The sequence below is a fragment of the Mixta theicola genome, from assembly GCF_002895925.1.
Classification (GTDB): Bacteria; Pseudomonadota; Gammaproteobacteria; order Enterobacterales; family Enterobacteriaceae; genus Mixta; species Mixta theicola.
In genome coordinates, this window is record NZ_NWUO01000004.1 from 1 (window position 1) to 115,343 (window position 115,343).

Sequence of the window (115,343 nt, forward strand, 5' to 3'; positions counted from 1 at the left end):
CAGAATTTGCCTGGCGGCGAGAGCGCGGTGGTCCCACCTGACCCCATGCCGAACTCAGAAGTGAAACGCCGCAGCGCCGATGGTAGTGTGGGGCTTCCCCATGCGAGAGTAGGGAACTGCCAGGCATTAAATAAACGACGGAGCCTCAGCGAAAGCTGGGGCTTTTTCGTGTCTGGCGGCCGGCGAAACGCCGGTTGCCGGGATTAACCTTACGCGTTGCCGCCCCTTTGCCGCCTCCTTAATCTGCTATTTCTCCTCTGCTTTATAACCTTTTTCTTCTATTTCCCCTTTGCTCATAGCTTTTTTACTTTTATGAATGAAAAATTTTCAATTTCTGGCTGAAGTCTCGACATTCTTGCGCCATCAGGCTATCTTCGGGCATCTGGATGTCTAAACGTATAAACGTATGTAGTGAGGAATAGAGGCTATGCCAATTCGGGTACCCGATGAATTACCAGCCGTAAACTGTTTACGCAAAGAGAACGTCTTTGTTATGACCCATTCTCGCGCCAGCGTTCAGGAAATCCGACCGCTTAAAGTGCTGGTATTAAATCTGATGCCAAAAAAGATCGAGACGGAAAACCAGTTTTTACGTCTGCTATCTAACTCCCCGCTGCAAATAGATATTCAGCTGTTACGCATTGATAGCCGTGAATCGCGCAACACGCCGATGGAGCATCTCAATAACTTTTACTGCAACTTTGAAGATATTGAGCATGAAAACTACGACGGCCTGATTGTTACCGGCGCGCCGCTGGGCCTGGTCGATTTTCATGATGTGGCTTACTGGCCGCAAATAGAGCGTGTATTGCACTGGGCGAAAGAGCACGTAACCTCAACTCTGTTTATCTGCTGGGCAGTGCAGGCGGCGCTTAATATTTTGTATGGCATCCCGAAACAGACCCGCGCCACCAAGCTGTCAGGCGTTTATGAACATCAAACTCTGCATCCGCACGCTTTATTAACGCGTGGTTTTGACGATACTTTCCTTGCACCGCATTCCCGTTATGCCGACTTTCCCGCTCAGCTGATCCGTGACTATACCGATCTGGAGATCTTTGCGGAATCGGAGCAGGCCGGGCCTTACCTGTTGGGAAGTAAAGATAAGCGACTGGCCTTTGTTACCGGCCACCCTGAATATGATGCGCTAACGCTGGCAGGAGAATTTCAGCGCGATAGCGAAGCGGGATTAAATCCGGCGATCCCTTACAACTATTTTCCGCAGAACAACCCGACCCTCACGCCGCGCGCCAGCTGGCGCAGTCATGGAAACCTGCTGTTTTCTAACTGGCTCAACTATTACGTTTATCAAATAACGCCTTACGATTTACGGCATATGAATCCAACCCTGGAATAACGGGCCGTACATGACGCCAGCGGGCTACAGCCGCCTGCGCGTCAATAAAGAAGCGCTCTCTGACAGGGAGCCCTTCTCAGCGGCAGCTTTGAGTCGTACAAACATTATGCCAAACTGTGCCACAGACGGTGCTAATAATAATCGAAATGGGTGAAGCAAGAGTGACTGACAGAATCGACGCGCTGCATCGGCAGCTGGCACAACGCATCATGGTGCTGGACGGCGGCATGGGCACTATGATCCAGAGCTATCGTCTGGAAGAGCAGGATTACCGGGGCGATCGTTTCGCAAACTGGGCCAGCGATCTGAAAGGCAACAATGATCTGCTGGTGCTGACGCAGCCGGAGATTATTCGCGCCATCCACAATGCCTACCTTGAAGCTGGCGCCGACATTCTGGAAACCAATACCTTTAACGCCACCACCATTGCGATGGCGGATTACCATATGGAATCGCTGTCGGCAGAGATCAACTATGAGGCGGCCAGGCTGGCTCGCGCCTGCGCCGATGAATGGAGCGCGAAAACGCCGGGACGTCCACGTTATGTCGCCGGAGTGTTGGGTCCCACTAACCGTACCTGTTCAATTTCTCCCGATGTTAACGATCCCGCTTTCCGTAATGTCACCTTTAATGAACTGGTAACGGCCTATCGCGAATCGACGCGCGCGCTGGTTGAAGGCGGCGTGGATATTATCATGATCGAAACCATTTTCGACACGTTGAACGCTAAAGCCGCCGTATTTGCCATTCAAAGTGAATTTGAAGCGTTGGGCGTTTCGCTGCCGCTGATGATCTCCGGCACCATTACTGATGCCTCAGGCCGTACCCTTTCGGGCCAGACAACCGAAGCGTTTTATAACTCGCTACGCCATGCCGAGCCGCTCTCTTTTGGCCTGAACTGCGCGCTGGGACCGGATGAACTGCGTCAGTACGTTGCTGAAATGTCGCGCCTTGCTGAATGCTACGTAACCGCACATCCCAACGCCGGTTTGCCTAACGCTTTCGGCGAATACGATCTGGATGCGCAAGTGATGGCTGAGCAGATTGCAGAGTGGGCGCAAGCGGGCTTTTTAAATATCGTCGGCGGCTGCTGTGGAACCACGCCGGCGCATATCGCCGCGATGGCACAGGCGATCGAAGGCGTCGCGCCGCGCAAGCTGCCGGAGACGCCGGTTGCCTGCCGCTTGTCCGGGCTTGAGCCACTGAATATTGGCGCGGATTCACTGTTTGTTAACGTTGGTGAACGTACCAACGTTACCGGCTCAGCAAAATTCAAGCGGCTAATTAAAGAAGATAAATACAGTGAAGCGCTGGAGGTAGCGCGTCAGCAGGTAGAGAGCGGTGCACAAATCATCGATATTAATATGGATGAGGGCATGCTCGACGCTGAAGCGGCGATGGTGCGCTTCCTTAATCTGATTGCCGGCGAGCCGGATATTGCGCGCGTGCCGATAATGATCGACTCCTCAAAATGGGAGGTGATTGAAAAAGGGCTGCAATGCATCCAGGGCAAAGGCATCGTTAACTCCATTTCGATGAAAGAGGGCGAGGAAGCCTTTATTCATCATGCGCGGCTGGTACGTCGTTATGGCGCGGCGGTGGTTGTGATGGCGTTTGATGAGGTCGGGCAGGCGGATACGCGGGCGCGTAAAACCGACATCTGTCGACGAGCCTACCGCATTCTGACGGAAGAGGTAGGCTTCCCACCGGAAGATATTATTTTCGATCCAAATATATTTGCCGTAGCGACCGGGATTGACGAGCACAATAACTACGCGATGGATTTTATCGGCGCCTGCGAAGATATCAAACGTGAATTACCGCACGCGCTGATCTCCGGCGGCGTCTCTAACGTTTCTTTCTCCTTTCGCGGCAACGATCCGGTACGTGAAGCAATTCATGCCGTATTCCTCTATTACGCTATCCGTAACGGCATGGATATGGGGATTGTTAACGCCGGTCAGCTGGCGATTTATGACGATCTATCCGCCGAACTGCGCGATGCGGTAGAGGATGTGATTTTAAACCGTCGCGACGATGGCACCGAGCGCCTGCTGGATCTGGCGGAAAAATATCGCGGCAGCAAGGCGGCGGACGACAGTACCAAACCGCAGGCGGAATGGCGCAGCTGGGACGTGGCGAAGCGGCTGGAATATTCGCTGGTTAAGGGCATCACTGAATTTATCGAAGAGGATACCGAAGAGGCGCGTCTGCAGGCGGATCGCCCGATTGAGGTGATCGAAGGGCCGTTGATGGCCGGTATGAACGTGGTTGGCGACCTGTTTGGCGAAGGGAAAATGTTCCTGCCGCAGGTGGTGAAGTCGGCACGCGTCATGAAGCAGGCGGTGGCTTGGCTGGAACCTTACATTCAGGCCACTAAAGCGGTGGGCAGCACCAACGGCAAAATCGTGCTGGCCACGGTAAAAGGCGATGTTCATGACATCGGCAAAAATATCGTTGGCGTGGTACTGCAGTGCAACAACTATGAAATTATCGATCTTGGCGTCATGGTGCCGACGGAAAAAATCCTTAAAACCGCGCGTGAAGAGCGGGCGGATATTATTGGCCTGTCAGGTTTGATTACGCCTTCGCTGGATGAAATGGTCAACGTGGCGAAGGAGATGGAGCGTCAGGGCTTTACCATGCCGTTGCTGATCGGCGGGGCTACCACCTCCAAAGCGCATACCGCCGTAAAAATTGAGCAGAACTACAGCGGCCCCACGGTTTACGTGCAGAACGCCTCGCGTACCGTTGGCGTGGTCTCCGCGCTGCTGTCGGCTGAGCAACACGATGGCTTTGTGGCCCGTACGCGTAAAGAGTATGAAACGGTACGCATTCAGCACGGGCGCAAAAAGCCGCGCACGCCGCCGGTTACGCTGCAGGCCGCGCGCGAAAATGATTTTGCTTTTGACTGGGAGCAGTACACGCCGCCAGCCGCGCACCGGCTGGGCGTTAGCGAAGTGAAGGCATCGATTGAGACCCTGCGTCACTACATTGACTGGACGCCGTTCTTTATGACCTGGTCGCTGGCGGGCAAATATCCGCGCATCCTTGAGGACGAGGTGGTGGGTGAAGAGGCGCAGCGTCTGTTTGCCGATGCGAATGCCATGCTCGATCGGCTGAGCGCCGATGGCAGCCTGACGCCGCGCGGCGTGGTCGGCATCTTCCCGGCGAACCGCGTCGATGACGATATTGAAATCTACCGGGACGAATCGCGTACGCAGGTGATTGCCGTCAGCCATCATTTACGTCAGCAAACGGAAAAGGTGGGCTTTGCGAACTACTGTCTGGCGGACTTTATTGCGCCGAAGGCGAGCGGGAAAGCGGATTACCTGGGCGCGTTTGCCGTTACCGGCGGGCTGGAAGAGGATACGCTGGCCGAAGCCTGGGATCGTCAGCACGACGATTACAATAAAATTATGGTCAAGGCGCTGGCCGATCGTCTGGCCGAAGCCTTTGCTGAATACCTGCATGAACGGGTGCGCAAAGTCATCTGGGGCTATGCCGCAAACGAGAACCTCAGCAGTGAGGAGCTGATCCGTGAACGCTATCAGGGGATTCGGCCCGCGCCGGGTTATCCGGCCTGCCCGGAGCATACCGAAAAAGCCACGATCTGGCAGCTGCTGGACGTGGAACGCCATACCGGCATGAAGCTGACCGAATCCTTTGCCATGTGGCCCGGCGCGTCCGTTTCCGGCTGGTACTTTAGTCATCCTGACAGCCGTTACTTTGCCGTGGCGCAGCTGCAGCGCGATCAGATTGAAGATTATGCTGCACGTAAAGGCATGACGGTAAGCGAGACAGAACGCTGGCTGGCCTCTCATCTCGGCTACGACGCCGATTAATAAAATCATCGCCAGCCCGTCTCCGGGCTGGCATGCTTCTGCGGCGTCAGCAAACCAGGGCGCCAATCCTTGCGCAACGGCCATCAACTTTCCATCCCGCCAGGATCTTAGTCTACATTTAATAGATTGTTCCCCGCGTTAACCTGCCTGAAAAATAAGCTAAAAACAGGACTCTGCGGAGCGTGTAAGGAGAATATATTCTTCATTTGCTGCATTTCCCTCCGGGCAAGCTGTAAATGCTGTTGTCGTCCGGCATAAAGGAGTAAATAGCCGTGTTAACCCTGCTTAATTTACTTTCTGCGGTGGCGCTGCTGGTATGGGGAACCCATATTGTGCGCACCGGCATAATGCGCGTTTACGGCGCCGATCTACGGCGCGTGCTCAGCCGCAGCGTAGAAAAGAAACCGATGGCATTTATGGCCGGTATCGGCGTGACGGCGCTGGTACAGAGCAGTAATGCCACCACGCTGCTGGTCACCTCATTTGTGGCACAAAACCTGGTCGGCCTGACGCCAGCGCTGGTGATTATTCTTGGTGCCGATGTCGGTACGGCGATCATGGCGCGCGTGCTGACCTTCGATCTTTCCTGGCTGTCGCCGCTGTTTATCTTTTTTGGCGTGGTCTTCTTTCTTGGCCGTAAGCAGACGCGCGCAGGACAGCTGGGGCGCGCCAGTATCGGTCTCGGCTTAATTTTGCTGGCGCTGCAGCTGGTGGTTGAAGCGGCCCGGCCGATCACGCAGGCTTCAGGCGTTCAGGTGATTTTCTCCTCGCTTACGGGCGATATTATGCTGGATGCGCTGATCGGCGCGGTTTTCGCCATTATCAGCTATTCCAGCCTGGCGGCGGTGCTGCTGACGGCAACATTGACGGCGACCAGCGTCATCTCGTTTCAGGTCGCTCTCTGCCTGGTCATCGGCGCCAACCTCGGCAGCGGGCTGCTGGCGATGCTGAACAACAGCGGTTCCAACGCAGCCGGCAAGCGGGTGGCGCTCGGCAGCCTGTTATTTAAGGTAATTGGTTGCTTGCTGGTGTTGCCTTTTATCCATCTGCTGTCGGCGTGGCTGGGTAAATTGTCGATGCCTGATAAAGAGCTGGTCATCTTCTTCCACGTTTTCTACAACCTGATCCGCTGCCTGATCATGGTGCCTTTTGCCGATCCTATGGCGCGGTTGTGTAAACGGCTGATCCGTGACGATCAGGAAAACGATACGCGTCTGAAGCCAAAACATCTCGATCGCAGCGCGTTGGATACGCCGACGCTGGCGCTGGCTAACGCAGCGCGTGAAACCCTGCGTATAGGCGACGTGCTGGAAATCATGATGGAGAATTTCAGTAAGGTTATGCACGGCGAGCCGCGTCAGGAGCGTGAGGTTCGGCGGCTCGATGATGACGTGGATGTGCTGTATACCGCAATCAAACTTTATCTGGCGCGTATGCCGAAAGAGGATCTGCCTGAGGAAGATTCACGCCGCTGGGCCGAAATTATCGAAACGGCGCTTAATCTGGAGCAGGCGGGCGATATTATCGAGCGCATGAGCGGCGACGTGGCCGATAAGTCACTGGCCGCGCGCCGCGCTTTCTCGCCGGAAGGGCTAAAATCGCTGGAACAGCTGCATGAACAGCTGCTGAATAATCTGCGGCTGGCGCTGTCGGTATTTTTATCGCGTGATATTGCCAGCGCGAAGCGTCTGCATCGGGCCAAACACCGTTTTCGCATTATGAACCGTCGTTTTTCGTACGAACACGTAGAGCGCCTGTACCAAAAAAACGTGCAGAGCATTGAAACCAGCTCGCTGCATTTGGGTCTGCTGGGCGATATGAAACGGCTTAACTCGCTATTTTGCGCGGTGGCCTACAGCGTGCTGGAACAGCCGAACGATGAGCGGGAGAAGTAGTGAACGTTTGCCAGCCCGGACGGCTGGCAAACGCCTGAAGGCTTATTTTTTATTAACCGGTTTGCCGGACCAGTAACCCGCCAGCAGCGAACCGGAGAGGTTATGCCAGACAGAAAACAGCGCGCCGGGCAGGGCCGCCAGCGGCGAGAAATAGAGCTTGCCCAGCGTGGCCGCCAGCCCGGAGTTTTGCATGCCGACTTCCAGCGCCAGCGTGCGGCAGGTTGACTCATCAAAGCCAAACAGCTTGCCGCCCCAGTAGCCGCCCAGCAGCCCGATGGCATTGTGCAGAATAACCGCCGCAATCACTACCAGACCGACCGAACCGATAAAGCCCTGGCTACCGGCTACCACCGCGCTGATGATCAGCAGAATACAAATCATGGAAAAAGCGGGCAGCCACGGCTCGATGCGCTTCACCACGCGATTCATGCTGTGATGAACAATCAGGCCGAGGCCGATAGGGATCACCACGATTTTGATAATGCTCAGCAACATGCCGACCACATCCACCTCAACGTGAGTATCCACATAGAGACGCGTCAGCAGCGGCGTGGCAAATACGCCTACCAGCGCTGAAACGGAAGAGATAGTCACCGACAGCGCTACGTCTCCTTTCGCCAGATAGATCATCACGTTGGAGGCCGTACCGCTGGCGACGCTGCCCACCAGGATCATGCCAGCGGCCAGCTCGGGCGGCATCTGAAACAGTCTGGCCAACAGCCAGGCGGCCAGCGGCATGACCAGATAGTGCAAAAATGTACCGGCGATAACCGGAGCCGGGCGCACCAGCACGCGTTTAAAATCATCAATATGTAAGGTAACGCCCATACCGAACATAATCAGCATCAGCAGATAAGAAACCCAGGGGCCGATACCGATAAAGGTGCCGGGTGAAAAGTACGCGGCCACCGAGAGCAAAACGGCCCACAGCGGAAACAGCCGGGTGATTTTGGCGAGCATAGCCAGACTTCCTTATAAAAATGCCAGGGGATTGCCGCCAGACCAGGTTCGTCTTAAGCCCGCGCCGCCGCCAGCGTTAAACATTAGCATTTAAACAGATTGTGATGCAGCGTGCGCACCACCTGTTCCGCATCGTTGCCCGGTACCAGGAAACAGAGGTTGTAGCTGCTGGCGCCGTAGCAGATCATGCGCAGGTTAAAAGGCTCAAGCACGCCGAAGACCTCTTTGCCCACGCCGCACGCCTGCGACAGCTTATTGCCAATCAGTGCCACCAGCGCCAGATTCTCTTCCACCTCAACCCGACACAGCGAGGAAAGCTCGGTCAGCAGCGCCTGGGTTAACAGGCTATCGCCGGTGGACGTAGAGCCGGTGGTATCCAGCGTCAGCGCCACGCTCACCTCGGAGGTGGTAATCAAATCGACAGAAATATGATGGCGCGCCAGAATAGCAAACACCTCCGCCAGAAAACCGCGTGCGTGCAGCATATTCAGACTGTGCAGGGTCAGCAGCGTCTGCTTACGGCGCAGCGCCAGCGCGCGGAATAACGGCGGGTTTTCCGTCTCATTGCAGACCAGCGTGCCGCCGGCGGCAGGATCTTTGCTGGAGCCGACAAATACCGGAATATCGTTGCGCACCGCGGGCAGCAGCGTCGCCGGATGCAGCACTTTCGCGCCGAAGGTCGCCATCTCGGCCGCTTCTTCAAAGGTGATTTTATCGATACGCTGCGCCGCCGGAACGATGCGCGGATCGGTGGTATAGATGCCGGGAACGTCGGTCCAAATATCAATACGCTGCGCCTGCAGCGCCTCGCTCAGCAGCGCGGCGGTGTAATCGCTGCCACCCCGGCCCAGCGTAGTGGTACGGCCTTTCGCTTCGCTACCGATAAAGCCCTGAGTAATTACCAGCGCCGTTTCCAGCCTTGGACGTAGCTGCTGACGGCTTAACTCAGCCAGCGTGCTCACGTCCGGCTCGGCACGGCCGAAACGATCGTTGGTGCGCATGATTTTGCGCACGTCAAACCATTCGGCGGCCACGTTACGCTCGCGCAGGATTTCTACAAACAGCAGAGAGGAGATCAGCTCGCCGTGGCTCACCAGCTCATCGGTCAGCGCCGCTGAAGAGGCCAGCGCCGCCGCTTCGGCCAGCATGGCGATATTTTCCAGCATGCGGTCGATTTCCTCGCGGATCACTTCCGGCTGCTGCAGCCGATCGACAATGGCGTATTGAATACGACGGATCTCATCCAGCAGAGCATAGCGCTGCGACGGTTCCTGGCCTTCTGCCAGCGCCACCAGCAGGTTGGTGATCCCGGCGGAAGCGGAAAGCACCACCAGTCGTACATTGGCATTACCCAGCACCACATCGGCGCTGCGGTTCATCGCGGTAAAATCGGCTACGCTGGTGCCGCCAAATTTTGCGACGATTAATTCAGATTGCAACATAAATACCCCGTGTCAGGTTCAATTCCATCAGCCTTGGCACAAGGGAAGAGCAGAAACGGGGCAGACGTAGAAAGGAACAACTACGAGCACCCAGAAGCGCCCCACCTTGCGGCGCGTCCGACTGTCGCACGCGCCTGGTGACAACCCAGAGGATTCAGCCTCTGCAGCCGACAATCTCTCCGCCGTGGAGAGATTGCCTCGGCGTCGCTCCCCCTGATGTGTCTTCACCGGATACGGCTCCTCTGACACACTACCTGGGCGACGCGCCTCTTCTGGCTTACGCATCGCTGCGCAAGTAACCGTTTACAAATATCGGGTTCTGCCGCCGCTGTCAATGACCGGCATTTGAAGAATTCTCAACTTTGACCAGCGCAATCAGCGTACAGGGCACCTCCGGCGGCGTGGCGTTGCCCATGATCTCCAGCTGTCCGCTCTCTTTTAGCGCAAACAGCGGGATGACTCCCGAATGGGTTGCCAGATAGTCCAGCCAGCCGAAATTTTCCGTTAGCTGCGTTGCTTTGATGGTTGCGCCTTTAGCCAGCAGCACGCTGAGATGGCCATAGGTTTGCTCAGCGCCGAACAGCGTCTCATGGCGGCGGAAGCGCGGGCTTTCGGTATCACGACGGCCTGCCAGCGACGAGCCGGAGCGGACAGAAGCCACCTTCGCCGCGCCGAAAATATGGCTGAAATGATAAACCGCCAGCGCGTTTTGATGTCGGTTCGGTGACAACGCCAGTACCTGAGCGATCTCGCTGAGATCGAGATAGTTCTCCGCATATTCAGACCAGGCATTGCCATACCAGGCGGGAATGCCTTCCATTCTGGCCTGACGATAATACTCCCAGCTGCTGTCGGTGAGCATCACCGGAATATCCAGCCGCTGTAGCGCCAACGCTAACGCACGCGCCACGGCGTTCGCGCCGATAATCAGCACGCCGCGCGGGCGCTGCTGCTGAACGCGCAGCCAGCGAGCAAGCGGGGCGCTGGTCAGGCTCTGCAAAACCACGGTGCCGATAATCACCGCGAATACCACCGTAACCAGCCGGTCAGCCTGCGCGTAGCCGCTGCGCGCCAGCGTCAGGGCGAACAGCGAACTGACCGCCGCCGCGACAATGCCGCGCGGCGCAATCCAGCTCAGCAGCAGGCGGTCGCGCCAGTGCAGCGACGATCTCTAGGTGGAGAGAGCGATACAGAGCGGCCGGGCGATAAACTGCACCACCAGCAGCAGCGCCACCAGCGGCCAGCCCAGCGTCAGCAGCGCGCCAATATCCAGCCGTGCGGCGAGGATAATAAACAGGCCGGAAATCAGCAGCGCCGACAGCTCCTCTTTAAAGGCGATAATGTCGCGCAAATCCACATCGCGCATATTGGCCAGCCAGATGCCCATAACGGTCACGGTCAGCAGACCCGACTCATCGGCCAGCGCGTTGGAAATGCCGAAGGTGGTTAACACCATCGCCAGTACGCCGAAGTTTTGCAAATAACCGGGCAGCCAGACGCGCCTCAGGGCGATACCCAATAGCCAGCCGGCCAGCGCGCCGATGCTCAGACCTACCGCCACCGTAACGCCCAGCGTCCAGAACAGATGCAATAACGATTCAGCCTGCTGACGCAGCACAATGAATTCGAATACCAGTAGGGTAAAAATAGCGCCCACCGGATCGATAACGATGCCTTCCCAGCGCAGCACCTGATTAATCGCCGCGTTGGGGCGCACCACGCGCATCAGCGGCGCAATCACCGTTGGCCCCGTTACGACCGTGACCGCGCCGACCAGCGCCGCCAGCTCAGGCGGAAAGTGCAGCAGCAGCCAGCAGGCGAGGCTGATAATGACAAACGTAATCGGCATTCCGATAACGATCAGGTTACGCACTACGCCGCCGAGGCCGCGAATTTCATCAACGCGCAGCGTAAGCGCGCCTTCGAAAAGGATGATCGCTACCGATAGCGAAACCAGGGGAAACAGCAGGTCGCCAAACAGCGCATCAGGCATCAAAACATGGGTTATCGGACCCAGTACGATTCCGAAAACCAACAGCGGTAAAATCGCCGGCAGCCGCAGTAACCAGGCGAGCCACTGGGCCATCAGCGAACTGAAGCCAATAATCACCAGTAATAATGGTGCGGAGAGCGGCATAAAAATTTTTCCTTTCAACGGTAAGAATCGTCATACTGAAATACCTTGCGGCTATCTTTGCCGTAGCCTGAATTATAATGAGTCCCGGGCAAAGGGTGAGAAAAAGCCAGCGAGCGCTCACCGCTACAATAGTCGTAACCTGTTGCAGGAAAAGGAAAGTAAGTCACGGTCAGCAGGTAAGATGACGTCCGGTCAGAATTACGGTTGTTAAAACATAAGAGTGTTGCCATGAAAAATATCAATCCGAAGCAAACCGCTGCCTGGCAGGCCCTGCAGCAGCATTACGAACAGATGAAAGACGTACGCATTGCCGAGCTGTTTGCCCAGGACAGCGATCGTTTTGCGAAATTCTCCGCCTCCTTTGACGACCAGATGCTGGTGGATTTCTCAAAAAACCGTATCACAACGGAAACCCTGGAAAAATTACAGGCGCTGGCAAAAGAGACCGAGCTGGCGGGGGCGATTAAATCGATGTTCTCCGGCGAGAAGATCAACCGGACTGAAGATCGCGCGGTGCTGCACGTTGCGCTGCGTAACCGCAGCAATACGCCGATTCTGGTAGATGGCAAAGATGTCATGCCGGAAGTGAACGCGGTGCTGGAGAAAATGAAAGCCTTCTCTGAACGCATTATCAGCGGCGAGTGGAAAGGCTATACCGGTAAGCCGATTACCGATGTGGTTAACATTGGCATCGGCGGCTCCGATCTTGGCCCGTACATGGTGACCGAGGCGCTGCGTCCTTACAAAAACCAGCTGAATATGCACTTTGTTTCTAACGTGGACGGCACCCATATCGCCGAAACGCTGAAAAAAGTGAGCCCGGAAACCACGCTGTTCCTCGTGGCGTCAAAAACCTTTACCACGCAGGAAACCATGACTAACGCCCACAGCGCGCGTGACTGGTTTCTGAAAGCGGCGGGCGACGAGCAGCAGGTCGCGAAGCACTTTGCCGCGCTCTCCACCAACGCCAAAGAAGTGACGAAGTTCGGTATTGATACCGCTAATATGTTTGAGTTCTGGGACTGGGTCGGTGGGCGTTATTCCCTGTGGTCAGCGATTGGCCTCTCCATCATCCTTTCCGTGGGCTTCGATAATTTTGTGCAGCTGCTGAGCGGCGCGCATGCGATGGATAAGCACTTCGCGGAAACTCCGGCGGAGCAGAACCTGCCGGTACTGCTGGCGCTGATCGGCATCTGGTACAACAACTTCTTCGGTGCTGAAACCGAAGCTATCCTGCCGTACGATCAGTATATGCATCGCTTTGCGGCCTACTTCCAGCAGGGCAATATGGAGTCCAACGGTAAGTATGTCGATCGTGACGGCAATCCGGTCTCTTACCAAACGGGTCCCATTATCTGGGGCGAGCCGGGCACCAACGGTCAGCACGCGTTCTACCAGCTGATCCATCAGGGTACTAAGCTGGTTCCGTGCGACTTTATCGCGCCGGCCATCACCCATAATCCGCTGGGCGATCATCACGCTAAACTGCTTTCCAACTTCTTTGCTCAGACCGAAGCGCTGGCCTTTGGTAAATCACGCGAAGCGGTGGAAAAAGAGTTTGCCGATGCGGGTAAAGATGCGAAATCCGTTGAGCATGTCGCGCCGTTTAAAGTGTTTGAGGGCAACCGTCCGACAAACTCTATTCTGCTGCGTGAGATTACGCCGTACAGCCTGGGCGCGCTGATTGCGCTGTATGAGCATAAAATCTTCACCCAGGGCGCGATCCTCAATATCTTCACTTTCGACCAGTGGGGCGTTGAGTTGGGCAAACAGCTGGCTAACCGTATTCTGCCTGAACTGGAAAACGCTGAGAAAGTGATCAGCCATGACAGCTCTACCAATGGCCTGATCAACCTCTATAAAGCCTGGCGTTAATCGCGAAATTTTATCGACAAGGCGCCCTGAACGGCGCCTTTTTTACGGGTTAGCGCGATCTGAAGCGTGAAAAACCGTTTTTTTGCGATCGCCACGTCATTTTCTGGAAGTGAAAGCGGCCAGATGCGTTATTTTGCTCTAAGTATTTTCTTAAAATTCCAGTTAGCGCCGAAAATTAACGCAGGATTAGTCCTAAACGCCTCTGGTTAGAAATGGCGCTAAAAACGAAGTTTTACTTAATTATCTAATTGAAATTTAAGTATAAATTTAAACGATAGCGTATAGGGATAAATAATATTGTGCTATATTTACCCAAAATAGCGCTTTAATCGTATTATTCTGTTACTTAGATAATTTTTGGTTATTAATAGTGTTAATTATTTTATATATAAAATAAAAACCAATAAAATATGTTTGTATAGATTTTAACGCCAGGCTTTATAACTCCTCTCACCGCGCCGCTACGCCCTAATTTCTGGTAATTTGTTGCCCTATACTGGAGCCGCCTGAAACCATTCGGGCGGGTAATCCATTCATTTCATGAAGGGAAATTCAGTATGAAAAAAATAGTCTGTGCCACAGCGGCTGCGCTGTATCTGGCATCCGGTTCGGTCGCCTTTGCCGCTCCGGTTGAAGCCGGTGCGGCAGCGGGCGCTGAAGCGGGAACCATTTCCGCAGGCAGCACCACCGCAGTGGGTATCGGTGCCGTTGGCGCGCTGTTAGGCGTTGGCCTGGCGACATCCGGCGGTGGGGATGGAACCAATACCGGCACCACCACCACAACGACCACCAGCACTACCCGCTAACGCGGTTTTTAATCATAACCACACGTCCGTGTGGTTATTTTCTGACTTTGCCGAACTCACACAGGGATATACAGGTGCGCCATATTCCATTGCTGTTTCTTTGTCTGTTGTTACAAGCGTGTACACAAACGCAACAGGGGCTGGTTGATACCGCGAAGCTGGCGGTGATGGGCCCGGACGATGTCACCGTATCGGATAAAAAAATAGAATCATTGCCTTACGCCAGCATGTATTTACGCATCAACGGCGGCCAGCGCATTTTCCTGGTGCTGGGCTATCTCGAACAGGGCCAGCAGAAATGGGTAACGCAGGATCGGGCGATGCTGGTCACGCAGCAAGGCCGTCTGGTGAAAACGCTGGGCCTGAGCGACAACCTGCTGGCAGTGGATAATTTGCCGCAGGATCCCTTAGCGCATCCACTGCAAATCCGTGAGGGCGAAAGCTGGACGCGTATCATGAGCTGGACAGAAAACGGCCAGCTGCGGGCGGGCAGCGCAGTTTCACGTTTCAGCCGTGGCCAGGATGAGGTGCTGATGCTGGCGGGCCATCAGATCGCCTGCCGCGTCTGGCATGAAGAGGTAACCATCGCCGCGAACGGCGCGGAGTGGCAAAACACCTTCTGGATTGATGCCAGCAGCGGCGAGATACGTCAGAGCGCACAGCAGGTGGGAGCGGATACGCTGCCGGTCGAGATAACCATTCTGAAGCCAGCCACATCATGAAAAACATTTTTGCCTTAGCCGGCCTGATTGCCGGCCTGTCATTTAACGCGCTGGCGGATAGCCAGGTCACGATTTATTACCCCGACGCCTCGCAAACCGCCGTTGTCAGCCATGCGCAAACGCTCTCTCAGCTGCTCGCCAGCCCGGCGCTGAAAGATCGAAGCTGGTGGCCCGGTACGGTGATTGCGGAGCAGCTGGCAACCGCGGCAGCGGCGCAGCATTACCAGCAGACGCTGGCGCGGCTGCAAAGCTGGGCGGCGAGCGAAGAGGGCGAGCGGGCTGCGGCGATCAACGCCGTATTGCAGCAGCTAAAAACGGTGCGGGTCACCGGACGACAGTTTACCTCGCTCGATCCTGACTGGGTACGGTTACGCCCGGAGGCCAACCGACGTCTGGAAGGGGAGTACAGCGTGTATATCCTGCAGCGGCCTACCAGCGTAACGCTGGCGGGCGCGATCGACGGCAGCGGCAAAGTGAACTGGCAGCCGGGCCGCGATACGCGGGATTACCTCGCCGGGCATACGCGCCTGAGCGGCGCGGAGCACAATGTGGCAACGGTCATTGCGCCTGACGGTTCCACGCAGGAAGTGCCGGTGGCTTACTGGAATCATCGTCATGTTGAAGTGGCGCCGGGCAGCACTATTTATCTCGGTTTCTCTTCCTGGGCGCTGCCGGATGAATATCACGATCTTAACCAGCAAATTATTTCTGTTTTAACGCACCGGATCCCTGACTGATGAAAACAAACATGCTTCTCAGCCTGCTCGCTGTTTGCGTAGCGGCTGCCTGCCAGACGCAGGCGGCGACATGGGGCGAACCTGGTGGCCCTTCACAGTCAGATTTCGGCGGCGTTGGCCTGATGCAGGTGCCAACGGCGCGAATGGCTAAAGAGGGGGAGTTCAGCCTTAACTATCGCAATAACGACCAGTATCGCTTTTACTCCGCGTCGCTGATGCTGTTTCCCTGGCTGGAAACGACCGTACGCTATACCGATGTCCGCACGCGGCTTTACAGTCGGGTAGAAGGCTTTAGCGGCGATCAAAGTTATAAAGATAAAGCCTTCGATATTAAATTGCGGCTATGGCAGGAAGGCTTCTGGCTGCCTGAAGTGGCGGCGGGCACGCGCGATTTAGGCGGCACCGGGCTGTTCGACAGCGAATATCTGGTGGCGACTAAGGCCTGGGGGCCGCTCGATTTTACCCTGGGCATTGGCTGGGGCTATCTCGGCAACAGCGGCAATATTAAAAACCCGTTCTGCAGCTATGACGATAAATACTGCCAGCGCCGTAGCGGCTTTGGCTCGGCAGGATCGGTTAACGGCGACGAGCTGTTTAAAGGGCCGGCATCGATCTTTGGCGGCATTGAATATCAGACGCCGTGGCAGCCGCTGCGCCTGAAGCTGGAATATGAGGGCAATGACTATCAGGGCGACTTCGCCGGTCGGCTGGAGCAGCGCAGCAAGGTAAACGTCGGCGCCATCTATCGCCTGACCGACTGGGCCGATATTAACGCCAGCTACGAACGCGGCAATACCTTTACCTTTGGCTTTACTCTGCACAGCAATTTCAACACGTTAAGCACGCATCATCTCGACAGCAGCAGGCCTGGCTACCAACCTCAGCCGCAGCCGGAAACGTTGCAGCATACGACAGTGGCGAACCAGCTAACGCAGCTGAAATATAACGCCGGTCTGGATGCGCCAAATCTGCAGGTAAAAGGCCATACCCTCTATGTTACGGGCGAGCAGTATAAATATCGGGATACGCAGGAGGGCGTCGATCGCGCCAACGCTATTCTGATGAATGATCTGCCGGAGAATATCGATACGCTGCGCGTTACCCAAACGCGCTACAACCTGCCGCAGGTCACTACCGAAACCAGGGTAAGCAGCCTGCGTCAGCAGCTGGAAGGCTATCCGCTGGGGCACGAGCAGCCGCTGGCGCAACGCCGCATTAATCCGATCGATGCTGGTAAAACCGAGCAGGGTTACTATATCGAGAAGGAGCGTTTCAGTTACGGCCTCTCCCCGGTACTGAATCAGTCGGTTGGCGGCCCGGAAAGCTTTTATATGTATCAGGCCGGCATCAATGCCAGCGCTGATTACTGGCTGACTCAGCATCTGCTGGTCGGCGGCGGCATCTTTGCCAACCTCGCTAATAACTACGACAAATTCAACTATGACGGCCGGCCGATCGATTCCTCGCTGCCGCGCGTGCGTACCCATATTCGCGACTATGTAGAAAATAACGTTTACGTTAATAACCTGCAGGCGAACTGGTTCCAGTACTTTGGCAACGGTTTTTATGGCCAGATGTACGGCGGCTATCTGGAAACCATGTATGGCGGCGTGGGCGCAGAGGTGCTGTATCGTCCGCTTGATTCCACCTGGGCCGTTGGCGTAGATGCGAACTACGTTAAACAGCGCGACTGGGACAACATGATGAACTTCACCCATTACAAAGCGGCGACCGGTCATCTGACCGCCTACTGGCAGCCGTGGTTTATGAATAATGTGCTGGTGAAAATGAGCGTGGGCGAATACCTGGCGAAGGATAAAGGCGGCACGATTGACGTCGCAAAACGCTTCGACAGCGGCGTTACGGTTGGCGCTTACGCCACCTTAACCAACGTCTCCGGCGACGAATATGGCGAGGGCGACTTCACCAAAGGATTCTATATTTCCGTGCCGATGGATCTGTTTACCGTCACCCATAACCGTGGCCGCGCTCAGGTTAACTGGACGCCGCTGACGCGCGATGGCGGACAGATGCTGGGCCGTAAATATCAGCTGTACGATATGACCAGCGACCGCGATCTTCACTTCCGCTGATTAGCGCAGCCGTTCAGCTTGTGTGAAAACGCCCTGGCTTCGGTCAGGGCGTTTTTTTATCCGCGTTATAATGTGATATTGATCACATTCTGTCATGATGTCAGTTCGGCAGATGCCGGTTACCACGCACGCAAAAAGGACAAACAATGAACAGTGAAAAAATAATAGCGACTATCATGCAATGGATATTAAACGTGGGCCTGCTGTTTCTGGGCATCATTTTGATTGTTTTTTTGGGCAAAGAGACCATTCATCTCGCCAATGTATTGCTGAATACCGGCGAAGCCGCCTCGGCTTATTTGTTGGTGGAAGGCATTGTCATCTGGTTTCTCTATTTCGAATTTATTGCCCTGATCGTGAAATATTTCCAGTCGGGCTACCACTTCCCGCTGCGCTATTTTATCTATATCGGCATCACGGCCATTATCCGGCTGATTGTGGTCGACCATAAAAATCCTTTCGACACGCTTTGCTATTCCGCCGCGATTTTGATTCTGGTTATTACGCTGTGGCTGGCCAACAGCAACCGTTTGAAGCGCGAATAAAAAAAGGCGGCCAATGGGCCGCCTGAATATACACAGGACACAACTTAGCAGTGGCAATAACAACAAAGGCAACAACGGCAATAAAAATCGTTAACCCTTCACGCCGCCAGCGGTCAGGCCGCTAACCAGCCAGCGCTGCGCCAGCAGGAACACCAGCGTAATCGGCAGCGCAGACAGCACCGCCGCCGCGGCAAAATCTCCCCACAGATAGTTCTGCGGATTCAGATACTGCTGCATACCGACCGCCAGTGTATAGCTGTTTACATCACGCAACAGCAGCGAGGCGACGGGAACTTCCGTCACGGCAGCGATAAAAGACAAAATAAACACCACGGCGAGGATTGGCACGGAAAGCGGCAGTAAAATTAAGCGGAAAGCCTGCCATGGCGTCGCGCCATCAAGCGCCGCTGCTTCTTCCAGCGAACCGTCAATGGTTTCAAAATAGCCTTTAATCGTCCAGACGTGTAAAGCGATACCACCGAGGTAGGCAAAAATCAGCCCGGCATGGGTATTCAGGCCGATAAAGGGAAGATACTGTCCTAAACGGTCGAACAGAGCATAAAGCGCTACCAGCGAAAGTACAGCGGGAAACATCTGAAATATAAGCATTCCTTTCAGCAGCGTCGCCTTACCGCGAAATCGCATGCGGGCGAAAGCATAGGCGCAGGTGGTGGAAAGCGCAACAATCCCAACGGCAGTAATCGCGGCGACTTTTACTGAGTTCCATAGCCACAACAGCACCGGGAACGGTGGCGGCGTAACGCTGCCGTTTTCGTGCGTTACCGCGAAACCGAGCGCCAGCTTCCAGTGATCCCAGGAGAGATGCTCCGGCAGCAGGCTGCCGATCGCATAGTTGCCGGGGCGCAGTGAAATTGCCAGCACCATCATCAGGGGATACATAATCAGCACAATAAAGCCGAGCAGCAGCAGATGCGTCAGCGCCAGCCGCAGCTTCTGTGATTGGGGTTTAACCATCGCCATGTTTCGCTCCTTAATCCGTCTTAATCCGGGTGAATCGCAGGTTAAACAGCGCCAGCGCGCCGACCAGCAGGAAAATCAGCGTGGCGATAGCGGCCGCCAGGCCAAAATCCTGACCGCCGCCGCCTTCAAAGGCGATGCGCCAGGTGTAGCTCACCAGCAGATCGGTATAGCCCGCCGGCGTGGTGGTGCCCAGCCGGTCCGGTCCGCCATCGGTAAGCAGCAAAATCAGCACGAAGTTATTAAAGTTAAAGGCGAAGCTGGCAATCATCAGCGGCGTCAGCGGCTTAATCAGCAGCGGCAGCGTAATGCGGAAAAAGTTTTGCAGCGCCGTGGCGCCGTCCAGCGCCGAAGCTTCATACAGGTCGTCGGGAATCGCTTTTAGCAGCCCCATGCACAGAATCATCATGTAGGGATAGCCAAGCCAGGTATTGACGATCACCAGCATGGTGCGCGCCATTGCCGGATCGCTGAACCAGGCGGGTTTGATGCCGAACAGGCCGTCGAGCATCATATTGATCTCGCCAAAGCTCTGGTTAAACAGCCCCTTGAAGATCAGGATGGAAATAAAGGCCGGAACCGCATAGGGCAGGATCAGCAACAGGCGATACACCGCGCGCCCTTTTAACGCTTCCCACTGCATCAGACAGGCCAGCACCATGCCTACCGCCACGGTCAGCAATACCGTGAGCGCTGCGAAAATGACCGTCCAGATAAAAATGGCGATAAAAGGCTGCTGAATACCCTTATCGGTTAATACGCGCAGAAAGTTATCCCAGCCGACAGCAACCGTATAGCCGGGGCTGAGTTTCTCGCTGGTCCACTGCTGGTTAGCGTCTTTGGTTTGCCAGAAGCCGGTATCGCCGTTGGCATACCAGACTTTACCGGTCTGTTTGTCGGTCAGCGAGTTATCCTCGCCGAGACGGTAGAGCGGCTGGGTGCCGGAGAACTGGCGCAGCGAACTCATGCGCAGCTGGGTGCCGTCCGGTAAGCGCGCCGTTAGCTGTGAAAGCGCCTGACGATTTTTGGTAATTTCGCGCAGCATAACGCGTTCGCCAGCGGGCTGTTGCTGCGTTTCGGTAAGAGTAAGCGTCTGCTCACCTTTTCCGGCAAGCGAAAAGAGCGGCGTAATAAACTGCTTATCGTCCGGGCTTTTCAGCAGCAGTCGCCACTCATTATTCGCCGTTGACCAGAGGGAAAACGCGTAGCTGTCGCCAGCCTGAAACTGACGATCCAGCAGAACCTGACGCGCCCGCTCAAAAGAGAGCTGGTTGGTGCTGCTGTAGTTGGTAAAAGCGATGGCGATGGTACAGGCCAGCGGAAACAGGATAAACAGCACCATGCCCGCCAGTCCGGGCCAAACGTAGCGCCACGCCTGAGCACGGCGGTAGAAAAAGGTAATCAGGCCGCTGCTGAGCAGTATCAGCGTGACGATAGCGAACAGGTATTCGCCCTGGGCATACATCAGAACAACCAGATAGCCGGTTATCATCACACACAGGGCAAGAACCAGCCACTTCAGGGCGTCACGCTGCCACCACAATGCGGATTTTGCCATTTCAGGATCCTTCTGCAATAGAGTAAAAGAGGGGATCGGGCCAGCCGCAGCACCGGGCCACCTGGCGGTGAGCGCCGCAGGTGGCCCGGTGCAAAGCGCCAGCAAGCCCTTACTTGGTCAGGCGATTTTCGGCATCTTTCAGCGCGGCTTCCACCGTCTGACGACCGTTAATCGCGTTCAGCACCGCGCTACGCTCGGCGTACCAGAAGGCGGACATTTGCGGCACGTTCGGCATGATCTCGCCTTTCTGCGAGTTCTCCATGGTGGCGGCAATCTTTTCATCCTTCGCCAGCTTCTCCTGATACGACTTCAGCGCCACGGCACCCAGCGGCTTGTCCGCGTTCATTTTGGCCAGGCCGTCGTCGGTCAACAGATAGTTTTCCAGGAATTCTTTCGCCAGTTCTTTATTCGGGCTGGCGGCGTTAATACCGGCGCTCAGCACGCCAACAAACGGCTTCGACGGTTTGCCTTTAAAGGTAGGAAGCAGGGTCACGCCATAATTAATTTTGGCGCTGTCGATATTACTCCATGCCCAGGGGCCGTTAATGGTCATCGCGGTTTCGCCTTTATTAAAAGCCGCTTCGGCAATGGCGTAATCGGTATCCGCATTCAGGTGTTTATTTTTAATCAGGTCGATCAGGAATTTCAGACCTTCCTGCGATCCCTGATTATTGACGCCAACGTTTTTCACGTTATAGCTGCCGTTCTCTTTCTTAAAGGCGTAGCCGCCGTCTGCGGCGATAAGAGGCCAGGTAAAATAGGGTTCCTGCAGGTTAAACATCAGAGCGCTTTTGCCTTTGGCGCGCAGCTGTTTATCCAGCGCCGGGATCTCTTCCCAGCTTTTTGGCGGGTTAGGCAGCAGATCTTTGTTATAAATCAGCGACAGCGATTCCACCGCGACCGGATAACCGATCAGCTTGCCGTTAAAGCGCACCGCATCCCAGGTAAAGGGATAAATTTTGTCCTGCAGCGCTTTATCCGGTGAGACCTCGGCCAGCAGGCCGGATTGCGCATAGCCGCCAAAGCGATCGTGCGCCCAGAAGATAATGTCCGGGCCGTCGCCAGTCGCCGCAACCTGCGGATATTTCTCTTCCAGCTTATCAGGATGCTCAACGGTGACTTTAATGCCGGTATCCTGCTCAAACTTTTTACCCACTTCCGCCAGGCCGTTGTAGCCTTTGTCGCCATTAATCCAGATGACCAGCTTGCCTTCTTCGATCTTTGCCAGCGCAGCGCCCGGTAACAGCGCGGCGGTCATGGCGCATAACAACAGCGTTTTGCCATTAAGTTTGAACTTTGACATTTCCCTTACCTCTAAACGTGAGTGGTTGTCGTTAGGCAGGAGTCTGCTGATAAGAGACGGCTGACTCATCCTCCCTGTTCCTACGCCCCACCGGCCAGAATTGTGATCCCTGTAGCTTTTTTGCCGCTTTCTGCGTGCCAGCACACAAAAAATAGCCCCTTTTCCTGCCGTTTCGATCACGAAAAAGCCTGACGGGTCAGTCAGATCCCCCTCTTCGCTACAAACTCATCCTCCTGCCTCCTCCCCCGTAAAAAAGCGGATGGTGGAGGATTTTTCCTCCCCCGCCTTCGCGCACACTCCTGCCATTCAAAGGAAGTCATGGAGATGGGAGAGGCCAATGTCGAATGTGGTGTTGAAAGAAGTCACCAAATCCTGGGGCGATGTGGTGGTATCGAAAGATATTAATCTGTCCATTGCCGAAGGAGAGTTCGTGGTGTTTGTCGGGCCGTCAGGCTGCGGCAAGTCAACGCTGCTGCGCATGATTGCCGGGCTGGAAGAAATTACTTCCGGCGAACTGACTATCGGCGGTAAACGCATGAATGAGGTGCCGCCAGCCGAGCGCGGCGTGGGAATGGTCTTTCAGTCTTATGCGCTTTATCCCCATCTGACGGTGGCGGATAACATGTCATTCGGCCTTAAGCTGGCCGGCACCCATAAAAAAGAGATCCAGCAGCGCGTTTCGCAGGTAGCGGAAGTGCTGCAGTTAGCGCATCTGCTCGATCGCCAGCCGAAGGCGCTCTCCGGCGGCCAGCGCCAGCGCGTCGCGATTGGCCGTACGCTGGTGGCGGAGCCGCAGGTATTCCTGCTGGACGAACCGCTCTCTAACCTTGATGCCGCGCTGCGCGTGCAGATGCGTATCGAAATCTCCCGCCTGCATAAGCGCCTGAAGCGCACCATGATTTACGTCACTCACGACCAGGTTGAAGCGATGACGCTGGCGGACAAAATCGTGGTGCTGGAAGGCGGACGCATCGCTCAGGTCGGCAGGCCGCTGGAACTGTATCACTATCCCGCCAACCGTTTTGTCGCCGGTTTTATCGGCTCGCCAAAAATGAACTTCCTGCCGGTAAAAGTAACCGCGACCGCCATCGATCAGGTGCAGGTTGAACTGCCTAACCGCCAGCAAATCTGGCTGCCGGTGGACAGCACCGCCGTACAGGTCGGCGCCAATATGTCGCTGGGCATTCGCCCGGAACATCTGCTGCCCAGCGAAGTGGCTGACGTCACGCTGCAGGGTACGGTGCAGGTTGTCGAGCAGCTCGGTCAGGAAACGCAAATCCATATCCAAATCCCTGCGCTGCGTCAGAACCTGGTTTACCGCCAGAACGACGTGGTGCTGGTTGAAGAAGGTGCCCAATACGCCATCGGACTGCCGCCACAGCGCTGCCATCTTTTCCGTGAGGATGGACGCGCCTGCCGTCGGTTACACAGCGAACCCGGTGTAGAAGCACACATAACAGTAAAATCATAACAGGAGAACAGCGATGTTAACGCGCTCTAAGTACCCTCTGGCCGTGGCAGTGGCCCTCGCAGTTGTGGCACCGCACGCCAGCGCGGTGGATTTCAAAGGTTATGCCCGTTCCGGCATCGGCTGGACCGGCAGCGGCGGTGAGCAGCAATGCTTCCAGGCAACCGGCGCCAACTCTAAGTACCGTCTCGGTAACGAATGTGAAACCTATGCGGAAGTTGAGCTGGGCCAGGAAGCCTGGAAAGAGGGCGATAAAAGCTTCTATGTCGATACCATGATCGGCTACAGCGTATCGCAGCAGAACGACTATGAAGAAGACTCCCCGGCTGTACGCCAGATGAACGTGGTGGGTAAAAACCTGTTTGATGCGCTGCCGGGCGCCAACATCTGGGCCGGTAAGCGTTACTACAAACGTCATGACGTGCATATGATCGACTTCTACTACTGGGACGTTTCCGGTCCTGGCGGCGGTATTGAAGATATCGATCTGGGCTTCGGTAAGCTGTCGCTGGCCGCGACCCGCAACAGCGAAGCGGGCGGCTCTTCCGCCTTTGTCTCCGGCAATACGCGTGGTGCAGCGAAAGATCGCGCCAACGATATTTTCGACGTGCGTTTAGGCAACATGGAAGTGAACCCCGGCGGTTCGCTGGAGCTGGGCTTCGATTATGGTAGCGCGAATGATACCGAAGGCTACAGCCCGAATGTTGAAGATGCCTCTGACGATGGCTGGATGGCCACCCTTGAACATACCCAGACTTTCTACGGCACCAGCCTGAACAAATTCGTTGTGCAGTACGCCACCGATGCGATGACGGAGAACCGCAACGGCCGTCCGGGCACCGCAGCCAATAACAACGGTTCGATGATTCGCGTTATTGACCACGGCGCCATCGACTTCAACGATACCTGGAGCCTGATGTATGTCGGTATGTATCAGGACGTGGATCGCGATAACGACAACGGCACCACCTGGTACACCGTGGGCGTGCGTCCAATGTACAAATGGACGCCGATCATGAGTACCCTGCTGGAAGCGGGCTACGACAACGTCAAGTCGCAGCGTACCGGCGAGCATAACAGCCAGTATAAAGTGACCCTGGCCCAGCAGTGGCAGGCGGGCAACAGCATTTGGTCGCGTCCGGCCATTCGCGTGTTTGCCACCTACGCCAAGTGGGATGAGAAATGGGGCTACGCTTCCTCAGAGGAAAGCGATCAGAACTATGTTGGTAACCTGCCGGGCACTACCGCTGGCGTGGCCTACAGCGATAACGCCGCCCATACCTTCAGCCGTGGCGATAGCGATGAGTTCTCCTTCGGTATCCAGATGGAAGCCTGGTGGTAATAAGACAACCTGACAGGGCATAGTCAGCCCTGTGTCCTGCCTTAGCCCGCCTCCCTATTGCCTGAGAGAGGCGGGTTTCTTTTGAGGATAAAAAAATGAAAAAACATCTACTCGCGCTCTGCCTGTTTCCGGCCCTGAGCTTTACCGTGCTGCCAGCCTTCGCCGCCAGCACCAGCCTTAATCCGCAGAATGTCGCCACCGCGCCCGCGATCGCCCCGGAAAAACTACAGCGCCTCTCCTGGCTGCCGCTGGCGCCGCCGGTGAGCCAGGATATTGTGCTGAATAATAGCTCGGTCAGCCTGAATGAAGGTGACATCAGCGGCCCGGTCGCCGCCATTGCACTGCCCGCCGATCAGGGTTCGCTGGAAGTCACGCTGGCCAGCATTATGAAAGATCAACGCGTCTATGCGCCGAACGTGCTGGTGCTGGATAGCCAGCTGCAGCCTGCGGCCTTTTTCCCCAGCAGCTATTTTACCTACCAGAAGCCGGGCATCGTAGCGACCAACCGGCTGGAAGGCACCATGAAGCTGACGCCGGTGCTGGGACAAAAACAGATTTACCTGCTGATCTACACTACCACGCGCGATCTGGCGCAAACTTCCACCATGATCAATCCGGCAAAACTCTATGCGGAAGGGGCAAGCAATGCCATCCCTGACGTGCCGGATCCGGTGGTGCAGCATATCAATACCGGCACGCTGTCGCTGAAAGTGAAGAGCGAGCAGAACAGCGGCAATATTATGATCGGCAAACTGTTCGGCTCCGGTGAGTCGAAGCCGGTGGTAGTGGGCAGTACCAGCGCCGCAACGGCGTCGGCACAGCCGACGGTCGGCATGACTGCGCCTGCTCCGGCCGCGAAGTCTGAGCCGATGCTGAATGACACCGAAAAATATTTTAACGACGGCATCCGTAAGGCAGCGAAAGCGGGAGATATTGATAAAGCGCTGAAGCTGATGAACGAGGCGGAACGCCTCGGCTCCACATCGGCGCGCGCAACATTTATCAGCAGTGTGAAAGGCAAGGGATAACATCCCCATATTGCTGATCTTGCTGGACGATTGGTGCGCCGCTGGCGCACCCTTTTTCGGCAGATTAATCGGTTACCTCAGCTGTCCCGCAGCGCTACGGGCAGTTTATTAACGCCGTTGTGTTTGTACTATTTTACGTTATATCGATTTTAGCAATGTGTTAGATAATAATGCCAACGATAGCTGTGTTTTCTCAGTCGTACAGGATTAGTGTGCTGTCGCTAATATCGTTTACAGGGACGTCTGATCGTTATGAAAAATAATTCGAATAAACGTATTTCATCAATGTCATCACGAATATAAAAATAATACAAACCACCATGAACAACGTAACTCTGTAATAATTAATCATCCATCCGGAAAGCCTGTCAGGAACAGCGTCAAAAAAATTATAAACCTCGCTATTTTTATCAAACATAAGCAAAGGTTTCTTCTTTTTCTTGATGCTTACAAAATAATAAATCAGCGTGAAAGACCCAAAGAAACCCATCAATGAGTGGAAATGGTAAGGGGTATGGAATGAAAAACCTTTTTCATAATATAGTTTAACTATTACTTCGTATTTGGCTTTGTTTGCACAATAGTAAAAAAACAGGAAGATAAGAGATAAAAATCCTGCCCATACAGCTGCTATTCCTAAATAAGAAAATAAATTGTTCACGCATTAATCCCTGAAAAAATAATCTATAATTGATTCACCGGCAGTACTGGCGACATATCCTCCTGCAACCGAGCCGATAACAGCACATACCAGCCCGCCAGCCCCGCCTGCAGGTGCCGTTATAATGCCAAGTCCAACACAGATGGCTCCCCCTGCACTTGCTCCAATGGTTCCGCCAGAGACACCTAATAAAGTACTTGCACCAAATTTTGTATATTGTTTAAAAGCAACTCTTCCGCATTCGTTTTCTCTTCCTGTCGAGCAGGCTTTAACCACATCATTGGTCGTGCCAGCAAAAGAAAAACCGATACCAATATAACCGCCATATTTCAAAAAGTTCGCGGCTCTGGCCGCATTACCGATATAAGTTGAATATCCGGGAATACCTGCAATGCCGGCCGTTGACCATTGATGAACAATCGATCGGCTGGAGAGATTTAAAGCCCTGCGCATATCCTCATAGGGTCTGAAATTTACCGAGTGACGAGCAAGAGATTTAACCAGGGGTTTGTTGACCAGTGTTTTTAACTGGTTTAATAACTGATTGCGTTCAGCAAAAAACTGCTGGCCAATGAGCGTGCCTTGCGTCCGGTACTGGTTCTGGTAGGACTCCTCAATTTTCTTTAATGTGCTCTCTATAGCCAGAAAATATTTTTCCCCTACGCCACCCGCCGTGCTGAAAATTTGTTCTCCCGCTTTGGTCAGTCCGGCAATCATGCCGTAATGCTTTTGAAGAAAATCCGCTTCTTCAGCGTTAACGCCGACAAGGGCCGTATTCGTTTTCTGTTTTGCCTGCCTCAGCATGTGCAGCATCTGCATTGTCGCAGCTATATCCGGATCGGCAACGATCAATATCTGTCCGGGCTTCAGCCACTGCGTATCGGCGTTGAGCTTCATAAACATACTGGCTGCCGGAGAGCGAATACTCCTGAAAAGCTGCCGGGCCTGAAAATCCAGCGTACCGGGTTGTTCAACGACACAATATCCTGGGGCAATACTACGTGTCATGCATCCATCCTCCGTTGATGTTATGCAGTTTTATGGCGCCGATGATACGTATGACAGCAAAGATATAAAAGAGAATATCCGGCCATGGCTACCGTTACGGGCAATTTATCATTTCTGTGATGTGTAGACCTGAAGAAAGCTGCCCGGAAGACTGGCTGGAAGGAAAACAAGTAACCCATTAGCGAGTCGCCTCACGCTTCCTCAGCGAATTTCTGCTGCGTTGGGTGTTCTGCGCAAGGCTCTGCGCTACACTATGGCACCTGTTTTTTACCGGAGATGCCGTATGTCCGATAACGCGCTTTCCCTGCTGCGCGCCATTGCCTGGCTTCCCACCTCGTCACCTGCGCTGTCCGCTCCTTTGCTCGACTGGCTATTGGAAGAGGATTCGATGACAAAGCGTTTTGAGCGCCACTGTCAGAAAGTTACCGTAGAGCCGCAGTTTGAAGGCTTCGTTAGCGCTGACGCTATCGCTGAGGAACTGCCGTTTCTGCCGCTGGAGCCGCGCTACTGGCTGCGCGAGATCATTTTGTCGGGTGATGGCGTTCCCTGGCTGGCTGGCCGCACGGTGGTGCCGGCATCGACGCTGGACGGGCCGGAAATGATGCTCAGCCAGCTGGGCACCCGTCCGCTGGGCCGGTATCTCTTTTCTTCCTCCACGCTAACGCGTGACTTTATCGATCCTGGGGTCGCTGCCGCGCTGTGGGGACGCCGCTCGCGCCTGCGTTTATCGGGCAAACCGCTGCTATTAACCGAACTGTTTTTACCCGCTGCGCCGCTTTATCAAAGCCTGCCTGGAGAGCCAAGTGAGTAATATAGAAAAAGAGCTGACGCGCAATAAGCTGCAGGCTTACAGCCGACTAATGCGCATTGATAAGCCGATCGGTTCGCTACTGCTGCTGTGGCCAACGCTATGGGCGCTGTGGCTGGCGGGCGAAGCCGTACCGCCGCTGCAGGTGCTAATCGTGTTTGTGCTGGGCGTCTTTTTTATGCGTGCGGCGGGCTGTGTGGTGAATGACTTCGCCGATCGTAAAATTGATGGGCACGTTAAGCGCACGCAGATGAGGCCATTGGCCAGCGGTGAGGTAAGCGAGAAAGAAGCTAAGGTGCTGTTTGTGGCGCTGGCGCTGATCTCTTTTGCGCTGGTGCTGACAATGAACGCTATTACTATCTGGCTGTCGTTCGCCGGGCTGGCGCTGGCCTGGGTCTATCCTTTTATGAAGCGCTATACCCATTTACCACAGGTCGTATTAGGTGCCGCCTTCGGCTGGGCTATCCCGATGGGCTGGGCGGCGGTAAGCGGCAACGTACCGCTGAACGGCTGGCTGCTATTTTTCGCCAATATTTGCTGGACGGTTGCCTACGATACGCAGTACGCCATGGTCGACAGGGATGATGATGTAAAAATCGGCGTGAAATCTACCGCCATTCTGTTTGGGCGTTTCGATAAGCTGATTATTGGCCTGTTGCAGCTGGCGACGCTGCTGCTGCTGGCGATCGTTGGTCAGCGCATGGGGCTGGACGGCGCGTTTTATTGGTCGCTGCTGTTAGCCGCCGCGCTGTTTGTCCATCAGCAGAAGCTGATTGCTGAACGTCAGCGGGAGCGCTGTTTTCAGGCCTTTCTGAATAATAACTATGTTGGGCTGGTAATTTTTATCGGCATCGCCCTTAATATGCCGCCGTTCAGCCAGTGGTAGCGAACCGGGCTGCTTATTAATAACAACGAATAAAAAAGCGGGCGCCACTGGCGCCCGCTCTGTTTTACTCTTCAGCTAATTTTTAGCTATGCGTAACGGCATTTTCAATCGTCTGGCGTACATCGCTGGTGATCAGCTCAGCCAGCAGATGATAAGTGCTCTGCGTCTGCTCCAGTTCAGCATCGCCGGTATCGCTGATATAGCCTTCGTCACGTAGCGTCAGCACCAGCGTTGAGAACACCGCCTTATCGAAAAACTCCGGCGCGTTAATGCCATGCAGCACCGACAGACGCTGAGCCAGCGTACGGCTCTCTTTCTCCAGCGAACCACGGTTAATCGCCGGATTGGCACCGAGAATAGAGAAAGTAATGGCATAGCGCTGCAGAGTTTCACGCATACCTGCAGCCAGCAGCTGCAGCGTACGGAAACGCACCGCGTTCAGGCGCATCACATCGTTTTCAATGGTGATCAGCTGCTGACGCGCCAGCTCGGCAACCAGCTGTTGCAGCAGCTGCGGCAGCTCTTCTTTATCCCAACGCAGGAACAGCTCGCTTTTCAGCAGCGGGTAAAGCACCAGCACCTGACGCAGCAGCTCGGCGGCGGAGATTTCGCGATGCTGCTGCACGATAGCAGCAATCAGCGACGGCATCACCAGCATGTGATGCACATTATTGCGATAGTAAGTCATCAGCACCGCCTGCTCGCGCGGCAGGATAATAATATCGCCAATATTATCTTTTTCCGTCTCGAACTTGTTCATGTTCAGCGCGTGTTCCAGCAGCGCTTCCGGCGTCATAACCGGCACGGTCGCGTCCGGCGAATAGGGCACGTTACGCAGCAGATCGAGATAGCATTCCAGCTGCTCGATAAGCTGTTCGCGGGTGAGCGAACGCTGACGTGAGGCCAGCAGCGCGGTAACGCACAGGTTCATCGCGTTGGCGGCGCTGGCGTTGTTAATGCGCTCCATAATCTGCTGGGCAATATCATTTACCGCCGGCGTTAGCCACTGCGGGCGCTGCGCTACGATCGGATCGATCGAGTCACGCCATTCCGGCACCTGCTTGTTGAGGTAGTTTACCAGCGGCAGCGGCTCGCCGAAATTCACGTAGCCCTGGCCCAGATTGCGCAGCTTGCTCAGGCCGCGCAGCATTTGCATAAAGCCTTCTTTCTCTTTGGCCGCGCCGCGCAGTTCTTTAGCGTAAGTGCCTACTTCCATGACGTGTTCATAGCCGATATAAACCGGCACCACGGTAATCGGGCGGTTACCGCCGCGCAGCATCGCCTGAATCGTCATCGCCAGCGTCCCGGTTTTCGGATCGAGCAGACGGCCGGTGCGTGAACGTCCGCCTTCGACAAAATACTCAACCGAGTAGCCGCGGCTGAACAGCTCGCCCAGATATTCGCGGAATACCGTGGAGTAGAGTTTGTTGCCTTTAAAGGTGCGGCGGATAAAGAACGCGCCGAGACGACGGAAAATCGGTCCGGCTGGCCAGAAGTTAAGGTTGATGCCCGCAGCGATGTGCGGCGGCACCAGCCCCTGATGATAAAGCACATAGGAGAGCAGCAGATAATCCATATGGCTGCGGTGGCAGGGCACGTAAACCAGCCCGTGACCGTCCAGCGCCAGCTGACGAACGCGTTCGCCGCCGCTGACGTTGATGCCCTGATAGATTTTGCTCCATGTCCAGCCAATCACCCGGTCGGTGAGGCGGATCATCTCATAGGAAAAGTCAGCGGCGATCTCTTCCATCAGCTCGATGGCATTCTGCTGCGCTTTTTCCTGCGAGATTTTCTTGCTGCGCGCCTCGTCTTCTACCGCTTTGGCGATCGCCTGCGACTGCAGCAGCTTATTAAACAGGTCATGGCGTACCGGCAGACGTGGGCCTACGGCGGCCAGACGCTGACGGGCAAAGTGAATGCGCGCCACGCGCGCCAGCTTCTGCGCAATGGTTTTATCGGTGCCGTGTTCAGTCGCCATGCGACGCAGAGAAACCATCGGCGAAAAACGCACAAAGCTATCGCGTCCCAGCCACAGCACGGCAAAAAATTTCTGCACGCCGTTCAGCTCGCGCAGGTGAGGGGTTTGTTCGCCCTGCACCTCACGCCCCGGCGCACGGCCGAACATCACCGAAACCGGCACCATCTGCACATCAAGATCGGGATTGTTACGATGCAAATCGAGGTAGTCGTGAAACAGCTTCACTGATTCCTGATTTGGCACAAAATAGGGGAAAACGCGCGGCCCGTCATGGATAAAGACGTGACGCGGCAGCAGGGCGCCGTCTATCTCCAGCGGCTCAAGCGGATCGGGCAGATCGTGCAGACGACACTGGGTGCGCAGCGCAAGGAGATCGGCCTTTGAATCATAAGGCAATACATACATAATGGGGCGCGAAGTATCGAGTCCCAGCTCTGTTACCGGATCGCCCGGAATCGCCTTACTTTTAACTAAAAATGTAAGTGGTAAATTCAATAACTTATAATAAAGTTTACGCCAACCTGACATAGACAACATGAAGCCTCTTGTTAGCAAAGCGCCGCAAGCATACCAGAAAGCGCATTGAAGATCTGTGGTGTTGCAATTAGTGCTGCATCCTGACATTGACGTTAAACATTGCAAAGGGTTCCCTAAAGATGGCAAATAACGTAACGGGCCTGATCCGCATCATTAAAGCGTTCGGATATTCCTGGAAAGGCCTGCGGGCAGCCTGGCAACATGAAGCGGCGTTTCGCCAGGAAGCTATCCTGGCGCTGTTGGCGGTGGTCATCGCCTGCTGGCTTGATGTTGATGCCATAACGCGTGTTTTGCTGATTGGCTCCGTTTCTCTCATTATTATCGTCGAGATCCTTAACAGCGCGATTGAAGCGGTAGTTGACCGCATTGGCAGCGAGTTTCATCCGCTGGCCGGGCGGGCCAAAGATATGGGCTCTGCTGCGGTGCTGCTCAGCATCATACTGGCCCTTTTTGTTTGGGTAACCCTGTTGTGGCCATATTTACGATAGCGTTTCCATAATAGATAAAGAGTTGTTTTTTACCCAGCATCCGGTTTCCATTCCGCTAATACCTGTATATACTCACAGCGACTGTATAAACAACCAGGGGGCGGGATGAAAACCTTAACGGCTCGGCAGCAGCAGGTTTATGACCTGATTCGCGATCACATTAATCAGACAGGTATGCCGCCAACGCGCGCGGAAATCGCCGCCCAGTTAGGATTTCGCTCCCCTAACGCAGCAGAGGAACACCTGAAGGCACTGGCGCGTAAAGGCGTTATTGAGATGGTGTCCGGTGCTTCGCGCGGTATCCGCCTGATGGCGGAAGAAGAAAACGGCCTGCCGCTGATTGGCCGCGTTGCCGCCGGTGAGCCGCTGCTGGCGCAGGAGCACATTGAAAGCCGCTTCCAGGTTGACCCTAATCTGTTCAAGCCGCATGCTGACTTCCTGCTGCGCGTCAGCGGTATGTCAATGAAAGATATCGGCATTGTCGATGGCGATCTGCTGGCGGTGCATAAAACGCAGGATGTGCGTAATGGCCAGGTGGTAGTGGCGCGCATTGATGATGAAGTTACCGTTAAGCGCCTGAAGCGACAGGGCAATACCGTGCAGCTGCTGCCGGAAAACAACGATTTCCAGCCGATTGTCGTCGATCTGCAACAGCAGACGCTGACTATCGAAGGTCTGGCCGTTGGCGTTATTCGTAACGGCGACTGGCTGTAACGACTCAATGGCGGCCTGCGGGCCGTCATTTACCTCCCCTATAGATTTTGTTCCGGCGATAACCGCTGTGGCCTGTCGCCATATTCTTTTTGCGGATTGCCATGCAACTCTTCTCTGCGACCGATAAACACCTCTGGCGGCTGGCGCTGCCAATGATCCTCTCAAATATTACCGTACCGCTGCTGGGCCTGGTGGATACCGCCGTTATTGGTCATCTTGACAGCGCCGTCTATCTGGGCGGCGTTGCCGTAGGCACTACGGCAACCAGCTTTCTTTTTATGTTGCTGCTTTTTTTACGCATGAGCACGACCGGGCTGACCGCCCAGGCATTTGGCGCGGGAGATAAACCAGCGCTGGCACGCGCGCTGGTACAGCCGTTATCCATTGCCGTTATCGCCGGAATTGCCTTTATCCTGTTGCGGGGCCCGCTAAGTGCCCTGGCGGCACAGATAGTTGGCGGCAGCCCGGCGGTGCTGGAGCAGGCGCAGCGCTTTATTCACATACGCTGGCTCAGCGCGCCCGCCACGCTAGCCAATCTGGTGATACTCGGCTGGCTGCTGGGCGTACAGTATGCGCGGGCCCCGGTTATTCTGCTGGTGGTCGGCAATCTGGTAAATATTCTGCTCGATCTGTGGTTTGTTATCGGCCTTGGCTGGGGCGTGGCTGGCGCGGCGGCGGCTACCGCCATCGCTGAGACTGTTTCGCTGCTGGCGGGGCTGGGGCTGGTATGGCATGTGCTGCGCCTGCGTCAGATAACCTTTACGCATTTAAAAAATGGGCTAAAGGGCGACATGCGTCGATTACTGCGTTTGAACCGCGACATCATGCTACGTTCGCTACTGCTGCAGCTGTGCTTCGCCTCGGTCACTATTTTAGGGGCGCGGATGGGCAGCGAAATTGTGGCGGTAAACGCGGTGCTGCTGATGTTTCTTACCTTTACCGCCTATGCGCTGGATGGCTTTGCCTATGCGGTTGAGGCGGTTTCGGGCGAGGCCTTTGGCGCACGCGACAGCGCTAAGCTAGATCGGGTATGGCTTGCGGCCTGTCGCCAGGCGGGGCTGGTCGCGCTGTTGTTTGCCGTGGGTTATGCACTTTGGGGAAGGGAGATTGTCACGCTGCTGACTTCCCTGCCGCAGCTGCAGGCGCTGGCAAATCACTATCTGCCGTGGCAAATGGTGTTACCCGTTGTGGGCGTCTGGTGCTATTTACTGGATGGCATGTTTATTGGCGCAACGCGCGGAAGTGAAATGCGCAACAGTATGGCGCTGGCGGCGTTGGGATTTGGGCTGACGTTATTAACCGTGCCGTGGCTGGGAAATCACGGCTTATGGCTGGCTCTCACCGTTTTCTTACTGCTGCGTGGACTCACGCTGGGATGGATATGGCATCGTTATCAGCGGCGGGGCGATTGGTTTACGCTTTGACGCATTTATTACGGTGACTGGATGCGCTGGGTTTTCAGCACGACTGACGGTTTATGATTCGTTATTTTGGTTCATATCTCTGTGTTTTTAAGCAAAACCATAAGTTTCTACTATCATTAAAGGTGTCACACACAAGGAATCAGCGTTTTTACGGTAGCTCATTGTCGCTGATAGCCAAAAGCTGTTAACACCCAAGGTAGAGGATAAAATTATGAACAGAGACGAAGCCGGCGGTAACTGGAAACAGTTTAAAGGTAAAATGAAGGAAAAGTGGGGCAAGCTGACCGATGATGATATGACCGTCATTGAAGGTAAACGCGATCAGCTGGTCGGTAAAATTCAGGAACGCTACGGTTACGCAAAAGATGAAGCGGAAAGAGAAGTGAGCGATTGGGAAACCAATAACCGCGATTATCGCTGGTAAGCCTGTTTTTCAGGATAATGCTCCTGCCCAGGCACAAGGAAAGTGCCGCTCACCGTTCTTCCTGCCTGTATAACCTTATTGATTACAGCAACGATTCTTCTCTATTAGTAGTGCCGATGCTTTCCGGCTGCGACACCCATTCCGGTTTATCGCCCACGTTTTTTATCCGTTATGCTGTGATCGTGCGTACAGCTTTCCGGATGCTGACAGTTTTCCACATCCTTGCAGCCGGCACACAGCCCGTGAGCCTCAATCACGCTATTACGCAATGAAAAGCCGCTCTGCTGAGACAGCAGCTGTAGAAGGGTTTCCACTCCCTGCGCATGCTGTTCGCTGACGGCGCCGCAGCGATCGCAAATCAACATGGCGGAGGTATGCTGCGGTTCTTCAAAATGATGGCATACCACGTAGCTATTGTTCGATTCAACGCGATGAATAAAACCCTGCTCCAGCAAAAAGTCGAGAGCGCGATAAATGGTGGGCGGCTTGGCCTGTGGTTCAGAGACGCGTAGCAGATCGAGCAGATCGTAGGCGCTGATAGCCGTATTTTGTTCAGTCATCAGACGCAGCACCTCCAGACGCTGCGGCGTCAGGCGCACGTTGCGTTGCAGACAGATTTTTTCAGCCTGCGACAGAATCTGTTGTGAAGGTGATACGCTCATAATCTTTCTCCGGGCGACTGGAATGTTATTTTATCACATGGCTATTACCAGACAAAATGATTGCCAAATCGTCAGTTGAGCGGTTAACAAAAGCTGAATAATTAATAACTTAACAAAACAGGGATCGGCTGAAATTTCGCGCAAAATACTAACGCAATAATGCTTCCCGCTGATGGCCTGGCGCACCTGTCTTCTTAAGCCCTTCCGCTGTTACCGTTTTGCCATCCTCATTGTTAAATAACGCTTTAATTTATGGAGTTTTTTGCGATAAAACGCCGCTTGTAACTCATTTTTCTTTTGTCTGTTTATCGTTGTCTAAAAAATGTCGCTTCTTCCTGAATCTCGCCTGAAAATGTGCCTAAAGTTGCCTTAAATAGCTGAAAAATAGCAGGTGAACGCCTGTGCTGAGTGAAGAAAGCGTCTTGATCATACTGATAGTGTTATCTATTCTGTTTACATCCACTAATGAGTCGTGTTTTCTGTTTGCAGTGGAAAAAGCTCCAGGTAATGTTAAAACAGGCTTAATAGCTACAGAAAAACTAAACTGCCAGAAACAATAAAAGAAAAGTTAAGCCGTTGATTGCATAAAAAAGCAGCAATGCGCTGATAAGACGGGGAAAATGGCCTGAGCTCAGATTAATAAAACAGGCAATTGCCGGTCATTATTCGCCCAGCGGTTTTCTTCTTACTTGCGGCTTATTTTAGGTGGTGACTGATGATGGCAAAGAAAAGCATTCATTTTTTAAAACTCTCTCCTGCGGCGGCATTAATGCCGTTAATGTTTACCTCTTTTTCTTCCCTGGCAGCCGGCAGCTATTTTGATGCGCGTAATGATGCGATGGGCGGTACCGGCGTGGCTTCATCCAACTATACGACCGCGCCATTATCTAACCCGGCGCTGCTGACCAAAGGCCGCGCGGAAGATAACGTAAGCGTTATCCTGCCTTCTGTCGGCGTGCAGATCACGGACAAGAACAAAATGGTAGATAAGATTGATGATGTAACCAATACCGTCGATCGCTATCAGGATGTGTTCAATGGCTTTGACCTTCAGGATCTGCTGACGAATCCTACCGGCGTGATTGGCAGCGTGCGTTCCGCCTCCGGCGATTTGGCTAATCAGCTGCGCGATCTGCGCGGCAACAAGGCTAATGGCTCTGCCGGTGCCGCTATCGTGGTTGCGGTGCCTAATGAAACGCTGCCGTTTGCGTTTGTGGCCAAAGCCTACGGTACGGCGCATCTACAAGCCGATGTGGCGCAAAGCGATATCGACTATCTTGATTCCGTGGCCAATGGGTCAATCTTTCCTATGCCGGGCGATCAGTATCTGCTGCGCTCCAGCGCCACCGGCGTGGCGGCGATTGTGGCCGATTACGGCATTGCGGTAGCGCATGAGTTTAAGATTGGCGAACAGTCGGTCTCGGTAGGCATTACGCCAAAGCTGCAGCAGACTCGCCTGTATAACTATCGCGCCTCGGTTTATAACTTCGATAAAGATAAAGTCACCGACAGCGAGTACCGCACTAACGATACCGGCTTTAACCTGGATGCTGGCCTCTCTACCGACGTGGGCGAAAACTGGACCTTTGGCCTGAGCGCGCAGAACCTGATTTCACGCGATATTAAGACGAAAGAGGTCAATGGCTATCAGGATACCTACCAGATCCGTCCGCTGGTCACCGCTGGCGCTGCCTGGCACACCGAAAAGCTGACTGCCAGTCTGGATGTGGATGCCACCCGCACTAAGCGCTTTAAATCGCAGGATGATAGTCAGTACGCAGGCGTCGGGGTGGAATATCGCGTCCTTGACTGGCTGCAGCTGCGCGGTGGCTATCATGCCGATATGAAATCTAACGATGCCAACGTTTTCAGCGCCGGTTTTGGCCTCTCGCCGTTCAATAACCGCGTTCACCTCGATCTGGCGGGATCGGTCGGGGAAGACGATACCTGGGGCGCGATGGCGCAGCTGGGCTTCTCTTTCTGATAAACCAGGCGGCTGCGTCGGAAACGACGCGGCCCTACAGCCCTCGCGGCAAGCTGTGTTATCATTGCGCATAATTTCCACGAACGCTTCGAGTTTTCCGTTTTATGTCCCAGGCTTTCTCTTCCCAACGCTTCTCCATCGCGCCGATGCTCGACTGGACCGATCGTCACTGCCGTTATTTTCATCGTCAGCTGACACGTAATACGCTGCTGTATACCGAAATGGTCACTACCGGCGCCATTATTCACGGCAAAGGCGATTATCTGGCCTATAACGATGCGGAACATCCGGTTGCCCTGCAGCTGGGCGGCAGCGATCCGGCAGCGCTGGCACAGTGCGCGCAGCTGGCGCAGGCGCGTGGCTACGATGAGATCAACCTGAACGTGGGTTGCCCTTCCGATCGCGTACAGAACGGACGTTTCGGCGCTTGTTTGATGGGAGAGGCGGCGCTGGTTGCGGATTGCGTTAAGGCGATGCGTGATGTGGCTTCCGTTCCGGTTACGGTTAAAACGCGCATCGGTATCGACGATCGGGACAGCTATGAGTTCCTGTGCGATTTTATCGGCACGGTGGCCCAGCAGGGCGGCTGCGATACTTTTATTATCCATGCGCGTAAAGCCTGGCTGTCTGGTCTGAGCCCTAAAGAGAACCGTGAGATCCCCCCGCTGGACTACCCGCGCGTTTATCAGCTTAAGCGCGATTTCCCCCAGCTGACGCTGGCTATCAACGGCGGTGTGAAAACGCTGGAAGAAGCGCAGGAGCATTTACGTCATCTGGATGGCGTAATGATGGGGCGCGAGGCCTACCAGAATCCAGGCCTGCTGGCGCAGGTGGATCGCGTGCTGTTTGGCAGCGCCACGCCAGATGCCGATCCGGTCGCCGTGGTTCGCGCAATGTATCCATATATTGAACGCGAACTGTCGCAGGGGACCTGGCTGGGCCACGTCACGCGTCATATGCTGGGTCTGTTTCAGGGTATTCCTGGGGCGCGGCAGTGGCGTCGTTATTTAAGTGAAAATGCGCATAAGCCGGGGGCAGGGATCGAGGTGGTTGAAAAAGCGCTGTCGCTGGTGGCGGATAAGATGACGGCAAGCGTCTGATTTGTTTTATTTATGTTAAAAGCCGTACGGTTTATTTATTTTCATTGAACATTTAACCACTACGGCAAGATCTTTCGATCGCTACTTATCAATGGGTTAACTAACAAACTCAGCGTAAGTTGCGCGCTGGATCACAGAGTGACATTTTGCTTTGCCGGTTTTCGCAATTAAACATATTTTTTACTTATAAATTCTGCGAGACTGTTTCTCGTTGAGTCGAAATAATTATCGCCGCTGTACCCTACAACAGCGCGAACTAAAAAAAGCAAAAGGGCTTCCTTCGGGAAGCCCTTATTGTTGCGTGCGCCGGTCGGCTTAGGGGATCAGCAGGCTGGAGCCGTGCGTCGCGCGGCTTTCCAGCTGCGTATGCGCACGCTGCGCCTCACGTAAGGGGAAGCGCTGGCTTTCCGGTACTTCCACCTTAATCGCGCCGCTGGCAATCATAGAAAACAGATCGTTACTGGCCCGCTGCAGTTCATCCCGCGTAGTGATATAACCGTTGAGCGAAGGGCGCGTCAGGTAAAGCGAACCTTTCTGGTTAAGAATCGACAGATTAACGCCGGTCACCGGGCCAGAGGCGTTGCCAAAGCTGACCAACAGGCCGCGCCGCTGTAAACAGTTGAGCGAAGCTTCCCAGGTTGCCTTGCCCACTGAATCATAAACCACGCGCACTTTTTTTCCGTCGGTAAGTTCGCTGACGCGCTGCGCAATATCCTCTTCACGATAGTTGATTGTTGCCCAGGCGCCGCGATCCTTGGCCAGCTGCGCTTTTTCCGCCGAGCCAACCGTCCCGATCAAATGCGCGCCGAGCGCTTTCGCCCACTGACAGGCGATAAGCCCCACGCCGCCTGCCGCTGCGTGAAACAAAAAGATCTCATCCGCCTGTACTTCATAGGTCTGGCTCAGCAGATAGTGTACGGTAAGCCCTTTCAGAAACGAGGCTGCCGCCTGCTCAAAGGAGATGACATCGGGCAGCAGCGCGATCTTATCCTGATGCACATTATGAATTTCACTGTAGGCGCCCAGCGGGGATTGCGCGTAAACCACGCGATCGCCGGGTTTTATCGCCGTAACGTTGCTGCCGACTTTTACCACCACGCCTGCGGCTTCGCTGCCGATCCCGGAAGGCAGCTCAGGCGCTGGATAAAGCCCGCTACGCACGTAGGTATCGATATAATTAATGCCGATAGCTTTGTTCTCTACCTGTACCTCATCTTCAGCGGGGTTGGAGGGATTAAAGTCAATCCACTGCAGCGTTTCCGGGCCGCCGTATTGGGCGATTTGAATACGTTTTGCCATTATCACTCCTGTCGGTTTCCAGATACGACATGACGTCAAGCAGGCGAAAAACGGGTATACTTGCGCGTCACTCACACATTCGGTATTGCATTCACTATGGCAGGAAATAAACCCACCAACAAATCCAACGAGGTTCGCGATCGCCAGGTAGAAGGGCTGAAATTGCCGCCCCATTCGCTGGAAGCGGAGCAGTCGGTGCTGGGCGGGTTGATGCTGGACAACGAGCGCTGGGATAACGTCTCAGAGCGCGTGGTGGCCGAAGATTTCTACAGTCGCCCTCATCGTCTGATATTCAGTGAAATGCAGCGGCTGCTGGAAGCCAGCCAGCCCATCGATCTGATTACGCTTTCCGATTCGCTGGAGCAGCGCGGCGAGCTGGATATGGTTGGCGGCTTCGCCTATCTGGCCGAGCTGTCAAAGAATACGCCCAGCGCGGCAAACATCAACGCTTACGCCGATATTGTGCGCGAGCGGGCGGTGGTACGCGAAATGATCGCGGTAGCGAACCAGATTGCCGACGCCGGTTACGATCCGCAGGGACGCAGCAGTGAAGATCTGCTGGATTTCGCCGAGTCGAACGTCTTTAAAATCGCCGAACAGCGCGCTAATAAAGACGAAGGCCCGAAAAACATTGAGCAAATTCTGGAAGCGACGGTTTCGCGTATTGAGTCGCTTTATCAGAAGCCGCACGACGGCGTAACCGGCGTGGATACCGGTTATCAGGATCTCAATAAAAAAACCGCCGGTTTACAGGGTTCAGATTTAATTATCGTGGCGGCGCGTCCGTCTATGGGTAAAACCACCTTCGCGATGAACCTGTGTGAAAACGCCGCGATGCTGCATGAAAAACCGGTTCTTATCTTCAGCCTTGAGATGCCCAGCGAGCAGATTATGATGCGTATGCTGGCTTCGCTGTCGCGCGTCGATCAGACGCGTATTCGTACCGGCCAGCTGGATGATGAAGACTGGGCGCGAATTTCCGGCACCATGGGTATTCTGCTGGAGAAAAAGAACATCTATATTGATGATTCCTCCGGCCTGACGCCAACTGAAGTTCGCTCACGCGCGCGGCGTATTTTCCGCGAAAATAACGGGTTAAGCCTGATTATGATCGACTACCTGCAGCTGATGCGCGTGCCGTCGCTTTCCGACAACCGTACGCTGGAGATCGCCGAGATTTCCCGCTCGCTGAAAGCGCTGGCGAAAGAGCTGAACGTGCCGGTGGTGGCGCTGTCGCAGCTTAACCGCTCGCTGGAACAGCGTGCTGATAAACGTCCGGTAAACTCCGATCTGCGTGAATCCGGCTCGATCGAGCAGGATGCCGACCTGATCATGTTTATCTATCGCGACGAGGTTTATCACGAAAACAGCGATCTGAAAGGGATCGCCGAAATTATTATCGGTAAACAGCGTAACGGGCCGATCGGTACGCTACGCCTGACCTTTAACGGTCAGTGGTCGCGTTTTGACAACTATGCCGGCCCGCAATACGACGACGAATAATATGCACGTTTTGTGCATTAGCAGGAAAACCTTATTCCTGGCTATCACGCGCGCGTTTCACCAGACGCCGCTGGGCTGGGAATGACTGACCATTGAGGTCGCCTGATTAATCACACTCCAGACGGACGTTATGAAGTTTGATCTGATAAACGACACTATCACTATGGAGATTTACCGTGTTTCAGAAAGTTGATGCCTACGCTGGCGACCCGATTCTTACGTTAATGGAGACCTTCAGGCAGGACCCGCGTCCGCATAAGGTTAACCTGAGCATTGGCCTTTATTACAACGAGCAGGGCATTATCCCGCAGCTGCAGGCGGTAGCCGAAGCGGAAGCGCGTCTGAATGCCCAGCCGCAGCAGGCATCGCTCTATTTGCCGATGGACGGGCTGGCCAGCTACCGTCAGGCGATTGCGCCGCTGCTGTTTGGCGCGCAGCACACGGCGCTGCAGGCAAAACGCATCGCGACGATTCAAACCGTTGGCGGTTCCGGCGCGCTGAAAGTCGGGGCTGACTTCCTGAAGCGCTATTTCCCGCAGTCGCAGGTTTGGGTGAGCGATCCCACCTGGGAAAACCACGTGGCGATCTTCGCGGGCGCCGGTTTTGATGTGTATACCTATCCCTGGTATGACGCGCAAACCAACGGCGTGAAGTTTGATGAATTTCTTGCCACGCTGACGTCGCTTCCCGCGCAAAGCGTGGTGCTGCTGCATCCCTGCTGTCATAACCCGACCGGCGCCGATCTGACTAATGAACAGTGGGATCGCGTCGTTGAGGTGCTGAAGGCGCAGCAGCTGATTCCCTTTCTGGATATTGCCTATCAGGGCTTCGGCGCCGGTATGGAAGAGGATGCTTATGCTATTCGCGCCATCGCTGCTGCCGGTATTTCAGCGCTGGTCAGCAACTCCTTCTCAAAAATCTTCTCGCTGTACGGAGAGCGCGTCGGCGGCCTGTCGGTAGTATGCGCGGATGCGGAAGAGGCGACGCGTGTTCAGGGGCAGCTGAAAGCCACGGTGCGCCGCAACTACTCTTCACCGCCAAACTTTGGCGCTCAGGTCGTGGCCTGCGTGCTGAATGATGCAGCGCTAAAGGCCAGCTGGCTGGCGGAAGTGGAAGCGATGCGCCTGCGGATTCTGGATATGCGTCAGGCGCTGGTGACGGCGCTGAGCGCCGCGCTGCCGGGCAAGAACTTTGGCTATCTGCTGAAACAGCGCGGCATGTTCAGCTATACCGGCTTGAGCGCGCAGCAGGTCGATCGCCTGCGTGAAGAGTTTGGTATCTACCTGATTCACAGCGGACGCATGTGCGTAGCGGGTCTGAACCGTCAGAACGTGCATCAGGTTGCTGAGGCTTTTGCGGCGGTGATGTAAGCGTGATATTGAAAAAGGCGGTTCTGGCCGCCTTTTTCATATTATTGAGCTTATCAGCCGATTGCGCGGAGCGTCATAATGTCATTCTGTTTAGTAAATTATGCCCTTTACGATGATGCTTTATTACAGCCAGAATATGCCCGACGATTAACAAGCCTAACGTAGCGCAGGAAAATTTATGGGCTTGATTAAACCAATGGGTCAGTACCGGATCCTGTAACGGCTGTGCAAAAGTAATAATATTAAACACGTTAATATCTCGTTCCATCATTAAAACGCCGGTCACCATTACCAGGGCAATATTGTAATAGATTAGCAGGTGTGCTTTTTTTGCGATGCGATCTTGATGGGCGGTCAACGGCGAGCATTGCGGCTTGCCATAGCGTAGTGCACAGCCGATACGCAGAATAAAAACCGGAATAAACAACGTAGTAAGCGAAACGTTTAAAAAACTCACCCATTCTTTGTGCTGCGCTGCGGAGTCAAACAGCGCGATATAAAAACCACTAAGGGTTCCCCATATAATAACTACAGCTGAAATCCAGTGTAAAATAACCTGAGACTTTTTATATTTTACTTCCATGATTAATCCCGTGTCCTTTTGTTTTTTAATTAATAAATTAAATTAAATTAAATTCGTAGTACTGGCATTTATTTCCGGTTGAGTAATAACGAAAGAGTGAATAATAGTGGTGCGGTAACGATAACAGCATAAATTCTTATCTCAACCTACAGGAAATGGATTAAAAGCGCTACCCGGACGCTGTTGTATATATTGCGTTAGATTAAAATGAACCATGTCTGCAACAGCAGTCAGTTTTTTTTCCTCTACAGGTTTACCTTTACGCCACATGCTGCACACTTAACGGAGTCTTTTAGAAAAGGAGTGTGACGTAATGTGGCATCAACAAACCCTGTCGCTGGGCGCGAAAGCGCGCGGCTTTCACCTGGTTACCGATGAGATTGTTGAACAATTGCCGGTACTGCGTGAAATCAATACCGGGCTACTGCATCTGCTGCTACAGCATACTTCCGCTTCACTGACGTTAAATGAGAATTGCGATCCCACGGTGCGTAGCGATATGGAGCAGCACTTTATGCGCCAGGTGCCGGAAAACGCGCCTTACCAGCATGATTACGAGGGTGCGGATGATATGCCGGCGCATATTAAATCATCCCTGCTTGGCGTTTCGCTATTGCTGCCGGTTAACCGTGGGCGCCTGGTGTTAGGTACGTGGCAGGGCATCTGGCTGGGGGAGCATCGCATACACGGCGGTTCACGCCATATTATCGCCACGCTGCAAGGAGAGAAAAAATGAATACGTCAGACCTGCTGTCATACTGCATGAGTAAAGAAGGGGCGGAACAGCGTGTCCACAATGACTGGAAGGCGACGCAAATCCAGTCGGACGGCGTTTTATTTGCCATGGTACATGAGTCAGAAGGGCGGCCTGCCGTATCGCTGAAAACCACTCCGGCGCTGGCCGATCTGCTGCGGCAACAGCACGCCGATGTTTTTCCCAGTGCGCATTTGAATAAATCTCACTGGAGTACGCTTTATCTGGATGGCGATCTGAAAGATTCGCAGATTTACTATCTGGTAGATGCGTCGCTGCAGCAGGCGCTGGCGACCAAAGCGGCGGGTAACTACTAAACTGTCGCTGCGGGCAGGCCGCAGCGACAGGGCTTTTACGCGGCAGATCCCTGACGCAACGTATCAATATCGATAACAAAGCGGTATTTCACGTCGCTTTTCAGCATCCGCTCATAGGCTTCGTTAATCTGATTTATGGCGATCAGTTCAATATCGGAGGTGATATTGTGCTTGCCGCAGAAATCGAGCATCTCCTGAGTTTCGGCGATGCCGCCAATCAGCGAACCGGATACGCTGCGACGTTTGAAAATCAGATCGAACACGTGCGGCGCCGGATGATCGTTTTCCGGTGCGCCAACCAGCGTCATATTACCATCGCGCTTCAGCAGGTTGATAAACGGGTTGAGATCGTGCTGAGCCGCTACGGTATTCAGGATAAAGTCGAAGCTATTAACATGCTGCGCCATCTGCTGCGGATCTTTGGAGATCACTACTTCATCAGCGCCCAGACGTTTACCGTCTTCGATTTTCGAAGGGGAAGTGGTAAACAGCACCACATGCGCGCCCATGGCATGCGCCAGCTTCACGCCCATATGACCCAGGCCGCCTAAGCCGACGATACCGACTTTTTTGCCCGGACCAACGTTCCAGTGGCGCAGCGGAGAATAAGTGGTAATGCCGGCACACAGCAGCGGCGCCACGCCTGCCGGATCGAGGTTTTCCGGGACGCGCAGAACGAAATCTTCATGTACCACAATGCTGGTGGAGTAGCCGCCGTAGGTCACTTCCTGCGTTTCACGATCCTGGCCGTTATAGGTGGGAACCATACCGCTTTCACAATACTGCTCCAGACCTTCCTGACAGCTGGGGCAGGTGCGGCAGGAGTCAACCATACAGCCAACGCCAACCAGATCGCCCACGCGATATTTTTGCGTATGGCCGCCTGTTGCGGTCACGCGTCCGACAATTTCATGACCCGGCACGACGGGATAAAGGGTGTTATGCCATTCATCGCGAGCCTGATGCAGGTCTGAGTGGCAAACGCCGCAGAATAACACTTCAATTTGTACATCATGCGCGCGCAGTTCACGCGGCTTATAGTCAAAAGGCGCGAGCTTAGATTTCGCATCCTGGGCAGCATAAGCGTGCGTAATATTCATGGTGTCTCCTGTTATCGAAGCCGTTGGTGAGCGTGAGGAAAAGCTTTCCGCTCCGGTTAAACCGGGCGCTCACACCTGAGTGCAAGCAAGAGCCAATAAGGATAACAGCGTGAGGAAGGGCAGCCAGACCTGAAAGTGTTTAAATCTTGCCTGATTCTGCTTAATCACAGGAGAAAAGGAAAAAAAAGATGCCGGATCATGCGACGCCTGTACCTGCGGCGGCGTTTGAATGTGCGCATGCTAATCTGCTGGCAAAAAACGATCTGATTTCTGTTGCTGTGCGCTGGCCGGATAATAGCAATTTTAATAATATACCACATTCAAAACGGACTGGTTCCGCGTGATTACGGATATAACGCGCCACAATGCACCAACCTATGAAATCGCCCGCGAACCGGATGTATAAAAACAGCGGTTATTGGCTGGAAACAGGGCGCAGAACCGGGAAACAACAAAGGCGAGGCGCTCATTGATTTCTGGCGGAGCGTTACCCATCTTTCACGGGAGCGGGTACCTGTTAACCTCGTATCGAGGCGGTTTATATACGGGCGAAGATGATTTAAACGGGCAGCGTGCGCAGCACCCGCTGCAGGAAGCTGCGCCACGTTTCGCCCCAGGGTTCCGGGTTGAACTGATTTTCTGCCAGCAGAACCATACGGACTTCAAGCTCTGTGTCATCTTCCGTTTTGAGCATCTCTGTGATTTCGTTTTTCAGGCAGCACACCCCATCATCCCCATTATAGAAACAATAACTTTCTATAACTTCTTCGATAGTTTCTCCAAACTCATCGCGATCTTGTCCGAAGAAAATCTGTACCAGCATAATTATCGATTCATAATGTCGTCTTATTAACTTTTTTCTGAAATTATCTAGTAATGTTTTCATTTTATTATTCTAAAAACGGATAGGCAGTTAATATATAATATGGTTTCCCTTGGTATTCTTTACTCACTAACATTATCTGTACGCGACTGACAGGCCACTTAATTTGGCTTCCCTGTCGGAACCCATAGCCTACTTGTGTGCCAGCATCCCATATCAACCGTAACGCTTTTTACTGAGGCTGGTATTCGCCCAGTGAATAATTTTAAGTCGGTTGGCTCGCAGCCCGGCGCTGATAAACCTTTCAGCCTGTTCCACGCTATAGAACGATGTTGCAGCCGGTAGGCCCGGACTTTGTGCCAGGCGCGCCAGCAGTTCTTCATCGGTTTTCGCAATATGCTTTCCGATGGTATGTCCGCCGATTTTCCTTATCCCTTCATGCTCCGCCAGTTTCAGCGTGCCCGCCCGGACATATTTTACCCGCGATAAGCCCCATGCTACGCCAGCTGCTGAGGGAACGGCAACTTCAACGGTCAGCCCGATTTTCCACGCGGTATCTTCACTGGTGCCGAATTGCCTGGCGAGCGCGGCGGCGGTCTGAAACGTTGCGGTACGGGTGTCCCGGCCGGTCAGTATTCTGTCGGCTGCAGCATGAATACTGTCCAGACTGTGCGCGCCGGTGGCGACACAGGCCGCCTTGGTCAGCATGGTGGGTTCGGGTACCAGGCATAAGGCGGTAGCGCCCATCAGCTCTACCGTCCCCAGGACTAATTCAAGTCCGCCCAGCAGGCGATTGCTGAGCATTTCCGCTTCAGTAACGTTGTGGCGGGATAAAACGGCGGCGAGTTCGACAGGGCTTAAAGCAATGTTTAATCCATCCTCCATAACAACAATCTTCCAGTATTAAGTGGCCTTAATATGCTACCTGAAATCGGAACGAGTTGTATAAAAAAAGCGAAATCAATAAAAGGCAGGGAATAATTAAAACAGACTCAGCAATCATTCAGTTAAAACGGGGCGGCTAATTGCAGGCATAAAAAAGCCCCGCCGGCGGAGAACTGGCAGAGCTATGAGGCAGGCCGGTGGATAACCCTGGCCGAAGCACTACTTTTGCGTTAACAGCGGCTTCAGGAAGCGAGCAGTATGTGATTCTGCGCATTTGGCGACGGTTTCTGGCGTACCGGCCACCAGAATCTGGCCGCCGCCGCTGCCGCCTTCCGGGCCGAGATCGACAATCCAGTCAGCGGTTTTCACCACGTCGAGGTTATGTTCAATCACCACAATGGTATTGCCCTGATCGCGTAACTGATGCAGCACCGTCAGCAGCAGCTGAATATCGGCAAAGTGCAGGCCGGTGGTCGGCTCATCAAGAATATAGAGTGTCTGACCGGTGCCACGCTTCGACAGCTCACGCGCCAGCTTCACGCGCTGCGCCTCGCCGCCCGACAGCGTGGTCGCGGACTGACCCAGTCGAATATAAGAGAGACCCACGTCCATCAGCGTTTGCAGCTTACGCGCCAGCGCGGGCACGGCATCAAAGAACTCACGCGCCTCTTCGATGGTCATATCCAACACTTCGTGAATGCTTTTGCCTTTATATTTAATCTCCAGCGTTTCACGGTTATAGCGCTTGCCTTTACACTGATCGCACGGCACGTAAATATCCGGCAGGAAGTGCATCTCTACGCGCAGTACGCCGTCGCCCTGACAGGCTTCACAGCGCCCGCCGCGCACGTTGAAGCTGAAGCGGCCCGGATTATATCCGCGTGAACGCGATTCCGGCACGCCAGCAAACAGCTCACGAATCGGCGTAAAAATGCCGGTGTAGGTGGCTGGGTTTGAGCGCGGCGTACGGCCAATCGGGCTTTGATCGATGTCGATAACCTTATCGAAATTCTCCATCCCGGTTATTTCGCGATAAGGCGCCGGTTCGGCAATGGTCGCCCCGTTCAGCTGACGCTGAGCGATGGGGAACAGCGTATCGTTAATTAGCGTCGATTTACCTGAGCCGGAAACGCCGGTGATGCAGGTAAACAGCCCAACCGGCAGCGTTAGCGTGACATCTTTTAGGTTATTACCCCGTGCGCCGCTCAGTTTCAGCACCTTGCCTGGATCGGCAGGCACGCGCTGCTCCGGCACGGCGATTTTCCGCTTGCCGCTCAGATACTGGCCGGTCAGCGACTCTTCAACCTGCATAATCTCTTCAGCGGTGCCTTCCGCCACCACCTGGCCGCCGTGAACGCCTGCGCCTGGCCCAATATCGATAATATGATCGGCGGCGCGAATGGCATCCTCATCGTGCTCAACCACGATAACCGTATTGCCCAGGTTGCGCAGATGAATCAGCGTTTCCAGCAGGCGCTCATTATCGCGCTGATGCAGGCCGATAGAGGGTTCATCCAGCACATACATTACGCCGACCAGCCCAGCGCCGATCTGGCTGGCCAGACGAATACGCTGCGCCTCGCCGCCGGAGAGCGTTTCCGCCGAGCGCGACATAGAAAGATAGTTCAGGCCGACGTTCACCAGGAAGCTCAGGCGGTCGCCGATCTCTTTCAGCACTTTTTCGGCGATTTTTGCGCGCTGGCCGCTCAGCTTCAGGTTGCGGAAAAAATCCATCGCATGGCCGATGCTCATATCTGAAATCGTCGGCAGCGTGGTGTCTTCTACATAAACGTGGCGCGCTTCACGGCGCAAACGCGTGCCTTCACAGGTGGCGCAGGCGCGGTTGCTGATAAATTTTGCCAGGTCTTCACGTACCGCGCTGGACTCCGTCTCTTTATAGCGACGTTCCATATTGTGCAGCACGCCTTCAAACGGATGACGGCGTACCGACGTATCGCCGCGATCGTTAATATATTTAAATTCGATGCTTTCTTTGCCGGATCCATACAGGATCACCTGCTGCGCTTTCTCGCTCAGGCTGTTAAACGGCGCTTCAACATCGAACTTTAGATGTTCCGCCAATGAACGGAGCATCTGGAAATAATAGAAATTACGGCGATCCCAGCCGCGGATCGCGCCGCCGGCCAGCGACAGCTCCGCATTTTGCACCACGCGATCGGGATCGAAATATTGCTGTACGCCGAGGCCGTCGCAGGTCGGGCAGGCGCCTGCCGGGTTGTTAAACGAGAACAGACGCGGTTCCAGCTCGCTCATGCTGTAGCCGCAAATCGGGCAGGCGAAGTTGGCGGAGAACAGCAGCTCATCCGCATCGGCGTCATCCATATCGGCCACGATCGCCGTACCGCCGGAAAGCTCCAGCGCGGTTTCAAACGATTCCGCCAGCCGCGTCGCCAGATCTTCACGTACTTTAAAGCGATCGATAACCACTTCAATCGTGTGTTTCTTTTGCAGTTCCAGCTTAGGCGGATCGGACAGATCGCAGACTTCGCCGTCAATACGGGCGCGGATATAACCCTGCGTCGCCAGGTTCTCCAGCGTTTTGGTGTGTTCGCCTTTACGATCTTTCACTACCGGCGCCAGCAGCATCAGGCGCGTGCCTTCCGGCTGGGCCAGCACGTTATCGACCATCTGGCTAACGGTTTGCGCCGCCAGCGTTACGCCGTGATCGGGACAGCGCGGCTCGCCGACGCGTGCAAACAGCAGGCGCAGGTAGTCGTGAATTTCGGTGATAGTGCCCACGGTCGATCGCGGGTTATGGGACGTTGATTTCTGCTCGATCGAAATAGCAGGCGACAGGCCTTCGATATGATCGACATCCGGTTTTTCCATCAGCGAAAGAAACTGACGCGCATAGGCAGAAAGTGATTCCACATAGCGGCGTTGTCCCTCGGCGTAGAGCGTATCGAACGCCAGCGAGGATTTACCGGAACCTGACAGGCCGGTGACAACGATCAGTTTGTCGCGAGGGATGATCAGGTTGATGTTTTTCAGGTTGTGGGTGCGAGCACCCCGGACTTCAATCTTATCCATTCACATTTCCCGGATTAGCGCAGACTCACCATGCCCGTAACGATACGGCAGGACTAAACAGGTCATTATGGCATAAAAAATAACTGAATGTATATCCAGTAGTCTGTTGCAACCCTGCAAAAAGATCTTCATGATTGGAAGCTTGCTCGGAAGTATGATCGGGCAGGCTAGCGTGCTAGAATTTACCGTTTAGACTAAATGAATACTCATCGGGAGACGCGAACATGGCCAGCAGAGGCGTTAACAAAGTGATTCTTGTCGGGAATCTGGGTCAGGATCCGGAAGTGCGTTATATGCCTAATGGTGGAGCCGTAGCGAATATTACGCTGGCTACCTCCGAAAGCTGGCGTGACAAGCAGACCGGAGAGACCAAAGAGAAAACGGAATGGCACCGTGTCGTGCTGTTCGGCAAACTGGCGGAAGTGGCGGGTGAATACCTGCGTAAAGGTTCTCAGGTTTATATCGAAGGTTCTCTGCAAACACGTAAATGGCAGGATCAGGGCGGCCAGGAACGTTACACTACGGAAGTGGTGGTTAACGTTGGCGGCACCATGCAGATGCTGGGTGGCCGTCAGGGCGGCGGCGCAGGCGCGCCGGCAGGCGGCAACAGCAACAACAATAACGGCTGGGGCCAGCCGCAGCAGCCGCAGGGCGGCAGCCAGTTCAGCGGCGGCGGCCAGGCACCTTCCCGTCCGCAGCAGCAGAGCGCACCGGCTAATAACGAACCGCCGATGGATTTTGACGACGACATTCCGTTCTAAATTTGTCCTGACCGTTTGCTGTTAACGGTGACGTTAAACCCCGCTAAGGCGGGGTTTTTTATGGCTGATAATGGGTGGAACGCAAGTTAATGCCTGCGTTAGCTTTTAATCCACGTTGGCCGTTATCAGGCGATTAAAACATGCCCTTAATCGATTAGAATTATCTACTCCGGCTATTTTTAACAGCTTTTTAAAAAAAACCGGGCTTTGCCGGGCTAAAAAATTATTGAAGCTCGCCGTTTCGGTTATTTGCTCACCGTTAAACCAGCAGCAAATATTAAATTATTCAAGCTGGCAATTTTTTGATTCACCGCTGCGCTACCATTCAGCCGTCTGATATTAACGTCCATTAGAACACCGGACGGCTGGGCTACCGTTGCATAAATAGCCGCGCGAATTTTTAACCTTGCTACAAGCTGAGCCAGCGTTTTGTCGCTGCCGGGCTTGGGTTTACCGCTTAGCTCACTGCAGCATACACAATAACTATAATCAGAGTTCCCCTCGTTTTTATATTTTTCCGACAGCTTATTAAGATTTAAATAAAAGGGCGGATGGATAATGGCGAAATCGTCGATTCGCGTCGTTGCACCGTAGTTTACCGTTACACGCTGTGAAGAACTATTTACCTTCGTAATAATGGCGTTAGGATGATAGCTACACAGGCGCTGACGAGGTTGCATCCCAAAAAGCATAATCCCACCATTTGTCAGCATTAATATTGGCGCTGGCTAATAACTTTTTTATCTTCCCGGAGTACCGCGCTATTTTCATATTATCAGGATTTTTTTGCCCACTATTAAAGCAAAGCGGGCAGCAGAAACCATTATTCGCTTCAAACCGATTGATAATTTTTGGTCGCCTCTAATTAACCGGCAGATTTTTACTTCGTTAAGCGAGGCGTTGATTGCTCCTTTAATCTTCGGCTGGATTTTGAGTAATAACTTGCCAGCGGATAACGCCGTCAGGATAAAATTTAGAAACTTCGGGCACCGTCAGTTTGAGCTTTTTCTTAACTCTGGCTATCTTTACCTGTAATCCTCACACCGCCTGCGCCTCGCGGATAAGATTAGGCTCTACCGGTATCTGAGGGCATATTTTGCATTGCAGTATCGGTGAATTTGACCATTCTGCCAGTGAAAAATTGGCCAGGCGTTTTATTTCAGTATGCGACAAATTAGCAGTATGGCGCTGTTCAAAAATGTTAACGATATATTCTATCACGCAGGCGTTAAGCAGCAGACTAGCCCGGCTAACGGTGGCCGGATGAAATTTCAGGCCCGCGTGGTTTCCTACGTCAATAAGGTCAACCTCAAATTTGCAGTGGCGCAACCGGTACTGGCAGCGCAGCTGGCGAAATTCGTTGCGGCGATTCTGTAAGGCAGCAGGGCGGCTCTTCTTTACCGGCCTTTGTCTGGCAAAAAGCAGGCATAAATGTGACCGGTAACGCATCCGTTCGCTTTTTGTTTACATAAGATTAACAATCTTGAACTGAATTGACATAAGCGGGGGAGCGATATGAACACATCAGGTAAAACAAACAGTACGCACCAGCACTATATCTGGTTCGTTGGTTTTATGGCGGCGCTATGCGGCCTGCTGTTTGGGCTGGATATTGGCGTAATTGCCGGCGCCTTGCCTTTTTTATCAAAGGAGCTGCAGATCGCCAGCCATCAGCAGGAATGGGTGGTCAGCTCAATGATGTTTGGCGCGGCGATTGGGGCAATGGGTGCGGGCTGGATGTCTTCCCGTCTTGGCCGTAAAAAATCGATGCTGGCCGGCGCGCTGCTTTTTGTGATCGGTTCGCTGTGGTCGGCGCTGTCACAAAGCGTTGAATCGCTGATTTTTGCCCGCGTATTGCTGGGGCTGGCGGTCGGCGTGGCGTCCTATACCGCGCCGCTTTATCTGGCGGAAATCGCGCCGCAGCGCATTCGCGGCTCGATGATCTCGCTCTATCAGCTGATGCTCACCACCGGCATCCTGGTCGCCTATCTTTCGGATACCGCGTTGAGCTATAGCGGCTCCTGGCGCTGGATGCTGGGCATTATTGCCATTCCGGCGCTGATTTTACTGATCGGCGTACTGTTTTTACCGAACAGTCCGCGCTGGCTGGCTGCGCATGGCCGCTTTAACGAAGCGCGAGCCGTGCTGGATAAACTACGCAGCACCAGCGAGCAGGCTAAAAAAGAGCTGGATGAAATTCGCGATAGCCTGAAGGTGAAACAGAGCGGCTGGCATCTGTTTAAGGAAAACGCCCAGTTTCGACGTGCCGTCGGGCTGGGGATCCTGCTGCAGGTGATGCAGCAGTTTACCGGTATTAACGTCATTATGTATTACGCCCCGAAAATTTTTGGCATTGCTGGTTTTTCCAGCAGCAGCGACCAAATGTGGGGAACGGTGATTGTCGGCCTGGTCAATATGCTTTCCACGCTGCTGGCTTTTGTGCTGGTGGATCGCTGGGGACGTAAACCAATGCTGAAAACCAGCTTTTTAGTGATGGCGGTGGGAATGGGCGTGCTGGGCACGCTGCTGCATCTGGGTATTAATAACGATATGCAGAAATACTTTGCCGTGCTGATGCTGCTGATATTTATCGTTGGCTTTGCAATGGCCGCCGGGCCGGTAGTCTGGCTGCTTTGCTCGGAAATCCAACCGCTGAAAGGACGCGACTTTGGTATTACCGTCTCCACGACCACTAACTGGGTGGCGAATATGATCGTCGGTGCCACCTTCCTGACCATGCTGGAGTCGTTAGGCAACGCGAATACGTTCTGGATTTACGGCGCGCTTAATCTGGCCTTTATTCTTATTACCATCATGGTGGTGCCGGAAACCAAAGGCGTCACGCTGGAACATATTGAACATAACCTGATGCACGGCAAGCCGCTGCGTGAGCTGGGTTCCTGAGATAGCGAGGATGATAGCTCTATCGTAAACGGACCCTGAGGGGAGAGATAAAAAATGCCGGGCCGCCGCAAACAGGGCAGGCCCGGCGGGAGAGGGGCGTTACTCTGCGGCCCCCAGCGGCAGGCGCCCAGGGGCGGCGGACGGTTCCTCGCTTTTACCGGCGCCATATTTCTGCTGCAGATGTACCTGTACCTGGTTCAGCAGCGCGCCGTCCAGATGGTAGTAGCGGCGATAGACCCACAGCGTAATCACGAAAAACAGCAGCGGAGCGCCGACCATAATCACCTGCATACCGGCAACGGTGCCGCTGCTCTGCATCACGCCGGGCACGTAGCCCACCACGCTAAGCATCACGCCGATTACCAGTCCGGCGAAGGCGGAGCCCGCTTTCACCACCATGGTTTGCACCGCATAGGCGATACTTTCAATGCGCACGCCCAGCGCATAGTCGCCGTAGTCAACGGTATCGGCCACCATAATCACCAGCATTACCCAGAAGAAGGCGCCGCCTGCGTTGACCAGCATGCCGGAAAGGGCGATCAGACTGGCGCTTTGCGGGGCGAACAGCGCCACGCCCAGCAGTAGAAAACAGCTCACTACCGGAAGCAGCGAGGCGGCTATCCATAGTTTACGCCGGGAAAAGCGTCGCGCCAGCTTCGGAAACAGCACGATGGTCAGCAGGTTGGCCACGCCTGCGAACATCATATACCACGGAAAGAGTTCGGCGCGGCCTACCACATACTTAAAGTAGTAGATGGCGAAAGAGGTAATGATGTTATACGCCAGGTTCCAGGAGAGCGCCATAATCAGTAACGCGAACAAGGGTTTATTGCGATAGATCAGCGTCAGCACATCGTACAGGCGGTGCGCGACCTGCTGCGCGCTGTGCGATGAGGAGTAGCGCTCTTTAACGTTGCGTAACGTCACCAGCGTAGAGAGGATGAAAAAGAACACCAGGATAAAAGTAAAACGCATAAAACCCTGGCCTTCATTGCCGGCGCCGAGCCAGTGCACCAGCGGCAGACCGATCACGCCGGTCAGATAGCCCGCGCTGCTGGCAAAAAAGCGCGGCCAGGGCGTCAGCGCCTCGCGCTCGCGCTTGTCGATAGTAATACAGGGCACCAGCGACCAGAAGGGCACGTCCATAATCGTGTAGGTAAAGCCCCACAGCAGGTAGGTCACCCAGATATAGATAATCAGTCCAGTACCGGAGAAATGGTGGGCGCAAAATACGCTGACCAGCACCGCCGCATTCAGCAGCGTGCCGATCAGAATCCACGGCTTGAACTTGCCCCAGCGCGAGCGGGTGCGTTCCACTATCCAGCCCATTAGCGGATCTGCCAGCGCATCAAGAATGCGCGCCACCAGAAACAGCGTAGCTACCATGCTTACCGATATGCCCACCACATCGGTGTAGTAGTACATTAGATACATATAGATAATGCCGATGGCGAAATCCTTGCCAAAGGCGCCAAAGCCATAGCTGATTTTTGTTTTCAGGGAAACGCTCATTCTGCTTTCCTCATTTTAAAGCGGCAGAGGCCACAGCCATGAACCGACTTCTGCCACAGGGTAAGGTCGAGGCGGATGAAACTAGCGGTAAGTCGGCAGCCAGTCGCCGTGGGCGGCGATCAGATCATCGCACAGCCGGATGGTGTCATCGATCGACAATTCGGCCGAGGTGTGCGGATCGAGCAGCGCTGCGTGATAGATATGCTCTTTTTTGCCGCTGACCGCCGCCTCGATAGTCAGCAATTGGGTATTGATATTGGTGCGGTTAAGCGCGGCCAGCTGCGGCGGCAGATCGCCCACGTAGCAAGGCGTAATTCCCTGGCCATCCACCAGACAGGGCACCTCTACGCACGCCTCGGCGGGCAGGTTGGTGATCAGGCCGGTATTTAGCACGTTGCCACCGATTTTATAGGGGCGATCGGTTTCGATCGCTTCAATAATCCACGAGGCGTATTCGTGGGTACGGGTGTGCGTCAGGGATTGGTTTTGCGTCAGGCGCTCGCCAACCTCACGCCACTGTTCAATCTGCTCGACGCAGCGGCGCGGATATTCATCCAGCGGAATATTGAAGCGCTCGATCAGCTCCGGATAGCGGCCTTTGATCCAGTAGGGCATATATTCGGCGTTGTGCTCGGAAGATTCCGTCACGTAATAACCGAAGACGCGCATGATTTCGTGGCGCACCATATCGTCATGCTTGTGCGTCAGGGCCGCAGAGCGACGGCGGATCTCCGGATAAATATCTTCGCCGTGGCGGGTAATATTCAACAGCCAGGCCATATGGTTGATGCCGGCGATATGGTATTTCACGCCGTCGGTGGGAATATCCACCGATTTCAGCAGCGTCTTGGCGCAAACCTGCACGCTGTGACACAGCCCCACCGTTTTTACGCCGGTATGGCGCAGCATCGCCCCGGTCAGCGACGCCATCGGGTTGGTGTAGTTCAGCAGCCAGGCGTCCGGGCAGCACATCTCCATATCGCGCGCCAGGTCGAACATCACCGGCAGCGTGCGCAGCGCGCGGAAAATACCACCGATGCCCAGCGTGTCGGCAATGGTCTGCCGCAGACCATATTTTTTGGGAATATCAAAATCGGTTAAGGTGCAGGGCTGATAGCCGCCGACCTGAATGGCGTTAATAACGTAGCTGGCGCCCGTCAGCGCCGCGCGTCGCTGCCCGACGCCGACATATTTCTCTATTTTGGCCCGCCCCTGATTAATATTGCGATTGATATTATTCAGCATATTCCAGGATTCGGACAGGCGACGCTCATCAATATCGTAAAGCGCAATATCCACGGCAGATATTGCCTCCGTTGCCAGAATATCGCCCAGCACGTTTTTAGCAAAAACGGTACTCCCTGCTCCAATAAACGTAATTTTCATAACCCACCCTGCGCTGTTTTTAATGAAGTGACCAGGCAGACTGTAGGCGAGGATACGGGTGCGTCATATGTTGATTTGTGACTTCCATATGGCAAAAAACGAAGCTGTAATTGAAATGTGATCCTCTTCTCACTGCGTGAACAGAGAGAATATGGCGCTAAACCGCTGGCCTATACTGGGCGCAGGCGGCACGGCCAAATTGTCGATTTGTGAACCAGGCCAACGGGAGACGAAAATGCAGAAGGATTTACGGCCGGAAGAGATGACGCATCTGGGATTAAATGTTTACCAGTTTGGTCATGAGGCTTGCAGAAGCCAGCACAGCTATGGCCCCGCCGTCCGTCAGCACTATTTACTGCATTACGTTATTCAGGGCGGCGGCGCGCTGTTTACCGAAGCCGGCACATGGCAGGTGGAGGCCGGCGAGGCTTTTCTGATCTATCCCCATGAGATCACCACCTATACCGCCGATAAAAATCACCCCTGGGAATATATGTGGATTGAACTGGACGGCTTAATTGCCAGCCGCGCTTTTGAGTCGTGCGGATTAAGCCGCGCGATGCCGGTGTATCGCACGCGGCCGCAAACGGACGAGGCGGAAGAATGCCAAATCTTGCGGCAAATTATTCAGCTGGAGACGCATCAAGTGTTGCGCATCGCCGGGCAGACCTTTCTGCTGCTGGATGCCCTGGTGAACCATGCGCAGACCGGCTGCCGTCCGGCGGTCAGTGAAAATCGCCACCTCGACAGGGCTATCGCCTGGATGGAGCGTAATTACCCGAAGCGTTTTGATATTGTCGATGTGGCGCGCTACTGCCGTATCGATCGCAGCTACCTGAGCCGCCTGTTCCATCAGCAGTTTGGCTATGGGCCTAAGCATTACCTGCTGCTGCTGCGCATGACGCAGGCCGCTTCGCTGCTACAGGATAAAAAGCTGCCGGTAAAAGTGGTGGCCTGTTCGGTGGGCTATAACGATCAGATGCAGTTTTCCCGGCTGTTTCGCAAAGTGTATCAGCAGACACCCAGCGAGTGGCGTCAGCGCGAGTGGGCGCGGGCCGAATAGCGTTCAGGCTGGCATATAAACAGCGACTAAATTTTTCATCTGAAAAATCAAACAACTGTTCAATAAAGAGGGCAAGAGGCGGCCGTATGAGGGTAAACAGATAAAAAAAATCTGACAATAGCCGATAAACAGTGCACCGGTTTTATTCAGAGATACCTTTAATGACCATTAAACGCTCTTTCCTACTTATTCTGATCGCTTTACTGGCGATTTTTTTATTCAGTTCCCTTACCAACGCCTGGCTGTTTGTGCGCAGCAATAATTCGCTCGACAGTGTGAACAAAGAAATCCGCGTGGTGCTGTCGATTATCGACCCGATTAACCACAGCCGTAACCTCCGCGTGCATCTGATGGAATATATGAAGCAGTTGGAGAAAGGCGATGTCGAAAATGCCAACGCCAGGCTGGCGGGCGTGGAGACGCTGGTGCAGAAAATGGATAATGCTTTTACTTCCTACGTGCAAGCTCCCCGACTGGCAAATGAAGATGCGCTGCTGGCAGAGTATCAGCATGCCTGGATGGCCTATAAGCAGCAGGGAATCGAACCGCTGATTGCCGCCGCACGCAACGGCGACCAGGCCGGCTTCACTAACCAGCTCACTACGGTAGCGAAACTGGATCGCCAGTATGAAATTACACTGGATAAAGTGCTGGCGCTGCACGAAGCCTATGCGAAGCAGCTGAACTCTACCGCCCAACAGAACTTTAACTTCTCCGTGATCGTGCTGGTACTGTTTGCCGTGGTGTTTGTTTTCATTATTGGCCTGATTTACTTCCTGCTGAAAAAATACCTGCTTGATTCCCTGCTGGCGGCGAAAGAGCAGTGCAGCAAAATCGCCCAGGGCCAATTGCAGTATACCGTACCGGTCAGCGCGACCTCACGCAGCGAAATTTCTGATGTTATGCGTTCGATTGAGCAGATGCGTCTGGCGCTGATCCAGATTATTAGCCAGGTGCGCGACTCCTGTCACAGCGTAGCCAACGCGTCGCAGGAAATTGCCGCAGGTAATATCGATCTCTCTTCGCGCACTGAACAGCAGGCTTCAGCGCTGACGCAAACCGCTGCCAGCATGGAAGAGCTGAGTGCGACGGTGAAACAGAATACCGATAACGTGTATCAGGCGACGCGACTTACGCAGGAGGCGGTTAAAGCGGCACAAACCGGTGATGAAGTCTCGAAAGAAGTGATTACCACTATGAGCGGTATCACGCAGAGCTCACGTAAAATCGAAGAGATCACCACCGTGATTAACAGCATCGCCTTCCAGACCAACATTCTGGCGCTGAACGCGGCGGTGGAAGCGGCGCGTGCCGGGGAAGAAGGGCGTGGCTTCGCGGTAGTTGCCGGTGAAGTGCGGAATCTGGCGCAGCGCAGCGCCGCCGCCGCGCGCGAAATCGAAGGGTTGATTAAAGATTCCGTTACCAGCATCAGTCAGGGATCGCAGCAGGTCACCAAAACCGGCGAGGCGATCGCGAATATTATCGATACCGTCTCTCGCGTCAACACGCTGATGCAGGAGGTTTCTACCGCTTCCGACGAGCAGAGCCGTGGCATTCTGCAGATTGAACAGGCGGTAACGGAAATGGACGGCGTTACGCAGCAGAACGCCGCGTTAGTACAGGAATCCGCTTCCGCCGCTTCTTCGCTGGAAGAGCAGGTCAACTACCTGAAAAATACCGTTGCGGCGTTCCAGCTGCCGGCGCATTAATCAGGCCAACCAGGGCGACGGCATACCGTCGCCCTTTCTCTTGCTGGCACTTTCCTCAGAAAATGCGGCCCGGCGTCAGCCCTCTTTTACGGTATTCGTGCGCAGCTGCCATGCGCTGCTTTCCCTTTCTTCCCTGTCAGGGGCCCAACCCGACTGCAATCTTCTACAATATTTTTCACTGAAACTGCGGCACATGGGTCGCTCATACACCTTTTAACGGGACTGCTATGCTTGCAGGAGTATTTTTTGCGCTGGCCGCCGGCCTGATGTGGGGGCTCATTTTCGTTGGTCCGCTGCTGGTGCCGGAATATCCGGCCACGTTACTTTCCGCCGGGCGCTATCTGGCCTTTGGTATGATCGCCGTGGCGCTGGCCTGGCACGATCGGCACCGTCTGAAACGCCTGTCACGGGACGACTGGGCAGAAGCTTTCCGCCTGACGCTGATAGGCAACCTTCTTTATTACAGCTGCCTTGCCGCCGCCATTCAACGTACCGGCGCACCGGTATCAACCATGCTGATCGGTACGCTGCCGGTGATGATAACTGTTACCTCAAATCTACTGTATGGCCGTCAGGAAGGACGCTTAGCCTGGGGCAAGCTGATGCCCGCGCTGCTACTGATCGTTATCGGTTTAGCCTGCGTTAACGTGGCTGAGCTACGCGGCGCGGCGCGTCATATCGAACCTGGACGCTATCTGAGCGGTATTTTACTGGCGATCATCGCGGTGATCTGCTGGACCTGGTATCCGCTGCGCAACGCCCGCTGGCTACGCGCTAATCCCGATAAAAAGCCGGGCACCTGGGCTACGGCGCAGGGCGTCGCTACGTTGCCGCTGGCGCTGCTGGCCTGGCTGCTGGTGGCCCTGATGTTGCACTGGACCACGCCGGGTTTCGCCTTGCCTTTTGGCCCTCGGCCACAGCTCTTTATTCCCTTAATGCTGGCGATCGGGTTGTTTTGCTCGTGGATGGGTACGCTGTGCTGGAATGAAGCCTGCCAGCGTCTGCCCACGGTGCTGGTTGGGCCGCTGATCGTTTTCGAAACGCTGGCGGGACTGGCCTATACTTTTATGCTGCGTCAAAGTTGGCCGCCGCTGCTAACGCTGGCGGGAATTACCTGTTTAATTATTGGCGTATTGATTGCTATTCGCATTAAGCCTGAGCCGATAATCAAGCCGTTGGATATTACCCCATAATTTCCTTAAAAAAAGCGGCTGACTTAAATAGGCGATAGCGCTCTTTTAAGAAAACCCTTATCGGCTTTTCGCTACTTTTGATTTGATTTACATAAAGTGGCAACGTTTACGTAAAAAAAGGCCATTAAGGAAATAAAATTTTTGCTGAAAGAGAGCTAATATTGCAGTAGATAAAAATTGGCCCTGATATTAAGATTATGCTTAACTTAATAACGGCGTTTACTTCCGTGATTTTTAACTAACTCTCTGATTGTCTTGCCATAAATGTACCCTTGAGCGCTATCGGATTTTTCGCTAAAACGTTTCAACCCGGCGCAAGAATGTCAAATTTTGCTACTGTATCGCTAATGTGTTCTGCATCACATTACGGCAAAAATGGCGATCCAATTATAGCTTGAGTCAGACTAAATAAGCGAAGCGGCCAGCGAAAACAGAGCCCTGAATTATCAAAAATATGCATATAAAACTGCCGCAGACGATTGCTCAGACGCTTTAACAGGCGATAAATATTAACTTTGTTTATCATTTTACGGTGGCGTCACCCTGGGTGTTGCATGTCAGGCGGGTAAATTAACCCTCAATTTACGGCAAAACGTGCACAGAGGCAGATACAGATTTATCTGGAAAGGTTAAGCAAGACAGACGCAAATTGGACCGTTACAGGGAAGATGATTAACAGAGTTGAAGTGCTTCCCGGCTTCTTTTCATGCATAAGTAATGAAAAGCAAGCCGGGAAATACCTGAAATAAAGGGATTTAATGTGAGTGTGATAAAAGAAAGCCTAAAAAACAATCGCCCCCAAACTGAAATAGTTCAGGAAAAAATGGTACGAATGGCTGGTTCTTAAAATTTTAATTAATTTCACACATCTTTGTTTATCAGATTTATCCTGAGTGTATTTATTAATATTTGGTCAGTGACTATCACACTGCCCGGATGGATAGTGATAAACGCTGCGGCTTATATCAAGCAGGCGGCAGCTGCGACGCGTGCCGATCTCGAAAGTATCCTGTAAATAGTTAACCGCCTGCCGCTTATCATTAGTCGTAAAGAAGTTTTTGACCACGCTTTGCAGCATCGCTTTATCAGAGCTAAGCGTTTGCAGCTCCCGGTTAAGTGCCTGCAGTTTCTCCTCTAACTCTTTGATTTTTCTTCCTTCTTCCGAAGAAAGTCCGGCGTACTTTTTCTTCCAGCTATAAAAGGTCGCTTCGGAAATCCCCAAATCTTCACAGATGTCTTTGACCTTAACGCCACACTCAGAAGCTTTAATCGCATTGGTGATTTGCTCTTCGGTGTATCGTGACTTTCTCATAAATGCTGTTACCTTTCTAATCAATTAATGGATGAGAGCGGCTGCAATAATCAATGGATCTAATCCCCTGGAATATTAAAGCAGCGTATTAAAGTGCGCGATTTGAATGGCAAGCAATAAGTTAAGTTATCCTGTAGAAATATCATCATGGGATTTCTCTTATTTTATCTTTGGCTTAACCCCATACCTTTCTCAGCACCCAGTTTTGTTATAAATTCTTTCCCCGTCAGGTGAACGATTTTGACTAAGCTGGCGCTACCCAATGAACTTGCGTAACGGTAAATTTGTGCCAGGGTGGTCATCAAAAAATAAATTTTATGAAATCGTTTACACAAAATTGAAAAGGCCATTTTTTATCAGATAGCCTATGAGAAAAATCTCAAGAAAAGGCAAATAACCGTTATTAAAATAACCGTTAATGAGATGTGGTTTCTAATCTTGTGTCGCCAGAGTTCACTGTGCGTAATTGTACGTTTTAAACACGGATGTCGTTTTCATATGTGAGTAGTTGAAATACAAAGGATGCGTCGATGAAATACAGTGTGATGTCCAATGCCGCCTGGATGATATCTGAAAAATTTGTTTCCATATTTGGCGTCATTTTTGTCACGTCTTATGTAGCAAAATCTTTTGGACCTACGGTGTTTGGTCAGATGTCTTTTTCAACATCGCTGTTCTCAGTGGTGCAAACTATTGCAATTTTTGGCACTGAAACCCTTCTGTTTAAGCGCATCAGCAAAAACGCGCAGAAAGGGATGCGTCTGATGACCATCGCCAAAAAGCTGCGTTTGGCTTTATTGCTGCTGCTCTCCTTGCCGCTTTTGGTATGGATGTACTACCACATGCGCGAGAACTATCTCGCCTTTGCGCTGGCTTCGTTTATGGCGGCGCTGTTTGTTACGCAGGACACGTTTAGCGTTTTTAATAATGCCCAACTGGCGTCGCGCTTTAATACCATTGCCAATACGGCGGGTATGCTGCTGAGCTTTGCTATTAGTTTTAGCATCGCCTGGCTGAAGCTGAGCCCGCTGTGGTTGACGCTGTCGATTGTGGCCGTCACGCTGGTGCCGTATCTGATTAAACGGTACAGCTTTTATCAGCGTTACAGCGATGAAGAACCGCCGCATGGCAAAAGCGGCAACTATCTGCGTTATTTAATATATGCCGGTCTGCCTTTAGCTATTTCGAGCATATTTATTTCAATACAGATAAAAATGGCGCAATTCTTCCTGGTCAGCGTAGGGACTGCAAAGGATGTTGGGCTATTTAACGCGGCGAATATTATCTCAGCATCATGGATATTTATTCCTGCGGCAATTATTACCTCAAGTTTTACCGAAATATTCAGAGAGCAGTCGGAAAAAGCGTTAAAACTGACCGCGCGTTTGAATGGCTATGTCATGGTTATTTCACTATTGATGCTGCTTATCGTATCCCTTTACGGTGAGAAGATCATTATTACCCTTTATGGGGAAGATTACACACGATCGGGAAGTCTCATTACGTTGTTGTCATTAGCAACCTGCTTTTCGTCAATGGGGACAGTAGCATATCGTTATATGGTCAAAGAAGGAGGTTTTAATTATCTGTTGAAGAAAATTCTCTGTCTGATGTTAATCAGCGTGCCGTTGGCTTGGTTATTAATTACCAGCTTCGGTTTGGTTGGCGCAGCGTGGAGCGTTTTAATCACAGAAGTTCTGTCCCTGACCGTAATGAATTACTTCTTTAAACATGGCGTCATCCACAAGATCCACGTTTCCTCACTCAACTACAAAACTTACAAATGAGGTTAAAATGTCTAAGTTTAAAGATGAATTAAGAAGAAGCGTTCTTTATTTTGTTAAAAAAATGCCGTGGGCATACCAGGATCGCATTCACTATTTTCGTAAATTTAAAAGACTACCCAACATCCGTGAACCCAGGCTGTTTAACGAAAAGGTTATGTATCGTAAGTTTGTAAACGGCGACTACGCTCGTTACGGCAGGCTTTCCGATAAGTTCACGGTGCGCGACTATATTGCTGATGCGATTGGCGAAGAGTATCTGATCCCGTTGGTGCATGAGACCAGCGATCCGACGACGCTGCTGAGTTTGCCAGGCCTGAAGAACACGGTGGTTAAGCCTAACCACGGCTCTAACATGGTAGAAATTTTGTTAGAAGAGCCGGACAGCCTGCAAAAGCAGCTGATTATTAATCGCTGCCAGGAATGGTTGCGTAAAGATTTTTCCGAAGAAGCGCGTGAAATTCATTATCGCTACATCAAACCGCGCATTCTGGTTGAAAAATATATTGGCGATGGGAAAAGTGCGCCGATCGATTATAAATTCCACATGTTCAATAAAAAGGACGGCAATTTTGAATATGTGTTGCAGGTCATTTATAACCGCGGCAATCCGGCGCTGTCGATGAACTTTTACGTGAATAACCTGAACGAAGCCTGGTACAAAATTCGCGATACCGGTCTCGATCTTAATCCAGTGTTGCCGAAGCTGGAGCACGCATTAGCGTTGAGTAAAACGCTGGCGAAAGAATTCGATTATGTTCGCGTTGACTGGTATATCCATGAAGAGCAGGTGTGGTTTGGCGAATTAACCTTTACGCCGGGCGCAGGGCTGGTGACCGGTCTCGATCGCGGTCTGAATCGTATGATGGGTGAAATGTGGCTGCAGGATCGTATCATGCAGCCGACGGCAATCGGTTCGCCGGATGTCACCGACGTGACGCTGCCGGGGATGTTGAAAAAAGTATAGCGACGTCCGGTTGGGTTAATAATAAAAAAAGCGAGCCGGGCAGCTCGCTTTTTTAGCTGGCAATAAATCAGGGCATCGGCCACTCAGGCGGCGTCTGGCTCATGATATTAATAAACGCGTCTTTGGTGATGTTCAGGAAATTATTCATATTTTCCATACTGAACGTCATTCCTAATAGCCCGGCGACAAACCAGCAGGTCAGGCCTACGCCAATTCCGCTACAAACAAAGGCCATTACCGGATGGCTTGTCTGACGACATTTTGTCTTAAAAGTGCTGGCGAAAAACATCAGTACGGCGCTCAGCAATTCCCAACGCATTACAACAAGGCTGGCGGTAAGCGTAGCCATAACATGCAACCTCTGTTTCTTATCAACCCTGACGCCTGGAAAGAGAAGACGGCGATAAAGATGTCAGGAACTCTTTAACCGTCATGAGCGTACAGCACTAAAATGTGACTTGGGTCACATTATACCACCGGTTTTTAAATTTTGAACAAAAATTAACACCGCCAAAAACGCGTTTGGCCGCGCAAAATTAACCGCAGCGCAGCATAAAGCGCAGCCCCAGGCTGCGTCCTGGTCAGAGAAGCAGCGGCTGCGTACGCAGGAAAAAACGGATATGGCGGCGCGTCCCGGCGGCGATGAAGGGGCGATTTTGCTGCGTAGTATTACTGAGCTGGAGCAGTGAGCCTGCGTAGTACGGCCGCTGATAACCGGCACGGCAAGCCAGAGCCAACCGCAGGTTGCAATAGCGTAAACCCGGCCCGGCAACGACGTCGGGCCAGACCTTGTGCCTGTTTAACCGCTAACCGGGCAGCAGATGCCGGTTGTACGCTGGGCGTAGCTGCCGATAACGTCGTTACGAGAATAATTAACGGAACGCTGACGCAGCGTGCTCTGACGGCGCATGCTGTGGCGATAGGCCGTGGGCGTTTGTGAAAACTGACGGCGGAATACGCGGGAAAAAGTTTGCTGCGAGTCAAAACCATACTGCATTGCAATATCAAATACCGGACGCTGCGTCAGAGAGAGAGCTTCCGCCGCCAGCGTTAGCCGACGTTCACGAATATAGCTGCCCAGCGTCTGTTTCGTTACGGTACGGAACATACGTTGCAGGTGCCATTTGGAGTAGCCTGCTTTGGCGGCCACTTCATCGATGGACAAATTTTTATCTAAGTTCTGATCAATCCAGTCAGTCAGAGAATGAATAATGTCGTTATGCATCATGACTAAGTCCTTCTGATGAGATTTTAAGCATTGCGGGTTAATGGGGTGGGAGTATAATTCCTCAAGTTAACTTGAGGTAAAGCGTAAAATGAAAAAAAACAGTTCTCCGAAACCGGTGCTGACGCCAGGCGAAGTGGCGAAACGTAGTGGGGTAGCCGTTTCCGCGCTGCATTTTTATGAAGCGAAAGGGCTGATTGCCAGCACGCGCAATGGCGGAAACCAGCGGCGCTACAGCCGTGACGTGCTGCGCCGCGTGGCGATTATTAAAATTGCCCAGCGCATCGGCATTCCGCTGGCGACGGTCAGTGAAAGCCTGGCGCATATGCCGACCGATAAGCGTATTTCGCCCAAAGCGTGGGAGGATCTGACCGATCAATGGCGCGCCGAGCTGACAAAAAGGATCGAAACCCTGACCCACCTGCGCGACGATCTTGACGGCTGCATCGGCTGCGGCTGTTTGTCGATGCGTGACTGTCCGCTGCGCAACCCCGGCGACCGACTGGCGGAAAAGGGCACCGGCGCAATTCTGCTCGATCCGCAGCGCGAGGAAGAGTAGCCGCTATACTGGAGGCTGGCGCTTAACCACAGGAATCCGTCATGATCGTTGTCCATCATCTGAACAACTCCCGTTCCCAGCGGATCCTCTGGCTACTGGAAGAGCTGGAACTGCCCTATGAAATCCGTCGCTATCAGCGTCAGGCGAATATGCTGGCGCCGGAGGCGCTGAAACAGGTGCATCCGTTGGGTAAAGCGCCGGTTATTAGCGACGGCGGTCGCGTGGTGGCTGAATCGGGCGCGATTTTGGAATACCTGGCTGGCCGCTACGACAACCATCAGCGGCTGACGCCGCAGAATGAAGAGGAAACGCTGCAGAGCCGTTACTGGCTCCACTATGCGGAAGGGTCGCTGATGCCGCTGGTGGTTATGCGCCTGATCTTCAGCCGGATGGGAAAACCGCCGGTTCCCTGGCTGCTGCGTCCCATCGGCGCGGCTTTCGGCAACGGCGTACGTAAGGGCTTTATCGATAAGCAGCTGGCCACGCATCGTCAGTTTATCGAGCATCATCTGGCGAGCCAGCCCTGGTTCGCCGGTCAGCGGCTTACGTTGGCTGATATTCAAATGAGCTTCCCTGTTCAGGGCCTGGCGGCGCGCGGCGGGCTGAATAATATGCCGGCAACCCAGGCCTGGCTGGACAGTATCACCCGTCGTCCCGCCTGGCAGCGCGCCATTCAGCAGGGCGGTGAGCTGAACCTGGCGACTAAATAGCTACGTAAACGCGACGTTAATTCTCTCACCTGAGAATTATCCTGGTTCCGACATAAACAGTAGTTGAAAATATGCCCATAAAGGCAGGATAATCGTTTGCCTTTTTACAGACCGCTATTGCGGCCCTAATTTGCGCGGCGAAGTAATCGTTTGCTTTTTTAACTGGCGTCGGCTGTTCATTTCACGCCAGCATTTATTCAGGGACATTAAAAAACGGTGCGCTTTGTTCGCCGCGCAGGCTGTTATCCAAAAATAATGAGGTTTTTCATGTCGACTCCAACACAACCCGCGCGTCGCTCGCTTGATGGCTGGTTCCAAATTTCTGCGCGCGGCAGTAGCGTGCGTCAGGAGATCCTGGCGGGTTTAACCACCTTCCTGGCGATGGTCTATTCGGTGATCGTGGTACCGGGAATGCTGGGCAAAGCGGGCTTCCCTCCCGCAGCGGTTTTCGTTTCCACCTGTCTGGTCGCCAGCTTTGGCTCCCTTATTATGGGGCTGTGGGCGAACCTGCCAATGGCTATCGGCTGTGCCATCTCGCTTACCGCCTTTACCGCGTTTAGCCTGGTGCTGGGACAGCACATCAGCATCCCGGTTGCGCTGGGCGCCGTTTTCCTGATGGGCGTGCTGTTTACCCTGATTTCCGCGACCGGCATTCGCGCCTGGATCCTGCGCAATCTGCCGATGGGCGTAGCGCACGGCACCGGCGTCGGTATTGGCCTGTTTTTACTGTTAATCGCTGCGGACGGCGTCGGCCTGGTGGTGAAAAATCCGGCTCCCGGCCTGCCGGTGGCGTTGGGTCACTTCTCCTCCTTCCCGGTTATTATGACGCTGATTGGCCTGGCGGCGATTTTCGGTCTGGAGAAGCGCCGCGTGCCGGGCGGCATTCTGCTGACGATTATTGCTATTTCCCTGATTGGCCTGGCGGTCGATCCGGCCGTCAGCTTTAAAGGTTTATTTGCGATGCCCAGCCTGCGTGATGCGAACGGCCAGTCGCTGCTGTTCAGCCTGGATATTGGCGGCGCATTGCAGGCGGCGGTGCTGCCGAGCGTGCTGGCGTTGGTGATGACGGCGGTGTTCGACGCGACCGGCACTATCCGCGCCGTCGCCGGGCAGGCCAACCTGCTGGATAAAGACGGGCAGATTATCAGCGGCGGTAAAGCGCTAACCACCGACTCGGTCAGCAGCATTTTTGCCGGTCTGGTCGGGGCGTCACCGGCGGCAGTCTATATCGAATCGGCGGCAGGAACGGCGGCGGGCGGTAAAACCGGGCTGACGGCGATTGTGGTCGGCCTGCTGTTCCTGTTGATTCTGTTTATGTCGCCGCTGGCTTATCTGGTTCCGGCCTACGCCACGGCACCGGCGCTGATGTATGTCGGGCTGCTGATGTTAAGCAACGTTGCGAAAATCGATTTTAACGATTTTGTCGATGCGATGTCTGGCCTGCTGACGGCGGTATTTATCGTGCTGACCTGTAACATCGTGACCGGTATTATGCTGGGCTTCGGTTCGCTGGTGATTGGCCGGGTGTTTGCCGGCGAATGGCGTCGGCTGAATATCGGTACCGTAATTATCGCTATCGCCCTGGTAGCTTTCTATGCCGGAGGCTGGGCGCTCTGATTGTTCTGGCGCGGCCGCAGTGCCGCGCTTTTTTCCTGCCTCTCCGTCACTTCTCCTCTAATTTATTTCACTTACAGAGAAATATCCTGAAGCGTAAATAATCGCACGCCTTGTTTTTAACTGCCCTGTCGTTTTGTTTTACACTGCTATGGGGTAACCCCGCAGGGTAATCGATTCACATATGCCTGTTGGAAGAGGCTATAAGGAAAACATGGAAATCTTTTTTACTATTCTCATTATGACGCTGGTGGTGTCGCTGTCCGGCGTAGCTGCCCGTATTATCCCGTTCCAGATCCCTCTGCCGCTGGTGCAAATCGCCGCCGGTGCGCTGTTGGCATGGCCAACCTTTGGCCTGCATGTGGATTTCGATCCGGAACTGTTCCTGGTGCTGTTTATTCCGCCGCTGCTGTTTGCCGACGGCTGGAAAACGCCGGTCAATGAATTCCTGCATCATGGCCGGGAAATCATGGGCCTGGCCCTGGTGCTGGTACTGATTACGGTGGTGGGTATTGGCTACCTGATCTACTGGATGGTGCCGGGCATTCCGCTGGTGCCGGCCTTTGCGCTGGCGGCGGTGCTGTCGCCTACCGATGCCGTAGCGCTCTCCGGCATTGTTGGCGAAGGGCGTATTCCCAAGAAGATTATGTCGATACTGCAGGGCGAAGCGCTAATGAATGACGCTTCCGGCCTGGTTTCGCTGAAGTTTGCCGTGGCGGTGGCGATGGGAACGATGGTATTTACCGTTTCTGGCGCGACGATGGAATTTTTGAAAGTAGCGATCGGCGGCCTGCTGGCGGGCGCTGCGGTCTGCTGGCTGTTTGGTAAATCGCTGCGTCTGTTCAGCCGCCTGAGCGGTGACGATCCCGCAACGCAAACCGTACTACTGCTGCTGCTGCCGTTCGCCTCCTATCTGATTGCGGAACACCTGGGCGTATCAGGTATCCTGGCAGCAGTTGCAGCCGGTATGATGATCACCCGTTCCGGCATTATGCGCCGCGCGCCGCTGGCGATGCGTCTGCGCGCTAACAGCGTCTGGCAGATGCTGGAGTTTGTCTTTAACGGTATGGTGTTTTTGATGCTGGGCCTGCAGCTGCCGGGCATTCTGGAAACCTCCATTACCGAGGCCAACGCCGATCCTAACGTACAGCTGTGGATGCTGTTTACCGATATTCTGTTGATTTACGCCGCGTTAATGCTGGTGCGCTTTGGCTGGCTGTGGACCATGCAGCGGATCAGTAAACGTTTCCTGAGTAAAAAGCCGATGGAGTTCAGCACCTACAGCTCGCGTGAGCTGCTGGTCGCCTCCGTGGCGGGGGTGCGCGGTGCGATTACGCTGGCCGGCGTGCTGTCAATTCCGCTATTTCTGCCTAACGGCGATGCGTTTCCGGGGCGTTATGAGCTGGTATTCCTCGCAACCGGCGTCATTCTGTTCTCGCTGTTTGTTGGCGTGATCGTCTTGCCACTGCTGCTGCGCGGTATAGATGGCATCGATAAGACCGTACATCGCCGTGAGCTGCGGCAGGCGCGGGCGATCATGGCCGGGGTGGCGATTGAAAGTCTGTATAAAATGGAAGAGCGCCTGACCCACGATGCGGAAGAGAACGTGGATAATGAGCTGCTTAAAGAAGTCAGCTCGCGCGTGATCGGCAACCTGCGCCGTCGCGCCGACGTTCAGAGCGACCTGGATAATGCGCATATCGCCGAGGATCTGGAACGCCGTTTCCGTCTTACCGCGCTACGCGCCGAACGCGCCGAGCTGTACCATCTGCGCGCCACGCAGGAAATCAGCAATGAAACCATGCAGGAATTGCTGCGCGATCTCGACCTGCTGGAGGCGCTGCTGGTAGAGAAAGATCATTAAGCAAGACGGGCGGGCAGTTTTGCCCGCCTATACCGACAGCGTAGGCGCATCGCCCGGCCAGTATTCGCGGCAGCAATCAATCCACGCCTGAGCGCTGCGGGAAAGATAGCTGCCTTCCCGCCAGATTAATCCCAGCGTCCAGGCCAGCTCCGACTCCAGCGGCAGCCACAGCAGCGATTGCCTGTCCAGCCGCTGACAGATCGGCTCCGGTAAAATCGCCACTCCCATGCCCGCCTGCACCATCGCCGCCAGAAAGTCCCATTGCCCGCTGCGTACCGCAATCTGCGGCGTCAGGTTTTCACGCTGAAAAGCCTGCTTTAGCTGGCGGTTAAGCGAAAATTCTTCGTTAAAAATCAGCAGCGGATGCTGCGTGACTTCCGCCAGCGAGACGCTGGTACGCTCCAGCCAGGGCGCGGCGTGCGGCACCAGCACGCAGAGCGGATGTCGCATCAGCGTTAGCGTATTCAGCGGCAGCTGTTCATCTATCGGCAGGGCGGTTAGCGCCAAATCGAGGCTGCCGGACAGAACCGCTTCCTGTACCGTCAGCCCGCCAGACTCGACGATTTTTAGCGTAATGCCGGGATAACGTTGGCGAAATGCAAAGACGGAACCGGCAATTTGCATACCGACCATTGGCGGCACGCCCAGACGCAGCTCGCCGGTTTTCAGCTGATTAATATCGCCAATTTCCAGCTCCAGCTGTTTGAACTCCTGCAAAATTATCTGGCCGCGCTGATAAACCACCTGGCCGCTGTCGGTCAGGTACAGACGACGGCCTTCGCGCAGCAGCAGCGTACAGTCCAGCTCATCCTCCAGCTGGCGTAGCATTTTGCTGATGGTCGGCTGCGTAACGAATAGCGCTTCAGCCGCACGGGTAAAGCTTTGCTGACGCACCACCTCAACAAAATAGCGTAACGCCCGAACATCCATGAATTATTCCTTTTATGCATAGTTTGGATAATTTTAATTCATTTTTTTCACCCTTTGCCAACGCCGTATAATGACATCCATCACAGAAACAGGGGGAGAAAGGAATTATGGCCGTGGCCTTAAGCCCGCAGAAAACGGGATGGTTGCAACGTTTGCAGGTGCCGTTACAGGTGGCTATGTATGTTGGCCTGTTTATCTGCGCGCAACAGCTGGTGAGCTGGCTGCATCTGCCGCTGCCGGCCAATATTGTTGGCATGTTATTGCTGCTGGCGCTGTTGGCGCTGCGCGTCATGCCGCTGAAATGGGTGAAGGCGGGCGGCAGCTGGCTACTGGCGGAAATGCTGCTGTTCTTCGTCCCGGCGGTGGTGGCGGTGGTCAACTACGGCGATCTGCTAAAAACGGAAGGCTGGCGTATCTGCGTGGTCATTGCGCTGAGTACGATGATGGTGCTGGCGGCGACGGCGCTGGTGGTTGACCGGGTTTACCGGCTGGAAATCTGGCTGGCGCAACGTAAGCAGGCGCGTCATGAATAATTTAATTATCAGCCTGCTCTGTTTTATCGCCACGCTGTGCATCTACTTTCTTAATAAGCGCCTCTATCGCCGCTGGCGCAGGCTGCTGCTGATGCCGCTGGTACTGACGCCGCTGCTGCTGGTGGGGATGCTGCTCATCATGCATATTTCCTGGCAGAACTATATCAGCGAGAGCCGCTGGCTGCTGTGGCTGCTTGGCCCGGCAACCCTGGCGTTTGCGGTGCCGGTTTATGAAAACCAGACGATTATTCGGCAGCACTGGCTATCGCTGTCGGTGGGCGTGGCTACCGCCACGCTGGTCGCGGTATGCAGTTCGGTCTGGCTGGCGCGTCTGCTGGCGCTGCCGGAAATTATCCAGCGCAGCCTGGCGATACGATCCATTACCACGCCTTTTGCGCTGGCGGCGGCAAAACAGGTGGGCGGGCAGCCCGATCTGGTGGCGCTGTTCGTGGTGATTACCGGCGTATTCGGGATGGCGGTCGGTGACGTGCTGTTTCTGCGGCTGGCGGTAAAACAGGGGATGGCGAAAGGGGCAGGTTTTGGCGCCGCATCGCACGGCGCCGGCACCGCGCGCGCTTACGAACTGGGACAGCAGGAAGGCGTAGTTTCCAGCCTGGTGATGATGTTATCCGGCGTGGTAACCGTCATTATCGCCCCGCTGATTAGCCAGCTGATGTGGGCTGCGGCCCGATAAGCGGCGGCTGAACGACGACGTCAGATAAAAACAGGGCCGCAGCGGCCCTGTATATGAAGTTGCTAATAAAGCCGGAGCGTGCTGCTCAGTGCGCTTTGCCCTGATCGATGCCCAGCCCGGTTTGCGAACGCACAAACTGCGCGCGGAACAGCTGGCGCTCCTGCGCGCCCTGCGGCGAATGGTCGGTGATTGAGAACAGCCAGGTACCGATAAACGCCGCCAGCATTGAGAACAGCGCCGGATACTCATATGGGAACACCGGGGAGGCATGTCCCAGCACCTGCACCCACACGGTAGGGCCAAGGATCATTAATATTACCGCCGTCAGCAGCCCCAGCCAGCCGCCAATCATCGCACCGCGCGTGGTCAGCTTCGACCAGTACATCGACAGCAGGATAATCGGGAAGTTACAGCTGGCGGCAATCGAGAAGGCCAGGCCCACCATAAAGGCGATATTCTGCTTTTCAAATAAAATGCCCAGCGCGATAGCCACCACGCCCAGCACCAGCACGGTGATTTTCGATACGCGCAGCTCCTCACGTTCGTTGGCCTGTCCCTTACGCAATACGCTGGCGTACAGGTCGTGCGAAACGGCGGAGGCGCCTGCCAGCGTCAGCCCGGCGACAACCGCCAGAATAGTGGCGAACGCCACCGCTGAAATAAAGCCGAGGAAGGTGCTGCCGCCAACCGCATTCGCCAGATGCACCGCCGCCATGTTATTGCCGCCAATCAGCGCGCCGGTGGCGTCCTTAAACATCGGGTTTGCGCCCACCAGCAGAATGGCGCCGAAGCCGATAATAAAGGTCAGGATATAGAAATAGCCCATAAAGCCGGTGGCCCAGAAAACGCTTTTGCGCGCTTCGCGGGCATCGCTTACGGTAAAAAAGCGCATTAAAATATGTGGCAGACCGGCAGTACCAAACATCAGCCCCAGCCCCAGCGACAGCGCCGAAATCGGATCGTGTACCAGCCCGCCGGGACGCATAATCGCCTGGCCTTTGGGATGCACCGCCATCGCCTCGGTAAACAGCGTATTAAAGCTGAAGCCGACCGACTTCATCACCATAATCGCCATAAACGAGGCGCCGAACAGCAGCAACACCGCTTTAATAATCTGCACCCAGGTGGTGGCCAGCATGCCGCCGAACAGCACGTACAGCACCATCAGGATGCCCACCAGCACCACGGCGATATGATAATCCAGGCCAAACAGCAGCTGAATTAATTTACCCGCGCCGACCATCTGCGCAATCAGGTAAAGCGCCACCACCACCAGCGAACCGCAGGCGGAAAGCGTACGGATCGGCTTCTGCTGTAAGCGGTAAGAGGCGACATCAGCAAAGGTGTAACGCCCCAGGTTACGTAGCCGCTCGGCAATCAGAAACAGAATGATCGGCCAGCCAACCAGAAAGCCCAGCGAGTAGATCAGGCCATCGTAGCCGGAGGTATACACCAGCGCGGAAATTCCCAGAAACGAGGCGGCGGACATAAAGTCGCCGGCGATCGCCAGGCCATTTTGCAGGCCGGTAATATTGCCGCCGGCGGTATAATAATCACTGCGCGAGCGGGTGCGTTTAGATGCCCACCAGGTAATCCCCAGCGTAAAGGCGACAAATACCAGAAACATGATAATGGCCTGGTAGTTAGTCTCCTGTTTTTGCACCGCGCCGGTCAGCGCATCGGCGGCCAGCAGCGGCAGCGGAAGCAGCAGAGCGAGCCCCGCCGTAAAGCGTTTCAGCCCGTTCATTATTTCACCTCATTAAGGATCTGTTGGGTCAGACGATCGAACTCGCCGTTGGCACGCCAGACGTAAACGCCGGTTAACAGAAAAGAAATAACGATCAGGCCGATGCCGACAGGAATACCGCGCGTTACGTTGGTGCCCTCATGCAGCGGGGTTCCCAGCCAGTTGGGTGCGAAGGCGATAAGCAGAATAAAACCGACATACAGGATGAGCATAATAATGGTCAGAATCAGCGCGAAACGCTGGCGCTTTTGCACCAGCAGTTTAAAGCGCGCGCTATTCTCTATTCGGGCATAGATAGCGTCGTTCATTACAGCGTCTCCAGAGGTAAGAAAAGCTCGCAGGATTTTTTATCGTGTTATGACGTCTGTTTTTTTATCGGCTGGAAGATCCAGCCGTGCCGCTTGTTGACTACGCCGGGCGGCCACTGGCCGCCCGCTGATTATGGCATGGTGATCCCCTGTTTTTCCTCAAGCAGCTTTTCCACGACGCCAGGATCGGCAAGCGTTGAGGTATCGCCCAGGTTGCTGGTATCGCCCGTGGCGATTTTGCGCAGAATACGACGCATAATCTTGCCGGAGCGGGTTTTTGGCAGTGAATCGGTCCAGTGCAGCACGTCCGGCGTGGCGATTGGCCCGATCTCTTTACGCACCCAGTTGCGAACTTCCGCATACAGTTCAGGAGAAGGCTCCTCTCCATGATTCAGGGTGATATAGGCATAAATCGCCTGACCTTTAATCGAATGGGGAATACCCACCACCGCCGCTTCGGCGATTTTGGCATGGGAAACCAGCGCTGATTCGATTTCGGCGGTGCCCAGACGATGGCCGGAAACGTTCAGCACATCATCCACGCGCCCGGTGATCCAGTAATAGCCATCTTCATCACGCCGGGCGCCATCGCCGCTGAAGTACATATTTTTAAAGGTGGAAAAATAGGTTTGTTCGAAGCGCTCATGATCGCCAAACAGCGTGCGCGCCTGGCCCGGCCAGGAGTCAACGATAACCAGGTTGCCTTCGCAGGCGCCCTCCTGTGACCGGCCTTCGTTATCCACCAGCGCGGGCTGAACGCCAAAGAAAGGCCGGGTGGCCGATCCCGGCTTAAGCTCGGTCGCGCCGGGCAGGGGGGCGATCATGAAGCCGCCGGTTTCGGTTTGCCACCAGGTATCGACAATCGGACAGCGGCTGTCGCCGATCTTTTTGTAATACCATTCCCAGGCTTCCGGGTTAATGGGCTCACCGACCGATCCCATAATACGCAGCGAAGCGCGGCTGGTGTCGGCAATCGCTTTATCACCCTCGGCCATCAGGGCGCGAATCGCCGTTGGCGCGGTATACAGCAGCGTCACCTTGTGTTTATCGATCACTTCCGCCATGCGGCTTGGCTGTGGCCAGTTGGGCACGCCTTCAAACATCAGCGTGGTGGCGCCGCAGGCCAGCGGCCCGTAGAGCAAATAGCTGTGACCGGTAATCCAGCCGACGTCGGCGGTACACCAGTAAACGTCGCTCGGATGATAATCAAAAACATATTTAAAGGTGGTAGCGGCGTATACCAGATAGCCGCCGGTGGTGTGCAGCACGCCTTTCGGCTTGCCGGTAGAACCGGAGGTATAGAGAATAAACAGCGGATCTTCGGCGTTCATCTCTTCCGGCTGATGATGCGCGCAGGCGCTGTTCATCAGCTCTTGCCACCAGCAGTCGCGACCGCTTTGCCAGTTAATCTCATTGCCGGTGCGTTTCAACACCACGACGTGATTGATAGTGGTCACGCCCGGATTTTTTAGCGCCTCATCGACGTTTTTCTTCAGCGGAATGGTGCGGCCTGCGCGGATGCCTTCATCCGCGGTGATCACCAGCTTCGCGCTGGAATCGATAATACGACCGGCCACCGCCTCCGGCGAGAAGCCGCCGAAAATCACCGAGTGCACCGCGCCGATGCGTGCGCAGGCCAGCATCGCGATAGCCGCTTCCGGCACCATCGGCATATAAATCGCCACCACATCGCCTTTTTTGATTTCCAGCTCTTTAAGGACGTTAGAGAAGCGGCAAACCTCACGGTGCAGGTCGCGATAAGTCAGGGTTTTACTTTCGCTGGCGTCATCGCCTTCCCAGATAATTGCCGGATGGTCGCCACGCTCGTGCAGATGCCGGTCAAGGCAGTTAGCGGCTAAATTCAGCGTGCCGTCTTCATACCAACGAATGCTGATATTTCCAGGGGCGAAGGATGTATTTTTTATTTTGCTGTAGGGCTTAATCCAGTCCAGTATCTTGCCCTGCTCGCCCCAGAACGCATCGGGATCCTGCACCGATTGTTGGTACATCGCCTGGTACTGTTCTGCATTAATCAGGGTATTTTCCGCAATACTGGCGGGAACGGGGTGCTTAATTATTTGGCTCATGGCTGATCTCCTTGAAGTTGTTAATAGTATGTCAATCAAAGGTTAATGACAGCGAGGAGCAGCGCTTTGTTTCTTTTTTGCGCGACAGATCACGGGAATAGTAAACGCGATGAAAAACGCAGGTTTTTTATTAGCCTGATGGTAAAAAAATAACGTTTTATTTACTGATAAAGTGTAGGTAATGACGCGACGAATTGTTGAAAAAAACAGCAAACGGTATCGCTGTTTTAGTGCATAGCTATGCTAAAATCGCGTCCTATATTACTTTTTAGAACATAGAGTTAGTGAATCGATAACCTAAAGGCATTTATCTTGCCGCAACGCAATCAGACGAAAGAGATTGCTGGAAAGGTTGCTTTTCGCCCACTGATAATGGTACTTATCAACGGCCCTTTTCCGGGCGATACCATCAATAACCCTCGATTTTACCGGACCTTGTCCATTTCCCTTATGTGCGTCAATGTCCGCGCGCTTCCCAAGCGGAACCAGGGTTTGTTAAGGAAATGAAACACTATGAAAGGTTTTAAAATCAGCCTTGCCTGGCAAATACTGATTGCATTAGTGCTGGGCGTCATCGTTGGCACGATTTTGCATAATCAGACTGGGGATCGTGAATGGTTAATTACCAATATCCTCTCGCCTGCCGGTGATATTTTTATTCATCTGATTAAGATGATTGTTGTGCCTATTGTTATCTCCACCTTAGTGGTGGGTATTGCTGGGGTCGGCGATGCAAAAAAGCTTGGCCGCATCGGCGTCAAAACGATTGTGTACTTTGAAGTGATTACCACCATTGCCATCGTGGTAGGGATTACCCTGGCGAATGTTTTTCAGCCCGGCACCGGCATTGATATGTCGACGCTGGCAACGGTGGATATCTCTAAATATGAAGCGACCACTCAGCAGGTAGAAGGCGGTGCGCACAGTCTGGTGATTACCATTCTGTCGCTGATCCCGCAGAATATTTTCGCGGCCTTTGCCAGCGGCGATATGCTGCCGATCATCTTCTTCTCGGTGCTGTTTGGCCTGGGTCTTTCATCGCTGCCGTCAGAGCATCGCGATCCGCTGGTGCAGGTGTTCCGCTCCGTTTCAGAAACCATGTTTAAAGTCACGCATATGATCATGCGCTACGCGCCGGTTGGCGTTTTCGCGCTGATTTCCGTGACGATTGCTAACTTCGGTTTTGCTTCGCTGTGGCCGCTGGCTAAGCTGGTGTTGCTGGTGTATGCCGCCATCCTGTTCTTCGCCTTCGTGGTGTTGGGCGCGGTGGCGCGCGTCTGCAAGCTGAAAATCACCACGCTGATGTACATCCTGAAAGATGAGCTGATCCTTGCTTACTCCACTTCCAGCTCGGAAACGGTACTGCCGCGTATTATGGAGAAGATGGAGGCCTACGGCGCGCCGAAAGCCATCACCAGCTTCGTGGTGCCGACCGGTTACTCTTTCAATCTGGACGGCTCTACCCTGTACCAAAGCATCGCGGCGATTTTTATCGCTCAGCTGTACGGGATTGAGCTTTCGCTGACGGATGAAATTGTACTGGTGCTGACGCTAATGGTGACCTCAAAAGGTATCGCTGGCGTGCCGGGCGTCTCGTTTGTGGTGCTGCTGGCAACGCTGGGCAGCGTTGGCATCCCGCTGGAAGGTCTGGCGTTTATCGCTGGCGTCGATCGCATCATGGATATGGCGCGTACCGCGCTGAACGTGGTGGGCAACGCGCTGGCGGTGCTGGTCATCGCCAAGTGGGAAGATCAGTTTGATCTTGCCCAGGCGAAAGAATACGAACAGCAGCTGCGGCTCCAAACCGTCCGCTAGCCCGCTGTTAACCTCAACGCCGTCCCGGCATCGTGCCTGGGCGGCGTTTTTTTTTGCCTGTAGCGAATCGTTTACCATTCACTGTTTCATTCCGACGGCGGGTTGCTCATTATAAGGCGTCAAAACTGGTTTCCTGCATTAGCCTTTAAAAGGGAGTAGCTATGAGTCTCGATCTGTCACGCATGATCACCGAAAGCCGTAATCCGGCCAGTGAAAACATTGATGAACTGGCGACGGAGGCGATGCTGCGCGTTATCAATAATGAAGATAAAAAAGTGGCTTTGGCCGTTGAGGCGATAGTGCCGCAGATAGCGCAGGCGGTAGAGGCTATTACCGCCGCGTTTCAGCGGGGAGGCCGCCTGATTTACAGCGGCGCTGGCACCTCCGGGCGGTTGGGCATTCTTGATGCAAGTGAATGCCCGCCAACCTTTGGCACGCCGCGTGAGCAGGTGGTTGGGCTGATTGCGGGCGGACACCGGGCAATTTTACAGGCGGTGGAAAACGCGGAAGATAATGCGGAAATGGGCGCGGCGGATTTACAGGCCATTCAGTTTAGCGAGCGGGATGTGCTGGTCGGCATCGCCGCCAGCGGACGCACGCCTTACGTGCTTGGCGCGCTGGATTATGCCAAACGTCAGGGGGCAATTACCGTCGCGCTGACCTGTAACCCTGACAGCGAGATGGCGCGCGTGGCGCAGATTGCCTTAACGCCGGTTGTCGGGCCGGAAGCAATCACCGGTTCATCACGCATGAAGGCCGGGACGGCGCAAAAGCTGGTGCTGAATATGCTGACCACCGGCGCGATGATCCTCAGCGGAAAAGTATTCGGTAATCTGATGGTGGACGTTGAGGCGACCAATCAGAAGCTGGTGCAGCGTCAGATTAATATTGTCAGACAGGCGACCGACTGTAGCGTTGATGACGCGCAGGCTGCACTGGCGGCCTGTAACGGTCACTGCAAAACCGCCATCCTGATGGTGCTGGGCCAGCTCTCAGCGTCGGAAGCCACCCGTCTGTTGATGCAGAACCAGGGCTTCATTCGCCAGGCGCTGCAACAGGCGCTTGCTCAAAACCCTTAAACGCTCGCCAGGCGGCTAACTAACGCGGTCAAAAATGTTAGCTGCCTGAGCCCTCGTTTTTATCCCGTTATAAAACCTTATCTTTTTACCCTAAATAAAATCTTATAATTTTTGATTAACCTGATTTTTTGTACCAGTTTTTCCCGCAAATGCCTGGCATAACGCTTAAAACGCGACCCCTGTCGAAATAAACCGCTTCCCCACTAAAGATCGTCCCATGAAATGCCGAAAATATAAAAAAATATAATCTATTCACCGCATCTGGCTCTGTGCCTCGTTTAAGGAATTCATTTCATGCGTAACAATCAACCCGTTACACATCAGGAGTTTGCGTTCAGTGATGACGCGACGCTGATGTCGACCACCGACCTTAACAGCTACATAACCTATGCCAACGATGCGTTTATTAATGTCAGCGGCTTTACCCCGGAAGAGATCAACGGTCAGCCACATAATATGGTGCGGCATCCGGACATGCCGCCCGAAGCCTTCGCTGATATGTGGGCCACGCTGAAGCAGGGGCTGCCCTGGTCAGCGCTGGTAAAAAACCGGCGTAAAAATGGCGATCACTATTGGGTGCGTGCGAATACTATCCCGGTGATGCGCAATGGCGCCGTTCATGGCTATATGTCGGTGCGTACTAAACCGACAAAAGCGGAAACCGATGGGGCGGAAGCGCTGTACGGTGATTTTCGTGCCGGACGTCATAAGGGCCGTAAGCTGCATCAGGGCCTGCTGGTTTATAGCGGCTGGCGGCGCTGGCGCTCCATATTCAAGACCATGCCGCTGCGCTGGCGCATTCGTTCTACGCTGCTGGCGCTGCTGCCGTTGACTATCGCTGGCGTCTGGGCATTGGGCGTCACGGCGGGCGCGCTGGGGATGTTTAGCGTCGGCATGGCTTTGCTGTTACTTCTCGCCAGCGCCTGGCTGGAACAGCAGATTTCTCGTCCAATCGAACGGGTTTGTCAGCAGGCGCTCAACGTCGCCACCGGCAACAGCCATAAAGTTGAGCTGATGGATCGGGTAGATGAAGTCGGCACCACGCTACGCGCCATCGGTCAGCTTGGCCTGATGTTTCGCTGGCTGGTGGATGATGTAAGCGGGCAGGCGATTAATGTAATGAGCGCCAGCGATGCGATGGCACGCAGCAATGATGAGTTGAGCCAGCGCACCGAACAGGCGGCGGCCAACGTGCAGCAAACCGCGGCCACCATGAATGAAATGACCGCCACGGTAAAAAGCAATAAGGAGAGCGCGGCGGAGGTGAGTCAGCTTTCTGTCACCACCAGCCAGGCGGCGGAAAAGGGCGGCGAATCGATGCGCGAAATGATCAGCACGATGAGCGAGATTGCGGAAAGCTCGAAAAAAATCGCCAGTATTATCAGCGTGATCGACAGCATCGCCTTCCAGACCAATATCCTGGCGTTAAATGCGGCGGTCGAGGCGGCGCGGGCCGGCGAGCAGGGCAAAGGCTTCGCGGTGGTGGCCGGTGAGGTGCGCAATCTGGCAAGCCGCAGCGCCAAAGCCGCCAGCGAAATCAAAATGCTGGTGGAAACCAGCGTGCAGCGGGTAGAAACCGGCACCGGCCAGGTCAATCAAACCGGCAGCACCATGCAGGAGATCGTCGAGCGGGTGCAGGATGTTTCGACGCTGATTGGTCAGATTAGCGCCGCCACGGCGGAGCAGGCGGCCGCCCTGAGCGAGGTGAGCCAGGCGGTAGAAAATCTGGACGATATTACCCATCAAAACGCGGCGCGCGTACTGGAAGGCGCCGAAGCATCAGGACGTATGACGCGCCAGGCCACGCGTCTGGTTGAAGCGATCAGCGTTTTTCGCTAACTCTCTCGCCGGGCGTTCAGCCCGGCGTTTCGCGGCTCTCTTTTGACAGGCAGCTTATTGCCTGTCAGTCATATAGCCAGCGGCCTTTCGTTGAATCCCGTTTATGCCGCCAGCCTGATGCATCCATGCAGAAGGAAATACTAAGGTAGCGTTTTCCGGCAACCTTGCTCCCGGTCATGACTAAACAGACGATTTCTCTTGTGCTTCTTGTCCGCTGATACATGACTATCAACACGGGGAAGCCTGTCCATTATCACAGCTGCGCTTGCCTGCCTGATATACGCTGTCGAATCTCTGGCAGCTTCAACTACAGTTAACGTTTTGCGCCGCTGTGCCTGGCGAATCAACACGGAGAGGAAACCATGAGTCAGTTTTTCATGAACGAAAAAAGCGAACTGGTGAACGAAGCGATTGAAGGCGCGTTAATCACCACGCCGTTTCATAACCTGAGCCAGCTTGATGCCGGAGAGGGCATTCGCGTGGTGGTGCGCAACGACTGGGATAAGCGCAGCGTGGCGTTAATTTCCGGCGGCGGCTCCGGGCATGAGCCAGCGCACGTGGGCTTTGTGGGCAAAGGTATGCTGACCGCCGCCGTTTGCGGCGATGTTTTCGCGTCGCCCAGCGTCGATGCGGTGCTCAGCGCCATTATCAACGTGACCGGCGAGGCGGGCTGCTTGCTGATCGTGAAAAACTATACCGGCGACCGGCTGAATTTCGGCCTGGCGGCGGAGAAGGCGCGCGCGCTGGGCTACAGGGTAGAGTTGGCGATCGTGCAAGACGATATTGCTCTGCCGGAAAACCCGCAGCCGCGCGGCCTGGCCGGAACCGTGTTGATTCATAAGCTGGCCGGTTACTATGCCGAACAGGGCGCTTCGCTGGAAGAGGTAACGCAGCGCGCCCGGCAGGCCATCGCGGATACCGCCAGTATTGGCCTGGCGTTTGCCACCTGCCATATTCCCGGCGAGCCGCAGGATAACCGCGTGGCGGAAGGGGAAAGCGAACTGGGGATGGGCATTCACGGCGAGCCGGGCGTGACTACGTTAAAAACGCAGAACAGTCGTGAAATTGTGCAGAACATGGCGGAAAAGCTGGCGGAAAAAGTGCCGGAAGGTAAACAGGCGCTGCTGCTGATTAATAATCTCGGCGGCTTTTCCATGCTGGAGCTGGGCGTGCTGGCGCGGGAAGCGTTGCGTTCGCCGTTGGCAAAACGGCTGAGTCACCTGATTGGCCCGGCGACCCTGGTCAGTTCGCTGGATATGAAAGGTTTTTCCCTGACTACGCTGCTGCTGGATGATGAACGGCTGCGTGCGCTGCAGGCACCGGTAGAAGCCAGCGGCTGGCAGCCGGTACAGCAGCCGATTGCGCCGGTAACGGTAGAAGGCGAAGAGATTAAGCGCCCGCCGCAGGCACAGCCTTCGGAAAACGCCGCAGTACAGCGCGTGGTGGACAAAGTGTGTCAAACTCTGGTGGATCTCGAAAGCGAGCTGAATAAGCTGGATGCCAAAGTGGGCGATGGCGACACAGGCTCGACCTTCGCGGCAGGCGCGCGCAAGATTTTGCAGGGCAGCCAGCAAAAAGCATTGCCCTTTAATGAACCTGCGCGTTTGCTGACGCTGGTTGGCGAACAGCTGGCGGTGGTGATGGGCGGCTCCAGCGGCGTACTGATGTCGATTATGTTTACCGCCGCCGGACAGCAGCTGGAGGAGGGCAAACCTCTGCCGCAGGCGCTGATGGCCGGGCTGGAGCGCATGAAACATTACGGCGGCGCGCGCATCGGCGATCGGACGCTAATTGATGCGCTGGAACCGGCGCTGCAGGCGCTGGTAGAAGGGAAAGGGCTGAATGAGGCCGCCGTCGCCGCGCATAAGGGCGCTGAGGCGACGGCCAGCATGAGCGCTGCGAAAGCGGGCCGTTCTTCCTATCTGAATCAGGATAGCCTGAACGGCATTAAGGACCCAGGCGCTTACGCCGTTGAGCGCGTGTTCGGCGCGCTTAAATAACGCTGCGTGGTTCTTCGGCGCTGTCTGCCAGGCGCGCCGCCAGCTGGGTCACATACTGGCGCTGCGGCGTTGCTCGTAGCGCCAGCGCCAGATTAATGTTTTCCATTATCTGGGCATTTTCTGCCAGTTCAGCGCTGAGCTTACCGTTTTCGTACAGCCAGCGCGCGACGCTCGCCCAACGCCACAGCGGTGAAGAGCCGGTAAGCCGCTGTACCGGTGCCGGAAAGGTGCCCGGCCCGCGCGTGCCATCTTTTAGCATCGCAACTGCCTGACGTGAGAGCTGGCTGCGCTGTGCGATATCGCTCAGGCCAAGCAGCGTGGCATCAACAGACGCGACGCGCGCCGGTAACGCGCTGCTTTCAATGTTAGCGATGGCGCTCAGCACCGCCTGTTCAAAGCTGTTGCTTTCGCGATCGAATTCCAGATAAACCGTATTGCCGTAAAAACAGAGCAGGGCATCATCGCAGCCGCATTCAAATAGCGCATCTTCCAGCCCTGGCGTATGGGCATTAACGCCGCCAAGCGTGAGCGTAAAGTGATAAACCATCAGTTCCTCCTGATGTGGGGCGAAACATCAACCGCACAGCTGTTTACCTTACGGCGGATTTGCTGCGCATGATGTTCAGGAACGCGCGGCGTAGACCAAATGCTGATTTGATGTTCGCTATGTTCGGGCATTGCGCAGGTCAGTCGTCCAAACGCATGCCCTCTGGAAGGGCGAAAATACCAGCCGCACAGCAAGGCATACTCAATCGCAGCCTGAACATGTTTATTGGGATGCTTTTTCATTATCCATCCTGGACAGGGGGTAATGTACCGCTGATGTTGACGATTGTCAACATCAGCGGCTCCTGAGCTATCTTTAAACAGTTACTGGCTGAATAACAGTCAACGAAGAGTAAATAAGGGCCTATTTATAAATTCTGCGTACCGGCTCGTGGAGCTGTTGCAACTACTCCGTCAGCTTTGCAGGTATTGCTTCATCGGCAATAATGCGCTCAAAGCTGCGCAGTCGTTTATAAATTGACATCAGCGATACCAGCGTTGACCAGGAGGTAATCAAATACTGGAAGGAAGCGCGCACCTGATCGAAAACATTGGTGATCTGCTGAAGCAAACCCAGCGTCAGGGTTCCGGCAATAATCGCCGGAAACAGGATAAACATCCCGAAAACGTTATCGATCTGCAGATAAAGAATGCGGGTGACGTTGAAATAAAGGTAATGAAACCACAGGCGGAAATAGTTATGGCGCACCCGGCTAAACAGTGCGTTTACCGTGGCTGGCGCGGCGCGCTGAGGATCGTCTTCTCCGTAAACCAGTTCTTTACGCCAGGCGGCCTCCACCCGTTGGTTACGGAATTCCAGCCCCGGCAGCTTAATGCCGACCAGCGCCAGCAGCGCGGTGCCAAACAGCGACCACAGCAGCGCCGCCAACACCAGTCCGTACGGCATGGCGCCCAGCAGCGGCACGCTCTTAACGTGCTTCGACAGCGTTGCCAGCACCGGCAAAAACGCTACCAGCGTCATAATTGCCTGAATCAGGCCGACGCCCCACTCTTCCAGCGTGCTGGAAAAACGCATCGTGTCATCCTGCACGCGCTGCGCGGCGCCCTCAACATTGCGCAGCTGCGACCAGTGCGCCATATACCGGTTGTTCATCGCCGTGCGCCAGCGAAATACCCAGTGGCTGATAAAAAAAGCGTTAAGCACGCCGATGACCACCGCGATCAGCGCGATACTGAGGAAAGCGCCGATCTGCTGATAAAAGGCCGCGAGCGATACCGAGCCCGCCTTGCTAAGGGCGCGCTGGACCAAATCGTAAAATGGTCCGTACCAGGCATTAATCGCTACGCCAACCTGCACATCAAACCAGGTCATAAACAGAATCAGCGCCGAACCCAGCACCGACCAGCGCTGCCACGGATGCGGGCTAAAGATAAACCAGCCTGCGGCAAACAGCGCCGTCATTAGCGCGAAATAGAGATAAAACCACAGCTCGCCAGGCTGAACAAAGCGCCAGGCGTTATCCGGCAGCGGCTGTCCGGCATAAGCGGCGAACACCGCCAGGTGAAACACCAGCTGTCTGGCCTCGGTAAACCAGAAAACTATCGCTGCCAGGCTGAACAGCGCCGCCGTGCTGAAAAACAGAGCGGGTCGGGGGAAAAAGGAACTAAACATAAGCACTCCACGGTAAGGATCGCTCTGTTATAGCCTGCGCGGTGTTAATAGTCTGTGGGGGGTTGTGACCAGCCGTTACAGCGCGCTTTTACTTAACGCGGCGACGGGCGGAATATGTCAGCTTAATGTTAAAAAAATTGTGGCTTTTTGTTTGCTGAAGCTAAATCTTTTACAAAATAGCTGTTACAATGCGCGCCTTTGTTACCGGTAACAAATGGGTTGCTGCCGGAAAAGCCCTGCAATTATTAATAATAAAAATAACAATCAGGATTAACAGTTGCGCCGTCAACGACGAGCGCTAAGGCAATGTCATGTCGCAAAATAAAACGAGTACTTCAAGGAGAGATTTTCTCCTTAAAACCATCACCCTGGCACCTGCCGTGGCGATGGGCACCACCGGGATTGCATCATTTGGACTCAGCAATAGCGCGCAGGCCACCGATAGCGCGACGCCAGTCGGGCCGCAAACCGCCCGCGATTATCAGCCCGTCTGGTTTTCCGCCGAGGAGTTTGCCTTTATCAAGGCGGCCGTCGCCCGGCTGATCCCGGCTGACGAACGCGGCCCTGGCGCGCTGGAAGCTGGCGCGCCGGAATTTATCGATCGTCAGATGAATACGCCGTACGCCACCGGCAACAACTGGTATATGCAGGGACCGTTCGATCCTGATGCGCCGAAAGAGCTGGGCTATCAGCTGCCGCTGGTGCCGCAGCAAATTTATCGTCTTGGCATTGCGGAAGCGGACGCCTGGGCGAAACAGCAGCATGGCAAAGCCTTTGCCGCGTTGACTTCAGCACAGCAGGACGCGCTGCTGGGCGACTTTGAAAGCAACAAGGCCAGCTTTAAACAGCTGCCGGCTAAAGTTTTCTTTGCTTATCTTCTGCAAAACACCCGCGAAGGCTTTTTCAGCGATCCGCTGCACGGCGGCAATCAGCACATGGTGGGCTGGAAGCTGATCGGCTTCCCCGGCGCACGCGCTGATTTTATGGACTGGGTGGAGCGCGGCGAGCGTTATCCCTTCCCGGCGGTATCGATTCGTGGAGAAAGAGCATAAGCATGGCAAACCAGATGAAAAAAGTAGACGCGGTGATTGTCGGCTTCGGCTGGGCCGGGTCGATTATGGCGAAAGAGCTAACGGAAGCGGGACTGCAGGTGGTGGCGCTGGAGCGCGGCCCGCATCGCGACACCTATCCGGACGGCGCCTATCCGCAGGTGATTGATGAGCTCACCTATAACGTACGCAAAAAACTGTTCCAGGATCTGTCGAAAAGCACCCTGACCATTCGGCACAATCCTTCCCAGACCGCGCAGCCCTATCGTCAGCTGGCGGCGTTTTTACCCGGCACCGGCACCGGCGGCGCGGGCCTGCACTGGTCCGGCGTTCATTTCCGTGTCGATCCGACTGAGCTGCGGATGCGCAGCCATTATGAAGAGCGTTACGGCAAGAACTTTATTCCGGCAGGGATGACGATTCAGGACTTCGGCGTAAGCTACGACGAACTGGAGCCGTTCTTCGACAAGGCGGAAAAGGTATTCGGTACTTCTGGCTCGGCCTGGAGTATCAAAGGCAAAGTCGTGGGGCAGGGCCGTGGCAACCCGTTTGCGCCCGATCGCTCGGATAATTTCCCGCTGCCGCCGCAGAAGCGGACTTATTCCGCGCAGCTGTTTGCTAAAGCGGCGGAATCGGTAGGCTATCACCCTTACGATCTGCCGTCGGCGAACACCTCCGGGCCTTACACCAATACCTATGGCGCGCAGATGGGCCCGTGCAATTTCTGCGGCTACTGCAGCGGCTACGCCTGCTACATGTATTCCAAGGCCTCGCCGAACGTCAATATCTGGCCGGCGCTGCGCCAGGAACCGAAGTTTGAGCTGCGCGACAACTCGTATGTGCTGCGCGTTAACCTCACCGACGATAAAAAGCGCGCCACCGGCGTGACCTACGTTGATGCGCAGGGTCGCCAGATTGAGCAGCCGGCGGATCTGGTGATCCTCTCCGCCTTCCAGTTCCACAACGTGCATCTGATGCTGCTTTCCGGCATCGGTAAGCCTTACAACCCGGTCACCAACGAAGGCGTGGTGGGACGTAACTTTGCCTATCAAAATATCTCCACCATTAAGGCATTCTTCGGCAAAGACGTGCACACCAATAACTTTATCGGTGCGGGCGGCGCGGGCGTGGGCGTGGACGATTTCAACGCCGATAACTTCGACCACGGCAAATATGGCTTTGTCGGCGGCTCGCCTTTCTGGGTTAACCAGGCGGGCGTGAAGCCGATTTCCGGCCTGCCGGTACCGCCGGGTACGCCGGGCTGGGGCAGCAAGTGGAAAGCGGCGGTTGCCGATCACTATACGCACCATGTTTCTATGGATGCGCACGGTGCGCACCAGTCTTACCGCGCCAACTATCTTGACCTCGATCCGAACTATAAGGATATCTTTGGTCAGCCGCTGCTGCGCATGACGTTTGACTGGCAGGACAACGACATCAAGATGTCGCAGTTTATGCACGGTAAAATGCGCAAAATTGCCGAAGCGATGAATCCGAAAGAGATTATCGGCGCGCCGAAAATGCAGGATTCCCATTTCGACACCACGGTTTATCAGACCACGCATATGAACGGCGGCGCCATCATGGGTGAAGATCCGCAAACCAGCGCGGTGAACCGTTATCTGCAAAGCTGGGATGTGCCGAACGTTTTCGTGCCGGGCGCGTCCGCTTTCCCGCAGGGGCTGGGCTATAACCCAACCGGTATGGTCGCAGCGCTGACTTACTGGTCGGCGAAGGCGATTCGTGAACAGTATCTGAAAAACCCCGGACCGCTGGTACAGGCATAAGGATGATGGCGATGAAAAAGGTATTACTGGCGCTGTGCCTGGCGGCGTCCGCCACTGGCGCTCTGGCGGCTGATAACCAGGGCGGCGATTTGATTAAGCGCGGTGAGTATCTGGCGCGTGCGGGCGACTGCGTCGCCTGTCACACCAGCAAGGATGGCAAGCCGTTTGCCGGCGGCCTGCCGATGGCAACGCCGATTGGCACTATCTATTCCACCAATATTACGCCAGATAAAGAAACCGGTATCGGCGACTACAGCTATGACGACTTCCAGAAGGCGGTACGTCACGGCATCGCGAAAAATGGCGATACGCTTTATCCGGCCATGCCTTATCCCTCTTACGCGGTGGTGAGCGATGAGGATATGCAGGCGCTTTACGCTTACTTTATGCACGGCGTGGCACCGGTCGCGCAGCAGAATAAAGAGAGCGATATTCCCTGGCCGCTGTCGATGCGCTGGCCGCTGTCCATCTGGCGCAATATTTTCGCGCCGGACGTGAAGGCGTTCCAGCCCAAAGCGGGCGAGGATAGAGAGCTGGCGCGCGGTCGTTATCTGGTAGAGGGTTTGGGCCACTGCGGCGCCTGCCACACGCCTCGCAGCATTACCATGCAGGAAAAAGCGCTGAGCGATGCGAAAGGCAGCGATTATCTTGCCGGCAGCAACGCGCCGATTGACGGCTGGACCGCCAGCAACCTGCGCGGTGATAACCGTGACGGTTTAGGACGCTGGAGCGAGGACGATCTGGTGCAGTTCCTGCGTACCGGACGTAACGACGACACGGCAGCCTTTGGCGGCATGACGGAAGTGGTAGAGCACAGTCTGCAGCACCTGAGCGATGAGGATATAAAGGCGATAGCGCGCTATCTGAAATCGCTGGGCGCAAAAGATCCGTCTCAGACCGGCTTCCAGCCGGATGACGCGGTAGCGCAGGCGCTGTGGAAAGGCGATGACAGCAAAGCGGGCGCGGCGGAATATGTCGATAGCTGCGCCGCCTGTCACCGTACCGATGGCCTTGGCTATAAGCGCTTTTTCCCGGCGCTGCGCGGCAATCCGGTAGTGCTGGCGGACGATCCGACGTCGCTTATTCATATCGTACTGACCGGCAGCACCTTGCCGGGCGTCCAGGGCGCGCCAAGTGCGGTAGTGATGCCGGGCTTTGGCTGGCGTCTGAACGATAAGCAGGTGGCCGACGTGGTGAACTTTATTCGCACCAGCTGGGGCAACCAGGCCGCGAAGCCGGTCACCGCGCACGACGTGGCCGATGTGCGTAAAGAATCGTTCGTGTCCGGGCAGCAGGGCAATATCGATATTGAAAAGCTGACACCTGCTACCCCTTAGGCCGCAGCGCGGCATCTTCTGAATAGCTGAAAGGGTTGTCTGCGGACAACCCTTTTTTTATAGCTAGCTTTCGCCAACTCCCTTTTGGTTAAAAATATATTAATCGCTTCTCATTGTGCCGATTGCGGCTCAATGTTAGAGATAATGCCTCTGGGAAAACCTTATATGGAGAAATGATGAACGGTGCTAATGGACAATTCCGTGCCGACCCCGCCAGCTTTCTGAGGCATTATGTCGTTAATAATGTGCGTTTTTTACAAATGATCGGCCATCCGGGCGCGTTGCCGCAGCTGCGTATGCTGCTAAATATGGCAGAAGCGCTTAAGGAGGCCTCATTCGATTTGGTCAGAAATGAGCTGGACGGTGGACGTTTCATTTATGATTTAACGCTGAGTAATCAGCAAGTTACCGGAGAAAGCGCCATCAACGGTTACTGGTGCCCCTTTATTCAGGGGACGGTGACGCCGGGATTTGTCGACGTTCCACGTCATAGCCCGGCTCATCGTTTCGTTTTTACCCCGGCGATGAACGGCTGCGCATTCTTTATCACGCCCTCCCCGAAAGGGGAAAGCTATTTTCGCGTTTATCACAACCAGCATCCGCACAACGCTGCGGTAAGGCAGCATATCGCGACTCATTGCGGCAGCGATCGGGTGCTGTCTACCTTCACCTTTGAAGATTACGGCACGGATGCGCATCCTAACGCCTTTAACTTCCTCTATTATCAAAACTCGCGCTGGATTTATATCAGCCAGCCGCAAACCATTAATATGGCTACACGTCAGGTGCTGCATCGACCCGGCGGCCGGGTGGTTACCGCCGTTGCGCTGTAAACAGCCATACTCATAAACAGGCCGGGGCAGATTCACAATCCCGGCCTGTTTCTATTCCGTTCGGGAAAGCCTGTTATATCCCGAACAGTTCAGATCACCCTCAGGAGAGGAAATCTTCGCGCTGTGGCGTAAAGGTATCCAGCAGCACGCCCGGTTCCAGGCAGACGCAGCCGTGAACCACATCGGGCTTTTTATACAGCGTATCGCCCGCGCTGACCTCATGGGTTTCGCCATCAATGGTGAATGCGAAGCGGCCCGACAGCACATAGGTGAGCTGCTCGTGCGGATGGTGATGCAGCGGCCCGACCGCATCTTTTTCAAACGTTACTTCCACCGCCATCATGCCGCCGCCGTGCGCCAGGATACGCCGCGTCACGCCGTTGCCCAGATCTTCAACCTGGGTTTGCTTTCTGAAAATAAACATTCCGTTATCCATCATCTTCGGGTTGGTTGAAAAAATCGGCGCGGATGGCGGCCAGATAAAGAGCGGGCTGCCCTTCATAATCGGTTGTAAACAGCACCTGGCGATCGTCCGGGGTAAAAGACGGATGCGGATGGGTTACCTGACGATCGCCATTTAGCACGCGCCATGAGCTGTTGTGCGCCGCCAGCGGACGATGACGGCGGCTTTTTACATCAAACAGCCACAGCATCGGGTCGTTTTCAATGGCATAGCCTTTGGTATCCTGCACATCCGCTGGCGTACCGGCGCCGTCTCCCACCAGTAGCGTACCGTTCTGATTGCTCATCAGGTGTGAGCAGGCGGGCATCGTCATTAAAACTTCATTATGCTGCGTCACCGGATCGTAGCGGCAGATTTCACGATCGGGACGATCCTTATGATAGGAGACGTAGATCAGCGCCGATCCGTCAGGCACCCAAAACTCATGGGTACAGCTTTCGCCTGGGGCATGATCTTTCACCTTGCGCATATTGTTGCCGTTCTCGTCGATCAGCCACATGCGGGCATCAACCCGATCGTGCGGGCCTTCATGACAGAAGGCGACGGTATGGTCATCGAAAGGACGATAAATAGGATGACCCAGCCACAGGCGCTGTTCCAGAATGGTTTCCGCTTCACCGGTGCGTAAGTCAACGCGCAGCAGACGGCAGCGCGGATTCTTTTCAAAGAAGGCTTTAAATATCTGCCAGTCGCTGAGCGGCTCCCAGTCCTCGCGATCGATTTCAATGCCGACCAGGCTGGTGCAATCGCTATTGGCAACCCAGGTCCCGTAGCCCACCCACGCCTGCGGCACGGTGTAAATCGTTACCTCTTCATAATTTTCCAGATCGACACGGCGTAGCTGGCGTTCGTTTTTAACGTAAAACAGATAGCGATCGTCCGGCGAGAGAAAGCCGCCAAAAGTATTATCGCCAGCGCCTTCCGTCAGCTGGGTGGCCTGCTGTTGCTGTAAGTCGAGCAGATAGTAGTTGCGGTGGCCATCGAACTCACCGGCAAACAGCAGCCTGCTGCCGTCGTTAAAAAAGCACTTCTGGTAGAAATAGTTGCGGTGACATAACACCTCAGGCGGCGTTAAACGCACCATTTCCGCACCGGTCTTCTCATCCTGAAAACGATAGAAGGGCAGATGCAGCTGACTTCCTTTTGCCATAGTTTTTCCTCCCGCCAGGGGTTAATAAAAAATGAAACACTGTTTCACATCGCTGAAAGCATACCCCGTTCGCGGCGGTTGCCGAGCACAGACTGAAGAAAACGCAAGAAGGATCACACAATTTTTTGCGCAGCGAAAAAACATGAGCTGGCTCGCAAAGGCGTTTGATAAAGCAGCCCCACTGCAGAAATGTGAAAACAGTCACAGCAAAAAGTTGAAGAGATCTCTATAAGAAACAGCTAATATTAATTTATGAAACGCTGTTTCATAATTATGAAGGCATAACCCCGGTCTGTTAACGAGCCAGGTAACAAGAGGATAAACAATGAAAATTGCTCTGATGATGGAGAACAGCCAGGCGGCAAAAAATGCCGTTGTGCTAAAAGAACTGCAGCAGGTCGCTAACGGTCTGGATTACCCGGTATTTAACGTGGGCATGAGCGATGAGCAGGATCATCATCTGACCTATATTCATTTGGGCATTATGGCCAGCATTCTGCTGAATGCAAAAGCGGTGGATTTTGTTATCGCTGGCTGCGGCACCGGGCAGGGCGCGCTGATGTCGCTGAACATTCATCCGGGCGTGGCCTGTGGTTACTGTATCGATCCGGCGGATGCGTATCTGTTTGCCCAGATTAATAATGGTAACGCGCTGGCACTGCCGTTTGCGAAAGGCTTTGGCTGGGGTGCGGAGCTGAACCTGCGCTTTATCTTTGAAAAAGCCTTTAGCGGTGAAAAAGGCCAGGGCTACCCGCCGGAGCGTAAAGAGCCGCAGGTACGTAATGCCGGTATCCTTAATCAGGTCAAAGCGGCGGTGGTAAAAGATAACTACCTTGATACGCTGCGCGCTATCGATCCTGAGCTGGTTAAAACGGCGGTCAGCGGTCAGCGTTTCCAGCAGTGTTTCTTCGAAAACTGCCAGGATAAAGAGATTGAAAACTTTGTCCGTGAGGTGCTGGGTTAACGGTATGCCGTTTCAGGCCAGCATTGGCTGGCCTGTAGCCTTCCCTTATGGCGCGAGCTGCGCTTTACCCGCCTCGACATACTGCATATTGCCGATTTCCGTTACCTTCAGCGCGCCTTGCTGATAAACCAGCTTAACGACGGCGGCGTTCGCCAGCGGCTGATTTTTACGTGCGTCATCGGTCAGATCGGCGATCATCGCCAGAATTGCAGCGCCTGAAGAGACCACCAGCACATTCTTCTCACCGCGCTCTTGCGCATTTTTAATGGTGGTGCGCAACGCGGACTGCATCCGCATTTTCACCTCTCCGCCGCGCTCCGCCAGCTTTTCCTGGTCAACGTCGGCGATCTCATCCAGATATTGTTCAAGCGTTAGCTTGCCCTGTTTCATTTCGGCAAAAAGCTGGCTGATGTCGGACAGGCCTCTTTTTTTTACCACCGCGCCGATCATTTCATGATTGGGCAGCCCCTCGAAGCCGCCGAAAAAGACCTCGCGTAGCGCCTTTATTTCCGTTGTCGGGATGGAGCGATCGCTGCGGGCGGCGCGGATGATCTGCATGGTTTCTCGCTGGCGGCCCGCGTCGCCAGAGTAGTAGCTGTCGAAGGGAATAGTTTTTAAGCCTTCTCCCAGATAGCGCGCCACCTGCACCCCTTCATCCGTCAGCGGAGAATCGGCCCAGCCCTGCACCCGATCCAGGGTATTAAGCCAGGTTTTGCCGTGGCGGGCGAACCAGACGGTAACGGCGTCAGGATCGTCTGCCAGCGGCGCAGCGGCGCTGGCGCCACAGGTTAAAAGCAGCATAAAAATAGCTATCCATTTTTTCATCACGAACTCCTTTCAGAACAGAACAAAGATATTTATGTCGCGCCTGTCCGCGCGGTTTACAGCAGCTTAAACCGGTAATCGATAATGATTTCACCTGACAACGTATGCGAACGGCGGTAATCGCCGTGATGCAGGAGTGGCGTGCGGTTAACATTTTTGTAGGACCAGCCCGGACCAAACATTACCCACACGCTAAGATCTTTCAGCGCGGGATATGAAGGCGACCAGCGGCCATAAAGGCTGACTTCGCCGCTCCATATGTTCAAACCCTGATAGCGGATATTGCCGGCATTAACCGCTACGCCGCCCAGCAGCGCTGGCGTAAACTGGTAGTCGGTCATGGTGGCCACCATCAGCTCTTTATCACGCAGGTAATCATCACCGGCGCTGGCCAGCGAGATGAAATTGCCGAAGGAGTGGCGGCTCATATGACGGGGATAGAGGCCCACCGCATCTTTTTTCTCCGCGCGGGTATAGCTAAGCCCCCAGCGGGAACGGAATTTATCCTCTTTCCAGCTCATTTCCAGCGCGTAATGATTGGCGCCACGATCGAAATCACGCTGCTGCGCGGGCATGGCACGATAAGCGTCCAGCGCGCGGGTCAGATAGAGCTGACTGCCCACGGAGAGATGTGGCGTAACGTCGCTGCTTAGAAAGAGATGCTGCCGACGCAGATAGCCGTCGCTTTCGCCCGCGCCGTACTTTAACGTTACGCTGTCGCCGTTATAGATAATTTCGCCAGTGGCAATATAGGCAATATGCTTGCCGCTATTGGTTTTAAAATGCAGCTGTTCAGGTGAGCTGCGGTCGACAGAACGGCTGACGTATGCGGCGCGCAACTGCGTATCGCCAAGTTCGGCAACGCCGTTCCAGCCAAGATAGGTAATTGGAGAGAGGCGCCATGAAGTGTTAATGACGCCAAAATTCGGCAGGCTTTCCCAGCCGCCGTGTAGCTCGCTTTTCAGCGTACCGTCGCCCAGTTTCAGCTTAACGTAGCGCTGACTAAATTTGCTAAAGCCCTGCGCGTTGCTCTTTTTATTCTCCTGGCCCGCCTTATAAAGAATTCCACGCGTATTAAAATAGTCGCTGGCCCCCAACTTAACCGCGCCATAATAAGAGAGATCAAAACCGATAAGATCGGCGAAGTAGCCTGACTTATAGTCCAGCACCACGCCCTGTCCCCAGGCGGCATGTACGGTTTTGGGATTCGCGCCGTCCTCCTTCAGGTATTTCCAGTGATTACGTAGTAAAAGCGCCAGCGAACTGTCGCTAAAAAAGGGATCGCTTAATAACTGATGCGGTAAATGGTTATTTTTATCCTGGGCCTGGCAAAACGCAGGAAAGATTAACGCGATTATCGCTATGTTTTTTATTTTCATATTTCCCTCGGTAGCTGCAATAAAAATGCAATGCGGCATCCGCCCTGATAAAAGGGCGACGGTTAAAACGATTTTTATTATGTAGCGCTGATTAATATTAATAATGGTTTTGTTATCATTCCATTTCCCTGGCTATCGCCTGCCGGTTTGCAATAAATATAAAAAAACCTACCTTATATGCCGCGCTAAACGGTCTGTTAAAACCGCTGCACGAATAAAGATAGGTTTTGCCTGTTTAAAACAGTGACAATCCATGTTGCCGCTACGCTAACACAGCTTATTTGAAAAGCGAAAGGCTAATGTTTTTATTATGGTTAACAATGTGACCCGCTTCATATTTAAACGGCTTAAGATAAATTATAGATATTTTTTAATTAAAGGCGTTACGTGGCGGGGTAATTTTTTATATTTAAGGGTTGTATGAAATTGCGCGATGGCGGGCTAAGGTTATTCGCCAGAGAAATGCTTCGTTATTAACGAGTAGCATACTGATTATTATGGCAGGCAAAGGGAGAGAGATAATAACGCGTAAAAGAAAGGGTAAATATTATGGTGAAAAGACGAACCGTGGGGCAGAAGCCAGCGGCCGCTGCCCCAGCATCATTAGAAGTTGTAACCCACCACCAGGTAATAACCCCAGCCGGTAGATTTCACTTCAAACGGGCCATCGCCAAAGTTCAGGTTGGCGCCGTCCGCCCACTGACCGCCGTTGTGGAAGTAACGCGCCACAACCGAGTAGTGCCAGTGATCGTAGCCCAGCGCCAGAATATGGCTGGAGGCGATAGAGTTGCTGGTGCGGGAAGCGCCCGGCGTTTTATCAGCCAGATCGGAGCCCCAGTCAAAGTTGGTAAAACCGATATAGCTCAGGTTGCCGCCCCACAGCGTGGTGATCGGCAGGAAATATTTCACTTTAAAGCGATAGCCATCCCAGCTGTTTTCATTCGCCGCGCCGTAGTTTTCCCACTGATATTTGGCGTAAACGTTAAGCGACAGACCCAGTTTAGTATGGGTATCAATATCGGTGCCCAGGCCCATATACCAGGTATTCTGGCGGTTATCGCTGTTATGGCCCATGTCGTAAACATAGTTATTGGCGAAATACCACTCTTTGAAGGGGCCGAAGCTCAGATCGGTGCCGGTCAGCTTATCGATAGAGAAACGTGGTTCAATTTCCATAAACAGCGGTGAGCCGTTGTCCCAAATACCTTGCTGATAGCTGTTTGCCGCGCCGAAGAAATTTGGAATGTCCACGTAGCCATAAAAATCAAACCAGTCTTTATGGGCAAAGGCTTCATATTCCAGATAAACGTCGTTGTTCAGATGCGGTCCGAAGCGGGTGTGGTTGCTGCCTACCACGTTAACGCTCTGATGCCACCAGTCAGATACATAGGTTGCATCGTTGGTTTGCGCCTGAGAAGTGACGCTGTATGACGCTGCCAACAGCGCGCCTGCCATCAACATTTTATTTTTCATTGGTTACCACATGCTTAAAGGCCTCTCTGTTGAGTCAGAGAAGACTGCGAATCAGTGTCCATTGCTGGACGGGAAGGTGTTGTTACATGCCACTCCGGGGAAGACGTACGGGTACGTCGCGGCAGCCCGCATAGGTTGCCTGTATCCTGCGGATAGAAAATAGATATTGCTCACGTTTGTCAAAGTTTGTTTCATTTTGATTCAGTTGTTTTGTGACATGGATCACTATTGTTCGCGCTGTGTGTTAAAAAATCGACAGAAAAGGCCTTTTGAATGGTAAGCAATCGCTTTCGTCCTGTACGCAAACGATTAGCCAGAGGGGAATGCCGCAGTGGATGAATGGCAGAACGTGACAGATTGCTTTGAACAGGTGTTCAGAAAATTTATTGAACGTATGTTCAAAACCATGCACACTGCAGGCGGTTAAATTTCATGGAACAAAGGAATGGGATATTTAAAAGCGGATGTGCGGGCTGAGCTATTGTTAAACGCCGCTATAAAAGTGATGCAAAGCGAAGGATACGCGGCGGTTACCGCACGCAAAATCGCGCAGCAGAGCGGGGCGGCGGTGGGACATATCAACCGCCATTTTGCCTCCTTGAGCCAGCTAAAGTGCCAGGCATTTCTCGCTATCGTTCATGAAAAATCGGCGGAGCATAAGGCTGTCAGCGAAGCGCTGAGCGGTACAGAAGCGGTACTGGCGCTGTTGGATGCCGGTGATAAAAAAACGCGCGATATAGAAATTTGGCGTGAGGTTTCGGTGCTGGCCCATCAGGATCGTGCGCTGCATGAGATCTTCGTGTATGCGCTTAATCTTTGGCACAGTATGCTCAGCGAGGTCATCAGGCACAATCATCTGCGCTGTCATGATACCGCGCCGGCCACGGCCTGGCGTTTGATCGCGCTGGTGCTGGGGCAGGATTTACTGGCCATGCACAACGTGATTGACGGTGATGAAAGCGTTCTGCGCGGCAATTTGCTCCATCTTATTCAGCTGGAATTACTACCTGATACGTCCGCACGGTAAAGGGAGAAAATCATGAGCGTAAGCGCGGCAAGCGAAAAGATGTTCACCTATGGCGTGATCCGTGAACTGATGCGCTGGATAGAAAGCAATCCGCATCGGCGTATCACTGCGGATGAGTGTGCGGAAAAGACCGGCTATTCAAAATGGTATCTTCAGCGTTACTTTCACGCGGTTACCGGAAAAACGCTGGCGGCTTTCTGCCGTGAAAAGCGCCTGATCGCCTCAGCACGTATGCTGGTAGAAGATGACGTCACCATTGAATATGTCGCTGTACAGCATGGTTTTTCTTCTCATGATACTTTTCATAAAACTTTTGTTCGTCACTACGGAATGACGCCCGGCGAATTCCGCCAAAAGTGTCGCGAATAATCTATGGCCGGTAAATGCTGACCTGATGACAAATAAAGTTACCTTTCATTTAACTTATATAAAAATTGGGCACTTCTCATGCTGATTGCCGTTTCGTTTGTTAACGGCGCTGCGCTTATTTAATTTTTGCATCGGATTGTAATTAAATCTTTCAAAACCGATGGCTTATTGGTGGGTTCTTTTTAATTTCAACCGTTTATTGCCGCTGCGTTTGGCGTTTGCTTTCTTCAGCCCATCGACTAAATTTATAGCCGTAGTCGCGAATATTCTTTTCCACTACCGAAGTACTGGATAAGAATATTATTTATGAAATATTGAGGAAAATACTATGACTGAACATCGTGGCAATCCGGGTAACTTTGCTGAAGACCGTGAAAAAGCCTCTGAAGCAGGTAAAAAGGGCGGTCAGCATAGCGGCGGTAATTTCAAAAATGACCGCGAAAAAGCCTCTGAAGCAGGCAAAAAAGGCGGACATAACAGCCACGGCGGCGGTCGGCCTTCCGGCAGCTAACAGGTTAGCTGATTAACCCGTGATTTATTAACCCCCGGCACGTTCTGCAGAGCGCGCCGGGGGTTTATTATTTGCTGGCCCTTATATGAATATCTTTACCTTCTGCTTTCTATTGCATTAACAAAAACGTAACGCAAATTTTTTTGCGTCAGGGTTGTTAATTGCTGTTTCGCTGCCTACGCTTTTTAAGTGTTGATTTTAAAGTTCTCTGGACTTTTTATCAGTGAATAATCTTATAGAGATAATTCTGACGTTGCGTTGGTTGATTACGTTGGGCTTATTTTCTGACTCACTTATCACGAGGTGAAAGTATGACTTATCAGGAAAACTATCTCAGCTGGCTGCGTGACGCGCATGCAATGGAAAAACAAGCAGAAGAAATGCTGGAGAAAATGTCTTCGCGCCTGGAGCATTACCCCGACCTTAAGGCCCGTCTTCAGCAACACATCGAAGAAACACGCCAGCAGCAGCAAATGCTACAGCAGGTTATCGATCGCCAGGATACTTCTAACTCCACCATGAAAGATATTATGGGGAAAGTGACGGCGATGGGCCAGGCGATGGGCGGCATGTTCGCCTCCGATGAAGTCGTGAAAGGCGCGATTAGCGGCTACGTCTTTGAGCAGTTCGAAATTGCCTGTTATACCTCGCTGATTGCCGCGGCTGAACTGGCTGGCGATAGCGAAGGTGCGCGCGTATTCGAGCAAATCCGCGAGCAGGAAAAAGCAATGGCTGACTGGGCACTGAACCATCTGCCTGATGTTACCGAGCAGTTTATGGCGCGTTCCGCACAGCCAGACACCGAAGCAAAAAAATAATCTCAAAGCCAGCAATGGCATTTCACTGCATCGAGGTTGCCAGCGTTGGCAACCTCTATAGAGGAGTGAGCAATGTTCAGACATGTTAAACAATTACAGTACACGGTACGCGTAGCCGAACCTAACCCAGGGCTGGCAAATCTACTGCTTGAGCAGTTTGGCGGACCGCAGGGTGAACTCGCTGCCGCCTGCCGTTATTTCACCCAGGGCCTTGGCGATGATGATGCCGGACGTAAAGATATGCTGTTGGATATCGCAACGGAAGAGCTGAGCCATCTTGAAATTATCGGTTCTCTGGTAGGGATGCTGAACAAAGGCGCGAAAGGCACGCTGGCTGAAGGAACCGAACAGGAAGCTGAGCTTTATCGTTCGTTGACCGGTCACGGTAACGATAGCCATACTACCGCGCTGCTGTACGGTGGCGGGCCGGCGCTGACGAACTCTGCTGGCGTACCCTGGACCGCAGCCTATATTGATACCATTGGCGAAGTTACCGCCGATCTACGCTCTAATATCGCTGCAGAAGCGCGGGCAAAAATCATCTATGAACGACTGATCAACCTGACGGACGATCCGGGCGTCAAAGATGCGCTGGGCTTTCTGATGACGCGTGAAGTGGCGCACCAGATCTCTTTTGAGAAAGCGCTGTACGCGATTCGTAATAACTTCCCGCCGGGCAAACTGCCGCCGATTGAGAAATACTCCAACACCTATTTCAATATGTCTGAAGGCGGTGAAGTACGCGGTAGCTGGAATTCGGATGAGAACTTCGATTATGTTGCGGATCCTCAACCGGCGGTTGACGGCGGCGACGGCCTGGCATCGGTAATGCTGTCGGAGCAGGAAAAAGCCGCCCTCGAAAGCATGGCGTTACGTACCCGTTCTAACCCGGATATTGATCCCACCACCGGGACTGAGCTGGGTTCGCAGCAGATAACTGACGACGCGCAAAAATCCAAGCCGAAAAAATAAGCCTCTCCTGAGCCGCCTGCGGGCGGCTCGGTTTTTCTCTGTTTCCCCCGCTGGTGTTTTTCCCCTCTTTTTGTCAGGCTGTCCGTCACTTGCTGTCGGGAGTCCTTATGCAACCGCTGGAAAATATTACCGCAATGATGGTTTTTGCCCGCGTGGTGGAAACGCTGAGTTTCACCGAGGCAGCGAATAGCCTTGGCCTGTCTAAATCTTTTATCAGTAAAGAGATTGCACAGCTGGAGATCCGGCTTGGCGTTAAGCTGCTGGAGCGCACCACCCGACGCATGGCGGTAACCGAAGTTGGACGCGCCTGGTATCAGTTTTGCGCCCGTGCCTTGCAGGAGGCGCAGGGCGCCGATGCTTTTATTCGTGACTATCATCAGCAGCCTGCCGGTAATCTGAGCATCATTGCGCCGGTTAATTATGGCCGACGGTATATCGTGCCGCCGCTCAATGCCTTTGTTGCGCAGCATATCCATGTGCAGGTCGATCTTGATCTCACCGATCGGCCGGTTGATTTACAACACGATCGTTACGATTTGGCGATTGTGGTCGGACAAACGCCGCCGGCTGCCGCTTTTCATCTGCTTTCGCCGATAGAATGGGGTTTGTTCGCCGCGCCTGATTATCCCGCCGCGCAAACGCCCGTTACCCATCCGCAGCAGCTGCCGCGCCATGACTATCTGCTGTTTCGCGGGCCGGCGCATACGCTGTCGTTGCCGTTTCGTCAGGGCAAGCAAAAGCTCAATATTGATGTTCACAGCCGCTTTCGTATCAATAACAGTGAGGCACTGCTGAGCGCAGCCATTGCCGGTGCCGGCATCGCTTATCTTCCCTGCTATATCACCCGCGCCGCGCAACGGCAGCAGCAGCTGGTGCGCCTGCTGCCGGACTGGCGGATGGATGATTACTATAGCTATCTGGTGGTACGTCAGCCTGAGCGTCCGCGTGCGCTGGTAGCGATGTTTTGCCAGCAGCTACAGGCTGCGCTGGCGCCTGCGGATTGTTTCTCACCGTAAACAAAAGCGGGCGGCTGGAGAACTTTCTGCGTCACCGTCGGGATAATGCCTGCGGCTTGCTAGCATGGCTGTCTGACGATAAGGAGAAAAAGATGATCCGTTCTCAACGCGGTGAGCAAGATCCGGCGCAGTACTGGCGACGCAATTTATGGGTTTGCATGGCGGGCTCTTTTACCACGCTGGTGGCGATGACGCTGCTGCTGCCTTTTCTGCCGCTGTACGTGGCGGAGCTAGGCGTGAGCGATCCGGCTGCGATTGCCCGCTGGTCTGGCTTAGCCTATGGCGCAACCTTTTTTACCGCTGCGCTGACCGCGCCGCTGTGGGGCAGGCTGGCGGATCGTTACGGACGCAAGCTTATGCTGATCCGCGCCAGCTTAGGCATGGCGGTGGCGATGGCGCTGATTGGCATGGCGGGCGCGCCCTGGCAGCTGGTGGCGCTGCGTCTGCTGGCGGGGCTGCTGGGCGGCTATGCCTCTGGCTCGACCATTCTTATCGCCTCGCAAACGCCGAAAGCCCATGTCGGCTGGGCGCTGGGAATGCTTTCCTCTGGCATTATGGCGGGCAACGTGGTCGGGCCGTTAATCGGTGGCTTATTACCGCCGCTGATTGGCATCCGCGCGACCTTCTGGCTGGCGGGGGCGGTGATCTTTTTAGCCTTCCTCGCGACCTGCCTGTTATTAAAAGAAGCGCCGCGGCCCACAGCGCAGCAGCGTTCTCCGTCGTCCGTCAGGCTTAACCTGCGCAGCGGTATTCTGCCGCTGATGCTACTGACCGGTATGCTGCTGATCTTCGCCAATATGTCCGTAGAGCCGATCGTAACGCTTTACGTGGCGCAGTTTGTTCATCAGGCGCACCGGATCACGCTGGTTGCCGGTATCGTGATGGCAGCGGCGGCGCTGGGCAGCATTATCTCAGCGGCCTGGCTGGGACGGCTGGCCGATCGCATCGGTCACTGGCCGGTGTTAATTGGCGGGCTGTTTGCCGCCGCGTTATTACTGATCCCGCAGGCATTTATCACCAGTGCCTGGCAGCTGGTGGTGCTGCGCTTTTTGATGGGCATCGCGCTGGGCGGCCTGTTGCCCTGTATTGCCAGCCTGATACGTCATCATGTCGCTAATGAGCAGGTGGGCAGGGCGCTGGGATGGTCCACCTCGGCGCAGTATGTGGGGCAGGTCTGTGGGCCGCTGTTTGGCGGCATTGTCGGCGGCTGGCTGGGTATGCGCGTGGTATTTCTCGCCACCGGCGCGATCATGGGAGCAGGCGCGCTGTATAACTTCTACCGCATGCGCAGGACAGGAGGAAAAGCGTAAGTCCGTCGTGCAGTGATTTATCTTGCCAGGCAGAGGATGCCACATAACTAGTTGAAATGGCTTATTTTTAGTCGGTCATTATGGGCTGTTTGCTGCGGATTAGTTTAATAAGAGAATGAGGCCCTCTAAAACCCAGGTATACAGGTTAAAACGCCATCCGGACGGATGGCGTAGAGGTTAATCAGTTATTCGACTTGCTTAAAACCGGGCTTGCCGTTTTTAGCCCGCCATTCTTTGATTGTTTTTAATACCCCTTCTGGGCTGTCCTCCCCGGAAGGATAAAAAAGGATGTCTGTTCTGTCAGGATGTTCGGAAGCATTTACGATTTCATAAACAATTGCATCACGTTCTCCTTCACTTTTAAATCCACCTCTGTAAACAGAAATGATTAATTCAAGGAATTCTTTCTCGGTATAATCGCTATATTTTTTAGCCATAACATTAACTCTTCTTTTCTGAGTGGATTTTTATATGCCGCTTTGGTGACACTACTCCAAGGTTATCAACATCATATACAGCACCTAATTCCACGATTGGTTTAATATGATGTATTTCATATTTATCTCGTCCTCCGACTTGTTCTCCTCTGGGTGGGAAAGGAGCAAGACCATCCTGCATACCTACTAAGTTACCTTTGTTAAACTGCTGAGCTAAACCAGGATCTTTACCTACCTCCAGCCAGAAGGCCCGGCGGAATGCGTCAAAACTTGCAAACTCGCGCCCGCGCAGTTTATTTGCAATCTGCTCCGGAACGGGTGCGCCTGTTCCCTCTCCGGCTTTATGCAGCCATTTATCGCCCACGGCTTCGCCTTTCCCTGTCACTACGCCCGGCATATTCCGCGGGCTGCTTACCACCACATAGACCGGCTCGACGCCGGTGCCTGCGGCATCCGGTCGCCAGTAGATAAAATCCCGCCATACCACGCTGTCCGCAGCGGGCGTGGTGATAATCACCGGATTTTCCACCGGCTTCACTTCCGTACCGGTATGTACCGGCGTTACCGGCACCGGCTGGTGGTTGCCGGTATTTGAAGGCGCCGTCGGGTTTATCAAAATGGTCAGCTCCGGCGCATCCGCCGTGGCCGGTAGCGTAATCCGGTCCAGTCCGGTTACCGGGTCGCGGACTGGCCGCAGCACAGGTACCTCCGGCGACAGGCCGCTGCTGCCGGTGCTATGCAGCGTCAGCGAGATGCCATCGTTATCCACCGTCAGCGCGCTGCGCGCTGGCAACTGTGCCGTTTCCGCGCCAGGTTTTAACCCCCGGTTTGCCCCTGACATGGCGTTCAGCGGCAGAGAGAGCGCCAGCGGCACCCGGTCGCTGCCTTTTCCCACCTCAGGGGACCAGAGCAACAGCGATGCCGCGTTCAGGCGGGCCCCGACGGCACTTACCGTTGCCACGCGGCTCAGCTCGCTCCATGCGCGGGAAAGGGCGTTCACTACGCTGCCCGCAATAGCCATCGCGCCCCGACCTGCCACGGCCAGCTGTGCCTGCCCGGCGGCGTTTCCCAGTGCCAGCGCTCCGGCGGCTTCCATCGCCGCCTGCGCAGCGTCTACCATCGGCAACGTATAGTGCGGCAACGGAGCAAAGCCCGTCAGCTCGGCGATGGCAGCACGCCGCTCCTTTTCTGTAGCGAAGCATATCGCCACGCCCCACTCGTCACCGCGATCCATGGTCCATGTCCATGAAAGCGGTTCAAACCAGGTCAGAAAGCAGGGTTTGTATTGTGAGGCGAACTGAAATTGCCCGTTGCCGAGATGCTTACATAGCCCGGTATCTACCGGCTGCGCCTCCGTGCGGCTGGCCGCAGCATCCGCGCCGTGCGCCTCCGCATTCGCCGCAACAGGGCGATTTCCATCATTCATAACAAATACCTCTTTGACGTAAATAAGATCGAATAAGAAACAAATAACTGTATGTATATACAGTAAAATGAAATCTACAGGGATCGAATAACCACGTCAATAAAGAGGTCTTTCATTTGAAGACATGGGTAATACACTGATTTTTAAAGGTCTGAAAAATGCAGGGCGAACAGCAGCGCGATCTCGGAAGGGATGATTACAGAAGCGCAAAGAGAGGGGTGGCGTTTCGGGCGTTCGCTGAGCCGTTCGTTATCCAACATCGGGTTTTAACAGGCAAAGGGCGGACAAAAAAAGGCCGTAGCGTCAGACGCTACGGCCTTTGGTCAACTTAGCTGGCCCGCTATAACCGCCGCGAGCTAATTACAGATCTTATTTCTGATCCGGCAGCGCGTAGGCAATGATGTAATCACCCATTTTGGTGCCGAAAGAACCGTGACCACCGGCAGCAATCACCACGTACTGCTTACCGTTTGCTTCATAGGTCATCGGCGTTGCCTGACCACCCGCTGGCAGGCGTCCTTCCCACAGCTTCTCACCGGTATTGGTGCTGAAAGCGCGCAGGTAGTTATCCGCCGTTGCCGCGATAAACAATACCTGACCCGCCGTGGTTACCGGGCCGCCCAGCATTGGCATACCCATTTTGAACGGCAGGGGAAGCGGCGCGCTATCGCGGACGGTACCGATACGTTTTTTCCATACCACTTGTTTGGTTTTCAGATCCAGCGCGGAGATATAACCCCAGGCTGGCTGTTTGCACGGCAGACCAAACGGAGACAGGAACGGATTCAGTTCCACACCATACGGCACGCCGTACTGCGGCTGAATACCGGTTTCGGTGCCCGAACCGCCTTTACTGTCGGCTGACGGTTCAATTGGGTTACCTGGACCACGCGGAACCAGTTTAGAAACGAACGGCAGCGCCATCGGGTTAGCAATCGCGATCTGACGGTTAGTATCTACTGCGATACCGCCCCATTCAAACATGCCGAGGTTGCCTGGGAATACCAGGGTGCCCTGCTCAGACGGCGGTGTGAACGGACCTTCATAGCGCAGACGATGGAAGATAACGCGGCACACCAGCTGATCGAACATGGTGGAGCCCCACATATCCTTGCCCGACAGATGATCTTTCGGACGGTATGTCAGCTCTGAGTAAGGCTGGGTTGGCGACAGGCGATCGCCTTTTGCCGGGCCTTGCGGAACCGGAGTTTCCGGCGCAGGCACCACCAGTTTACCGTTGCGGCGATCCAGCACGAAGATGTTACCGGTTTTCGCCGGAGCGTAGATTACCGGGACGGTGTTGCCATCTTTATCGGTAATGTCAGCCAGCGTCGGCTGGGACGGCAAGTCCATATCCCACAGATCGTGGTGGACGGTCTGATAAGACCATACCAGCTTACCGGTGGTGGCATTCAGAGCCAGAACGCTACTGGCGTAACGCTCCTGTTCCGGCGTACGGTTACCACCCCAGATGTCCGGCGTTGTGACGCCAGTCGGCAGGTAAACCATATCCAGTTTGGCGTCATAAACCGCAGGCGCCCAGGAGTTAGGTGAGTTCGGTACGAAGCTTTCACCGTCTGCCGGGATGGCATTCGGATCTTTCGCGCCCGGATCGAACACCCACAGCAGCGCACCGGTATTCACGTCGAAGCCGCGAATAACGCCTGACGGTTCATGCGTAGAGTAGTTATCGGTTACCGCACCTGCCATAACAATCACTTTATCGGTGATAATCGGCGGAGAGGTTGGCTCGTAAGCACCCGCTGTGGTTACCGGCTGTTTATGCTGCAGATTCAGCTCGCCATTGTTGGCGAAGTCCGGACAGCGTTTACCCGTTTCGGCATCCAGCGCGAACAGACGACCGTCGTTTACCGGCAGGATAATGCGGCGTGCGCACAGCGCAGGCGCAGCAGTACCGGCATTGGCAGCGGCAGGCGTTTCATGGTAGGAAACACCACGGCAGGTTACGTGCTGGAAAGTTGGGTTTGGCTTAAGGCCTGGATCAAATTTCCACTTCTCTTTACCGGTAGTCGCATCCAGCGCAAACAGAATCTGGTGTGCGGTACACAGGTAAAGCGTGTCGCGGACTTTAATCGGCGTCACTTCATTGGTGATTTCACCCGGATCGTTTGGCGTTTTCACATCGCCGGTACGGAAGGTCCAGGCAACCTGCAGGTCTTTTACGTTCTTCTCGTTGATTTGGGTCAGCGGAGAATAACGGGTACCTGCCTGATCGCGGCCATAGGCCGGCCAGTCGCCCGGTGGGATAGCGCTGTCAGCCGCAGCCGGTGCCGCTTGTTGTGTGGTTGGCAGCGTGCCGTTGATTTCCTGCGGATCGTTGAACACCGCCCATACCAGCGCAATAACGCTGATAATCAGGCTTAGGCCTACCAGGGAAGCGCCCGCTTTGCCGTTATGAGTCTGCGTAATGCCGCGATATACGAACGGCAGCAGCAGCCAGATACCGAAAATAACCCACACGTCGGTACGCGGCGTCAGCGCCCAGAAGTCGAAGCCGACTTCCCATACCGCCCAGACTAACGTGCCGAGCAGCAGCAGAGCATACACCACCAGTGCGGCGCTGTGACGACGATATAACAGAAACGCCGTTACCAGCATCGCAATGCCGCTAATAACGTAGTACCAGCTACCGCCTATCGTTGAGAGCCAAAGCCCGCCAATCAGTAAATACGCGCCGCAAAGCACAGCGAATAACACGGTGAGAAGCCGTATCACGCGTAAAGATGAGGATTCTTTCCCCATAATTTAGTCCTCTTGAGTGTTGCCATAAACTAAAGTAAACAACCAGCCTGGTTGTATACCAGCAGATAAAGTACGGGTTTGCGGTGTTCCTGATATTGCTCTTCCTGTGAGCAAAATGATCCTGATGCGTTAAATTTTATATGAATAAGCGTTACAAGTTTCGATTTTTTTGGCAGGAATTATCATCCGCTGCTTTTTATATAGCAGTTCTTACTGATCTTTGGGCAAAAAATAACCCTGTATCGACGTCTGGCGTGCAGAAAAAATGAACGTATTACGCTTGATTATTACGCGTTGCATGCTATGTCCGGACATATCCCGAAATAAAAGAAGCCTGACGGCAGAATTAATTATTTACGTCTTTCCTAAGAAACCAGCGGAGCCGTATTTGGCAGATGGAAATTAACCGGGATAAAGAAATATCCTTCCAGCCGTTCGGTGCTGCAGCGGGCCAGATCGAGCGTCAGAAAATCCTGGCCGGGGCGGCGCGTCAGGCCGGGCTGTGCCAGGTGGCGATAATAAGCTTCAATAATAAAACCACTGAAATTACATGGATGAGCCTGAAAGGCGAGTTTCAACCATAAGCCGCCCGGCAAAATATCGCGCTGAGCCTGTAAGGAATATTCGCCTTCACGCTGTTCCAGCCCGCGCATCAGGCTAACCGTATGATATTCTTTGCGTTGAGCGCAGGGCGTAAACTGTAGCGTAATATAACCCTGCTCCCGGCTTCCCTTATTATCCCGAATAAAATCGTACAGATATTGCGTAAGGATTTGCTGTTTATCCTCGACAAAGTCGCCATATAAACATTGATACTGCTGACTTTCGCCATATATCACCCGATCGGGCAGCGTAATCAGTTCTGGCTGGCGCTCCTCTTTTCTCAGAGGGTTAAACCGGCCGTGGAAGGCGGCCGTATTAAGCTCATCAGCGTAGCGATAAGCGTGGGGCGTCAGGGCGAAATGATGCCGAAACGCGCGGGTAAAATTTTGCTGCGTATCGAAGCCGTAGCGTACGGCAATATCAATCAGTGAGAGGCGAGTTAATCGCAGCGCCATTGCTGATTTGGTAAGGCGTCTTTTACGCGCGTAGGCGGCAACGGTTTGGCCGGTCATCTCCTTAAACAGCCGCTGCATATGCCATTTTGAATAGCCTGATTTTTGCGCGATGGTATCGATATTGAGCTCTTCCGTCAGGTTATCTTCGATCCACGCAATGAGATCTGCGATGTATTGCGTTTTTTGCGTCTCGCCCATTTGCTTACCCAGAAAGTAACAATAGTTATAATTTTGTTAGATACAGTTTTTAGGGGTATTAATTTAGCAATTTTTTGCGTAACAAAATGTCGCTCAGTGTAAGCAAAAGATTTCAGGCCGAGTATGGCCGCTGAAGACGATCGATTTTCACCGCCTGTGTTCTATGTTTTTCTGGCAAGCGCGCTGTTAGCGTTGTTAAGCCTGATGACTTCTGCCGCCAGGCTGCATTAACGATGCCCCGAATGGCGAGTGCAACATAAATAACACTTCTTTTTTACATCCCTGCTGTTTACATTGTGAGCAAAACCCGACGGAAGGAGTTTGAGATGGCACGTCTGACCGCAAAAGATTTTCCGCAGGAGCTGCTGGAGCTTTACGATCATTACGCACATGGCATGTTAAGCAAGCGTGAGTTTCTTGCGCAGGCGGCGAAATATGCCATCGGCGGCCTGACGGCTGTCAGCCTGCTTTCAATGCTTAGCCCTGACTATGCGCTGGCAGAGCAGGTGGAGTTTACCGATCCTGATATTCATGCAGAATATCTTACTTATCCTTCGCCCAATGGACATCAGGCGGTAAGAGGCTATTTTGTGCGGCCGGCTGCCATTCAGGCGAAAACACCGGCGGTGGTTGTGGTGCATGAAAACCGCGGTCTGAATCCTTATATCGAAGATGTCGCGCGGCGCGTGGCAAAAGCGGGGTTTATGGCGCTGGCGCCGGATGGATTAAGCTCGGTGGGAGGCTATCCAGGAAATGATGATAAAGGGCGGGAGCTGCAACAGCAGGTCGATCAGACGAAGCTGATGAATGATTTTTTCGCCGCCGTTGAGTTTTTGATGCAGCATCCGCAGGGCAACGGAAAGGTCGGTATTACCGGTTTCTGCTATGGCGGCGGCGTCGCGAATGCGGCCGCGGTGGCTTATCCCGAACTGGCGGCTGCGGTGCCTTTTTATGGTCGCCAGCCGCCAGCGGAGGAGGTGGCACGTATTCAGGCGCCGCTGCTGTTGCACTATGCGGAGCTGGACACCCGTATTAACGCAGGTTGGCCGACTTATGAAGCGGCGCTAAAAACCGCCGGGAAAAAATATGAGGCCTGGATCTATCCGGGGGTGAATCATGGTTTTCATAACGATTCTACGCCGCGTTACGATCGTAAAGCGGCAGAGCTGGCCTGGGATCGCACTATCGCCTGGTTTCGGCGCTATCTGGCTTAACCGGCCAGTGCGATTTTTTCTCATTATGCCCCAGCGCGCGCTCCGGGAAATAAGCTGAAAATTAAGGAATAGCGGCTTAGCTCGAAATTCGAACCGTTACATATCATTTTACACAGGATATAAAATTATGTGCCCAGGGGCTGAATACAGGCTGCCGTGGCCGGAGCGTAATGCATAAAAAAATCCCAACCACAAAAGTTGAGATTGATTTTTACTTAGCATTGGGGGCTTTGTGCTCGTCTGTTTTGGGAAAAATATAACCACCGCTCCCTACAGCAACTCCCATCGCTGACCAAATCCAGTGCGCCACTACAGGTGAAACCAGCAGCCACTGGTTAGTTCAGTAACTGGATTTGACTTCATATGGTGCCGGGCAGGTTTGAAGAAAAAGAGTTCTCCAGGATATTTAATCAAAAAAGCGCAACGCTGAACCTTAGTAATAGCCAGGAAGCAGAGCTAATTCTGTCAGCTTTGCAGCAAGCGGACCTGATCAAGGAATGATCGCTCCGGGAAGTGGAGAAATACTATGTTCACTGCTGTTATGAGAAGAACGAGAACTACATCAATTGAGAATGGAGGGCAGGTCACATCGACGCTGGAATATATTGATGAGAATGTTGACAGCCTGCGGAATATACGGGAAAGCGAATTGATATAGTGAGTGCGGCTGCAGGAATGGCGTCAAATAGTTACGTTATGTGATATTGAAAAGATTATTTTCAAATAGCAGACGCGAAAAAACAGACCTGTTGATAACAAGTCTGTTTTTCAAGAGCCTTTCTTTCAACAACAAGTAACAGCGTTACATCGTGTTTTTACTGGCTCGCCTTCATGTCCGTCAGCGCTGCATCTTGCAAATCTGACCAACCGGCTTTGAATAGTGGTGCCCGGACTCGGAATCGAACCAAGGACACGGGGATTTTCAATCCCCTGCTCTACCGACTGAGCTATCCGGGCAACGGGGCGCATTAAACCGTAAAGGCTGATAAGCGTCAACGGCTTTCTACGAAAAAGTTACGGAAATGCGGTTGATCGCCTGCTTTTCGCGCAGCGTGGCGAAAAATTGTCAGGTTAATGCGCCGTTTCGACGACAGAGCGCGATATGCAGCACATCTTCCGCCAGCCGGCGAGCGATCGCCACATCCTGCTGATTACGTTTCACCAACAGCTTGCTCAGGCAGCCTTCCAGCACCAGCTCCATCTGATCGGCGACCAGCGTCGGATTATCGGTGCCCAGCATCGTTAACAGTTCATGAGTATACTGCCAGGAGGCGCGTTTTTGCTGTTCGGCCAGCTGGTGCACCGGATGCTCCGCCTGCGGATAAAAACTGCAGGCGGCAATAAACAAACAGCCCGGAAAGCGGCCGTTGCCAACTGATTCTTCCAGCACCTTATAGCGAGCCAGCAGTTTTTCCTCCGCGCTTAGCGTGTCATCCAGCAGGAGCTGCCGACGCCAGCTATCGATCTGTTGACCATGATAGCGCAGCGCGTCATACAGCAATGCATCACGGTCGGGCCAGAAACGTTGCAATAGTTCATAAGGAACGGCGACCTGACCAGCCAGTTCTTCCAGCGAGAAGGTGCCCGCGAGACCATTATGTTCCAGTACGTTTAGTGCGTGGTCGAGTACCTGTTCACGTTGCACGTAAGAGATCTCCTGTAAATTTCTCTGGCGGTAAATCGGTTGAATCAGACTCCAGTGTCGTTTACCGCGCCAGTTTCTGCAAATGCGCCTGAAAGGCCGCGGCGTCCAGATAGCCTGTCACACGCGAGCCGGGGATTTCTGTGCCCTGCGCGTCAAAAAACAGAATCGTGGGCAGCCCCAGCACCCGTAAATGCTGCAATAGCGCGCTGTCCTGCTGGCTGTTGGCGGTGACGTCCGCCTGCAGCAGTTGGATCTGCGTCAGCGCCTGCTGCACCCCGGCATCGCTGAAGGTATATTTGCTGAATTCTTTGCAGGCAACGCACCAGTCGGCATAAAGATCCAACATGGTTATTTTGCCCGACGCCTGCTGTAGCTGCGCATCCAGCTGCGATACGCTGCTAACGCGGGTGAAGTCCAGAGCCGTATGCGCAGCGGTCGCTTCGGTACCAAAAGCCCACTGCTGCAACGGCTGCGCGCTGACCAGCGCCGCCAGCAGCAGAATAATTTGCGCCACGCGCAGCCAGCCGCGCCGCGCCTGCAGGCTGATAATAAATGCCCAGGCAAAAAAGCTGACTGCCAGCAGGCTCCAGAGCCGCAGCCCCCAACTGTCGCCAATGATGCGCTCCAGCAGAAAGACCGGCAGCGCCAGGATAACGAAGCCAAATCCTTCTTTAACCGTCTGCATCCACGGACCGCTTTTCGGCAGCAGGCGATTGCCAAACAGCGTGACGGCAATCAGCGGCAGACCCATACCAAACGCGTACAGCCACAGCGTGCCTGCGCCCGCCAACAAATTGCCGCTTTGGGCGATATAAAGCAGGATGGCGCTTAGCGGCGCGGTGGTGCAGGGCGAACAGATTAAACCAGCCAGCGCCCCCATCAGAAATACGCCGGGCAGGGAGCCGCCGCGTTGGCGATTGCTCCAGAGCGTCAGGCGCGTTTGCAGGCTGGCAGGCAGCTGCAGGCTAAACAGGCCGAACATGGAGAGCGCCAGCAGGACAAACAGCAGAGAAAGCGCGATCAGCACATAAGGATGTTGCAGCGCCGCCTGAAAACGTAAGCCTGCGGCGGCGACCACTACTCCCAACAGCGTATAAGTCAGCGCCATACCCTGAACGTAAACCATCGACAGCGCCAGCAGGCGACCGGGCGACAGCTGACGGTTACCGCCGAGAATAATGCCGGAGATCAGCGGATACATTGGCAATACGCATGGCGTAAAGGCAACGCCGATACCAATCAGCAACGCCCACAGCGGCGAGAAGGGCAGCGGGCTGGCGGCTTCCGCGCTGACGGGAGCCGCCGCAGCGGATGGCGTAGCGAGCGCCACCGTTACCGCCGCCAGCGGGATCTCACGCGTTTCCGGCGGATAGCAAAAGCCCGCCGCGGCGCAGCCCTGATAGCGCAGCGTAACGCTGGCGTTATCGCCCGCTTCAGCAATCGTTACCGGAATCGTCAAATCCTGCGGATAGATTTCACTCTTGCCGTAAAACTCATCTTCATGCGGCTGGCCTTGCGGCAACTGCAGCGGAGCCAGTTTCGCCTGCTTTGCCGTCAGGCTGATTTGCTGGCGGTACAGGTAATAACCAGGCTTGACCTGCCAGCGCAGCGTCAACCGATCGCCCTGCTGGCTGAAATCAAAAGAAAAAGCCTCATTAACCGGCACAAACCGGCTTTGTGAACCGTTATCAAACAGCCCGGCCTGGGCGGGCAGGCACAGAAAGGCGCTAACTAACAATAATATTAACGAAGCGATGCGCTGAGCCATGACAGGTAATCACTCTCTCCATGTTGTACCGGCAGTACCAGCAGTTCGGGCGTATCGTAAGGATGTTCCGCTTTCAGCAGATCGATTAATGCCTGCTGATGAGTGACGTCGCTTTTAAGCAGCATCTGCACTTCATGGGCAGCTTCGCGCTGGCCCTGCCAGACATAATATGAGATGGCGCCTGGCAAGACGGTTACGCAGGCGGCCAGCCGCGCCGAGAGCGCTTTATTGGCCAGCTGTTCGGCGATTGAGCTGTCGGGTGCGGTACAAAGAACAATGACGGCGGTAGATAAAGCCATGGCTCGCTCCTGAGAATAAAAGGGCAATCATAGCATGGGCCGGCGCGGATATTTTTAACAGGCGGTAAGCAGAGGTAACCCGGCCTGCGCCGGGTTAGCCGCATGATTTATAAAAACAGATGGCCGAACAGGAAACCAAACGCCACTGACAGCACAATCGCGAGCGTGCCGGGGATCAGAAACGAGTGGTTAAAGACGAATTTGCCAATGCGCGTCGAACCGGTGTCATCCATCTCAACCGCTGCCAGCAGGGTTGGATAGGTAGGCAGCACAAACAGCGCGGAAACGGCAGCAAAAGAGGCCACGGCAGTTATTGGCGAGACGCCCAGCATCAGCGCGGCGGGCATCAGGGCTTTGGTGGTCGCCGCCTGGGAATAGAGCAGGGTAGAGGCAAAAAACAGTACCAGCGCCAGCATCCACGGATGATTATTCAGCAGCTCACCGGCCAGCAATTGAATATCATTGATATGGCCTTTAACAAAGGTATCTCCCAGCCAGGCGACGCCCATTACGCAGATACAGGCGCTCATGCCGGATTTAAAGGTACTGGCGCTGAGGATGGCGCTGGTATCAATTTTACAACTCAGGCAGATCAGCGTGGCGATAGTCAGCATAAATACCACAATCGCTTCGTTGCGCGGCAGCAGCGGATGTTGGATCAGACCAACGTTTTCGCTGATTGCGGTGGCATAGAGCATCACCGCCGCAATACCAATAAGAAACAGCAGCACCGAGCGTTTTGCGCCCGGCTTTTCTGCAAATACCTGCGAGCCGCGCAGCGTAACTTCACCTTTTGCCAGACGCGCCTGGTAAATCGGATCGTCCTGCAGTTCTTTACCAAGAAAGTTAGTTACCAGCGCCGCCACGAAAATCGCCGCCATGGTAGAAGGGATCGCTACCGCCAGCAGCGCCAGATAATCAATGCCGCGCGGCTCAAGAATGCCGGCGAAATAGACCACGGCGGCGGAAATCGGCGAAGCGGTAATCGCAATCTGTGAGGCGACGACGGCGATGGAAAGCGGACGCGA

Annotated in this window: 97 protein-coding genes, 1 tRNA gene, 1 rRNA gene, 3 pseudogenes and 1 riboswitch (1 of these 103 running past the window's edge); of the genes and pseudogenes, 58 read left to right on the forward strand and 44 right to left on the reverse strand. The window is 54.1% G+C overall.

From position 1 onward, the window contains the following. Positions 1–9 precede the first annotated feature (9 nt). The 4 genes from rrf to COO59_RS06670 all read left to right on the forward strand — a co-directional run bounded on the left by rrf (position 10) and on the right by COO59_RS06670 (position 7,097). Positions 10–125, forward strand: a 5S ribosomal RNA gene (gene rrf, locus COO59_RS06655). Positions 126–427: 302 nt separating this feature from the next. Further along, positions 428–1,357, forward strand: a complete 930-nt coding sequence (metA, locus tag COO59_RS06660; RefSeq protein WP_103059038.1) for a homoserine O-acetyltransferase MetA — start codon at positions 428–430, stop codon at positions 1,355–1,357. 161 nt (positions 1,358–1,518) lie between these two features. Further along, positions 1,519–5,202, forward strand: a complete 3,684-nt coding sequence (metH, locus tag COO59_RS06665; RefSeq protein WP_103059039.1) for a methionine synthase — start codon at positions 1,519–1,521, stop codon at positions 5,200–5,202. A gap of 272 nt (positions 5,203–5,474) precedes the next feature. Next, the gene (locus tag COO59_RS06670) at positions 5,475–7,097 is read left to right on the forward strand and encodes a Na/Pi cotransporter family protein (RefSeq protein ID WP_103059040.1); all 1,623 of its coding nucleotides are present in this window, start codon (positions 5,475–5,477) and stop codon (positions 7,095–7,097) included. Between the two features lie 42 nt (positions 7,098–7,139). On the opposite strand, the gene panS is transcribed toward COO59_RS06670, so the two are convergent. The 3 genes and pseudogenes from panS to COO59_RS06685 form a co-directional block, all read right to left on the reverse strand. Then, complete coding sequence (gene panS, locus COO59_RS06675) at positions 7,140–8,057, reverse strand: ketopantoate/pantoate/pantothenate transporter PanS (protein WP_103059041.1); 918 nt, start codon at positions 8,055–8,057, stop codon at positions 7,140–7,142. Positions 8,058–8,140: 83 nt separating this feature from the next. Continuing rightward, positions 8,141–9,499, reverse strand: a complete 1,359-nt coding sequence (lysC, locus tag COO59_RS06680) for a lysine-sensitive aspartokinase 3 (protein ID WP_103059042.1) — start codon at positions 9,497–9,499, stop codon at positions 8,141–8,143. A gap of 86 nt (positions 9,500–9,585) precedes the next feature. After that, positions 9,586–9,779: riboswitch (Lysine riboswitch) on the reverse strand. A 51-nt stretch (positions 9,780–9,830) separates the two neighbouring features. Further along, positions 9,831–11,636, reverse strand: a pseudogene (locus COO59_RS06685) (cation:proton antiporter). Positions 11,637–11,864: 228 nt separating this feature from the next. Here COO59_RS06685 and pgi point away from each other — a divergent pair. From pgi to psiE, 6 genes are all read left to right on the forward strand, one after another. After that, positions 11,865–13,511: a glucose-6-phosphate isomerase gene (pgi, locus tag COO59_RS06690; RefSeq protein WP_103059043.1), complete on the forward strand. Its 1,647-nt coding sequence runs from the start codon at positions 11,865–11,867 to the stop codon at positions 13,509–13,511. A 557-nt stretch (positions 13,512–14,068) separates the two neighbouring features. After that, complete coding sequence (gene yjbE, locus COO59_RS06695) at positions 14,069–14,317, forward strand: exopolysaccharide production protein YjbE (RefSeq protein ID WP_103059044.1); 249 nt, start codon at positions 14,069–14,071, stop codon at positions 14,315–14,317. A 74-nt stretch (positions 14,318–14,391) separates the two neighbouring features. Further along, on the forward strand, positions 14,392–15,039 hold the full coding sequence (locus COO59_RS06700; RefSeq protein ID WP_103059045.1) for a YjbF family lipoprotein: 648 nt from the start codon (positions 14,392–14,394) through the stop codon (positions 15,037–15,039). Beyond that, positions 15,036–15,776, forward strand: a complete 741-nt coding sequence (locus tag COO59_RS06705) for a capsule biosynthesis GfcC D2 domain-containing protein (RefSeq protein WP_103059046.1) — start codon at positions 15,036–15,038, stop codon at positions 15,774–15,776. Before COO59_RS06700 ends, COO59_RS06705 begins: the two co-directional genes overlap by 4 nt. Beyond that, a complete protein-coding gene (locus tag COO59_RS06710) occupies positions 15,776–17,869 on the forward strand; it encodes a YjbH domain-containing protein (RefSeq protein WP_103059047.1) in 2,094 nt (697 codons plus the stop codon). The genes COO59_RS06705 and COO59_RS06710 overlap by 1 nt, the downstream gene beginning before the upstream one ends. 146 nt (positions 17,870–18,015) lie before the next feature. Then, the gene (psiE, locus tag COO59_RS06715; protein ID WP_103059048.1) at positions 18,016–18,414 is read left to right on the forward strand and encodes a phosphate-starvation-inducible protein PsiE; all 399 of its coding nucleotides are present in this window, start codon (positions 18,016–18,018) and stop codon (positions 18,412–18,414) included. 90 nt (positions 18,415–18,504) lie between these two features. On the opposite strand, the gene malG is transcribed toward psiE, so the two are convergent. From malG to malE, 3 genes are all read right to left on the reverse strand, one after another. After that, the gene (gene malG, locus COO59_RS06720; protein ID WP_103059049.1) at positions 18,505–19,395 is read right to left on the reverse strand and encodes a maltose ABC transporter permease MalG; all 891 of its coding nucleotides are present in this window, start codon (positions 19,393–19,395) and stop codon (positions 18,505–18,507) included. A gap of 10 nt (positions 19,396–19,405) precedes the next feature. Further along, entirely contained in the window at positions 19,406–20,950 is a 1,545-nt protein-coding gene (gene malF / locus COO59_RS06725) for a maltose ABC transporter permease MalF (RefSeq protein ID WP_103059050.1), read from the reverse strand. A gap of 109 nt (positions 20,951–21,059) precedes the next feature. Beyond that, on the reverse strand, positions 21,060–22,253 hold the full coding sequence (gene malE, locus COO59_RS06730; protein ID WP_103059051.1) for a maltose/maltodextrin ABC transporter substrate-binding protein MalE: 1,194 nt from the start codon (positions 22,251–22,253) through the stop codon (positions 21,060–21,062). 337 nt (positions 22,254–22,590) lie between these two features. On the opposite strand from malE, the gene malK reads away from it, so the two are divergent. The 3 genes from malK to malM all read left to right on the forward strand — a co-directional run bounded on the left by malK (position 22,591) and on the right by malM (position 26,091). Further along, positions 22,591–23,724: a maltose/maltodextrin ABC transporter ATP-binding protein MalK gene (gene malK / locus COO59_RS06735; RefSeq protein ID WP_103059052.1), complete on the forward strand. Its 1,134-nt coding sequence runs from the start codon at positions 22,591–22,593 to the stop codon at positions 23,722–23,724. Between the two features lie 13 nt (positions 23,725–23,737). Continuing rightward, positions 23,738–25,063, forward strand: a complete 1,326-nt coding sequence (locus tag COO59_RS06740; protein ID WP_103059053.1) for a maltoporin — start codon at positions 23,738–23,740, stop codon at positions 25,061–25,063. Positions 25,064–25,158: 95 nt separating this feature from the next. Further along, positions 25,159–26,091 carry a maltose operon protein MalM gene (malM, locus tag COO59_RS06745; protein ID WP_103059054.1) on the forward strand — a complete coding sequence of 311 codons (933 nt, stop codon included), beginning with the start codon at positions 25,159–25,161 and terminating at the stop codon, positions 26,089–26,091. 250 nt (positions 26,092–26,341) lie between these two features. On the opposite strand, the gene COO59_RS06750 is transcribed toward malM, so the two are convergent. Both COO59_RS06750 and COO59_RS06755 read right to left on the reverse strand, forming a co-directional pair. After that, the gene (locus tag COO59_RS06750) at positions 26,342–26,752 is read right to left on the reverse strand and encodes a hypothetical protein (RefSeq protein ID WP_103059055.1); all 411 of its coding nucleotides are present in this window, start codon (positions 26,750–26,752) and stop codon (positions 26,342–26,344) included. Positions 26,753–26,755: 3 nt separating this feature from the next. Next, entirely contained in the window at positions 26,756–27,760 is a 1,005-nt protein-coding gene (locus COO59_RS06755) for a hypothetical protein (protein WP_103059056.1), read from the reverse strand. Positions 27,761–28,043: 283 nt separating this feature from the next. Between COO59_RS06755 and ubiC the strand changes: the two genes are divergently transcribed. Together ubiC and ubiA are read left to right on the forward strand one after the other, a co-directional pair. Continuing rightward, a complete protein-coding gene (ubiC, locus tag COO59_RS06760) occupies positions 28,044–28,571 on the forward strand; it encodes a chorismate lyase (protein WP_103059057.1) in 528 nt (175 codons plus the stop codon). 1 nt (position 28,572) lies between these two features. Further along, a complete protein-coding gene (ubiA, locus tag COO59_RS06765) occupies positions 28,573–29,454 on the forward strand; it encodes a 4-hydroxybenzoate octaprenyltransferase (protein WP_103059302.1) in 882 nt (293 codons plus the stop codon). Between the two features lie 82 nt (positions 29,455–29,536). On the opposite strand, the gene plsB is transcribed toward ubiA, so the two are convergent. Then, positions 29,537–31,960, reverse strand: coding sequence for a glycerol-3-phosphate 1-O-acyltransferase PlsB (plsB, locus tag COO59_RS06770; protein ID WP_103059058.1), 2,424 nt, complete (start codon positions 31,958–31,960; stop codon positions 29,537–29,539). Between the two features lie 128 nt (positions 31,961–32,088). Here plsB and COO59_RS06775 point away from each other — a divergent pair, with 128 nt between their 5' ends. The 4 genes from COO59_RS06775 (at position 32,089) to COO59_RS06790 (ending at position 35,019) form a co-directional block, all read left to right on the forward strand. Then, the gene (locus COO59_RS06775; RefSeq protein ID WP_103059059.1) at positions 32,089–32,457 is read left to right on the forward strand and encodes a diacylglycerol kinase; all 369 of its coding nucleotides are present in this window, start codon (positions 32,089–32,091) and stop codon (positions 32,455–32,457) included. A 105-nt stretch (positions 32,458–32,562) separates the two neighbouring features. Further along, a complete protein-coding gene (lexA, locus tag COO59_RS06780; protein ID WP_085069641.1) occupies positions 32,563–33,171 on the forward strand; it encodes a transcriptional repressor LexA in 609 nt (202 codons plus the stop codon). A 101-nt stretch (positions 33,172–33,272) separates the two neighbouring features. Continuing rightward, positions 33,273–34,595: an MATE family efflux transporter DinF gene (gene dinF / locus COO59_RS06785; protein ID WP_103059060.1), complete on the forward strand. Its 1,323-nt coding sequence runs from the start codon at positions 33,273–33,275 to the stop codon at positions 34,593–34,595. Between the two features lie 211 nt (positions 34,596–34,806). After that, positions 34,807–35,019 (forward strand): CsbD family protein, encoded by a 213-nt coding sequence (locus tag COO59_RS06790; protein ID WP_103059061.1) that lies wholly within the window; start codon positions 34,807–34,809, stop codon positions 35,017–35,019. Positions 35,020–35,165: 146 nt separating this feature from the next. Here the strand turns inward: COO59_RS06790 and zur are convergent, their stop codons facing one another. Beyond that, positions 35,166–35,681, reverse strand: coding sequence for a zinc uptake transcriptional repressor Zur (zur, locus tag COO59_RS06795; protein ID WP_103059062.1), 516 nt, complete (start codon positions 35,679–35,681; stop codon positions 35,166–35,168). 718 nt (positions 35,682–36,399) lie between these two features. Here zur and COO59_RS06800 point away from each other — a divergent pair. Together COO59_RS06800 and dusA are read left to right on the forward strand one after the other, a co-directional pair. Next, entirely contained in the window at positions 36,400–37,665 is a 1,266-nt protein-coding gene (locus COO59_RS06800; protein WP_103059303.1) for a conjugal transfer protein TraF, read from the forward strand. 104 nt (positions 37,666–37,769) lie between these two features. Then, the gene (gene dusA, locus COO59_RS06805) at positions 37,770–38,765 is read left to right on the forward strand and encodes a tRNA dihydrouridine(20/20a) synthase DusA (RefSeq protein ID WP_103059063.1); all 996 of its coding nucleotides are present in this window, start codon (positions 37,770–37,772) and stop codon (positions 38,763–38,765) included. A gap of 315 nt (positions 38,766–39,080) precedes the next feature. Here dusA and COO59_RS06810 read toward each other — a convergent pair whose 3' ends face one another. Continuing rightward, a complete protein-coding gene (locus tag COO59_RS06810) occupies positions 39,081–40,064 on the reverse strand; it encodes a quinone oxidoreductase (RefSeq protein ID WP_103059064.1) in 984 nt (327 codons plus the stop codon). A gap of 96 nt (positions 40,065–40,160) precedes the next feature. Here COO59_RS06810 and dnaB point away from each other — a divergent pair, with 96 nt between their 5' ends. After that, positions 40,161–41,567: a replicative DNA helicase gene (dnaB, locus tag COO59_RS06815; protein WP_103059065.1), complete on the forward strand. Its 1,407-nt coding sequence runs from the start codon at positions 40,161–40,163 to the stop codon at positions 41,565–41,567. 176 nt (positions 41,568–41,743) lie between these two features. After that, positions 41,744–42,937: an amino acid aminotransferase gene (locus COO59_RS06820; RefSeq protein WP_103059066.1), complete on the forward strand. Its 1,194-nt coding sequence runs from the start codon at positions 41,744–41,746 to the stop codon at positions 42,935–42,937. 73 nt (positions 42,938–43,010) lie between these two features. Here the strand turns inward: COO59_RS06820 and COO59_RS06825 are convergent, their stop codons facing one another. Continuing rightward, positions 43,011–43,520 (reverse strand): cytochrome b, encoded by a 510-nt coding sequence (locus COO59_RS06825; protein WP_103059067.1) that lies wholly within the window; start codon positions 43,518–43,520, stop codon positions 43,011–43,013. Positions 43,521–43,833: 313 nt separating this feature from the next. Here COO59_RS06825 and COO59_RS06830 point away from each other — a divergent pair, with 313 nt between their 5' ends. Together COO59_RS06830 and COO59_RS06835 are read left to right on the forward strand one after the other, a co-directional pair. Further along, complete coding sequence (locus COO59_RS06830) at positions 43,834–44,256, forward strand: secondary thiamine-phosphate synthase enzyme YjbQ (RefSeq protein WP_103059068.1); 423 nt, start codon at positions 43,834–43,836, stop codon at positions 44,254–44,256. Then, positions 44,253–44,591, forward strand: coding sequence for an MmcQ/YjbR family DNA-binding protein (locus COO59_RS06835; protein WP_103059069.1), 339 nt, complete (start codon positions 44,253–44,255; stop codon positions 44,589–44,591). The genes COO59_RS06830 and COO59_RS06835 overlap by 4 nt, the downstream gene beginning before the upstream one ends. A gap of 35 nt (positions 44,592–44,626) precedes the next feature. Here COO59_RS06835 and COO59_RS06840 read toward each other — a convergent pair whose 3' ends face one another. Beyond that, positions 44,627–45,691, reverse strand: coding sequence for an NAD(P)-dependent alcohol dehydrogenase (locus COO59_RS06840; RefSeq protein WP_103059070.1), 1,065 nt, complete (start codon positions 45,689–45,691; stop codon positions 44,627–44,629). A gap of 212 nt (positions 45,692–45,903) precedes the next feature. Here COO59_RS06840 and COO59_RS21195 point away from each other — a divergent pair. Next, a pseudogene (locus tag COO59_RS21195) lies at positions 45,904–46,035 on the forward strand (hypothetical protein); the annotation flags it as partial. A 215-nt stretch (positions 46,036–46,250) separates the two neighbouring features. Here the strand turns inward: COO59_RS21195 and COO59_RS06850 are convergent. From COO59_RS06850 to uvrA, 4 genes are all read right to left on the reverse strand, one after another. Next, on the reverse strand, positions 46,251–46,577 hold the full coding sequence (locus COO59_RS06850; protein WP_276308257.1) for a contact-dependent growth inhibition system immunity protein: 327 nt from the start codon (positions 46,575–46,577) through the stop codon (positions 46,251–46,253). A gap of 4 nt (positions 46,578–46,581) precedes the next feature. After that, a complete protein-coding gene (locus COO59_RS21455) occupies positions 46,582–46,734 on the reverse strand; it encodes an RNase A-like domain-containing protein (protein WP_276308258.1) in 153 nt (50 codons plus the stop codon). Beyond that, entirely contained in the window at positions 46,731–47,399 is a 669-nt protein-coding gene (locus tag COO59_RS21460; RefSeq protein ID WP_276308259.1) for an RNase A-like domain-containing protein, read from the reverse strand. The genes COO59_RS21455 and COO59_RS21460 overlap by 4 nt, the downstream gene beginning before the upstream one ends. Positions 47,400–47,618: 219 nt before the next feature. Then, positions 47,619–50,450, reverse strand: coding sequence for an excinuclease ABC subunit UvrA (gene uvrA, locus COO59_RS06860; RefSeq protein WP_103059072.1), 2,832 nt, complete (start codon positions 50,448–50,450; stop codon positions 47,619–47,621). A 224-nt stretch (positions 50,451–50,674) separates the two neighbouring features. Between uvrA and ssb1 the strand changes: the two genes are divergently transcribed. Next, the gene (gene ssb1, locus COO59_RS06865) at positions 50,675–51,211 is read left to right on the forward strand and encodes a single-stranded DNA-binding protein SSB1 (protein WP_103059073.1); all 537 of its coding nucleotides are present in this window, start codon (positions 50,675–50,677) and stop codon (positions 51,209–51,211) included. A 245-nt stretch (positions 51,212–51,456) separates the two neighbouring features. Here the strand turns inward: ssb1 and COO59_RS06870 are convergent, their stop codons facing one another. Beyond that, a complete protein-coding gene (locus COO59_RS06870; RefSeq protein ID WP_103059074.1) occupies positions 51,457–51,903 on the reverse strand; it encodes a hypothetical protein in 447 nt (148 codons plus the stop codon). 94 nt (positions 51,904–51,997) lie between these two features. Between COO59_RS06870 and COO59_RS06875 the strand changes: the two genes are divergently transcribed. The 3 genes and pseudogenes from COO59_RS06875 (at position 51,998) to COO59_RS06885 (ending at position 54,115) form a co-directional block, all read left to right on the forward strand. Beyond that, positions 51,998–52,246: a hypothetical protein gene (locus tag COO59_RS06875; protein ID WP_103059075.1), complete on the forward strand. Its 249-nt coding sequence runs from the start codon at positions 51,998–52,000 to the stop codon at positions 52,244–52,246. Positions 52,247–52,432: 186 nt separating this feature from the next. Beyond that, positions 52,433–52,588, forward strand: a pseudogene (gene traT, locus COO59_RS06880) (complement resistance protein TraT); the annotation flags it as partial. A 138-nt stretch (positions 52,589–52,726) separates the two neighbouring features. Then, positions 52,727–54,115 carry a sugar porter family MFS transporter gene (locus COO59_RS06885; protein ID WP_103059077.1) on the forward strand — a complete coding sequence of 463 codons (1,389 nt, stop codon included), beginning with the start codon at positions 52,727–52,729 and terminating at the stop codon, positions 54,113–54,115. Positions 54,116–54,214: 99 nt separating this feature from the next. Here the strand turns inward: COO59_RS06885 and melB are convergent, their stop codons facing one another. After that, positions 54,215–55,627 carry a melibiose:sodium transporter MelB gene (gene melB, locus COO59_RS06890; protein ID WP_103059078.1) on the reverse strand — a complete coding sequence of 471 codons (1,413 nt, stop codon included), beginning with the start codon at positions 55,625–55,627 and terminating at the stop codon, positions 54,215–54,217. 81 nt (positions 55,628–55,708) lie between these two features. After that, complete coding sequence (melA, locus tag COO59_RS06895) at positions 55,709–57,013, reverse strand: alpha-glucosidase/alpha-galactosidase (RefSeq protein WP_103059079.1); 1,305 nt, start codon at positions 57,011–57,013, stop codon at positions 55,709–55,711. 235 nt (positions 57,014–57,248) lie between these two features. On the opposite strand from melA, the gene COO59_RS06900 reads away from it, so the two are divergent. From COO59_RS06900 to COO59_RS06910, 3 genes are all read left to right on the forward strand, one after another. Next, positions 57,249–58,076, forward strand: coding sequence for an AraC family transcriptional regulator (locus tag COO59_RS06900; RefSeq protein WP_165786498.1), 828 nt, complete (start codon positions 57,249–57,251; stop codon positions 58,074–58,076). A 161-nt stretch (positions 58,077–58,237) separates the two neighbouring features. Continuing rightward, positions 58,238–59,785: a methyl-accepting chemotaxis protein gene (locus COO59_RS06905; RefSeq protein ID WP_103059081.1), complete on the forward strand. Its 1,548-nt coding sequence runs from the start codon at positions 58,238–58,240 to the stop codon at positions 59,783–59,785. Positions 59,786–60,012: 227 nt separating this feature from the next. After that, on the forward strand, positions 60,013–60,978 hold the full coding sequence (locus COO59_RS06910) for a DMT family transporter (protein ID WP_103059082.1): 966 nt from the start codon (positions 60,013–60,015) through the stop codon (positions 60,976–60,978). A 913-nt stretch (positions 60,979–61,891) separates the two neighbouring features. Here the strand turns inward: COO59_RS06910 and COO59_RS06915 are convergent. Further along, positions 61,892–62,290 carry a transposase gene (locus COO59_RS06915; protein WP_103059083.1) on the reverse strand — a complete coding sequence of 133 codons (399 nt, stop codon included), beginning with the start codon at positions 62,288–62,290 and terminating at the stop codon, positions 61,892–61,894. Positions 62,291–62,820: 530 nt separating this feature from the next. Between COO59_RS06915 and COO59_RS06920 the strand changes: the two genes are divergently transcribed. Continuing rightward, complete coding sequence (locus COO59_RS06920; RefSeq protein ID WP_103059084.1) at positions 62,821–64,077, forward strand: oligosaccharide flippase family protein; 1,257 nt, start codon at positions 62,821–62,823, stop codon at positions 64,075–64,077. Positions 64,078–64,084: 7 nt separating this feature from the next. Then, positions 64,085–65,041, forward strand: a complete 957-nt coding sequence (locus COO59_RS06925) for an ATP-grasp fold amidoligase family protein (RefSeq protein ID WP_103059085.1) — start codon at positions 64,085–64,087, stop codon at positions 65,039–65,041. Positions 65,042–65,108: 67 nt separating this feature from the next. Here the strand turns inward: COO59_RS06925 and COO59_RS06930 are convergent, their stop codons facing one another. Both COO59_RS06930 and soxS read right to left on the reverse strand, forming a co-directional pair. Next, a complete protein-coding gene (locus COO59_RS06930) occupies positions 65,109–65,390 on the reverse strand; it encodes a YjcB family protein (RefSeq protein ID WP_103059086.1) in 282 nt (93 codons plus the stop codon). 450 nt (positions 65,391–65,840) lie between these two features. Continuing rightward, positions 65,841–66,269 carry a superoxide response transcriptional regulator SoxS gene (gene soxS, locus COO59_RS06940; RefSeq protein ID WP_103059088.1) on the reverse strand — a complete coding sequence of 143 codons (429 nt, stop codon included), beginning with the start codon at positions 66,267–66,269 and terminating at the stop codon, positions 65,841–65,843. Between the two features lie 88 nt (positions 66,270–66,357). Here soxS and soxR point away from each other — a divergent pair, with 88 nt between their 5' ends. From soxR to COO59_RS06960, 4 genes are all read left to right on the forward strand, one after another. After that, the gene (gene soxR, locus COO59_RS06945) at positions 66,358–66,825 is read left to right on the forward strand and encodes a redox-sensitive transcriptional activator SoxR (protein ID WP_103059089.1); all 468 of its coding nucleotides are present in this window, start codon (positions 66,358–66,360) and stop codon (positions 66,823–66,825) included. Positions 66,826–66,866: 41 nt separating this feature from the next. Then, positions 66,867–67,535, forward strand: coding sequence for a glutathione S-transferase (locus tag COO59_RS06950; protein WP_103059090.1), 669 nt, complete (start codon positions 66,867–66,869; stop codon positions 67,533–67,535). A gap of 267 nt (positions 67,536–67,802) precedes the next feature. Beyond that, a complete protein-coding gene (locus tag COO59_RS06955; RefSeq protein ID WP_103059091.1) occupies positions 67,803–69,152 on the forward strand; it encodes an NCS2 family permease in 1,350 nt (449 codons plus the stop codon). Between the two features lie 211 nt (positions 69,153–69,363). Then, complete coding sequence (locus COO59_RS06960) at positions 69,364–71,013, forward strand: Na+/H+ antiporter (RefSeq protein WP_103059092.1); 1,650 nt, start codon at positions 69,364–69,366, stop codon at positions 71,011–71,013. Between the two features lie 27 nt (positions 71,014–71,040). Here COO59_RS06960 and COO59_RS06965 read toward each other — a convergent pair whose 3' ends face one another. Next, positions 71,041–71,943 carry a LysR family transcriptional regulator gene (locus tag COO59_RS06965; RefSeq protein ID WP_103059093.1) on the reverse strand — a complete coding sequence of 301 codons (903 nt, stop codon included), beginning with the start codon at positions 71,941–71,943 and terminating at the stop codon, positions 71,041–71,043. Positions 71,944–72,050: 107 nt separating this feature from the next. Here COO59_RS06965 and COO59_RS06970 point away from each other — a divergent pair, with 107 nt between their 5' ends. Beyond that, positions 72,051–72,476, forward strand: a complete 426-nt coding sequence (locus COO59_RS06970; protein WP_103059094.1) for a CidA/LrgA family protein — start codon at positions 72,051–72,053, stop codon at positions 72,474–72,476. Further along, positions 72,469–73,170: an LrgB family protein gene (locus tag COO59_RS06975; protein ID WP_103059095.1), complete on the forward strand. Its 702-nt coding sequence runs from the start codon at positions 72,469–72,471 to the stop codon at positions 73,168–73,170. The genes COO59_RS06970 and COO59_RS06975 overlap by 8 nt, the downstream gene beginning before the upstream one ends. A gap of 85 nt (positions 73,171–73,255) precedes the next feature. On the opposite strand, the gene actP is transcribed toward COO59_RS06975, so the two are convergent. The 3 genes from actP to acs all read right to left on the reverse strand — a co-directional run bounded on the left by actP (position 73,256) and on the right by acs (position 77,312). Further along, a complete protein-coding gene (gene actP / locus COO59_RS06980) occupies positions 73,256–74,917 on the reverse strand; it encodes a cation/acetate symporter ActP (protein WP_103059096.1) in 1,662 nt (553 codons plus the stop codon). Then, entirely contained in the window at positions 74,917–75,225 is a 309-nt protein-coding gene (locus COO59_RS06985; RefSeq protein WP_103059097.1) for a DUF485 domain-containing protein, read from the reverse strand. The genes actP and COO59_RS06985 overlap by 1 nt, the downstream gene beginning before the upstream one ends. Positions 75,226–75,356: 131 nt before the next feature. Then, on the reverse strand, positions 75,357–77,312 hold the full coding sequence (acs, locus tag COO59_RS06990) for an acetate--CoA ligase (protein WP_103059098.1): 1,956 nt from the start codon (positions 77,310–77,312) through the stop codon (positions 75,357–75,359). Between the two features lie 513 nt (positions 77,313–77,825). Between acs and gltP the strand changes: the two genes are divergently transcribed. The 4 genes from gltP (at position 77,826) to COO59_RS07010 (ending at position 84,045) form a co-directional block, all read left to right on the forward strand. After that, positions 77,826–79,127 (forward strand): glutamate/aspartate:proton symporter GltP, encoded by a 1,302-nt coding sequence (gene gltP / locus COO59_RS06995; protein WP_103059099.1) that lies wholly within the window; start codon positions 77,826–77,828, stop codon positions 79,125–79,127. Positions 79,128–79,288: 161 nt separating this feature from the next. After that, positions 79,289–80,206 (forward strand): N-acetylmuramic acid 6-phosphate etherase, encoded by a 918-nt coding sequence (gene murQ, locus COO59_RS07000; protein ID WP_103059100.1) that lies wholly within the window; start codon positions 79,289–79,291, stop codon positions 80,204–80,206. A 294-nt stretch (positions 80,207–80,500) separates the two neighbouring features. Beyond that, positions 80,501–82,045: a methyl-accepting chemotaxis protein gene (locus COO59_RS07005; protein WP_103059101.1), complete on the forward strand. Its 1,545-nt coding sequence runs from the start codon at positions 80,501–80,503 to the stop codon at positions 82,043–82,045. A gap of 362 nt (positions 82,046–82,407) precedes the next feature. Then, entirely contained in the window at positions 82,408–84,045 is a 1,638-nt protein-coding gene (locus COO59_RS07010) for a dihydroxyacetone kinase subunit DhaK (RefSeq protein ID WP_103059102.1), read from the forward strand. On the opposite strand, the gene COO59_RS21740 is transcribed toward COO59_RS07010, so the two are convergent. The 3 genes from COO59_RS21740 to sbmA form a co-directional block, all read right to left on the reverse strand. Continuing rightward, complete coding sequence (locus tag COO59_RS21740; protein ID WP_103059103.1) at positions 84,038–84,595, reverse strand: helix-turn-helix transcriptional regulator; 558 nt, start codon at positions 84,593–84,595, stop codon at positions 84,038–84,040. The two genes, COO59_RS07010 and COO59_RS21740, sit on opposite strands and share 8 nt — an antisense overlap. Beyond that, a complete protein-coding gene (locus COO59_RS07020) occupies positions 84,592–84,834 on the reverse strand; it encodes a hypothetical protein (protein ID WP_103059104.1) in 243 nt (80 codons plus the stop codon). The genes COO59_RS21740 and COO59_RS07020 overlap by 4 nt, the downstream gene beginning before the upstream one ends. A gap of 163 nt (positions 84,835–84,997) precedes the next feature. Continuing rightward, positions 84,998–86,224: a peptide antibiotic transporter SbmA gene (gene sbmA, locus COO59_RS07025; protein WP_103059105.1), complete on the reverse strand. Its 1,227-nt coding sequence runs from the start codon at positions 86,222–86,224 to the stop codon at positions 84,998–85,000. A 311-nt stretch (positions 86,225–86,535) separates the two neighbouring features. Here sbmA and COO59_RS07030 point away from each other — a divergent pair, with 311 nt between their 5' ends. The 4 genes from COO59_RS07030 to COO59_RS07045 all read left to right on the forward strand — a co-directional run bounded on the left by COO59_RS07030 (position 86,536) and on the right by COO59_RS07045 (position 91,230). Then, on the forward strand, positions 86,536–87,276 hold the full coding sequence (locus COO59_RS07030) for a gluconate 2-dehydrogenase subunit 3 family protein (RefSeq protein WP_103059106.1): 741 nt from the start codon (positions 86,536–86,538) through the stop codon (positions 87,274–87,276). Positions 87,277–87,278: 2 nt separating this feature from the next. After that, positions 87,279–89,060, forward strand: a complete 1,782-nt coding sequence (locus COO59_RS07035; RefSeq protein WP_103059107.1) for a GMC family oxidoreductase — start codon at positions 87,279–87,281, stop codon at positions 89,058–89,060. An 11-nt stretch (positions 89,061–89,071) separates the two neighbouring features. Then, a complete protein-coding gene (locus COO59_RS07040; protein WP_103059304.1) occupies positions 89,072–90,397 on the forward strand; it encodes a c-type cytochrome in 1,326 nt (441 codons plus the stop codon). A gap of 176 nt (positions 90,398–90,573) precedes the next feature. After that, on the forward strand, positions 90,574–91,230 hold the full coding sequence (locus COO59_RS07045) for a hypothetical protein (protein WP_103059108.1): 657 nt from the start codon (positions 90,574–90,576) through the stop codon (positions 91,228–91,230). A gap of 100 nt (positions 91,231–91,330) precedes the next feature. On the opposite strand, the gene COO59_RS07050 is transcribed toward COO59_RS07045, so the two are convergent. Together COO59_RS07050 and COO59_RS07055 are read right to left on the reverse strand one after the other, a co-directional pair. Next, positions 91,331–91,654 carry a cupin domain-containing protein gene (locus tag COO59_RS07050; protein ID WP_103059109.1) on the reverse strand — a complete coding sequence of 108 codons (324 nt, stop codon included), beginning with the start codon at positions 91,652–91,654 and terminating at the stop codon, positions 91,331–91,333. 4 nt (positions 91,655–91,658) lie between these two features. Beyond that, positions 91,659–92,843, reverse strand: a complete 1,185-nt coding sequence (locus COO59_RS07055; protein WP_103059110.1) for an oligogalacturonate lyase family protein — start codon at positions 92,841–92,843, stop codon at positions 91,659–91,661. Positions 92,844–93,168: 325 nt separating this feature from the next. Here COO59_RS07055 and COO59_RS07060 point away from each other — a divergent pair, with 325 nt between their 5' ends. Next, the gene (locus COO59_RS07060; protein WP_103059111.1) at positions 93,169–93,807 is read left to right on the forward strand and encodes an RpiB/LacA/LacB family sugar-phosphate isomerase; all 639 of its coding nucleotides are present in this window, start codon (positions 93,169–93,171) and stop codon (positions 93,805–93,807) included. A 45-nt stretch (positions 93,808–93,852) separates the two neighbouring features. On the opposite strand, the gene COO59_RS07065 is transcribed toward COO59_RS07060, so the two are convergent. The 3 genes from COO59_RS07065 to COO59_RS07075 form a co-directional block, all read right to left on the reverse strand. Further along, the gene (locus tag COO59_RS07065) at positions 93,853–94,632 is read right to left on the reverse strand and encodes a histidine phosphatase family protein (protein ID WP_103059112.1); all 780 of its coding nucleotides are present in this window, start codon (positions 94,630–94,632) and stop codon (positions 93,853–93,855) included. A 56-nt stretch (positions 94,633–94,688) separates the two neighbouring features. Next, the gene (locus tag COO59_RS07070; RefSeq protein WP_103059305.1) at positions 94,689–96,011 is read right to left on the reverse strand and encodes an OprD family outer membrane porin; all 1,323 of its coding nucleotides are present in this window, start codon (positions 96,009–96,011) and stop codon (positions 94,689–94,691) included. 603 nt (positions 96,012–96,614) lie between these two features. Further along, positions 96,615–97,484, reverse strand: a complete 870-nt coding sequence (locus tag COO59_RS07075) for a nucleoside-specific channel-forming protein Tsx (RefSeq protein WP_103059113.1) — start codon at positions 97,482–97,484, stop codon at positions 96,615–96,617. A 445-nt stretch (positions 97,485–97,929) separates the two neighbouring features. Between COO59_RS07075 and COO59_RS07080 the strand changes: the two genes are divergently transcribed. From COO59_RS07080 to COO59_RS07110, 7 genes are all read left to right on the forward strand, one after another. Beyond that, on the forward strand, positions 97,930–98,511 hold the full coding sequence (locus tag COO59_RS07080; protein ID WP_103059114.1) for a TetR family transcriptional regulator: 582 nt from the start codon (positions 97,930–97,932) through the stop codon (positions 98,509–98,511). A gap of 12 nt (positions 98,512–98,523) precedes the next feature. Beyond that, a complete protein-coding gene (locus COO59_RS07085) occupies positions 98,524–98,880 on the forward strand; it encodes a helix-turn-helix domain-containing protein (protein WP_103059115.1) in 357 nt (118 codons plus the stop codon). A gap of 328 nt (positions 98,881–99,208) precedes the next feature. Then, complete coding sequence (locus COO59_RS07090) at positions 99,209–99,391, forward strand: con-10 family general stress protein (protein WP_103059116.1); 183 nt, start codon at positions 99,209–99,211, stop codon at positions 99,389–99,391. A gap of 311 nt (positions 99,392–99,702) precedes the next feature. After that, positions 99,703–100,209 carry a ferritin-like domain-containing protein gene (locus tag COO59_RS07095; protein ID WP_103059117.1) on the forward strand — a complete coding sequence of 169 codons (507 nt, stop codon included), beginning with the start codon at positions 99,703–99,705 and terminating at the stop codon, positions 100,207–100,209. Between the two features lie 72 nt (positions 100,210–100,281). Next, positions 100,282–101,181 (forward strand): manganese catalase family protein, encoded by a 900-nt coding sequence (locus COO59_RS07100; RefSeq protein ID WP_103059118.1) that lies wholly within the window; start codon positions 100,282–100,284, stop codon positions 101,179–101,181. Positions 101,182–101,288: 107 nt separating this feature from the next. After that, positions 101,289–102,197 carry a LysR family transcriptional regulator gene (locus tag COO59_RS07105; RefSeq protein ID WP_103059119.1) on the forward strand — a complete coding sequence of 303 codons (909 nt, stop codon included), beginning with the start codon at positions 101,289–101,291 and terminating at the stop codon, positions 102,195–102,197. 92 nt (positions 102,198–102,289) lie between these two features. After that, a complete protein-coding gene (locus COO59_RS07110; RefSeq protein ID WP_103059120.1) occupies positions 102,290–103,507 on the forward strand; it encodes an MFS transporter in 1,218 nt (405 codons plus the stop codon). A gap of 185 nt (positions 103,508–103,692) precedes the next feature. Here the strand turns inward: COO59_RS07110 and COO59_RS07115 are convergent, their stop codons facing one another. From COO59_RS07115 to COO59_RS07130, 4 genes are all read right to left on the reverse strand, one after another. Continuing rightward, positions 103,693–103,944 (reverse strand): bacteriocin immunity protein, encoded by a 252-nt coding sequence (locus COO59_RS07115; RefSeq protein WP_103059121.1) that lies wholly within the window; start codon positions 103,942–103,944, stop codon positions 103,693–103,695. A gap of 4 nt (positions 103,945–103,948) precedes the next feature. Continuing rightward, entirely contained in the window at positions 103,949–105,370 is a 1,422-nt protein-coding gene (locus COO59_RS07120; protein ID WP_103059122.1) for an S-type pyocin domain-containing protein, read from the reverse strand. A gap of 369 nt (positions 105,371–105,739) precedes the next feature. After that, positions 105,740–108,133 (reverse strand): glucose/quinate/shikimate family membrane-bound PQQ-dependent dehydrogenase, encoded by a 2,394-nt coding sequence (locus tag COO59_RS07125; RefSeq protein ID WP_103059123.1) that lies wholly within the window; start codon positions 108,131–108,133, stop codon positions 105,740–105,742. A 365-nt stretch (positions 108,134–108,498) separates the two neighbouring features. Continuing rightward, on the reverse strand, positions 108,499–109,389 hold the full coding sequence (locus COO59_RS07130) for a helix-turn-helix domain-containing protein (RefSeq protein ID WP_103059124.1): 891 nt from the start codon (positions 109,387–109,389) through the stop codon (positions 108,499–108,501). Positions 109,390–109,715: 326 nt separating this feature from the next. On the opposite strand from COO59_RS07130, the gene yghX reads away from it, so the two are divergent. Next, positions 109,716–110,603 (forward strand): YghX family hydrolase, encoded by an 888-nt coding sequence (gene yghX, locus COO59_RS07135; protein WP_103059125.1) that lies wholly within the window; start codon positions 109,716–109,718, stop codon positions 110,601–110,603. Between the two features lie 881 nt (positions 110,604–111,484). Here yghX and COO59_RS07150 read toward each other — a convergent pair. The 5 genes from COO59_RS07150 to COO59_RS07170 all read right to left on the reverse strand — a co-directional run. Continuing rightward, a tRNA-Phe gene (locus COO59_RS07150) sits at positions 111,485–111,560 on the reverse strand. Positions 111,561–111,669: 109 nt separating this feature from the next. Beyond that, positions 111,670–112,248 (reverse strand): division control transcriptional repressor DicD, encoded by a 579-nt coding sequence (dicD, locus tag COO59_RS07155; protein ID WP_103059126.1) that lies wholly within the window; start codon positions 112,246–112,248, stop codon positions 111,670–111,672. Between the two features lie 61 nt (positions 112,249–112,309). Next, positions 112,310–114,016, reverse strand: coding sequence for a protein-disulfide reductase DsbD (locus COO59_RS07160; RefSeq protein ID WP_103059127.1), 1,707 nt, complete (start codon positions 114,014–114,016; stop codon positions 112,310–112,312). Further along, complete coding sequence (cutA, locus tag COO59_RS07165; RefSeq protein ID WP_103059128.1) at positions 113,992–114,315, reverse strand: divalent cation tolerance protein CutA; 324 nt, start codon at positions 114,313–114,315, stop codon at positions 113,992–113,994. The genes COO59_RS07160 and cutA overlap by 25 nt, the downstream gene beginning before the upstream one ends. 107 nt (positions 114,316–114,422) lie before the next feature. After that, on the reverse strand, positions 114,423–115,343 hold the 3' portion of the coding sequence (locus tag COO59_RS07170; RefSeq protein WP_103059129.1) for an anaerobic C4-dicarboxylate transporter. It continues 381 nt past the right edge of the window; only the last 921 of its 1,302 coding nucleotides appear in the window; the start codon falls outside the window, past its right edge; it ends in the stop codon at positions 114,423–114,425.

Coding starts and splice junctions, on each gene's coding strand:
- ssb1 (WP_103059073.1), top strand. CDS start 50,675: ATGGCCAGCAGAGGCGTTAACAAAGTGATTCTTGTCGGGAATCTGGGT.
- actP (WP_103059096.1), bottom strand. CDS start 74,917: ATGAACGGGCTGAAACGCTTTACGGCGGGGCTCGCTCTGCTGCTTCCG.
- COO59_RS06950 (WP_103059090.1), top strand. CDS start 66,867: ATGATCGTTGTCCATCATCTGAACAACTCCCGTTCCCAGCGGATCCTC.
- dusA (WP_103059063.1), top strand. CDS start 37,770: ATGTCCCAGGCTTTCTCTTCCCAACGCTTCTCCATCGCGCCGATGCTC.
- COO59_RS07080 (WP_103059114.1), top strand. CDS start 97,930: ATGGGATATTTAAAAGCGGATGTGCGGGCTGAGCTATTGTTAAACGCC.
- COO59_RS07130 (WP_103059124.1), bottom strand. CDS start 109,389: ATGGGCGAGACGCAAAAAACGCAATACATCGCAGATCTCATTGCGTGG.
- yghX (WP_103059125.1), top strand. CDS start 109,716: ATGGCACGTCTGACCGCAAAAGATTTTCCGCAGGAGCTGCTGGAGCTT.
- COO59_RS07110 (WP_103059120.1), top strand. CDS start 102,290: ATGATCCGTTCTCAACGCGGTGAGCAAGATCCGGCGCAGTACTGGCGA.
- COO59_RS06830 (WP_103059068.1), top strand. CDS start 43,834: ATGTGGCATCAACAAACCCTGTCGCTGGGCGCGAAAGCGCGCGGCTTT.
- malF (WP_103059050.1), bottom strand. CDS start 20,950: ATGGCAAAATCCGCATTGTGGTGGCAGCGTGACGCCCTGAAGTGGCTG.
- COO59_RS06985 (WP_103059097.1), bottom strand. CDS start 75,225: ATGAACGACGCTATCTATGCCCGAATAGAGAATAGCGCGCGCTTTAAA.
- metA (WP_103059038.1), top strand. CDS start 428: ATGCCAATTCGGGTACCCGATGAATTACCAGCCGTAAACTGTTTACGC.
- COO59_RS06705 (WP_103059046.1), top strand. CDS start 15,036: ATGAAAAACATTTTTGCCTTAGCCGGCCTGATTGCCGGCCTGTCATTT.
- malM (WP_103059054.1), top strand. CDS start 25,159: ATGAAAAAACATCTACTCGCGCTCTGCCTGTTTCCGGCCCTGAGCTTT.
- COO59_RS06905 (WP_103059081.1), top strand. CDS start 58,238: ATGACCATTAAACGCTCTTTCCTACTTATTCTGATCGCTTTACTGGCG.
- COO59_RS06910 (WP_103059082.1), top strand. CDS start 60,013: ATGCTTGCAGGAGTATTTTTTGCGCTGGCCGCCGGCCTGATGTGGGGG.
- COO59_RS06970 (WP_103059094.1), top strand. CDS start 72,051: ATGGCCGTGGCCTTAAGCCCGCAGAAAACGGGATGGTTGCAACGTTTG.
- COO59_RS06930 (WP_103059086.1), bottom strand. CDS start 65,390: ATGGCTACGCTTACCGCCAGCCTTGTTGTAATGCGTTGGGAATTGCTG.
- malG (WP_103059049.1), bottom strand. CDS start 19,395: ATGGCGATGGTTAAACCCCAATCACAGAAGCTGCGGCTGGCGCTGACG.
- COO59_RS06850 (WP_276308257.1), bottom strand. CDS start 46,577: ATGAAAACATTACTAGATAATTTCAGAAAAAAGTTAATAAGACGACAT.
- COO59_RS06740 (WP_103059053.1), top strand. CDS start 23,738: ATGTTAACGCGCTCTAAGTACCCTCTGGCCGTGGCAGTGGCCCTCGCA.
- malK (WP_103059052.1), top strand. CDS start 22,591: ATGTCGAATGTGGTGTTGAAAGAAGTCACCAAATCCTGGGGCGATGTG.
- COO59_RS06790 (WP_103059061.1), top strand. CDS start 34,807: ATGAACAGAGACGAAGCCGGCGGTAACTGGAAACAGTTTAAAGGTAAA.
- COO59_RS06835 (WP_103059069.1), top strand. CDS start 44,253: ATGAATACGTCAGACCTGCTGTCATACTGCATGAGTAAAGAAGGGGCG.
- malE (WP_103059051.1), bottom strand. CDS start 22,253: ATGTCAAAGTTCAAACTTAATGGCAAAACGCTGTTGTTATGCGCCATG.
- COO59_RS07095 (WP_103059117.1), top strand. CDS start 99,703: ATGACTTATCAGGAAAACTATCTCAGCTGGCTGCGTGACGCGCATGCA.
- COO59_RS07050 (WP_103059109.1), bottom strand. CDS start 91,654: ATGTTTATTTTCAGAAAGCAAACCCAGGTTGAAGATCTGGGCAACGGC.
- COO59_RS06900 (WP_165786498.1), top strand. CDS start 57,249: ATGCAGAAGGATTTACGGCCGGAAGAGATGACGCATCTGGGATTAAAT.
- COO59_RS07020 (WP_103059104.1), bottom strand. CDS start 84,834: ATGAAAAAGCATCCCAATAAACATGTTCAGGCTGCGATTGAGTATGCC.
- COO59_RS07030 (WP_103059106.1), top strand. CDS start 86,536: ATGTCGCAAAATAAAACGAGTACTTCAAGGAGAGATTTTCTCCTTAAA.
- COO59_RS06710 (WP_103059047.1), top strand. CDS start 15,776: ATGAAAACAAACATGCTTCTCAGCCTGCTCGCTGTTTGCGTAGCGGCT.
- dinF (WP_103059060.1), top strand. CDS start 33,273: ATGCAACTCTTCTCTGCGACCGATAAACACCTCTGGCGGCTGGCGCTG.
- COO59_RS07035 (WP_103059107.1), top strand. CDS start 87,279: ATGGCAAACCAGATGAAAAAAGTAGACGCGGTGATTGTCGGCTTCGGC.
- sbmA (WP_103059105.1), bottom strand. CDS start 86,224: ATGTTTAGTTCCTTTTTCCCCCGACCCGCTCTGTTTTTCAGCACGGCG.
- COO59_RS07100 (WP_103059118.1), top strand. CDS start 100,282: ATGTTCAGACATGTTAAACAATTACAGTACACGGTACGCGTAGCCGAA.
- COO59_RS06800 (WP_103059303.1), top strand. CDS start 36,400: ATGGCAAAGAAAAGCATTCATTTTTTAAAACTCTCTCCTGCGGCGGCA.
- COO59_RS06775 (WP_103059059.1), top strand. CDS start 32,089: ATGGCAAATAACGTAACGGGCCTGATCCGCATCATTAAAGCGTTCGGA.
- COO59_RS06975 (WP_103059095.1), top strand. CDS start 72,469: ATGAATAATTTAATTATCAGCCTGCTCTGTTTTATCGCCACGCTGTGC.
- melA (WP_103059079.1), bottom strand. CDS start 57,013: ATGAAAATTACGTTTATTGGAGCAGGGAGTACCGTTTTTGCTAAAAAC.
- COO59_RS06960 (WP_103059092.1), top strand. CDS start 69,364: ATGGAAATCTTTTTTACTATTCTCATTATGACGCTGGTGGTGTCGCTG.
- pgi (WP_103059043.1), top strand. CDS start 11,865: ATGAAAAATATCAATCCGAAGCAAACCGCTGCCTGGCAGGCCCTGCAG.
- COO59_RS07070 (WP_103059305.1), bottom strand. CDS start 96,011: ATGAAAATAAAAAACATAGCGATAATCGCGTTAATCTTTCCTGCGTTT.
- COO59_RS06885 (WP_103059077.1), top strand. CDS start 52,727: ATGAACACATCAGGTAAAACAAACAGTACGCACCAGCACTATATCTGG.
- panS (WP_103059041.1), bottom strand. CDS start 8,057: ATGCTCGCCAAAATCACCCGGCTGTTTCCGCTGTGGGCCGTTTTGCTC.
- cutA (WP_103059128.1), bottom strand. CDS start 114,315: ATGGCTTTATCTACCGCCGTCATTGTTCTTTGTACCGCACCCGACAGC.
- COO59_RS07045 (WP_103059108.1), top strand. CDS start 90,574: ATGAACGGTGCTAATGGACAATTCCGTGCCGACCCCGCCAGCTTTCTG.
- zur (WP_103059062.1), bottom strand. CDS start 35,681: ATGAGCGTATCACCTTCACAACAGATTCTGTCGCAGGCTGAAAAAATC.
- COO59_RS07055 (WP_103059110.1), bottom strand. CDS start 92,843: ATGGCAAAAGGAAGTCAGCTGCATCTGCCCTTCTATCGTTTTCAGGAT.
- ubiC (WP_103059057.1), top strand. CDS start 28,044: ATGTCCGATAACGCGCTTTCCCTGCTGCGCGCCATTGCCTGGCTTCCC.
- COO59_RS06825 (WP_103059067.1), bottom strand. CDS start 43,520: ATGGAAGTAAAATATAAAAAGTCTCAGGTTATTTTACACTGGATTTCA.
- melB (WP_103059078.1), bottom strand. CDS start 55,627: ATGAGCGTTTCCCTGAAAACAAAAATCAGCTATGGCTTTGGCGCCTTT.
- plsB (WP_103059058.1), bottom strand. CDS start 31,960: ATGTCAGGTTGGCGTAAACTTTATTATAAGTTATTGAATTTACCACTT.
- COO59_RS21460 (WP_276308259.1), bottom strand. CDS start 47,399: ATGGAGGATGGATTAAACATTGCTTTAAGCCCTGTCGAACTCGCCGCC.
- lysC (WP_103059042.1), bottom strand. CDS start 9,499: ATGTTGCAATCTGAATTAATCGTCGCAAAATTTGGCGGCACCAGCGTA.
- COO59_RS07090 (WP_103059116.1), top strand. CDS start 99,209: ATGACTGAACATCGTGGCAATCCGGGTAACTTTGCTGAAGACCGTGAA.
- COO59_RS07075 (WP_103059113.1), bottom strand. CDS start 97,484: ATGAAAAATAAAATGTTGATGGCAGGCGCGCTGTTGGCAGCGTCATAC.
- soxR (WP_103059089.1), top strand. CDS start 66,358: ATGAAAAAAAACAGTTCTCCGAAACCGGTGCTGACGCCAGGCGAAGTG.
- COO59_RS06915 (WP_103059083.1), bottom strand. CDS start 62,290: ATGAGAAAGTCACGATACACCGAAGAGCAAATCACCAATGCGATTAAA.
- COO59_RS07125 (WP_103059123.1), bottom strand. CDS start 108,133: ATGGGGAAAGAATCCTCATCTTTACGCGTGATACGGCTTCTCACCGTG.
- COO59_RS07005 (WP_103059101.1), top strand. CDS start 80,501: ATGCGTAACAATCAACCCGTTACACATCAGGAGTTTGCGTTCAGTGAT.
- COO59_RS06840 (WP_103059070.1), bottom strand. CDS start 45,691: ATGAATATTACGCACGCTTATGCTGCCCAGGATGCGAAATCTAAGCTC.
- acs (WP_103059098.1), bottom strand. CDS start 77,312: ATGAGCCAAATAATTAAGCACCCCGTTCCCGCCAGTATTGCGGAAAAT.
- COO59_RS07040 (WP_103059304.1), top strand. CDS start 89,072: ATGAAAAAGGTATTACTGGCGCTGTGCCTGGCGGCGTCCGCCACTGGC.
- psiE (WP_103059048.1), top strand. CDS start 18,016: ATGAACAGTGAAAAAATAATAGCGACTATCATGCAATGGATATTAAAC.
- COO59_RS07085 (WP_103059115.1), top strand. CDS start 98,524: ATGAGCGTAAGCGCGGCAAGCGAAAAGATGTTCACCTATGGCGTGATC.
- COO59_RS07060 (WP_103059111.1), top strand. CDS start 93,169: ATGAAAATTGCTCTGATGATGGAGAACAGCCAGGCGGCAAAAAATGCC.
- COO59_RS07160 (WP_103059127.1), bottom strand. CDS start 114,016: ATGGCTCAGCGCATCGCTTCGTTAATATTATTGTTAGTTAGCGCCTTT.
- COO59_RS07105 (WP_103059119.1), top strand. CDS start 101,289: ATGCAACCGCTGGAAAATATTACCGCAATGATGGTTTTTGCCCGCGTG.
- COO59_RS06955 (WP_103059091.1), top strand. CDS start 67,803: ATGTCGACTCCAACACAACCCGCGCGTCGCTCGCTTGATGGCTGGTTC.
- lexA (WP_085069641.1), top strand. CDS start 32,563: ATGAAAACCTTAACGGCTCGGCAGCAGCAGGTTTATGACCTGATTCGC.
- gltP (WP_103059099.1), top strand. CDS start 77,826: ATGAAAGGTTTTAAAATCAGCCTTGCCTGGCAAATACTGATTGCATTA.
- COO59_RS06920 (WP_103059084.1), top strand. CDS start 62,821: ATGAAATACAGTGTGATGTCCAATGCCGCCTGGATGATATCTGAAAAA.
- COO59_RS07010 (WP_103059102.1), top strand. CDS start 82,408: ATGAGTCAGTTTTTCATGAACGAAAAAAGCGAACTGGTGAACGAAGCG.
- dnaB (WP_103059065.1), top strand. CDS start 40,161: ATGGCAGGAAATAAACCCACCAACAAATCCAACGAGGTTCGCGATCGC.
- murQ (WP_103059100.1), top strand. CDS start 79,289: ATGAGTCTCGATCTGTCACGCATGATCACCGAAAGCCGTAATCCGGCC.
- COO59_RS06870 (WP_103059074.1), bottom strand. CDS start 51,903: ATGCTTTTTGGGATGCAACCTCGTCAGCGCCTGTGTAGCTATCATCCT.
- yjbE (WP_103059044.1), top strand. CDS start 14,069: ATGAAAAAAATAGTCTGTGCCACAGCGGCTGCGCTGTATCTGGCATCC.
- soxS (WP_103059088.1), bottom strand. CDS start 66,269: ATGATGCATAACGACATTATTCATTCTCTGACTGACTGGATTGATCAG.
- COO59_RS07115 (WP_103059121.1), bottom strand. CDS start 103,944: ATGGCTAAAAAATATAGCGATTATACCGAGAAAGAATTCCTTGAATTA.
- COO59_RS06755 (WP_103059056.1), bottom strand. CDS start 27,760: ATGACACGTAGTATTGCCCCAGGATATTGTGTCGTTGAACAACCCGGT.
- COO59_RS06810 (WP_103059064.1), bottom strand. CDS start 40,064: ATGGCAAAACGTATTCAAATCGCCCAATACGGCGGCCCGGAAACGCTG.
- COO59_RS07120 (WP_103059122.1), bottom strand. CDS start 105,370: ATGAATGATGGAAATCGCCCTGTTGCGGCGAATGCGGAGGCGCACGGC.
- uvrA (WP_103059072.1), bottom strand. CDS start 50,450: ATGGATAAGATTGAAGTCCGGGGTGCTCGCACCCACAACCTGAAAAAC.
- COO59_RS07065 (WP_103059112.1), bottom strand. CDS start 94,632: ATGAAAAAATGGATAGCTATTTTTATGCTGCTTTTAACCTGTGGCGCC.
- COO59_RS06965 (WP_103059093.1), bottom strand. CDS start 71,943: ATGGATGTTCGGGCGTTACGCTATTTTGTTGAGGTGGTGCGTCAGCAA.
- COO59_RS06925 (WP_103059085.1), top strand. CDS start 64,085: ATGTCTAAGTTTAAAGATGAATTAAGAAGAAGCGTTCTTTATTTTGTT.